The organism is Aequorivita sp. IT1282 (assembly GCF_058068205.1).
The window spans coordinates 461,371-576,713 of sequence record NZ_JBYRHR010000002.1 but is presented as its reverse complement, the minus strand read 5'-3'; the positions used below and the strand labels follow the sequence as shown (position 1 = coordinate 576,713).

The window sequence follows — 115,343 nt, the reverse complement described above, 5'->3', positions numbered from 1 at the left end:
TGCCGTTTTTATCGCAAGCAACAGCACCAACGGTACCAAACTTACCTTCCTTTTTCATACTGTGATCAAGTTGAAATGTATCGCTATCCTTAATATTTTGCCATTGCTGATATCTGTGCTCGTCATAGAAATACTCGGGAGTTTCCAGCGTATAATCTAAACTTTTGGCAAATCGCATCGCTCCTTCCCCAGCAAGAAAAACGTGATCAGATTTTTCCATAACATCGCGTGCTAAAGAAACAGGGTTTTTAATTCCTGTTATTAAAGAAACCGCACCAGCATTTAATGTCTTGCCATCCATAATGGCAGCATCCATTTCGTGAGTGCCATCGTTTGTAAAAACACTGCCTTTTCCTGCATTAAAAAGTGGTGAATTCTCAAGATGATTTACAGCAGTTTCAACAGCATCCATTGCGCTGCCGTTTTTTTCAAGAACTTCATATCCCTTCTCAAGTGCTTCATTTAAAGCCGTTTTATACTGCTCTTCCTTTTCAGGCGTCATCAAACCTTTTACGAGTGTTCCGGCACCGCCGTGGATTACTAGGGAATATTTTTTATTCATGTCACTGCCCGCAAAGGCGGGTATCTTTTAATTAATAGTTCTTTTGTTTCGGACAAAAGTAAAGCTTGTTATCCATAACTAATGCGAAAAATACAAATTGTCAGGAACAATAAATCATTTCAATTATAAATTTCTTTTTCACATAAAAGCATTCAATTGTGAAGGGTTCTTTTTATTTTTGAATCAAGATTTACGAATAAAATTAACTTGTCCGTTCGAGCGCAGTCGAGAACTACTTTTAAGGGCGTTAGTTCTATAAACCTCTCGACTGCGCTCGAGAAGACACTTCAAAAAATGTCAGAAAAAAAACGCTTATTTCTTGTTGATGCCTACGCCCTAATTTTTAGAGGGTATTTCGCTTTAATTAAAAACCCACAAATAAACAGTAAAGGTCAAAATACCTCCGCCATTATGGGGTTTATGAACTCTTTAATAGACGTTGTAAAAAGAGAACGCCCAGACCATTTGGCCGTTTGTTTTGATAAAGGCGGCAGCGAAGCCCGCAACGAAATGTTTCCAGACTACAAAGCGAATAGAGACGAAACGCCAGACGCCATAAGGCTTGCCATTCCTTATATCTATACCATTCTCGAAGCTATGAAAATACCAATTATGGTGAAAGAAGGTTTTGAAGCAGACGACGTAATTGGCACATTAGCAAAAAAAGCCGAAAAGGAAGGTTACACCACTTATATGGTAACCCCCGACAAAGATTTTGCGCAGTTGGTTTCAGAAAATATATTTATGTATCGCCCCGTTTTTGGAGGTGGGTACGAAACTTGGGGGATTCCAGAAGTTCAGAAAAAATTTGAGGTAAAAGACCCTCTCCAAGTAATTGACTTTTTAGGAATGATGGGCGATAGCAGCGATAATATTCCCGGTCTTCCTGGTGTTGGTGAAAAAACAGCGAAGAAATTTTTAGCAGAATTTGGCTCCATGGAAGGTTTGCTTGCAAACACCGCAAAGCTAAAAGGTAAAATGAAGGAAAAGGTTGAAGAAAACGGTGAGCTTGGTTTACTGAGTAAAAAGCTAGCAACTATTATGCTGGATGTGCCCGTTGAATTTAATGAAAAAGATTTTGAAATGTGTCCGCCCGATACTGAAAAAGTTTTAGGGATATTCGATGATTTGGAATTTAGAAGACTAAAAGATAATTTCCTAAACGCGTTTTCTATAGAAGGCATGGCCTCACTGGGTACAAGTCGTGGAAGCCAAGAAAACAACAACACTAGCACCACAAAACCCAAACCAGCTAAAGATACCGCTGCCGGTGAAGGTCAGTTTTCGCTTTTTGGAAACGCTGGCGATACTTCGGTAGAAATAAAAGACTACAACACGCGCGCAACTATTAAAAATACGGAGCATTTTTACCAAACCGTAAAGCCTGGAATGGGTACCAAGTTGTTTCTTCAAAATTTGATGAAGCAGAAAAGTGTGTGTTTTGACACCGAAACCACGGGTTTAAATCCGTTGGAAGCAGAATTGGTTGGCATTGCTTTTTCTTGGGAAAAAGGAAAAGGTTTTTACATTCCATTTCCTGATAATAAGGAAGAGACACAACAACTTTTAGAAGAAATTCGTCCATTTTTTGCAGATGAATCCATTCAGAAAATTGGTCAAAATTTAAAATACGATATTAAAGTATTGGCGAAATACAACATTTCAGTAAAAGGAAAATTGTTCGATACTATGCTTGCGCACTACCTCATAAACCCAGATATGCGCCATAATATGGACGTTTTAAGTGAAACGTATTTGAATTATACGCCTGTTTCAATCACAGAATTAATTGGTAAAAAAGGTAAAAACCAACTCAACATGCGCGATGTAAATGTTGAAAAACAAACAGAATATGCCGTTGAGGATGCAGATGTTACTTTTCAGCTAAAAGAACATTTCGAAAAAGAATTGGGAGAAGCAAACACACAAAAACTTTTTGATGAAATTGAGGTGCCCTTGCTTCGGGTGTTGGCAGCTATGGAATTGGAAGGAATAAATCTAAACGAAGATTTCTTGAAAAAACTTTCTGTAGAATTAGACAAAGACATTCTTCAGCTTGAAAAACATATTTATGAAGAAGCAGACGAAACTTTCAACATTGCTTCGCCAAAGCAGTTGGGTGAAATTCTCTTCGGAAAAATGAAACTGATTGAAAAGCCGAAAAAAACAAAAACCGGTCAATATTCCACGGCCGAAGATGTGCTTTCCTATTTAGCAAAAGATCATAAAATTATTCGCGATGTATTAGAATATCGCGGGCTCGCAAAACTAAAAAGCACTTATGTTGACGCATTGCCCGAACAGGTTGAAAAATCCACTAGCCGTGTGCATACTGATTATATGCAAACCGTTGCTGCAACAGGCAGATTGAGTAGTAATAACCCAAACCTTCAGAATATACCAATTAGAACTGAGCGCGGACGCGAGGTTCGGAAAGCATTTATTCCCAGAAATAACGATTTCGTTTTAATGGCTGCAGATTATAGTCAGATAGAACTTCGAATTATCGCAGCTTTAAGCGAAGAAGACAATATGATTGAAGCCTTTAAAAACGGCGAAGATATTCATGCTTCCACCGCTGCGAAGGTTTTCAATGTTCCTTTAAGTGAAGTAACCCGCGAACAAAGAAGCAATGCAAAAACAGTAAACTTCGGGATTATCTACGGTGTTTCTGCTTTCGGCCTCAGCAACCAAACAGATCTTTCTCGTGGCGAAGCAAAAGATTTGATTGAAACCTATTATAAAACCTATCCAAAACTGCGCAACTATATCAGCGAGCAAATAGATTTTGCACGTGAAAATGGTTATGTAGAAACAGTGATGGGCAGAAGACGCTACCTAAAAGACATAAACGGAAGTAATCAAGTAGTGCGTGGCGCCGCTGAACGAAATGCGGTAAACGCCCCGATACAGGGGAGTGCGGCAGATATCATTAAAATTGCGATGATAAATATCTATAAAAAGCTGGAAGAGGAAAATTACCAGAGCAAAATGCTACTCCAAGTACATGATGAATTGGTTTTTGACGCTTACAAACCTGAGTTAGAAAAACTAAAAACCATGGTAAAGTACGAGATGGAAAACGCTTACAAACTCGCCGTGCCATTGGATGTAGATATGGGCGTGGGAGAAAATTGGTTAGAAGCTCACTAAAATTATTGGCATAAAAAAAGCCGGAAGATAAACTTCCGGCTTTTTACTATTTATAAAAGTAAGTTTACTGTTTTGTGTAAACAAAAGTAATGTCTTCAGTAACCGTAGTAGTTGTTCCGTTATCGTCAACTTCTACAAAGAAACCTTCTTGAATTACATAGGTAAGAGTATTACCTGAAAGTGTTGCAGCTTGGTTTGATCCAGCAATAGTAAGAGTTACATCATTTCCATTTTGAATGTATGCAAAAGGAGTTGACTCATCTTCAGAAACACAAGTTATTGTGTATTCGTATTCGTCAGTTGTACCTGCAACTATTGTAAGTTCAATATCTGCATAGCTAGTGCTTAAAGCAGTACCTGTTGTTCCATCAGCATTGAACGTAAGGGTTTCGTTTTGGTAACAGCTAGTTTCATCCATAACACTTGTTGAAGTCGAACCATCATTATTTAGGTCGTAAGCGTTTTCGGTGTTAAAAGCTGTCAATTTCCAAGTTCCTTCGATAGATGTGTCACTGCTGCTGCTATCATCATCGCTTGAACAAGCAGTAAAAGCAATTGCTAAAAAAAGTAATCCAAATAATTTTTTCATAGTTATATTTTTTTTTGTGGGCGCAAAACTAGATGAAATTAAAGCGAATGAGTTCTATTAAATGTTAAATAAACAAGTGAATATTTGCGCCTAATCAGCAATCTAGTGATGGCGAAATTTGAAAGTGCAGTAAATTTAAATTTTCAAGGCAACGTTTTTATAATATGAAGCATTTCATTTATACTAGTTGTTGATTCTATTTCTTGCTTAAACAAATAGTCCAAATTTGCCAATAGAAAATAAGTGAAATAATAATCAATTTCCTTTTCAAATACATTAAAATGTTCGCGGAAACTGCCAATATTAACAAAAGATGCTGAATGCATAGATATAACGTCTATAGGAGCAAAACTTACAATAAAATTTGATTTGGCAATTTTTCCTCTTTCAGAATTATTATGCTTAAGTTCCGATTTTGCAGATGAGAAAGAGCTCGTGCGAGAATTTTGATTCAAATATTTTTGAAAACCACTATCCTCACCTTCTTGTAATCGTCCATCAATATGAACATTCTTTTTTATTCCTTCTTTGTAATTTAGTGAACGTAAATTATCATTTTCTATATCATCAAGTTTCTTTTGATAAAACTCCTTTAAAATTATAAAATATAGAGTAAATATTAAATCGAAAACACAAATAGAATCATTTTCTAAAATTCTAGGAAATGACTTTTTAAGATAATGTTCATGGGCTAAATTTTCTTCAATATTTTTTAAAATTAAAAATCTATTCAAAACCTTTTTAATTTTTCGTGGATTACTAAATCTTAATGATGAAAAGAATCTATCCAATATATTTGAAATTGACATTTGAGCACCTTGAAAAGAATAAATTGATTCCGTAGGAAAATAATGTAAAAATAATTTTATGCTATTTGAAAATTTCGGAATAGAAAAAGATATATCAAAAATCTTTTCTAAATATTCATCGGATTTAATTATATCCCCGTACTTATTATTTACTGCTTCCCTAACTGCTTTTTTATCAATTCCACAAAAGAAAATAGTCTTCTTTCCGTAAGTGAAGAATAATTTTAAAGCAGAAAGCAGGTTTAACACATTTTCAGGTTCGCAACGGTCTAAATCATCTATAAATACAATATTGTAATTAGGATTTTTCCCTTTTGTATTCAAGTTCTCCCACTTGATAAAATCTTCCTTAAACTTATTCTTAGATTCTAAAAAAGATTTCTCTTTCTTTTCAAATGGAGCTACAAGTTCTTTCCCATTTATATTAAAAACAGGTGATTTTAACGTAATTGATTTAGTAAAACCTTCTAATAAATTTCCCGCAACTTCTTCAATATCCTCAAATAACTTTTTAGATTTTGATTTAGAATTTTCAAGTAAATATTCCATTAAAGAAAGTGGCAAGTTTGAGTCACTTTCAAATTCCCAAGCTTCAAAAAAGAATGTATTAAAAGTTTCTTTAAGATCCTTTTCAAGGTATTTCATCAAAGTGCTTTTACCACTTCCCCATTCACCATAAAGAGTAAACATTTTAATTTCAGTAAATTCTTGAGTATTGCTTTGTAAAAATGTTTTTATTAAATCGCCTTTTTCAATGATCCCTAAGTAATCATTTTCAGGTGTTAAATCCTCGATCGGAAGGTTTGGTAATAACTTTGACATGAGATTAATTTTAAAAAAATGAATTTACGGATTAATAATATACTTTCCGCTAATTGAAATTTTCCTTAAATAAATGATATTATTATTTGAGAACATTACAAACTAGGCCAAGGCGTTTACTATATTCAACTGTATTCCGGGAAAAATGTGGCATTGAAAAAGTTTGTGAAGGAATGATTCTGAATTCATAATTCTGAATTATTTCAATCTTATGTCTTAAATCTTACAGCGAAGCGGTCTTACGTCTTTAATGAAATCCATATCTTTAAAAAAATATTTCCCACTGCTATGGAGGACGATAACTACAAACTTATTTCAAAAAAGAAACCGGCTTATCCCATTACAGATGAGCTTTTAAAATATTTAACTCGTCACGGAAGAACCATTAAAATTCCTATCTATTACGACGATTTATTGCGTTTTCAAGGCTCGGTTTCAGTATTCGATAAAAACGGAAAAGACACTTTGTGGGTGAGCGTTTACTATTCTGAATTTGAAACCGAAGAGATTAATCAAAGTCTGAAAAGAGTTTATTCCATTCTACACTCTGACGGAAGCGACACTATTTTTCCGTACTTAAATATAGATAATATTGATTTTTGCACCTTCGGAAATTCAAAGCCATTTAGAATAAAAGTGCGTAACATTTTGAATGACAACTATCTTTTCTTCTACATTAAAAAAGCCGATGCCTCACGCATCTACGGTTTGGAATTAGAAGATTTACTTTCGCCAAACCACATCAATTTCTTGGTGAGAAAAAACACTTTGATTGAGGAACACATTTCAGGCATTCCTGGTGACGATTTTATAGAAAACCATTTAGACAATTGCTCGCACCGCGATAAAATGGAAATCGCTAAAGAATTTGTAAAATTCAACGAACGCTGTTTTGTACGCTTATTGGGCGATATGCGCTCCTACAATTATGTTATGGTGCTAACCCACGATTTTGACCGAATTCAATATAGAATTCGCGCTATCGATTTTGACCAACAAAGTTATGAGGGGAATGCTAAGGTATATAAGCCTCAATTTTTAAAAGAGAATAACGCGTTGGTAGAAATGACAATGAAGCTGCTGCAGCAAACTTCCATAGATCAGTATATAGGTGAAGAAAGATCGTTATTAGCTAAACGAGCTACAAGCATGAAAAAGAGATTGAAAGGTTTAATGAGTTGCATGAAAAATGACAATATAGCACCACCCGAAAAAATTAAACAATTAAAGATGGATCTTTTTGAATTAACGGGTGATATAAGATTTAAAAAAGCCCGTAATATGGGCGAAGTATTACAAAGCGCGCTAGATTTCGTGATCCGGAATTACAAAAGTGAAAATCCATATATCCTTAGATAGTCTTTAAATAGTTAATTGAAAATGATTCAAAAAACTACATCTAAAATGCTCCTTAAAACTAGAAGCAAAATAAATATTGTAAGTATTATATTATGCACGCATAGTAATTACTATCTTTAAAGCATAATTTCAAATTTAAAAAAACGACTTCCATGAAAATCAAAAAAGTATTGGTTGCCAATCGCGGCGAAATAGCCATACGAGTATTACGTGCGTGTGCAGAAATAAATTTGAAAACGGTTGCCGTTTATACGTACGAAGATCGCTATTCGCAACATCGTTACAAAGCCGATGAATCCTACCAAATAGGTGAAAACGACCAACCTTTAAAACCGTATTTAGACGGTAGTGCCATCATTGCTTTGGCAAAATTGAAGAATGTGGATGCAATCCATCCAGGTTACGGATTTTTATCTGAAAACTCCGAATTTGCACGAAACTGTGCCAAAAATGGAATCATTTTTATTGGTCCAGATCCAAAAGTGATGGATGCCTTAGGAGACAAAATTACAGCGAAAAAGATTGCTGAAAAATGCAATGTTCCCGTTATACAAAGCAACATTAAAAAACTTTCTTCGCTTAAAATTGCACTTTCTGAAGCAGAAATTATTGGCTATCCTGTAATGTTAAAAGCGGCCTCTGGCGGCGGCGGACGCGGCATGCGAATAATCCGCAATGATGACGATTTAAATAATAATTTTGAATCTGCACGTAGTGAGTCGCTTAATGCTTTTGGCGACGACACCATGTTTCTCGAAAAATATGTGGAAGACCCGAAGCACCTGGAAGTACAGATTGTAGCAGATAACCACGGTAACATTCGTCATTTGTTTGAACGCGATTGTTCTGTACAACGCCGACACCAAAAAGTAGTAGAGATTGCTCCTTCTTTTAATGTTTCAGAAAAAGTAAAACAGGAGCTTTACAAATATGCTATAAAGATTGCCGAAGAAGTGAACTACAACAATGTGGGCACCGTGGAATTTTTAGTAGATAAAGAAGACTACGTTTATTTTATTGAAGTTAATCCACGGATTCAAGTAGAACACACGGTAACCGAAATGGTAACTGGAATAGACCTTATAAAAACACAGATTTTTGTTGCTGGCGGCTACAAACTTTCAGACACACAAATAAAAATATACGATCAGGATTCACTGGCAACTTACGGTTTCGCGATGCAGTGTCGTTTAACAACGGAAGATCCCGAAAATAATTTTACGCCAGATTACGGCACAATTACAACCTATAGAAGCGCAGGCGGAATGGGCATTCGGTTGGACGCAGGTAGTATTTATCAATCCTATAGCGTTAGTCCGTTTTTTGATTCTATGCTTGTAAAAGTATCCGCTCACGGACGCACTTTGGACGGCGCCGTTCGGAAAATGTCACGCGCTTTAAGAGAATTTCGAATTCGCGGGGTGAAAACGAATATTCACTTTCTTCAAAATGTAATTCAAAATGAAACATTTAGAGAAGGAAAAGCAACCGTAAATTTTATAGCCAATACACCTTCTTTATTCGATATTAAACTTCCGCAAGATCGTACTTCAAAAATCGTAAATTATTTAGGTGAAGTAATTGTAAACGGCAATCCAGACGTAAAAACGTTCGATAAAAATAAAATTTTCAGAACTCCAAAAGTTCCAAAGTTTGAAGCTGAGATAGAGTTTCCAAAAGGGACAAAAAATTTGCTCACCGAGCTAGGACCAGAGAAATTCTGCCTTTGGCTGAAGGAAGAAAAAAAGATACATTACACAGACACAACCATTCGCGATGCGCACCAATCACTACTTGCCACGCGAATGCGTAGTTACGATATGTTGCAGGCAGCTGAAAGTTTCGCTAAAAACCATCCCAATACTTTTAGTATAGAAATGTGGGGCGGCGCTACTTTTGATGTTTGCCTCCGGTTTTTAAATGAAAGTCCATGGACACGTTTGCGCGAACTTCGCAAATTAATGCCGAATATACTTTTTCAAATGTTGCTTCGCGGGTCCAATGGCGTGGGTTACAAAGCATACCCAGATAATTTAATTGAAAAATTTATTGAGACTTCTTGGGAAAACGGCATCGATATTTTCAGAATATTCGATTCGTTAAACTGGGTAAAAGCTATGGAGCCAAGCATCAATTTTGTTCGAAATAAAACAGGCGGAATTGCACAAGCTGCTATAAGTTACACGGGTGATATTCTCGATCCAAATGAAACAAAATACACCTTAAAATATTACACTCAGCTTGCAAAAGACTTAGAAAATGCCGGCGCGCATATGATCGCCATTAAAGATATGGCTGGTCTTTTAAAGCCTTATGCAGCAGCGGAACTTGTTGCGGCATTAAAAGACACGGTTAAAATTCCGTTGCATTTGCATACGCACGACACTTCTTCCATTCAATCTGCTACTTATTTAAAAGCCATAGAAGCGGGTGTGGACGTGGTAGATGTGGCTTTGGGCGGACTTTCCGGACTTACCTCCCAGCCCAATTTTAATTCTATTGTAGAAATGATGCGCAATCAGCCGCGCGAAAATAAATTCGATATTACTAAATTGAATGAATTTTCTAATTATTGGGAAGACGTGCGGGAAAAGTACTATCCGTTTGAATCTGGCTTAAAAGCCGGAACTGCGGAAGTTTATCAGCACGAAATACCCGGTGGGCAATATTCTAATTTGCGTCCGCAGTCTGAAGCGCTTGGCCTTGGCAACCGTTTTGATGAAGTAAAAAAAATGTACGCTCAGGTAAACAAAATGTTTGGAAACTTGGTAAAAGTTACACCGAGTTCTAAAGTAGTGGGCGATATGGCTATTTTTATGGTTACCAATAACCTTACTCCTGAAGATGTAATGGAACGCGGTGAGGATATTTCTTTCCCAGAATCTGTTATCAATTTCTTTAAGGGCGATTTAGGGCAACCTATGGGCGGTTTTCCGAAGAAATTACAAGCAATCATTTTAAAAAATAACGAAGCTTATACTGAAAGACCAAATGCTCATTTGGAACCGATAGACTTCGATTCAGAATTTAAAGTTTTCAGTAAAAAATTCCAACAAGGGTTTACAAGACCGATTGAGTTTGAAGATTTTCTCTCTTACAGTTTATACCCGCGAGTTTTTGAGCAAGCGCACGAAAAATACAAGCAGTACGGCAACCTTGCCATACTTGCTTCGGAAAACTTTTTCTACGGTATGAAACTTCAGGAAGAGGCTATAGTTGAATTAGAACCTGGAAAATCTATTATTGTAAAACTGCTTTCAGTAGGAATCCCGAATGAAGATGGGGTTCGTATTGTTTTCTTTTCGGTAAACGGTGAAAATCGTTTTGTAGAAATTAAAGACCTATCAATAAAGGTAGAAAAGGAAGTACACGTAAAAATTGATCCGCAAGACACCAATCAATACGGTGCTCCTTTGCAGGGAAGTTTATATAAAATATTGGTGAAAAAAGGACAGGAAGTTAAAAAGAACGACCACCTCTTTATTATTGAAGCCATGAAAATGGAAAGCACGATTACAGCAAATAAAGCCGGAAAAATAAAATCTATTTCTTTAAAACCAGGTACAATGGTAATGAAAGACGACTTGGTGGTGACGGTGGAATGATATTAATTGATCGCTTCAAAATTGAAATTATTCGATTCAGTTTTTATTTATGCGTGAGCTCAAAAAAAATTAAGCCGTAACTTTATGATTAACATTGTTTTGGAATTTTGTAAATTACAACACACTTAATTATTTGGCATGAAGAAGATAATTACGATTCTCGCAATTCTATTTTCTATATTCAGTATAAATGCCCAGGATCCAAACATACTTTGGCAACGAACTATTGGTGGTGGTGATACAGAGGAAATATGGGCTATGCAGGAAACTGACGATGGAGGCGTAGTTCTTGGCGGTCAATCATTTTCAAACATTTCAGGTGAAAAAAGTGAAAATAGCCAAGGAGCATCAGATTTTTGGGTCGTTAAATTAAATTCCTCTGGAGATATAGAATGGCAAAACACGATTGGAGGTAGTGATGAGGAATACCTATATACTTTAGAAAGCACGTTAGACGGAGGCTACATCTTGGGTGGTACATCCCGTTCAGACATTTCGGGAGATAAAACAGAAGATTCAATGGGGCAAGAAGATTATTGGGTCGTGAAAATTGATGCTTCTGGAGAAGTTCAATGGCAAAATACTATTGGAGGTCAAGGTAATGATATATTGACCTCTATTGTTGTAGTTTCGGACGGAACCTACTTGTTAAGCGGACATTCCGACTCTGATATATCTTCAGATAAATCTGAAAATGCTATTGGAGCCACTTTTGATTTCTGGGTAGTTAAAATTGATGCACTTGGAACTATTATTTGGGACAACACTATTGGAGGAACTGGTGACGATAACGCTGGTGCTGCCATACAAGCAACAGATGGGGGCTTTGTGATTGCCGGATTTTCACACTCGAATATATCTGGAGATAAGACTGAAAATTCACAGGGATTATCTGATTATTGGGTCGTAAAATTAGACGCAACTGGAAACATCGAATGGCAAAATACCATTGGAGGGAGTCAATCTGATTTTTGTTACAAAATAATTAAAGATACGGATGGCGGATACATCGTGGCTGGTGATTCCAATTCGGATATATCTGGTGATAAAACTGAAATCAATCAAGGTAATGGAGATTATTGGATATTAAAGCTGGACAGTGTAGGGAACATTGTATGGCAGAACACCATTGGAGGTAACGATGGAGATAGCTGTTTTACAGCAATCCAAATAGGCGATGGTAAATATATGGTCGGCGGGTATTCAGAATCAAATATTGGAGGTGATAAAACAGAAAATTCCAATGGCAATGCTGATTACTGGATTGTTGAACTTGACAATGCTGGAAATATTTCTGACCAGAATACCATAGGCGGAAATTTTTTCGACATATTAATAACATTAGCAATTAATACTAGCGGCGAACTGCTTCTTGGTGGTGGCTCATCTTCTTCTATTTCTGGCGATAAAACGGAGGCTTCACGAGGCGCTGGTGATTTCTGGGTACTAAAATACGCTATACCCTTAAGTCTTGACGAGAATTTATTAACAGATACTATTACTCTATACCCCAACCCAGTGAAAAACAGTTTGTATATTAATACTCAAAACCAACTAATAGATCGCGCAACTATTTATAACGCTACAGGCAGTCAAATTCTGAAACTGGAAATTGATGCCATTTCAACAACTGTAGATGTTTCAAGTCTCAATTCGGGAGTATATTTCCTGCAATTGCATTCAGAAGAAAAAGTAACTTTGAAGAAGTTTGTTAAAGAATAGCCTAACAGTTACTTAAACTTCAGATAAAATTATATTCTCACCCCTTGCTTTTCAAATAAATAAGATTACATTTGCACCCCTCTTAGACAAAATCCGTTTTGTTTTAGGATGAGAAAACAATGAATTATTAACAATTGACAAAAACTAAATGGATACATTAAGTTACAAAACAGTATCTGCCAATAAGGCAACCGTTGTAAAGGAATGGTTACTGGTAGATGCGGACGGGCAAACATTGGGTCGTCTTGCAAGCGAAGTTGCTAAATTACTTCGCGGTAAGCACAAACCAAGTTTCACCCCACACGTAGATTGCGGTGACAACGTAATTATTATTAATGCTAGTAATATAAACCTTACTGGTAACAAATGGGCAGACAAAACTTACATTCGCCACACAGGTTATCCTGGTGGACAACGTAGCCTTACCGCTACAGAAATGTACAAGAAAGACCCTGCAAGGCTTGTTGAAAAAGCTATAAAAGGAATGCTTCCTAAAAACAAATTGGGCGCGGAAATCTTCAGAAACCTTAAGGTTTATGCAGATGCTAACCACGGTCAAGAAGCACAAAAACCTAGAGCTATTAACTTTAACGACAACAAGTAATGGAGACAATTCACAAAATAGGTAGAAGAAAAACCGCTGTTGCACGTGTTTACCTTAAAGAAGGTAAAGGAAACATTACTATCAACAAGCGTGAGTTTGAGAATTACTTTCCTACTGGAACACTTCAGTATAAAGTAAAGCAACCTTTAGTACTTACAGAAAACGAAACTACTTTCGACATTACAGTAAATGTATTTGGTGGTGGTATTACAGGACAAGCAGAAGCTATTCGTCTTGCAATTTCACGCGCTATGTGTACGCTTAATGACGAAAATCGCGGTATCTTGAAACCAGAAGGTTTACTTACAAGAGATCCAAGAATGGTAGAGCGTAAGAAATTCGGACAGAAGAAAGCTCGTAAGAAATTCCAATTCTCTAAACGTTAATATTACTCAACTCTATTGGGTATCTCACTTGGGATACCCAATTACAGTTGAAAAGTTCATAATCATTATTAATTATTAAGCTGTTAACCCGAATACTTCGGGAGTTAGTTTAGCATCTAAACCAAAGTCTGCTTCGGCGGATGGGTTGCTATCCTTTCACAGAACGTAAACTAAAACAAAAATGGCAAAAAAAGTAGAAGTAAAAGACTTACTTGAGGCTGGTGTGCACTTTGGCCACCTAACTCGCAAATGGAACCCGAACATGGCACCGTATATCTATATGGAGCGCAACGGGATTCACATCATCAACCTTTACAAAACCGCTGCAAAAATTAGCGAGGCTAATGAAGCCCTTAAGAAAATTGCAGCCAGTGGACGCAAAATTCTTTTTGTAGCTACCAAAAAACAAGCAAAAGACATCGTTGCCGAAAAAGCAAAGAATGCAAACATGCCTTACATCACTGAAAGATGGCCTGGCGGAATGCTAACTAACTTTGTAACTATCCGTAAAGCCGTTAAGAAAATGGCTTCTATTGATAGAATGAAGCAAGACGGAACTTTCATGACGCTTTCTAAGAAAGAGCGTTTGGCAGTAGATCGTCTTCGTGCTAAATTAGAAAAAAACTTAGGTTCAATTTCTGATATGAGCCGTCTTCCTGCAGCACTTTTTATTGTTGATACAACTCGCGAGCACATTGCAGTTGCTGAAGCATTAAAATTGAAAATTCCAATCTTTGCAATGGTAGATACCAACAGTGACCCACGTGTTATTGATTACGTAATTCCATCTAACGATGATGCTTCAAAATCTATTGAAAGCATTATGGATTTTGTTTCTGAAGCTATCGTTGAAGGACTCTCTGAAAGAAAATCTGGAAAAGACGAAGAAGAAGAAGGTGATGATTCTGGAATGGCTAAAAAAGCTAGAGTTCCTAAAAAAGAAAAAGAAGAGAAAAAAGCTACGGCTGAAGTACCTTCAACAGACGAAGCTGACGTAGAAACAATGAAAGAGGCTAAAGAGCCTGTAAGTCAGAAATCGAAAAAAGAAGTTCTTAACGAAGAAGAATAATAACAGTATTTAAAAATTTAAAAGTCGTTTGGTTCTTTTCTTGTCTGAAAATAAATTGAACGACTTTTTTAATATTAAACCTAAAAACATTTATACCAATGGCAAACATAACAGCCGCAGAAGTAAATAAACTTAGACAAGCTACCGGAGCCGGAATGATGGACTGTAAAAAGGCATTAGTTGAGGCAGAAGGAAACATGGAAGAAGCAATTACTATCCTTCGTAAAAAAGGACAGAAAATTGCAGAAAAAAGAGCAGATCGCGACTCAAGTGAAGGTGTTGCAACTGCAAAAGTGAATAGCGATAACACAAAAGGTGTTGCTATTTCATTAAACTGTGAAACTGACTTTGTTGCTAAAAACGATTCATACGTTGAAATGGCAAACAAATTGGCTGAAGTTGCACTAACTACTTCTTCTAAAGAAGAATTTTTGGCTGCAGATTTCGGTGGAATGACCGTTGCTGAGAAATTAACTGAGCAAACTGGTGTAATCGGTGAGAAAATAGAAATTGGTGGTTTCGAAATTTTAGAAGCTCCATACGTAGGTTCTTATGTACACGTTAACAAAATTGCAGCTTTAACTGGTCTTTCAAAAGCTGTTGATAATGCTGAAGAGTTAACAAAAGATGTTTCGATGCAAGTTGCCTCGATGGGTGCAACTACACTTTCTTACAAAGATTTTGACGCAGAATTTGTAGCTTCAGAAACTGAAGCAAGAATTGCTGTTATTGAAAAAGACAATATTGAATTAGGCCGTTTGGGTAAAACGCTTAAGAATGTACCAAAATATATTTCAAGAGCACAATTAACTCCAGAAATTTTAGCACAAGCTGAAGCAGACGCAAAAGCAGAATTGAAAGCTGAAGGCAAACCAGAACAAATCTGGGATAAAATTCTTCCAGGTAAATTGGAGCGTTTCATTAGCGACAACACTACAATGGACCACGAAAAAGCATTGCTTGATCAAAACTTTATTAAAGACGACAAAAAGAATGTTGCAGATTACGTAAAAACGTATGGCGATGTTGAAGTTGTGAACTTCAAGAGAGTTTCTCTAGCTTAAGCTATTGGGTACTTATAATACAAAAAGAGGCTGATTAATTTCAGCCTCTTTTTTTTGTATCAAATCCTGAATTTATTTTCAACTTTTTTTCTTTCCACCGCATCAATAATTTTCTTTATTTTTGCGCAGTAAAAATCTTCTATGCACTACAAAAGAATTCTTTTAAAACTTTCCGGCGAAGCCTTAATGGGCGATCAACAATATGGTATTGATCCCATTCGAATTAAGGAATACGCCCAAGAAATAAAACAGATTACTGAAAAAGGTGTGGAAGTTGCCATCGTTATTGGCGGCGGAAACATTTTTAGAGGATTATCTGGAGCCAGCAGCGGAATGGATCGCGTGCAAGGAGACCATATGGGAATGCTTGCAACGGTAATCAATGGATTAGCCCTACAGAGTGCTTTAGAAAATGAAGATGTCCCAACACGTCTGCAAAGCGCGATTAACATTAACGAAGTTGCCGAACCTTTTATTCGCAGAAAAGCAATTCGCCATCTGGAAAAAGGTCGCGTAGTAATATTTGGAGGTGGAACTGGAAATCCTTATTTTACAACAGATTCCGCAGCCGTTTTAAGAGCTATTGAAATTGGTGCAGATGTAATTATGAAGGGAACTCGCGTAGATGGAATCTACACCAGCGATCCCGAAAAAGACAAAAAGGCAACAAAATTCGATTTTATTAGTTTTGAAGACGTATTGCAAAAAGGTTTGAAAGTTATGGACACCACTGCTTTCACTCTAAGCCAAGAAAACGAATTACCAATTATCGTTTTTGATATGAATACCAAAGGAAATCTTTTAAAAGTTGTTTCTGGCGAAAAGATTGGAACGAAAGTAAATTTATAAACCCTTAATCCGCTTCGGTGGGATTTTAGGCGTTTTGAGAATAATAGTGAACTTTGAATACTGAATTTTGAATTTTATGGAAGACGAAATAGATTTTATAATTGACGGCGCCAAAGAAGCCATGGACAATGCACTAAAGCATTTAGAAAAAGAATTAGTAAACATTCGTGCCGGAAAAGCTTCTCCATCAATGGTTGGTAGCGTTATGGTAGATTACTACGGAAGCCAAACTCCATTGAGCCAAGTAGCAAATGTAAGCACACCAGACGGGATGACTATTACCATTCAGCCTTGGGAAAAAGGAATGATTCCAGTAATAGAACGTGGAATTCATCTTGCAAACATAGGTTTCAACCCAATGAATAATGGTGAAAGTGTAATCATTAGCGTGCCACCATTAACCGAAGAACGCAGAAAAGATTTGGCCAAGCAAGCTAAAGCTGCTGCCGAAGAAGGCAAAATTGGTGTTCGCAACGACAGAAAAAATGCAAACAACGAAATAAAAGGTTTGGAGATTTCTGAAGATTTAAAGAAAAGACTTGAAGAAGATATTCAAGAAATGACCGACTCTCACATCAAGAAAATTGACGAAATATTGGCCAAGAAGGAGAAGGAAATAATGACTGTATAACACAATTTTCGTTAAACAAAATACAATAGAGCGGCCTAATAGCCGCTTTCTTTTTACTTTTATTCCACTTAAAACCAACTTTTCCGAATGCAAAAAATCCTTTTTCTTGTTTTTTTCAGTGTTGCCTATTACGCTGTTTCACAGGAGCCTGCGATTAAAACTGATAATGATACTATTGCAAATGTTGCAGATAAAAAGGATCACCCCCTTTCATCGGGATATTATCCAATAGGTTTTTTCGACATCGATTTAAAGACCATAATTAAACTCAATAATTATGAAGGCTTACGACTAGGCGTGGGCGGATTAACAAACGACAAACTTTTTGAAAACTATAAACTTGGAGGTTATTATGCCTATGGGTTTAAAGATAAAACTTCTAAATTTAGCTTAGGCGCTAGCGGCCGAGTTAACAGAGAAAAGAAAGCTTGGGTGAGCGTGTATTATGCAGACGATGTAAAGGAAATTGGTACTTACGATTATTTAACCGATGCCCGCGTATATTCTATTTTTGAACCGCGACTCGTAAATATTACCCAATTTTATAAATACCGAAAATGGTACGCCAATATTACCAGCGAACTAACGCCAAAAATGCTGGCGGAGTTTCGTGTGGAGCATAGCAATGTGGAGAATATTGAAAATTATTATTTTATTGACGACGGCGTTCCATACACCGACTATCAATTGGCGGAGGCTACGGTTTCTTTCAGAATAAGTCCGAAGACCAATTTTTTTACTAATGAAGATGGCACCAAAGAATATTTCGACGGTTTTCCGAAGATTAGTGCGCAAATAACGCAGGGCTTTAAAGATGTAGTTGGTAGTGATTTCAGCTATACTAAATTTGGGTTGAAATTGGATTATTTCATAAAACGAACTGATTTATCGTCAACCAATATTCTTTTGGAAGGTTCGCTTGCTACGGGCGATGTGCCGCTTACACACCTGTTTCACTCCTACCCTAACCAGCCAACAAAAGATGAAATTTTACAACGATTCTCGGTAGCTGGGGTTCAAAGTTTTGAAACAATGTATTTTGGTGAATTCTTTTCAGATAAATTGACTACGCTGCAAATAAAACACAGTTTGCGCAGGTTTGATCTCGGCGAAAAATGGAAGCCAGAATTGGTGCTAATTACGCGCCACGCTTTGGGAGATATGGATAATATAGAAAATCATTTCGGGATTCCTTTTAATACGCTGGATAAGCTATATAATGAAACGGGTTTTGAAGTAAACAAAATTCTTTTCGGGTTTGGACTAAGCGGGGCTTACCGTTACGGTTATTACAACCTTCCCAACTTTGCCGATAATATTTCGTTTAAGTTTACATTTTATTTGCAGATATAGACGCAGCTATTTATGTGTTGGATATTGAAATATATATTAATCCGAAACTGTACATAATGTAAAAATGAAAATCTATTCAAAATTATTGACATCGATTCCGAGCATAATGTTTCTTCTGTCCTTATTAGACATGTTAACTATTGAATTAATTTGGAAAACTTTTCCAAGTATGGACGCATATTACACTCAATTTATTTCGATTTATATATTGACAGTGTTATCAAGGATATATTTGATAAGACGACTTTGGAGTTTTAAATTCATTGAAAGAAGCAGACGAATTAATTGGACGTTTTTAATGATATTTATCTTTACCCCAATAACAACACTGTATTATATATGGAATAAAGACGCCCAATTAAATAAAGAGAATAAGCAACTCACCGAAACAACAGATACTGCAATATCATAAAAACACTATGTCCAAAAATAGGCCATATTTCAAAAAATGCCGAGAATTGAACTTCAAACTGAAATAAAAGCCGATAAGAAAGTGGTATTTGACCTTTCTAGAAGTATCGATTTGCATAAAATTTCGACCGAACATACGAATGAACAAGCAATTGCTGGAAAAACAAGCGGGCTAATCGGACTTAATGAAAGTGTGACTTGGAGAGCGAAACACTTCGGGATTTATCAAAATCTGACTTCCAAAATCACGGAATTTGACCGACCAAATTACTTTGCAGACGAAATGGTTAAAGGAGCGTTTAAAGAATTTAGACACGAGCATCATTTTGCAGAATTGAATGGCGGAACATTAATGACGGACTTTTTCGAATATAAATCACCTTTTGGAATTTTAGGAAAATTAGCCGACAAGTTATTTCTCAAAAAATATATGATTGAATTACTAACTAAACGGAATAGAATTGTAAAAGAATTTGCGGAATCTGAAAAGTGGAAAGATTTAATAACTGAATAAAGAATATGACAATGATTGTACAATCTTGGTTTTCCCCTGTTAATGGAAATCTACAAAATCTTTCAAAGCAGTTCGTCTTTTAATAAACCCCATTCCAAAATACCCTTCAAAATAAATCCCCCACTTATCGCAAATAACTACCTTTGCTAATTCTTTAAAAAATTGCTTTGAACAAACTTTTCAGCATTGGGTTTTGGAGCTGGGTGGCCCGTTTTATTTTACGGAACCGTACCTGGATTTTAGTAGTTATTGCAGTCATTACCGTACTGCTCGCACTGCAATGGAAGAATATGCGCTTCACCTATACCGAAGCCAATCTCCTGCCAGACGACCATCCCGTAAATCTTGAGTACGACCAATTTCTTTCGCATTTTGGCGAAGAGGGCAACCTCATTGTAATGGGGGTGAAGGATTCTACCATTTTTACACCTAAGAAATTCGCCGCTTGGAATCAACTTTCTCAAGACATTAACGAATACAACGAGGTAGAACTTACGCTTTCCGTTGGTAATCTGCAAAAGCTCGAAAAGAAAACTGACACCACAGGTTTTGAATTGGTTCCTTTTATAAAAGACTCCATTTTTACAGATGCGAATCTTGCGGCGTACAAAGACGAACTTTTCAACAAGCTACCTTTTTACGACGGACTTATTTACAGTCCGGATAAGCAGAGTATTCGTTCTGCCATTTACCTTAAGAAAGACATTGTAAACACGCCCGCACGAAGAGATTTTGTAGTGGAAGATCTTATTCCGTTAATCAAAAAATTTGAAGAAGATACCGGCGTACAAGTGCACACTTCGGGCATGCCGTACATTCGCACGCTAAATTCGCAAAACATTATTGACGAAATTGGGCTGTTTATTGGTGCGGCGCTTTTTATTACTTCACTTATATTTTTCTTCTTTTTCCGCTCTTGGCGCGCCACGTTTATCTCTATGTTAACCGTGATTATCGGCGTTATGTGGGCCTTCGGGTTTTTAGGATTAATGCATTATGAAATTACAGTGCTTACGGCTTTAATTCCGCCTTTGATAATTGTAATCGGGATCCCGAACTGTATATTTCTCATCAATAAATATCAGCAGGAAATAAAACTGCACGGTAACCAAGCAAAATCTTTACAACGCGTAATAGCCAAAGTTGGTAACGCAACTTTAATGACCAACCTAACAACGGCTTCGGGTTTCGCCACATTTATTTTGGTGAAGAGTGAGCTCTTGAGCGAATTTGGTATTGTAGCTTCCATAAATATTGTCGCTATCTTTTTATTGAGTTTGCTTATCATCCCTATTACGTATAGTTATATGGCGGTGCCGAAAAATAAGCACCTAAAGCATTTAAACAAAACGTGGATAAACGGTTTTGTTAACTGGATTGAACGTATGGTTAAAGAGCGCCGCATTACCATTTATATTGCTGCGGTTGTTTTGTTATGTGCCAGTATTATTGGCATTTTCAATATTAAGATTTCCGGTAGCCTAATTGAAGATATGCCGAAGAACTCTGGTTTCTTTGAAGATATCCGCTTTTTTGAAAAGGAATATGAAGGTATTATGCCTTTAGAAATAATGGTGGATACGAAGAAGAAAAAAGGCGTTATGGGTCTTTCTACCTTAAAACGTATTGACGAATTGCAGGATCACATTAAAGAAATTCCTGAATTTGCGAAACCACTTTCAGTAGTAGAATTGGTGAAATATTCTAAACAAGCTTATTATAACGGCAATCCGGAATATTATCAATTACCAAACAGCCAAGAAAAAACATTTATACTTAGTTACGCTAAAAGCAGCAATACCAACACAAATCTACTAAACAGTTATGTGGACAGCACAGGGCAGTTTGCGCGTATCACTACTTTTATGAAAGATACCGAGCCAGATAGGTTTAAGCGTATTGAAGAAGATTTAAATTCTGAAATTGCTAAAGTTTTCCCGGCAGATCGGTATAATGTTACGGTTACGGGGAAAGCGCTAGTTTTCCAAAAAGGAACCCATTATTTGGTGAACAACTTAATTCTTTCGCTGTCGCTTGCTATTTTCTTGATTGCAATTTTTATGGCGTGGATGTTCCGAAGTTTTAAGATGATTTTAATTTCACTAATTCCAAACTTGCTGCCACTAATTATAACCGCTGGAGTTATGGGCTTTGTGGGTGTTCCTATAAAACCTTCAACTATATTGGTGTTTAGCATCGCATTCGGAATTTCGGTGGACGACACTATTCACTTCCTCGCAAAATACAGGCAGGAATTAATAGCCAACAATTGGAAAATTAAAAAATCGGTTTTTGCGGCTTTACGCGAAACAGCGGTTAGTATGTTTTATACTTCTATCGTGCTTTTCTTTGGGTTTTCTGTGTTTACCATTTCTAGCTTTGGCGGGACTGTAGCTCTGGGTGCCTTGGTATCTATAACGCTACTTTTCGCAATGTTATCTAATTTATTGTTGCTACCCACGCTCCTACTTTCATTAGAAAGAAGTATCGCGAATAAGCAGACGATGAAAAAACCTGCAATCGAGATTTTAACCGATGACAAAGAAGAATTGAATAACCAGTAAGCAGCGGCAGTTTGCAGTCTTTAATAAGATATATTCTCCGTTTGGAATTTGGCGCTTTTCTTTTTTTGAAATTTTTTTAAAAGTATATTTGCTCCCCTTAAAATTAATACTATGCAAAACAAAACTATAGTTGAATTGTTGAAATGCGAACCAAGCCACCACGAAGTAATGGTGCGCGGTTGGGTACGTTCTTTTAGAAGTAACCGCTTTATTGCTTTAAACGATGGATCAACAATTAATACGCTGCAATGCGTAGTAGATTTTGAAAATTTTGATGAAGAGGTTCTTAAAAAAGTAACCGTGGGCGCTGCTATTGAAGTTAGTGGTTTGCTGGTTGAAAGCCAAGGCCAAGGTCAAAATGTAGAAATTCAAGTTTCAAAATTAACCGTTTTAGGCGAAGCGAATCCGGAAGACGTAAAACTTACCATCCTTTCTCCTAAAAGACATTCTTTGGAAACTTTGCGTGAGCAAGCACATTTGCGAATTCGCACCAATACTTTTGGCGCTGTAATGCGCACGCGTTCCAAACTGGCTTTTGCCGTTCATGAATATTTTCAGAAAAACGGGTTTAATTATATGCACTCACCAATTATAACTGGAAGCGATGCTGAAGGTGCTGGTGAAATGTTCCGAGTTTCAAATTTAGATTCAAAAAACCCTCCGCTCGATGAAAGTGGAGAGGTTAATTACAAAGAAGATTTCTTCGAAAAAGAAACCAATCTTACCGTAAGCGGGCAGTTAGAAGCCGAAACCTATGCAATGGCACTTGGGAAAGTTTACACTTTCGGCCCTACTTTTAGAGCCGAAAACTCAAACACTAGCCGCCACTTAGCTGAGTTTTGGATGATCGAGCCAGAGGTTGCTTTTAACGATTTAGCCGATAATATGGATTTGGCAGAAGATTTCATAAAGTACGTTATAAACTATGCTTTGGAAAATTGCGCCGACGATTTAGAATTCCTAGAAAACCGATTATTGGAAGAGGAAAAAAGCAAGCCGCAAGACGAACGCAGCGATATGAAGCTTCGCGAAAAGCTAAGTTTTATTTTGGAAAACAATTTCAAAAGAGTGAGCTATACCGAAGCCATTGATATTTTGAAACGTTCTAAACCAAATCAAAAGAAAAAATTTAAATATTTAATTGAAGAATGGGGTGCCGATCTACAAAGTGAGCACGAGCGATTTTTAGTTGAAAAACACTTTAAATGCCCAGTAATTCTCTTTGATTATCCCGCAAATATCAAGTCGTTTTACATGCGCCTAAACGACGACGGAAATACAGTACGTGCCATGGATGTACTTTTCCCTGGTATTGGTGAAATTGTAGGTGGTTCGCAGCGTGAAGAACGTTACGATGTGCTGTTGGAGAAAATGAAGGTGATGAATATTGACGAAAAAGAATTGTATTGGTATTTAGATCTTCGCAAATTCGGAACGGCTGTACACAGTGGTTTTGGATTAGGTTTTGAACGTTTGGTTCAGTTTACAACAGGAATGGGTAACATTCGCGATGTAATTCCTTATCCAAGAACTCCGGGCAACGCAGAATTTTAAATATGTTGGGTGCTTACTTCTATCACTAGTCTTAAAGCATCCGTCTTCTTCATAACTTTATATTAAAACTGGCTACTTCACTATTTTAGTAGCTGGTTTTTTTTAACTTTATCTGGTAGTAATTATACCTATGTTAAAGCAACAATTAAATTTTAAACTTTCCCAAAAATTATCGCCTCAGCAGATACAGTTGATGAAGATGATTCAACTCCCTACGCAAGCTTTTGAGCAGCGTATATCTCAGGAATTAGAGGAAAATCCAGCATTGGAAGGCGGAAAAGAGGAAAGTGATGACTTTGATGATGAATTTAAAAACGATGAGTACGACGACGATTATGATGAAGGCAACGAAGTAATTGAAACCGACATTAACGTCGACGATTATTTAAGCGATGACGAAGTGCCAAGCTATAAACTTTCGGCAAATAATTACAGCGCAGACGATGAGGAACGGCAAATGCCTTACGCGGCCGGAACTTCATTTACGCAGTATTTAATGCAGCAATTAAATACGTATCGCCTAACGGAAGAAGAAAAAGAAATTGCACAATTTTTGGTGGGTAGTGTAGATGAAAGCGGCTACATACGTCGCGAGCTTCAAGATATTGTAGATGATTTAGCCTTCACGCAGAATGTTTATACTTCCGAAGATAAGGTTGAAAAAGTACTGAAAATAGTTCAGGAATTAGACCCTGCTGGTGTGGCGGCGCGTGATTTACAAGAATGCTTATTAATTCAATTAGAGCGAAAAGAACACAAGCATTCCGTTGCTTTGGCGATTGATATTATTGATGAGTCTTTTGACCATTTCAGCAAAAAACATTACAAAAAACTTATTCAGAAGCTTGATATTACCGAAGACCAGCTTCGAGATGCTATTCACGAAATTGAAAGCTTAAACCCAAAACCTGGCGGAACTTATTCCGGTAATAATAGAATTGTGGAACACGTAGTACCCGATTTTGCAATTAAGATTGTGGACGGCGAATTGGATCTTACCTTAAATGGAAGAAACGCACCAGAGCTTCACGTGAGTCACGATTACACTAATATGCTAAAAGGCTACAAAGAGTCTAAAGAAAAGTCTAAGGCGCAAAAGGACGCTGTAATGTTCATTAAACAGAAGCTAGACGCAGCCAAATGGTTTATAGATGCCATTAAACAACGCCAGCAAACGCTTTTTGTAACTATGAACTCCATAATGCATCATCAAGAGGAATATTTTTTGAGTGGCGATGAGCGCAAGCTAAAGCCTATGATATTAAAAGATATTGCAGATAAAATACATATGGATGTCTCCACAGTTTCACGTGTTGCAAATAGTAAATATGTAGACACGCCATACGGAACAAAGTTGATAAAGGAGTTTTTCAGCGAATCGATGAAAAATGACCAAGGCGAAGATGTATCTACTAAAGAAATTAAGAAAATTCTAGAAATAACTATTTCCGAAGAGAATAAGAGAAAACCACTTACAGACGATAAACTAGCTAAAATGCTACTTGAAAAAGGGTATCCGATAGCACGGCGTACCATTGCTAAATACCGCGAACAATTGGATTTGCCAGTGGCGCGATTACGAAAGGAGATTTAATGAGAATTTTTCTAAAAGCAGCTTCGTATATTTTTCATCCATTGCTGATGCCGCTCATGGGCACCGTACTTTATTTTATTGTTACTCCACGATATTTGGAACCTCAGTTAATGCGTGCCAATCTTTTCGGCATCGCTATTATTACCCTTTTTATACCAATTGTTGTTTTCTTTCTTCTGAAAAATTTAGGCGTAGTAGACACCATTTATTTAAAAGATGTAAAAGAGCGAAAATTCCCATTAATGATTCAGTGCATCCTACTGCTACTTATCATTAAAATGATATTTGATCCTTATGATGATCCTGAACTTTATTACTTCTTTGTTGGCTTGCTTTTTTCTGCCTTTAGTGCGCTTGTAATGGTGCTTTTTAAGATGAAAGTAAGTTTACACCAAATGGGAGTAGCGGGTATTTTAATGTTTCTTGTTGGCTTGAGCGCTCACTTTAAAATAAATCTTTTGGTAACTATAAGTTTCTTTTTATTTGTGAATGGCTGGGTTGCTTCATCTCGCTTAAATAGTGATGCGCATACGTATCCCGAACTCGGAATAGGATTTTTGTTGGGAGTTATTCCGCAATTGATTTTATTCAATCTTTGGTTATAGAATATAGAAAAGTAAACCCACTTTTAAAGTTTTAAAATCTACACTTTCTCCATCTATGGTTTCAGCATTCTTGAAAAAGGGATTTATACTATAGGAAGCAAAAAAATTAAAAGTATTATACCCCAAGCTGACCGTAGCAGAAAGTCTCACGGGGTCGAATTCTGGAATCTTCGTTTGAGTAACCGAGTTTCCCGTCTGTTTGAAAGTTGATTTGTACCAATATGCATATCCCACTCTAAAACCAGTGTACACTCTCCAAAACTTATAGCTAGACGCAGTTGATGTTCGCCATCTAAACTCTATAGGAGCTTCTATAACCGCCATATTAAAGCGATTTCGTGTATATTCTACGTTATCATCTAAAATTCTAAAGATGGTTTCGTCGGTCTCCGTTTCACCTATAAAAAGATTTTGTCCAAATTGGTCCAATGCAATACCGGCACCGATGGCAATAGCCAAGTTTCGACGTTTATTGATTGGCATATCTCTTAAAAATCCAAACTGAACTCCTCCAGAAAGACCACGAATAGTTCCGCCAGATGGAAGCCCTAAAGGAACATTATAGGTTACACCAATATAAAATTGGTCTTCACGATATAATGAATCCACACTCGCGGGAGGAATAGTATCCTGAGCTATAGTTTGAAAAGAAACTAGAACCAGAAAGGAAGTAAAAATATATTGAAGTGCTCTCCGCATAATGACCAAAGATAAATGTATTTTCAAGAATATGGGATACAAAAAAACGCCTTGAATCGAAATACGACACAAGGCGTTTATAAAATTAAGTCGATTAACTTATTGGCCTACTTCATTTCCAGGAGTAGTAATATAAATAAGTTTTAACATATTTAAATCACGTAATTCCTGTTTAATATCCGTAACCATACCAGTATTTGTTTTCTCATCAACTTTAAGTGCTACCATTACTTTATCCTGAAGTTCAGGAAGTAGTTTTTGGCGTGCTTCGGTTAATGCGAATTTAATATTGGTTATATCTGTGTATTTATCGCCAATCTGGATTTTAGCCTCAGAACCATATTTATCTTGGTATCTAGAGCTTGGTTTTCCAGCATATATATAAACAGATCGATCTTTTTTCAATTTTTCAACCTGATCTGCTTTTGGCAATTTATTCTGAACAAGCAAATTGTCATCACGCAATACTGTTACCACCATAAAAAAGAATAATAACATAAAGACGATATCTGGCAGAGACGCTGTGTTTACTGCAGGTAATTCGTTACTTTTTTTCTTTCTAAACTTTGACATAGTTGTATTATTATTGTCCAGATTTCTTTGGTTCTGCTTCTGAAAGTTTCAATGGAAAGAGTTTTTGAATATTCTCTAATTTCTCTTGAGTTGCCTCTAAATTCCCTTTAAAACTTCCTTCATCTATGGATTTACTCATTTCGGTAAATTTCCATCCGTAAAGCCTTTCAGCCTCCCTATCTCTCAGAAAATTGTATGCAGCTACCAATTCATTTTGAACGGCAATGTACATTTTATAAGAAGTAAGTCTGTCATTTTGAACAGAGATTACTGCCTTATCTGGGTTATCTGATGAATCTGGATTACGTTGTCCTTTGCAATAATTGCAATATTCTGGGCTGCCTGAAGCTGCTCCACCATTATCAAGAAAAGTGATTGCTGCTTGACGAAGATCTTTAAGCTCCATCAATTTTTCTTCAACTAATAATTGATCGTTCCTGTTTACGTTTACAATAAAGAGGTTCTTTTCTTTAATTTTTGGCGGGTCAACAACATCTTCCTTAGGTGGTAGCTGTCTCGCGATTCCTTTATCCTTTTCAATGGTAGTTGTTACCAAGAAAAAGATAAGTAATAGGAAAGCGATGTCAGCCATCGACCCTGCATTTACTTCGGGTGTTGCTCTTCTTGCCATTATTTTGCTACTTTTTTGATTCCGCTGAAAACCATTGAGCCAACAGCGATTACAGCTAATATGTAAAAGGTGTATAATCCTGTACCAACCCATTTAGATCCGCTTTCAGAAAGCATTTCGCCTTCTTGCATTGCCATTGGATTTGAATCTGCTAAAACGTAAGAGATTACTACTATAAGTACAAAAGCTCCTACAGAGATAAGCGTATTTTTAAGGTTTCCTGCGAAAATTCCTTTTAAAACAAAGAAGAGAACAAACACAAGCGTAATTGCAAATGTAATGTAAGCAACATACAAGAAACCATCAACTCCTTCGCCAGTTGCTGTTACGGCCACATCACCTTTGGTGATGATCATTGCAAGAAAAATGGTTCCTGCAACGCCTAGAAGCAACGCTACTATTTTTAATATTTTATGTAATGCCATCTTGTGGTTTGTTTAGATTTTGTTTTTTGTTTTGTAGTCGAACAACATGTCGATCAAGGTAATGGAAGCATCTTCCATACTGTTAACGATACTATCGATCTTAGCGATAATATAATTATAAAAAATTTGAAGTATAATAGCCACGATCAAACCAAATACGGTTGTTAAAAGTGCAACTTTAATACCACCTGCCACAAGTGAAGGGTTCATATCACCCGCCGCCTGAATTTTATCGAAGGCAATAATCATCCCGATTACCGTACCCATGAAACCAAGCATTGGCGCAAGAGCGATAAATAGAGAGATCCAAGAAACATTCTTCTCAAGTTGACCCATTTGAACACCACCGTAGGCAACAACTGCTTTTTCAGCAATGTCAATACCTTCGTGGGCGCGGTCTAAACCTTGATAATAGATTGAGGCAACTGGGCCTTTAGTGTTTCTGCACACTTCTTTAGCAGCTTCAATTCCGCCACTGTTTAAAGCGTCTTCAACTTCTTGTGCTAGTTTTTGAGTGTTTGTAGTAGAAAGGTTAAGGAAGATAATTCTTTCAATAGCAATTGCCAATCCAAGAATTAAACACAATAATACGATCCCCATAAATCCAGGACCACCTTCTACAAAACGCTCTTTTAACTCTTGGTGGAATCCTTTATCAGGTTCCGCTGCTGGGGCCGTTTCATCTTGAATAAAGGAAACTGTGGCTGCTGTTACCAAAGCTTGTGAACTAGTTGGCATTGTCTGCGCTGTTGTAGCGTTCGCGTTTAATGTGCCTACAAATACCATTGAGGCAACCGCCATAATAGAAAATAATTTTTTCATTGCTATCGACTTAAAGTTTGTTTTTAGTTAAAGGTTTAAAGATATAAAATAATTTAGTTAATCTGCAAGAATATTAATTTGTATGAAAAGGATGACCTATTTCGTTTTAAAACCGCTACAGGAAGATCTTTTACTTTCAAATTAATTAAGAACTTATACATTTCCATCGGGACTAGCACTAAGACGCTTATCTTAAAATACTATGCTGAAAATACATTTTACTATATAATGACAAAGATTAATTTTTCTCTCCCAAAAAGTATTTGCAGAGAGGAAGGGATTCGAACCCTCGATACGCTTTTGGCGTATACACGCTTTCCAGGCGTGCGCCTTCGACCGCTCGGCCACCTCTCTAAATTTTATTACCTCCGTTCGTCGTCTACTGCGGAAGCACAAATATATTTCAAATATTCTGGGAAAATACCGCCCTTAAAAACTGGGAAAGGCATCTAGCTCGAAACGAGTGCCAAATATCAAAAAAAAAACAACGCAATAAAATAATTTAAGAGGTTAATTTATAGCATTTCTCCGCGCAAAGAGGTTTCAAATATGGTTTTGAAGCTGTTAGCCGAAATATTCTGCCCTAATAAATACATAAGTTTTGCCAATGCTGCTTCGGTAGTGCTATCTTTTCCGCTAATTACACCTATTTTTTTAAGTTCTGTACTAGTTTCATAAAGCCCCATATTAACACTTCCACCCGAACACTGGGTGACATTTATAACAGGAATCCCCTTTTTTATCACAGCTTTTAGCGGATTTAGAAACCAATCGGCATTAGTAATGTTACCTGCACCGTAGGTTTCCAGCACCAATCCTTTCATTTCTGGATAATCAAAAAGATATTTAATTGTAGCTTCATCAATTCCGGGAAACATTTTCACCAAAAGGATATTGCTTTCCAAGATTTTATGAACTTTCAGTTTCTTTCTTCTATTTGGCCTATAAAGCGCTTCATTATTAACTACTAAATGAACCCCACTCTGTACTAGTTCTGGGTAATTAAGTGATGCGAAAGCTTCAAAATGTTCCGCATTTATTTTTGTGGTTCTATTAGCGCGGTATAATTTGTATTCAAAATAAAGACAAACTTCAGCAATTTTTGAAACTCCTTTTTCCTGAAGCGAAGCAATTTGAATGGAGGTTATTAAATTTTCCTTTGCATCTGTGCGTAAGTCCCCAATTGGTAGTTGCGAGCCAGTAAAGACCACAGGCTTTCCCAAATTTTCTAACATAAAACTTAATGCTGAAGCGGTATAAGACATTGTATCACTACCGTGCAACACAACAAATCCATCCATTTCGTCATAATGCGCTTCTATAATAGTAGCAATGTCCACCCAATATTTCGGACTCATGTTGGAACTATCGATTGGTTTTTCGAATGTAGTGGTGGTAATATTACAATCCAATAGTTTGAGTTCGGGAATATGGTTCAGCAATTCATTAAAATTGAAATTGCGAAGCGCGCCAGTTTCAAAGTCCTTTATCATCCCGATGGTTCCGCCGGTATATATAAGGAGTATGTTGGGGTTAGTTTTCATTTTGGCACTTTTTTATAGTAATTTATTGCAAATTCTGGGGGTGTTCCTCAATAATACTTATCATTTAATTTTTTCAAAAATAACTTAAAAATTGCGGCTTAACGCATTGGTTAAACAAAAACCCAAAAGCACCAACCAAAAAGGCCAGCGCTTCAATTATATTAAATTTAAAAGTGAAAATTGTATTATAGAATAGTAATATTAATTATTATGAAGTCGTCTAAACCAGATTTAAATTTCAATTCATAATCGCCCGGAGTGGAAGCGCTAAAATTATAGGTCGCCGATATTCTGTCTATAGACTGTGTACAGGCGCGACACTCATATTCAGCATTTACAACAATGGTTTGCGAGTTTCCGTTGCTGGTTACTTCAAACTCATTAAAAATACCACAACCATTCATAACAAAAAAGGTAACTTCTATTGGAATGGTCTCTCCAACATTGCCAGTGTCTGGAGCGTTTACACTATCAACGTAAGCCGTCTCGAAGGTTGACCCACAGTCATCTTGGTCATCATCATTATTACAGCTAATTAATGATGAAAAAATTACTAATACGAATAAATAATATTTCATTGCTTTATGTTTTTAAAAGTTAGAGCCTAATATTAAATCTTAAAAATATCCTTAGAATTCTCAGTAGTAACCCGAGCTATTACTTCTTCCGAAACATTGTAAATCTCAGAAAGCTTCTTGCAAACAAACGCTAAAAAACTGCTTTCATTGCGCTTACCGCGAAAAGGTGCCGGAGCAAGATAGGGCGAATCGGTTTCCAGAACGATTTTCTTTAACGGAATCTGGTTCAGAAAAGTATCAATTTTTCCGTTCTTAAAAGTAACCACGCCGCCAATGCCTAGTTTCATATTATATGAAATTGCTTTATGCGCCTGTTCCAAAGTACCCGTAAAACAGTGAAATATTCCGAAGAGATCATCGCTTTTTTCTGTTTCTAAAACTTCAAAAATTTCATCAAAAGCATCACGACAATGTATCACGATAGGTAATTTGTACTTTTTCGCTAACTGAATTTGTCTTTTGAAAGCTGTTTTTTGAATGCCCAAAGTAGAAGTATCCCAGTAAAGATCTATGCCAATTTCACCAACAGCGTAAAAACTTCTGCTTTTGAATTGTGCCTCCACGTGAGCCAATTCTTCTTCAAAATTTTCTTTTACCGAGGTTGGATGTAAGCCCATCATTAAAAAAACGTTCTCGGGATATTCCTTTTCCAAAGCATACATAGCTTCGGTATATCCAGAATCGATGGCAGGAATAAAAAAGCGTTTTACGTCTGCTTCAAAGGCGCGACGCATCATTTTATGACGGTCGTCTGCAAAAGCATCGCTGTATAAATGGGTGTGCGTATCTGTTAACATAGCACAAAGCTACTTATTTTGTTTGCTATCTTTGCACAAAAAAATTAATGCAATTACGCAAATTTATTGAAACGGAGGGTTTTTACCGTGTTCCATTAAAAAGTCTTGCCACGGGACACTATCTGTTTTCCGCAAAAATCAATGGTGTTTCAGGTAATTTTATTTTAGATACGGGCGCTTCTACAAGCTGTGTTGGCTTGATTGATAGCGCACATTTTTTGTTGGTTAGCGAAGAAAGCCTCATAAAAGCCGCTGGAGCCGGCGCCACAAATATGGAAACCATGCTTTCTCGCAGAAATAAATTCAAAATAAAAAATTGGAGCATCAAAAATATGGACTTTGTGCTTTTTGATCTTTCGCACGTAAATGAGGCACTTCAACAAGCTAATGAAGGCCCAATTCACGGAATAATTGGCGCCGACTTTTTAAAAGAACACAGAGCGATAATAGATTATGGTAGAAATTGTTTTTATATTAAATAGAAGGATCCCTCGTGATGCGTTTATTTCCAATAATTTGAGTATTTTTAGCTTCCTCTGATATAACTCAATCGTGCTTAAAAAAATAATAGCATTCCTCCTCATTATTTCAATGTACTCTCTTACAGTACATGGGCAAGATATTAGGCAATTTGAAAAGATTGTAAATACAACAAAAAGCAAAACACAAAAACTTACTGCGCTAGACAGTCTATTAAAGCGCACTTTCTCTACAAATCAAGATGCTTTTATTAAGTATAGCCTAATATACATAGACCTAGCTTTAGAAATAGATAGCATTGAGTTGGCTGCTAAAAAAGCAATGAATCTGCAGTATCCGCTAACAAACTATGCAAACGATCCGTTGAATGCAATCACTATCATTAACAGTGTTTTAGCTCGTAAATACAAAATAAATAACAGCCTTATATTGGGCAGCTTGTATATTAAACGAGGCAGCGCTAATACCAAAGTAGATCTAAACAAGGCTATTGAAGATTACAATACGGCGCTTGAAATAATTCCGCAAGAAAACACTTTGCAAATAGCAGACATCTACTTATTTCGAGGCCAAGCATACTCACAGATGGGGAAGTTTGTTCTAGCGGGTGAAGATTTAACCCGCGCCTATACTATATACGAGCAGAAAAAAGCCTACGATTATATGGTTTATGCACAACAGGGTATTATTAGCATGTTTAGCATGAACGGTTTTTACGAAAAATCGAAAATAGAACGCGATGCGCTCATTAAAAAAATGAAGAGCTTAGAGCTTAATAAATTTATATCCTACGAATATTACAATCAGGCACTTGATTATAAAAAGATGGGCAATACAGATTTAGAGTATAAATCTTTATTATTAGCTGAAAAGAGCTTCGACCATTCCAATACAAATAAAGCAGTTTATGTAGGTATTCTTTCAAGGCTTATAGAATATTATTGCAACGAAAACCAAATTAGCGAGGCTGAGAAATCTTTGACTGCAATAGAAGCCTTAGATTTAAATATCTCAGGAAATCCTGCTGCCGAGCTAAATTATTTAAGCGGAAAAGCAAAATATCTACAAACAATAGGAAGGTATGAAGCAGCATTGGCACTAGCTCAGAAAACACTAAATCTTGCCAAAAAGCTCGGAATTGAAGATGAAATAATGCAAACCCATTCACTGTTGTCTGAGATTTATTTCGACATGGGCGAATACAAGAAAAGTATTCAGAACTCCCAAGCTGCTACTGAAATAAAAGATTCCATTTATAACCGAAGTACAGCAAACGCACTTGCATATTATCAAACACTCTACGAAACCGAAAAAAAAGAAAAAGAACTAGTAGCGAAAACCTCCAACATAAGTCTTTTAGAAAAGGATAATGAGAGTTTTAAAAAAGCCCTTCTTTTTGGTGGAATTGCAATTCTATTGGGCTTTGGCCTTATCTTGCTCTACAGAAACCAAAGACACTTAAAAAGCCATAAAGTGCTTCAAGAAAAATTTAGTCAGGAATTACTTATATCGCAGGAAAGCGAGCGCAGAAGAATCTCGAAAGATCTTCACGATGGCATTGGCCAGCAACTATTGGTGATAAAAAACAAATTGACAAAAAGCGGCGATGCAGATACCAAGAAAATGGTGAATGACACTATAGAAGAAGTGCGTACCATTTCTCGCGACTTACATCCCTTTCAACTTCAAGAGCTCGGCATTACCAAAGCCATTGAATACAACATCAACTTAATAGACGAAAACACAACCCTTTTTATTTCTGCTGAAATTGATAATATAGACAATATATTCACAAAAGAAGACGAAGTAAATATCTATAGAATTATTCAAGAAAGCCTGAGCAATATCTTAAAACATTCACACGCCGAAGCGGGAAAAGTTTCAGTGAAAAAATTTGCAAGCAACGTTTTAATTTCCGTGCGCGACAATGGCGTGGGTTTCGATTTTGCCGAAAAATATCAAGACGTAAAATCTTTAGGCTTAAAAACATTATTAGAACGTACCCGATTTTTAAAAGGACAAATGAAGGTAACGTCTAAAAAAGATACCGGCACGGTGCTGGAATTTCAATTTCCATTATGAACAAAACTACACCATCTATTATTATTGCAGACGACCATCCCCTCCTATTGAAAGGATTAAGCGACTTTTTAATTGAAAAAGGCTATAATCTTTTAGGAAGTGGCAACGACGGAAGAGAGGCTTACAATCTAATAACCCAGAAAAAACCAGACATTGCAATTCTAGATATTCAGATGCCCTATATGTCTGGATTAGAAATTGCGCAACAATGTAAAGGAGCCAATATTGACACCAAAATAGTTTTAATTACGCTTCACAAAGAAAAGGAACTGTACCAAAAAGCTAAAGAGTTAAATATATTTGGTTACATCTTGAAAGAATTCGCTTTAGAAGAAATTGAAAACTGCATAAAAACAGTTAAAGAAGGCGTTCCTTTTTTCAGCGAAAAGATAAAAGAACTTATAGGTGTCGTGCAATTGGAAGATGGCGAGCTCGATATGCTTACTCCTTCAGAGAAAAAGATTTTAAAACTAATTGCTCAGGACAAAACGAACAAGGAAATTGCTTCGCAACTTTTCATCTCGTACCGAACAGTAGAAAAACACCGAAGCAATATTATCACAAAACTCAAGATTGAACCCAAAACAAATAGTTTGCTTATTTGGGCAAAAGAACATCACGACAAGTTGCTATTGTAATAATTCGAAAAAATAAATTTACGTGTTACCACGTATTTCATATCTCTATTTTATGACGGATATTTACAATATGAAAGATTCGGTATCTATAGAAGATAAGAGAAAGAGTTACCGCAAAATGCTAAAAGGCAAGAAATCTGCTATTATAGTATTAATTGTTTCGATTGTTTTAATTCTTTTATTGAACCTAATCAACACGATTCTTTTTAACTAAAAAATTGTTTACTAGCTAACCAAAAAAATCCGGCTCTAAAGGCCGGATTTTTTATTGATAATTATTTTATTTTGAAATTATAATTCCAAAGCACGTTTAACATCGTCGTTCATCAAAAGTTCTTCAGGACTTTCCAATGCTTCTTTTATTGCTACTAAGAATCCAACAGATTCACGACCATCAATAATTCTGTGATCGTATGAAAGCGCAAGGTACATTACTGGTGCAACTACAATACCACCATCGCGCACTATAGCACGCTCCACAATATTGTGCATTCCTAAAATGGCAGATTGCGGTGGATTAATAATAGGAGTAGAAAGCATACTTCCGAAAACACCACCGTTAGAAATGGTAAACGTTCCGCCAGTCATTTCATCTACTGTAATTTTACCGTCACGAGCTCTAATTGCAAGTCTTTTTACCTCGTCTTCAACACCTCTAAAACTTAAGTTCTCTGCATTTCTAATTACAGGAACCATCAATCCTTTTGGTCCAGAAACAGCAATTGATATATCTTTAAAATCGTAGGTAATCATATAATCACCATCAATCATTGAGTTTACATCTGGGTATAGCTCTAATGCGCGCACCACTGCCATTGTGAAGAAAGACATAAAACCAAGTCCAACTCCGTGCTTTTCTTTAAACTGTTCTTTATATTGGTTACGCAGAGCAAAAATAGCAGTCATATCTACTTCGTTAAAAGTAGTTAGCATTGCGGTTTCGTTTTTTGCAGAAACTAAACGCTCGGCAACTTTTCTGCGAAGCATTGAAAGTTTTTTACGTTCGCTTCCACGGCCACTAGCTCCAGGAGTTCCCATAGATGGAGTAGCATTGTTAGCGTCGTCTTTAGTAATACGTCCATCACGACCTGAACCCTTTACATCTTTTGAAGACATAGATTTTTCGTCAAGAATTTTCTTGGCTGCAGGTGAAGGTGATCCAGTGGCATAGGTTTTTTTATCTTGCTCTTGATTTGGAGTAGATGATTTTGAAGGAGCTTCTTCTTTCTTCTCTTTAACAGGCTCTTCCTTGTCTCCGCCAGGTTTTTTAGCATCTGTATCAATTATGCAAACTACTTGCCCAACTGCTACAACATCTCCTTCTTCAGCTTTCAAAGTAATAATACCACTGGCTTCCGCTGGAAGTTCCAATGTTGCTTTATCACTATCTACTTCAGCGACTGCTTGATCTTTTTCAACATAATCGCCATCTTTTACTAGCCAAGATGCTATTTCAACTTCGGTGATGGATTCTCCCGGAGACGGGACTTTCATTTCTAATGCCATACTATTGCTTTTTAATATAAACCTGAGTTTACAAGTCTTTAAAGTTAATTTCTTTTTGTCTTTCTATAAAATTTTTAGAAAGTCGATTACATATTTTTATCAAAAACATTCTCAATCACTTTAGCGTGTCGTGCTTTTGATCTAACCGTACTACCGGCGGCAGGGGCTGCATACATTTTTCTGCTACAAACTCTAAAATTTCTAGCTTCTTCATAATGCATAATTAAATGTGAATAGGCTCCCATATTCTTAGGTTCTTCCTGCGCCCAAACCACATCGTCTGCGTTTTTGTACTTTTTAATTATTTTATTCATCGCGTCTATTGGCAATGGGAATAACTGTTCCACACGTACCAAAGCCACATCATCTCTTTCAAGTTCTTCTCTTTTTTCAAGCAAATCGTAATAAAATTTACCTGAGACAAAAACAAGTGTTTTCACTTTTGCCACCTTAACTTCAGCATCATCAATCAACATTTGGAAACTTCCGTTTGCAAATTCTTCTTTTGTTGAAACCACTTTTGGGTGACGAAGTAAACTTTTGGGTGTAAAAACGATTAACGGTTTACGATAATCTGTTTTCAATTGTCTTCTAAAAAGGTGAAATAAGTTTGCTGGGGTAGTAACATCTGCTATAAACATGTTGTCCGTTGCACACAATTGAAGGTAGCGTTCCATTCTTGCAGAAGAGTGTTCTGCGCCTTGACCCTCATAACCGTGCGGCAATAGCATTACCAAACCATTTTGCAGTTTCCATTTATCTTCTGCTGCAGAAATATATTGGTCTATCATTATCTGCGCTCCATTGCTGAAATCACCAAACTGCGCTTCCCAAATTGTTAATGAATTTGGACTAGCCATAGCGTAACCGTAGTCAAAACCTACAACGCCGTATTCGGAAAGTAGCGAGTTGTAAATATAAAATTCACCTTGATCGCCCTTTAAATTATTTAGAAGTACTACTTCTTCCTCACTGTCTTCAACCGTTATAACAGCGTGACGGTGCGAAAACGTTCCACGCTCCACATCTTGCCCGCTCATACGTATATCGTGACCTTCATTTAGAAGCGATCCGTAGGCAAGTAACTCGCCCATGGCCCAATCTAATTTATTTTCGTCGAAATACATTTTGTGCCTCGCTTCAACAAGTTTGGCTATTTTTTTAAGGAATTTTTTATCCTCTGGCAATTTTGTAATCGCCTTAGCTATTTCGTCTAACTTTTTCAGGTCGAAAGTAGTATCGACCGTCTGCATCATTTTTTCTTCTTCGGCGTAGTTGTATCCCTCCCACTCGTCCTGCATAAATGGAGTGATGGTAGTTTTGTCTTCTTTTCTAGAATCCTCTAAATTTTCTTCTAGCTTATCTTTATATTCTTGCTCAAGTTTTGCTGTGTAATCTTTATCAATCACACCTTCAGCAATAAGCTTTTCAGCATAAATATCTCTTGGGTTATCGTGTTTCGAAATTGCTTTGTAAAGTTTTGGTTGCGTAAAACGTGGCTCATCGCCTTCGTTATGACCATATTTTCTATAGCCCAACAAATCGATAAAAACATCGCGACCAAATTCCATTCGGAAGTCTAAGGCAAAAAGCATAGCATGCACAACTGCTTCAACATCATCAGCATTTACGTGAAGAATTGGCGAAAGTGTTACTTTTCCAACATCAGTACAATAGATTGATGAACGCGCATCTAAGTAGTTTGTGGTAAAACCTATCTGGTTATTTACTACAATATGAATTGTTCCTTCAGTTTTATAGCCGTCTAACTGTGCCATTTGCACAATTTCGTACACAATTCCCTGTCCAGCAATTGCAGCATCACCGTGAACAATAATTGGCAATACTTTATTTGGATCACTTTTATGGTGGTCATCCTGCTTGGCACGGGCAATACCCTGTACCACTGCCCCAACAGTTTCCAAGTGGGAAGGGTTTGGCGCTATATTTAAATTTATTTCTTTACCAGATTCAGTTGTACGTTTTGAAGTCCAACCTAAGTGATATTTTACATCGCCGTCAAAAATGTCTTGTGCGTAATCTTTTCCGTCAAACTCGCTAAAAATGTCTTTTGCGCTTTTTCCGAAGATATTAGTAAGGGTACTTAAACGGCCACGATGCGCCATTCCCATTACAAATTCCTTCACGCCTCTTTCTGCTGCACTTTCAATTAAAGTATCTAAAGCAGGGATTAAGCTTTCGCCTCCTTCCAAAGAAAAACGCTTCTGCCCTACGTATTTTGTATGAAGAAAAGTTTCAAAAGAAACCGCTTCATTAAGTTTTTTAAGAATGTGTTTTTTGTGCTCGTTCGTTAAACTAGGTTGATTATCATTTACATTCAACTTTTGCTGAATCCATTGAATTTCATCCGGTTTACGAATGTACATATATTCAATCCCGATAGAATCGCAATAAATACTTTCGAGGTGTTTTATAATTTCTTCGAGTGTAGCGTCGCCAATTCCCAAAATTTCACCGGCTCTATAAGTTGCTTTTAGATCGTGCTGTGAAAGGCCGAAGTTTTCTATTGCTAAGGTTGGGGTGTATTTTCTGCGATCACGTACAGGGTTTGTTTTTGTAAAAAGATGCCCGCGGGTACGGTAACCATCAATTAATTTTACAACTTGAAACTCCTTAACAACATCAGAGCAGATAGCTCCCACATCGTATTGTGGTGTTTCTCCAGGCTCATCTGTGCCAAAAAATTCTTGTGCACTATTCTCCTGTCCAAAGTCGAAACCTTGAAAAAACGCTCGCCAACTTGGCTCAACGCTATCCGGGTAGTGTAAATATTTTTCGTAAAGCTCAGCGATTTGAGCTGGGTGAATCGCATTTAAGAAAGAAAATTTATCCATGCTAAATATACAAGTAAGTCATTTTGATAAAACGGTACAAAAATACAACAATTACACAAAATAGCCGACCTGATTTTATATATTTATAGTTGAAAAACCTTAAAGTATTCACAATGAAAAAGACTGGATTTAGCTATGTTGGCAATTCATTTATTGTAATGTTTTTTCTTTTAAGCAAAACCTCATGCTTCGGTCAAAACAATACAAATGAATTTTGGCAACATGTGCGTTTTGGTGGAGGAATCGGTCTAAGTTTTGGCGATGGTTTTTTCAGTGGAACACTTGCGCCAAGCGCCATTTATCAATTCAACGATCAGTTTGCAGCCGGAGTGGCGCTAAATGGAACCTACGCCAGCCTAAAAAATAATTACAACGCCACTATTCTGGGCGGCAGCGTTCTCGCACTTTATAATGTAATTCCAGAAATTCAACTTTCTGCAGAATTTGAAGAATTGAATGTAAACCGAAATTATAAATTTGATATTGAAGAATTCACCGAGAATTATTGGTATCCAGCGCTATTTGTTGGTGTAGGTTTTCACAGCAATAATTTTACTATCGGTATTCGTTACGACGTGCTTTACGATAACGAAAAGAGTATTTATGCGAATGCTTTTGCCCCCTTTGTACGCGTTTATTTTTAAACGTTTCGCTCCATCAAATTTTTTCCAAATTCACGTAGTTGTTCTTTTTTCTCTTCTGAAATATTTATTTCGTCTAAAAGAGAATACGCCAAATTACTGTATTTTTCTATTTCAGTTTGTGTTGCTTCCGCAGCACCAGAAGCTATAAACACCTCTTTTACAGTAATGATTTTATCTCTCGGGTCTTTCGGATTTATACTGAAAAGATGCTCCAATTCATCCGACTGAACAGCCGTGCCTTTTTGCAACGCCGTTAAATATAAAAATGTTTTTTTATTCGAAATAATATCTCCACCCACCTGTTTCCCGAAGGTATCCGGATTTCCGAACACATCTAAATAATCGTCCTGTAACTGAAAAGCAATACCTAAATTTCTTCCAAATTGGTAAATTTTGTCTTTATCGCTTTCTGAAGCTTCGGCTACAATTGCACCCATTTGCATTGCTGCACCTAATAGTACTGCAGTTTTGCAGTCTATCATTTTTATATATTCCTCTAACGAAACATCGTCACGGGTTTCAAAATCCATATCGTCTTGTTGCCCTTCACAAACCTGAAGCGCGGTTTCGCTAAATAGTTTTGCAAGCTCCTGAAACATTTGTGGCTCGTAGTTTTCGAAAAAACGATATGCTAAAATTAGCATCGCATCGCCCGAAAGTATGGCTGTGTTTACATCCCATTTTTCGTGGACCGTCCGTTTTCCTCTGCGCAAAGGCGCATTATCCATAATGTCGTCGTGGATAAGTGAAAAATTATGAAATAGCTCAACAGCCAATGCGGCACTCATTGCTTTCTTGAAATCTGAACCGAAAAAATCGCATACCATTAAGGTTAGTGCTGGCCGAATACGCTTTCCACCCAATGAAAGTATATACTTTATAGGGTCGTAAAGTTGGCGCGGCTCTTTTTGAGCAATAGCTTTTTCAAGGTTATTGTGCAGCTCTGTATTGTATTTCCTTAAAATATCCATTCGTCAAAAAAAATTTCGGCTAAAGTAAAACAAGCTAATCAAATGCCCTCAATTAATGTTGAAAAATACTGTGAATGTTAAGGTTCTGTTAATAATATAAAACCAAGGAAACTATTTTTGTTTTTATAGTTTCCGTGACATATATTTGCACCCGATTATGAAAGAAAAAATTGTTCAAAAAGCAACAGGGCTTTTTTTAAAACTTGGTTTTAAGAGTGTTACAATGGATGATATTGCCAATGAGATGGCAATATCAAAGAAAACCATTTATACACATTTTAAAAATAAAACCGACTTGGTGAAGGAATGCACCTGTAATACGTTAAATGAAATTACTCAGGGTATAGACGAAATTTGTTCCCTCAATCAAAACCCAATTGAAGAGATTTACGAAATAAAGAAATTTATAATGGGTAAAATTGAAGACGAATATTCTTCTTCACAATATCAGCTTCAAAAGTACTATCCCGAAATAAGTGAAAATCTTAAAGAAAGTCATTTCGAAAAAATGATGGAATGTACCCGCACAAATCTTCAAAGAGGAATTGAACAGGGGCTTTACCGAAGCAATCTGGACACAGATTTTATTGCACGGCTTTACTTTTTGGGTATTCACGGCACAAAAGACCAAAACCTTTTTCCTGTAGAAAAATTTACACGGAAATTTATTACCGAAGAATATATTGAATATCATTTAAGAGGAATTGTAACATCTGAAGGTTTTATTACACTAAAGAAATTCATAAAAGAGCATCAAACTAATGATTAAAAAAATTCTAATTTTCAGTTTCGTAATGTCTGTTACTTTAGGTTTTTCGCAAGAGCAGAAAGACTATAGTTTCAATTTACAGGAAGCAATCATTTTTGCTTTAGACAGCAATTATGCATCTATAAATGCAAGACGCGATATTGCAAAAGCAATAAAGCAAAAGTGGGAAACTACGGCTTCGGGACTTCCGCAAATTGACGGTACTATAAGCTATCAAAATAATCTAAAACAGCCCGTAACTTTGATTCCGGCTGAATTTGGAGGCGGCGAGCCCGGCACCTTTACACCTATCACTTTTGGAACCAAACAAAGTGCAAGTGCCATTGCCACACTTAACCAACTTATTTTTGACGGTAGCTATCTTGTAGGTTTAAAGGCAGCCAAATCGTTTTTAAGTTATTCTGAAAATACCAACGAAAAAACCCGTTTGGAAGTGCGGAAAGGTGTTATTAATGCCTACGGAAGTGTTTTACTAGCTCAAGAATTAGTAGATATTTTTGGAAAAAACAAGACAAATCTCGAGAACAACCTCAATGAAACCCGTAAAATTTTCGAAAACGGTCTAGCTGAAGAAGAAAGCGTAGAACAGCTGGAAGTAACTCTTTTAGATATTGAAACCCAACTCAATAACGCACGCAGAAGTCAGGCTATAGCCAAACAAATGTTTAATCTTTCCTTGGGAATAGATGTGGAAACACCTGTTATATTAACTGATGATTTGGATGAATTAGCGAAGCAAAATATTAGCCTTGCCCTACTCAATTCGTCATTGAATGTGGAGGATAATGTGGATTATAAAATTGCAAACAATCTTGTAGAGCAACGCTATTTTGAAAATCGTCTAGAAAAGAGCAAATACCTTCCAAGTCTTACCGCATTTGTTAATTACGGAACTTCCGCCAATAGTGAAGATTTCAGTTTTTTCAATGGAGACCAAATATGGTATCAGTCGTCGGTTTTAGGACTGAGTTTAAATATACCAATATTCAGTAGCGGACTTCGAAACGCAAAAGATCAACGCACTAAAATAGCTTTAGATCAAGCAAAAACAGATTTTGAACAAACACAACAACAGATAAAGTTAGATTTAACAACGGCTCAAAGTAATTATCAATTCGCAATTGAAAATTATGAAAACTCGAAGAAAAACCTATCGCTTTCAGAACGTATCGAAAACAAGAATCAAATAAAATTTACGGAAGGTTTGTCAACGAGTTTCGATTTACGCCAAGCACAGATACAACTTTATACCGCGCAACAACAATATTTTCAATCTATGCTACAAGTAATAAATGAAAAGGCAAATCTTGAAACCGTTTTAAATATTCCGCAGTTGCGAATTAATTACAAAGAAATTAAAGGACAGTTTTAACCATACCAAACTCATAAACTTTTTAATAAATCAACAATGAAAAAAGCAATTCTACTATTAATAACAATCATCACGCTTGCTTCTTGCGGTGGAGATAACAAATCTGTCGATGCCGTTATTAACGATGGCGATATGGCAGCTGTTAAGGCCAAAAGAACCGAGCTTAATACAATACAACGCGAATTGAAAAGCGATATCGATAAACTTAATGCCTACATCGATGCAAACGAAAACAAGGATCGTCCAGCACTTATTACCGCAGAAGTTATAAAAGACACCATTTTTAAACATTATGTTGAAGTTCAAGGAAATGTAGAAACAGATCAAAACGTGGTGCTAAATGCAGAATATTCTGGAGTACTGACTAATGTTTATGTTAAGGAAGGACAAAGTGTATCTAAAGGGCAACGTCTTGCTAAAATAGACGATGGCGGCCTGTCTAGTCAAGTGGCGCAACAGGAAGGACAAATGGCTTTGGCAAAGACCACTTTTGAACGCCAACAAAGACTTTGGGAGCAGAAAATAGGTTCAGAAATTCAGTTTCTGCAGGCTAAGACTACTTATGAAGCATCGAAAAACATTACAAACCAATTGCGCTCTCAGTTGAGTAAAACAATAATAACTGCGCCTTTTAGCGGGGTTGTTGACGAAATTATTTCAGATCCCGGACAAGTTGTTATTCCTGGTCAAAGTCCTATAATTCGTTTGGTAAACTTGAGCAATATGTATGTGAAAGCTAGCATTCCAGAAACCTACCTTAAAAACATAAAAAAGGGAACACAGGTAAAAGTAAGACTCAATTCAATAAACGAAGAGTTTGAGGGAACGGTGCGTCAAGTAAGCAATTATATAAATCCGAATAATAGAAGTTTTGATATTCAGATTGAAATTCCAAATAAAGACGGCCTTGTAAAACCAAACCTCATCGCTGTTGTTAAAGTGAACGATTACAGCGCTGAAAATGCTATTACAGTTCCCGAAAATATATTACAAGAAAATGCAGCTGGCGAAACAATTGCATATCTATACCAACCTGTTACAGATTCTGAAGGAATTGCAAAACGTGTGCTTCTTAAAACTGGTCTTTCTTATGAAAATCATACAGAGGTAAAATCTGGTCTTAAAAAAGGCGACACCATTATTAAAGAAGGCGCAAAAACACTTCGTGATGGACAAAAAGTAACCATCAAAAACTAAGAAACCAATCGCATTATGAGTAAGAATCCGTATAAAGAATTTAGCATTTCCTCTTGGGCAATAGACAACAAAATGACGGTCTATGTGGTTATGGCTATCATCCTATTTTTGGGTGCTTTCGCATATTACAGCATGCCGCGCGAGGCTTTCCCAGAAATTATTGAAACTAAAATTTACATTAGCTCTGTAAACCCAGGAAACTCTGCCGAAGACGTAGAAAAATTTATAACCGAACCTTTAGAAGAAGAATTTAAAGATATTGGTGGTGTAAAAGAAATTACCTCAACAACGCTTCAGGATTACTCTATTATTATTGTTGAATTTGAAGAATCTGTAGAAATTCCTGTAGCTAAGCAGTTGGTAAAAGACAAAGTAGATCAGGTGAAAGCTGAAACTACCTGGCCCACGTTAACAAATGGTGGAAAAGTAGAGCCTAATGTTTTCAACTTAAACTTTTCAGAAGAAGTACCTATTCTAAACATTAACCTTACGGGAGACTATCCTGTTCAACAGTTAAAGGTATATGCCGAATATCTTCAGGATAAAATTGAATTACTTCCGCAAATAAAAGAAGCAACCGTTCGTGGTGCCGAAGAAAAGGAAGTTGAAATAGCCGTAGATATTTACAAAATGACGGCTTCCCAAGTAAGTTTCGACAATATTATAAATGCGGTAAAAGGAGAAAACAGCACTATTTCTGGAGGAAACATTATAACAAATGGAGTTCAGAAAAACATTCGTATTACAGGTGAAATTGAAGATCCAAAAGAGCTTGAAAATGTAGTCGTGAAAAAGGATGATGGTATTATTTTTCTAAAGGATATCGCCGATATTAAATTTAAAGAAAAAGATGCCACAACCTTCGCTCGTGAATACGGGGAGCCAGTTGTGATGCTCGATATTAAGAAACGTGCCGGAAAAAACATGATCGAGGCCGTAGAGCAGATTAAAGTGATTGTTGCAGAAGAAGAGGCAAATTATTTGCCGCCAGGCTTGCAAGTTACCTTAACCAACGATCAATCTATCAAAACAGAAAATCAGGTAAATGATTTGGTGAACAACATCATCTTCGGGGTACTCTTAGTTGTTTTGGTTTTAATGTTTTTCTTAGGTTTTAGAAACGCACTTTTTGTAGGTTTCGCTATTCCGCTATCCATGCTTATGTCGCTGTTTATTCTTTCGGCATTTGGGTTTACGCTAAATACCATGGTGCTTTTCGGTCTCGTAATGGGGCTGGGAATGTTGGTAGATAACGGTATTGTTGTGGTAGAAAATGTGTACACTTTAATGAGTGAAGGCATGACCCCGCGAAAAGCTGCCAAACAAGGTATGGGTGAAATTGCTTGGCCTATTATTGCTTCCACAGCAACCACGCTAGCTGCGTTTTTCCCACTTGGATTGTGGCCAGGAACCATCGGTAAGTTTATGATTTATTTCCCCATCACACTTTCCGTAGTACTTTCATCATCGCTATTTGTAGCCTTGGTAATTAACTCTATGCTTACTTCAGAATTTATGAAAACTGAAGAAGAACCAATGACAAAAAAGAAGCTAATTCGTTGGAGCTTAATTTTACTGGGCATTGGTATTTTACTCTTAGTGGTTGGTTTTGCAATGGATATAGCCGCTTTTCGTGGCTTTGGAAACTTGGCTATTCTAACTGCAATTTTGCTTTGGGTTTATAAATATATTCTTGCAGGCGCGGTAGATTACTTTCAATATAAATCGCTTAAAAAGCTAGAGAATTTTTATGAAGGAATTCTGAAATACGCTTTGCGCGGAAGGAAAGCCTACGTGTTCTTCTTTGGAACATTTATACTTTTAATTCTATCTTTTGTTTTAGTAGGAATCGTTCAGCCAAAGGTGCTATTTTTCCCCGAAAATGAACCGAATCAGATTATTACTTACATAGAATATCCGCAGGGAACCGACATCCAAAAAACGAACGAGCTTACCCAACAAGTAGAGCAACGTGTTTTTAAAGCTATTGAGAAATACGATGACAATGGTTACAATTATATGGTAGAATCTGCCATTTCGCAGGTTGGTCAAGGTGCAGGAAATCCACAGACAGATGGCGGACAAAGCAACGAAATGCCGCAAAAAGGAAAAATAACCCTTTCTATGCGCGACTATCAACTGCGCCGTGGTGTAAAAAGTAGTGATGTTTTAGAAGAAGTGCGCGAGTCTGTAAAAGGATTTCCCGGAGCTTCCATTATTGTTGAAAAAGATGCTGCTGGTCCGCCGGTAGGCTATCCTATTAACATTGAATTGAGTGGTGAAAACTATGAAGAAATGCTTCGCCAAGCTGAAAACCTGCGTTCTTACATTGAAGGATTAGGCATAAGTGGTATTGAAGAATTGAAGATAGACGTTAATAAAAGCAAGCCCGAAATGGATGTAACCGTGGACCGTGAAAAAGCAGGACAATTAGGTATTTCTACAAGTCAAATTGGGCTCACGTTACGTCGTGCTATTTTTGGTGAAGAAGCTTCAACCTACAAAGATGGTGACGACGATTATGAAATAAACGTTCGCCTTTCAGACAAATCGCGTTATGATGAAAGCGCGCTTTTCAACCAACCAATAACCTTTCGAAATAATCAAGGGAATATAGTACAGGTGCCTATTTCGGCAATGGTTACTAAAAATAATACTGCTTCTTTTAGTTCCATAAAAAGGAAAGATTTGAAGCGTACAATTACAGTTTATTCCAACGTAATTGGTGGTTATAACGCCACCGAAATTGTAACCGACCTTAAAACTGAATTGCAGGGTTACGATCTTCCAAAAGGTATAAACCTTGCCTTTACAGGTGAGCAGGAAGAACAAGCAGACAATATGGGCTTTTTGTTAATGGCGCTGTTTTTTGCAATGGGAGGAATTTTGTTAATCCTCGTGGCACAGTTTAACTCGCTTTCCAAACCGGTTATTATTTTAACTTCGGTGGTCCTCAGTTTGGCGGGAGTGTTCCTCGGACTTGTAATTTTCCAAATGGATTTCGTGGTAATTATGACGATGATGGGTATTATATCGCTCGCAGGTATTGTAGTTAACAACGCTATCGTGCTAATAGATTACACCCAAATATTAATAGATAGAAAAATGTACGAGCTGGAAATGGAAGATGACGATATGCTTACGAAACGTCAGTATTTCGATTTGATAGTGGCTGGTGGAAAGTCTCGTCTGCGCCCGGTATTGCTAACTGCAATAACAACCGTACTTGGGCTTGTGCCTTTGGCTATTGGTTTTAATATAGATTTCTTTGGGTTATTTACAGATTACAGCCCTAACATATATATTGGTGGTGACAACGTAATTTTCTGGGGGCCACTAGCGTGGACAGTAATTTTCGGATTGATATTCGCAACTTTCTTAACGCTTATTGTGGTGCCGGTAATGTTCTATTTGGTGAACCGCGCTAAGATTAGATTCAGAAAAAAGCGCAAAATGAAGGAGATTAAGAAGATGAAAGCGAAAGGGCTACCGCAGCGAGAACAGCTGAGTTAGATAGTCACTTTTCTAAAAAACAAATGCCCTTTCTACAATTTTGCGGAAAGGGCATTTATATTCTAAAGAATTCTTTATTGATTTTCGGTTAATGGAATTGGGAATAAAGACCAAACATCATCTTCTGGTCTATCTATTGGCAAGGTGTTCAACCTGCCATAGCGACGCATATCTATCCATCGGTGACCTTCTGCGTATAACGAATATCTTCGTTGTTTCAACATTTCATTAATTAATGCTTCTGTGGTAACAGGGCCTGTATAAGGTGTTAAACTGGCACTGGCCCGTATTAAATTAAGGGCATTTACCGCTTCTGGCATATTTAAATAGATATTGGCCTCAGCGTATAATAAAATGAGTTCTTCATTTCTAATTATTGGTATTGGAGCAGTTCTGGAGGTATATCTGTTTAATGCATAGTTGCCAGACAGACCGTCTTGACTTAAGGGTTCATCCAGTTCAACCACTTTTCCCAATCGGGTATCTCCGGCTTCAGCTTCTGATACAAATAGCGGTTGTACAACTCTCGCATCTGCTGCAGTAAGCCCTTCTATGGAATTAAATAATGAATTTGAAATATCTGTTTGATCTAACGAAAAGGTGTAGAATATACCTGTATTCATATTTGCATTGTCTAAAGTGAAAAACGAATTGTTCAAAAACGTCAATACTGCAGGAAAATCTTCTTGATATGCTGCTACTCGCGCTGCAATAGCATTATTCGCCTTCAAAAAGGTAGATGGTGTATTGAAATCATCAAACCCTGAAGACAAAATAAATGGGAAGTTACTACCCCCACCAGCAAGATCTGCTGCTCCTTCTACTAATAAGCTTCTAATTCCTGCTAAAGCTTGTGCTTTGTTTACAAAGTCGCCTAGGTTATTTTCATCTGCCACATCTAGTCGTATTCCATTTGCATCAGTCAAGTTAAGATTCAACAGAAGCTCATAAGCTTTAAAGGTTTTCAAAAAACCCTTTGTAGCATTTATTTCCTGTGGCGTAAAAAGTGCAGATAAATCTTGGCCTTCAATAAAACCCAGAATTAAATTTGCGTTTTTAACTGTTCTGTAGCGTGCGGCCCAAGGCCCCGTAAGGTAGAACGTATTGTTATCTAGCACTAATCCTTCCCTTCCTAACAAATCTCCCGTAAAACGAGGGTCTGCGCTTGAAAAGCGATAATACTCACGTCCAATTACTCCGTTGTCATCGAAATAATTATCTAATCTTATCCTCGAACTATAGAGAATACCACCTACAAGATCCTGTAAGTCTCCACGAGTAAGATTTTCTTCAAAATTCCCCACTTCTGCATTATTTAGATCCGAAAACTCTTGCACCTCGCAAGAAACTGCCGCTCCTATAATGAGTGTGATTAATATAATTTTATAACTAAATTTTCTCATGATTTTTTCTTTTAAAAATTAACGGATACATTAAATAAATACCTTTTTGAAGAGGGAAATGGTAAAACATCAACCCCTGTAAAAATGGACCCTCCACCAAAATTGGATACTTCTGGGTCATAACTATTATAATCAAAAAAGTTGAGTAAGTTAGATCCAGAAAAGCCGAGTTTAATATTGTCTATGCGTCCGCCCAATAAGTTAGATAAGGTTTTCTTTTGTATTGTATAATACAACCCTATTTCTCGTAAACGCACATATGATGCATCTTCTGTGTGCACATCTGCGTTACCTCCTGGCCTGTATTCTCCATTTACAACAAGTCCTTCAGGATCTACTGTTAGGTCATCAAAATCGTGAGATGTTTGATTTAAATCTGTAAGTAATGTAGTTAGGTTAACGTTATCGCCTCCCTTTTTCCATTGCCATAACATAGATAATTCTACATTTTTATACTTTAGGCCGTTATTAAATCCTACTTGAAAATCTGGTTCGGCATCGCCAACAACTCGTAATTCACCATCAAAACTACCTACAATTTGTGTGGCACTCTGGCCTTCTTCAATTCTGAAAGTACCCAACCCTGCTCCAAATGCGCCTACATTAAAAGGAGGCACTCTCAGTTCGGTTATTTCTGAAGTATTCTTAAAAAAGTTCACTCCAAAATCCCACTGAAAATTAGTTGTTGAAATGGGTGTTGTATTTATTCCAATTTCAATCCCTTTGTTCTGAAGTGTTCCAGCATTAACAAACTGAGAGGTATATCCTGTTGAAGGTTCTAAATTGGCTTGTAGAATTAAATCTTCAATCGTCTTAATATAATAGGTTGCTGAAAGACTTATCTTCCCGTTAAGAAAGGCAAGATCAGTACCAAATTCTAATTCTTTTTGACGTTCAGATTTCAAATTAGCATTTCCTCTAACACCAATCAAACTAATACCTAAAACGCCATCAGTTGAATTTGCGTTATACGAGGTGAACAAAGCACCAAACGGCGGAAAGTTTCCAGCTTCACCATATGCTACACGTAGTTTAAATTGGTTCCAACTTGATGAATCTTTCCAAAAATCGAATTCATTTAAACTAACTGCTAAGGATGCTTTAGGGTAATAGAATAGCTCATTTGCATCTCCGTTGTTAGAAGATTTATCTCCACGCACACCCAAAGTAGCAATCAACATATCTTTATAGTTAACCTCTTCTTGTACAAAGAAACCTGAATCTTCTTGTTTAAGTCTAGTTTGGTCAACACCCGTATTTGCAGCCTGGTCTACATTGGTTCCCGAAGCAACCAAACCAGTAGCAGTAATTATCTGTGTGTTTTGATCAAAATACTCTCGCGTTAAACCTGCTTGCGTTCTAAAGCTAACATTACTATCAGTAAAATAATTATGAACTAGGAAAGCCGATAGGTTGTAGTTTTTATTTTGAGTATTTCCTTGGGCAGAAACTCCGTTTAAGCCTCCATTAGATAGCTTTTGAAATTGTAATTCCTTGGGAAATATCGCTCTAGTTTTCTGTCCGTAAAAATCGAGACCTCCACGTAAAATTAATTCAAGGTTAGAATTTTCTGCTTTATAAATGTCCAGATTTGCAGATCCTCCCATAATTATACGGTCCACCGTTTCATTGTTTGTAACCAAATCTCGGGTTTGTAATGGGTTTGAACTATTGTTAGGATGATCTGGATAAATACCATCTGCATTGGGAAACAATTGATCCCAAGGTCTAGTAGTTGTTAGAGCAATCCCAATAGTAGTACCACTATTATCATTGTTAAAAAATCCTCTATCTGAAGAAGAATTAATATAATTTGTACTCAAAGAAAACTTTAAAAAATCTTCAGGCTTATGGTCTAAGTTAAGGCGTAAGGATGTTTTTTCATAACCTGTCCCTCTTACAATACCATCTTCATTATTATGGGTAACGCCAGCAAAAAATTTAGATTTTTCATCGCCACCACTCATACTAAAGTTGGTAATGCTAATTACTCCGTGTTCGCCATAAACTTCTTTTTCATAATCTATAAGTCTTCCAGCATCTCTAGCAGCAATAAAGGCAGCCAAATCAGCCTCTCCAAAACTTTTTAACACTCGTGCTTCGGTATAATCCCGAACACCTAATAGGTTAATAGCTTCAGTCCAACCTGTAGATTGTGAAAATCTAAATTGCGTTTTACCTGCTTTTCCACGTTTTGTGGTAATAAGTACAACTCCAGCCGCCGCTCTTGAACCATAAATAGCAGCTGCGGAAGCGCCTTTAAGTATTTCAATATTTGCGATATCATCTGGGTTTATATCTGCAATTCGGTTAGTGGGATTGTCTTGGTTAGAAGAACTTCCTCCTTGCGATGCGGCAGAAACAGTATTTAAACCAGCGGCAATGGAAGAGTTATCTACATACACCCCATCTATAATATAGAGCGGTTGTGTATTTCCTTGAATGGAAGTAGCACCACGTAACTTTACAGAAAGTCCCCCACCGGGAGCTCCAGAATTTGCATTTACGATTGCTCCTGCAAATTTACCGTATAAAGCACCGTCTAATGTGGAAGGCGGTGTCCTTCCAGTGAGTTCTTCGGCTGAGATAGTCGCAACGGCATTTGCCGAGTTCGATCGTTTAACCGATGTAGCTAATCCAGTTACAACCACTTCGTCTAAAGCTTGCGCAGATTCTGCAATTGTAATAGAAATTGCACCCGCGGTAGAAGCAGTATATTCCTGCGTTTCAAAACCGATAGATGAAAAGACCAGTGTTGCTGGTAATGATGCCACTTTGATGCTGAAATTACCTTCAGCGTCGGTTGTGGTTCCGTTTGAGGTTCCTTTTTCAATTACATTTAAAAAAGGAACAGTTACATTATTTTTATCTACCACTTTTCCCGATAACTGCGTCTGTCCAAACGCAATACAAGGAAAAATTAAAAATAAAAAAAAGAACCTTCTAATAGTAGTGTATTTTTGTTTCATAAGTAAAGGTTTTTTATTGAATCCCTAAAATAGTGTTAATTTCTTAATGATAACAACAGTATTGAATATTTTTATTCACTATTTATTAGCATTTTCTTTTGTTTATGATGATATGTTTAAAATATAAGCTTCAGCATAAAATGAAAACATAAAGATTCACTCTGTGCAATTTTCTCAAAAGCTAAGTTGCCCCATTAAGTGTATTTAATCATTTATAGTTTCGAATAATAATCCCTTCAAAACCACGCCAATTCATTTAATACTTATTAAATTTGCACCCTTAATTTTTTTCAGAATATAATGTACAGAACGCACAACAACGGCCAGCTTCGCTCGGCAGATATCAATAAAGAAGTAACCCTTTCCGGATGGGTGCAAAAAACTCGCGACAAAGGCTTTATGGTGTGGGTAGACCTTCGCGACCGCTATGGCATCACCCAACTTATTTTTGATGAAGAAAGAACTTCAAAAGAAGTGATTGAAAAAGCTTCAAAATTGGGCCGCGAATTTGTAATACAAGTAACAGGAACCGTTATTGAACGCGAATCTAAAAATCCAAACATGCCAACTGGCGATGTGGAAATCTTAGTTTCTGAATTAATTATTCTGAATGAATCTTTAACTCCACCTTTTACGATAGAAGATGAAACCGACGGTGGCGAAGATTTGCGAATGAAATATCGCTATTTAGATATCCGCAGAAAACCAGTGCGCGAAAACCTAATATTTCGTTCAAAGGTTGCAATGGCAGTTCGCAATTTTCTTTCAAAAGAAGGATTTATTGAAGTAGAAACCCCGTATTTAATAAAATCTACACCTGAAGGCGCGCGCGATTTCGTAGTTCCTTCCCGTATGAATGAAGGACAGTTTTACGCGCTTCCGCAGTCACCTCAAACCTTTAAGCAATTGCTAATGGTGGGAGGTTTAGATAAATATTTTCAAATAGTAAAATGTTTCCGCGATGAAGATTTGCGTGCAGACCGACAGCCAGAATTTACACAAATAGACTGCGAAATGGCCTTCGTGGAACAAGAAGATATCTTGAACGCTTTTGAAGGTTTGACCAAACATTTGCTGAAAGAAATTAACGACATAGAAATTTCCGAATTTCCACGAATGACTTACGACGATGCAATGTCGAAGTACGGAAACGACAAACCAGACATCCGTTTCGGAATGGAGTTTGGCGAATTGAACGAAGTTGCCCAACATAAAGATTTTGGCGTTTTCAATCAAGCCGAATTGGTTGTGGGTATTGCTGTTCCCTGTGGAAATGCTTTCACAAGGAAAGAAATAGATAAATTAATAGACTGGATAAAACGCCCTCAAGTGGGTGCTTTAGGAATGGTTTACTCACGTTGTAATGAAGACGGAACCTATAAATCTTCGGTAGATAAATTTTACGATCAAGAAGATTTGGCGAAGTGGGCAGAAGTAACTGGCGCAAAAGCTGGCGATTTAATCTGCGTGCTTTCTGGAGCAAAAAATAAAGTAAGAGCCCAATTGAGTGCGTTGCGCATGCATTTGGCAGAACAACTCGGTTTACGTAAAAATGACGAATTTGCACCATTGTGGGTTGTAGATTTTCCACTTTTGGAATGGGACGAGGATACAAATCGTTACCACGCTATGCACCACCCCTTCACTTCTCCAAAACCTGGACAGCTTGAATTATTGGCTACAAAACCTGGTGAAGTAAAAGCAAACGCTTACGATTTGGTTTTAAATGGAAATGAAATTGGCGGCGGATCAATACGTATTCACGATAAAAAAACACAAGCTTTAATGTTCGATTATTTGGGCTTCACACCCGAAGAAGCAAAAGCGCAGTTTGGCTTTTTGATGGATGCTTTTCAATACGGCGCCCCACCCCACGGCGGAATTGCTTTCGGATTGGATAGATTAGTTGCCATTTTAGGTGGCCAAGAAACAATTCGTGACTTTATCGCCTTCCCAAAAAACAACTCGGGCCGCGATGTAATGATAGATGCTCCGGCACCAATAGACAAAAAACAATTGGATGAACTTCATCTAAAAGTTGAAATAAAATCTTAAAAAAAAATCCTGCAATTGCAGGATTTTTCGATAGCTTTAAAGATGAACTGGAGAAAGATAATAAAAATTACTGCTATTATCATAATCACATTGATTTTAGTCTTCGTTGGTTTCAGCGGTTATATTTATTATAAATATTATGGAAAATTCAATGTGGATGAAGAAAAATATCCGCATTACATAGGTTATATAGATCAAAATACTGCTTTGCTTAATAATACATATTCATTATGTGGCGATGGTAAAATTTATAAAATCCATCACGGCGCACCGTTTGACGCCTATAAAAACAACAAAAGAACTTTCAAGAACAACGTTTTAAAAACGTATAAGAACAATGGATATAAAGATTCTGGTTATGTGAATTTTAGATTTTTGGTAAACTGTGAAGGCAATCCAGGTTGGTTTGAGGTTATTCAAATCAATGAAAATTATGAAGAAGTTTTTCATAATAAAGAAATGGTAAATCAGTTATTAAAAATTACATCAGATCCTTCACACTGGGCCGTCTATATCAATGTTGAAGTTCCAAGAAATTATTATCATTACGTGTCATATAAAATTGAAAATGGAGAAATTACCGAAATACTTCCTTAGTGTCTTTGTTTTCATTTTGACATTTTCATGTTCAGAAAGCAGCAAGGATTATGCTACACTAACTAAAGAAGACCGAAAAAAATTATCCGTAGAAATTTTTGATGGAAGTAGCCATTTACACCAAGGATCTCCGCAAAGCATGACTCGTATTGAAGAAGCGATTGCTATTGATCCTAATAATTGCGATGCTGTTCGAGAGCTTTCCGTAGCATATTTAAAACGTGGAATGCCGAATAAATGGAAGGTTGAAATGGACAAAGCAGTAGCCTGCAATGCCGCCATTTGGCAACCTTATAGAGGTTATAATTACTTATGGTTTTATCGAGATTATAAAAAAGCAATTGCAGATTTTGATGCTTCAGATACTTTAACGCCAAATTTTACAGATGCACCACAAGGCCATAGTGTAGATTTTTGGCGTGGTATTGCTTATTTGGGACTAAAAGATTATGAAAAATCCATTAGCTATTTCGATAAATATATAAACCAGGTTACGGAGGAAAGCGGTGAAGATTGGGCAGAACCCACAGCTTTTCTCTACCGTGGAATTGCTTATTATGAAAAGCGTAATTTTGATAAAGCTATTCAAAATTTTGACAAATTGCTTTATTACAATAGAGGGCGTTCAGCAGATGGAAAATATTATAAAGCATTAATTCTGAAAGACAGAGAAGACTGTGTAACAGCAAAAAAACTGCTTGCAAATGCAGAAGAGGACTTTGCAGCAGGTTATTTTAATAACCGAGATTATGTGGAAACCTTATATCAAATTTATCCACAAGATTTTGAAAAACTAGATACTGAACTAAAAACTAGATGCCAACACAAAAAAGAAATTTATTTACCCGCTTCCTAATCTGGAGAATAAAGCACATTCCGCAAAAGCAGTTTGTTTTTATTCTAAGTATTGCCGTAGGCCTATTGGCAGGGATTGGAGCTGTGGTTTTAAAAAACCTTACCCACCTTATTCAACAACTACTACAGGGTAAACTTATTGCTCAGTACCAAACCGCATTCTATTTTATATTTCCGCTTATTGGATTAACCTTGGCATTGTTAGCGATGCGTTATATAATTCGCAATAAAGTAAGCCACGGTATTCCATCTACACTTTATGCAATTTCTAAAAGAAAAGGCTTTATGCGGCCCTTTCAGATGTTTGGAAGTCTTATTACAGCACCAATAACTGTAGGTTTTGGTGGCTCCGTAGGACTTGAAGGACCAACCGTAGCTACGGGAGCAGCAATTAGCTCCAATCTTGCGCGTTTTTTTCATATGAATCAGCAAACCAGAACGCTATTGATTGGTTGTGCTGGCGCTGGCGCTATGTCGGCCATTTTTAAGGCACCCATTGCGGCAATTATTTTTGCAGTAGAAGTTTTTAGTTTAGACCTCACCTTGGTTTCAATGGTGCCACTTCTTTTGGCTTCGGTTTCGGCCATTACTACTTCCTACTTTTTTCTTGGAACAGATATTTTACTTCCTTTTGAAATCACTGAAAAATTTACAATTAAAGATATTCCTTTCTATATTTTGTTAGGACTAGTTGCATCGATGGTGTCTATTTATTACACTAAAATGTATTCCAATATTCAGGATTTTTTCGAAAAAATAGCTTCGCCAATTAAGCGTTTATTAATCGGCGGGATTGGTCTCGGTATTTTAGTTTACTTCATCCCTCCGCTTTATGGGGAAGGTTTTGATGTAATAAACAATCTTGTACAAGGAAATCCACAAGCTGCTTTAGAAAACAACTTTTTTAATTTAGATCTTACCAATATTTGGGTTGTTATACTGTTGTTGGCGGGGTTAGTAATTTTTAAAATTATAGCCAGTGCGCTCACATTTGGTGCAGGTGGCGTTGGTGGTATTTTTGCTCCAACCCTATTTATGGGAAGCATTATGGGGAACTGTTTTGCGAAAATTCTCAATAATATTGGCATACTAAACAATCCTGTTTCTGAGAGTAATTTCACCCTCGTGGGAATGACTGGCTTAATGGCTGGAGTGCTGCACGCGCCCTTAACAGCAATATTCTTAATTGCCGAAGTAACAGGTGGCTATGAACTTTTTATACCTTTAATGGTTACGGCAGCTATTTCATTTTCAATAACTAAGTATTTTATTCCGCATTCCGTTTATACTATGGAGCTTGGCCGAAAAGGAGATCTTATTACCCACGATAAAGATCACGCGGTGTTGACTTTAATGGATATTGAAACCGTTATAGAGCGCGATTTTATAGCTATTTATCCTGAAATGACTCTTGGCGATATGGTACACAATGCTGTGGTAAAATCTAAAAGAAACCTTTTTCCGGTACTCGATAAAGAATCGAATATCTTAGAAGGTGTTATTTTATTGGACGACTTGCGCCCCGTTATGTTCGACCAAAGTTTATATGATGAAGTGCGCGCTAAAGAACTGATGCATAATCCACCAGAATTAATTGATTTGAAAAAGGATAAAATGACAGAGGTTATGAAAAAATTTCAAGACTCAGGCGCTTGGAATCTACCAGTTATTTGTGAAGGAAAATATTACGGTTTCGTTTCGAAATCGAAACTGCTTACCGCTTATCGCCGAAAACTAATTGATTTTTCGAGTAAATAATTTTGAAAACAATACAAAAATGAAACTCTTCATCAACATACTTTTTATCGCAGTAGTTATTAGTCTTAGCCTTGGCTTTTATATAAAAACAGACGACGAAGCGACGGGGAAATTAATTATCGGCCTTAGTTTAATGGTTGGTTTTTTTATATTGATGCCTTTGTTTATCTATCATAGATGGAAAAATAGAGACGTGAAAGAATATATGCTTACCAAAGAAAATATTAAAAAAATGCAGGATTATCAGAAAGAAAAAAAGATTTAGACAAGCCGCTTCCATCTATTATTGAGATCTTTTCTCGGCAAAAAATCGCTTTAAAAGTTGCGATGCTTCTTCCGCCATTACTCCGCCTGTCATCACCGTTTTAGGATGTAATTTTGTTTCTAAATTAATACATCCTCGTTGCTCATCTCTTGCGCCATAAACTATTTTTGAAATCTGACTCCAGAATAATGCTCCCGCGCACATTTGGCAGGGCTCAATAGTTACATAGAGTGTGCAATCGATTAAATACTTTCCACCCAAATAATTTGCTGCAGCGGTAATTGCTTGCATTTCTGCGTGGGCTGTAACATCGTTCAATGTTTCAGTTAGATTGTGCGCACGTGCAATTATTTGATTGTTTATAACGATTACCGCACCAATGGGTATTTCGTCTTTTTCATTGGCCGCTTCAGCTTCTTGCAAGGCGCGTTTCATAAAATAAGTGTCGTCGTAGGGGGCAATTATGTTCAATGTTTCAGGTTTCAGGTTTTGCCCGATTGTATTCGGGGTTCATTTCAAAATATATCGTATTAAAACGAAATTACAAATAAACGAATTCTCTTAATAACAATTTCGCAATAACCGTATCTTTACACCGTGCCAGAAAACATCTTAAATACCATCAATTTCCCCAAAGATCTGCGGAAAATTTCAAAGAAAAAATTGCCGCAATTGGCGAAAGAACTGCGTGAATTTATAATTAATATTATCGCCGCGAAAGAAGGTCATTTGGGCGCTAGCCTTGGCGTGGTAGAACTTACCATCGCACTTCATTACGTATTTAATACGCCAGATGATATTTTGGTTTGGGACGTTGGTCACCAAGCATACGGACATAAAATATTAACGGGTAGAAAAGAGATTTTTCACACCAACCGACAATTGGGCGGGATTAGTGGATTCCCAAAACGCGAAGAAAGTGAATTTGACACTTTTGGCGTTGGGCACAGTAGCACTGCTATTTCTGCAGCACTCGGAATGGCAATCGCTTCAAAATTAAAAGGTGAAACTGAAAAACAGCACATTGCAATTGTTGGCGATGCCTCTATCGCCAGCGGAATGGCTTTTGAAGCTTTAAACCACGCAGGCGTTACAGATACCAATATTTTGATTATTCTAAACGATAACGCTATCGGCATCGATCCAAGCGTGGGAGCGTTAAAGGAATATTTCACTAAGGTGAAACAAAATGGCGCAAAGGATGCAGATAATATTTTTGAGGCATTAAACTTCAATTATTCTGGACCCATTGATGGCCATAATTTGGATTTAGTAATTTCTGAACTAGAGCGATTGAAAAACATTTCAGGTCCAAAAGTTCTTCATATAATTACAACAAAAGGAAAGGGTTTACGGCAGGCAGAAGAAAACCAAGTGGTTTATCATGCACCCGGTAAATTTGATGCACTTACAGGCGATCTCGCGCCAAAGAGCAATAATGTTCAGCCACCAAAATTTCAAGACGTCTTCGGAAAAACGTTGGTGGAACTTGCTTCAAAAAACGAAAAAATTATAGGCATTACCCCTGCAATGCCTACGGGAAGCTCCTTAAAATTTATGATGGATGCATACCCCAATCGCGCTTTTGATGTGGGCATCGCAGAGCAGCACGCAGTAACCTTTGCTGCGGGTTTAGCTACTCAAGGATTTAATGTTTTTTGTAATATTTACTCCACATTTCTACAACGTGCGTACGATCAAGTTATACACGATGTTTGCTTGCAAAAATTACCCGTTATTTTTTGTTTAGACAGAGCCGGAATTGTTGGTGAAGATGGCCCTACCCACCACGGTATTTTTGATTTAGCATATTTAAATTGTATCCCCAACCTCATCATTTTTGCTCCTCGCAACGAAACTGAATTACGAAACATACTATTTACAGCACAAGAGGGATTGCAGTTGCCAATATTTATAAGGTATCCACGCGGAAGAGGAACGATTTTAGATTGGCAAAATCCTTTTAATAAAATTGAAATAGGCAAAGCCGAAATACTTCGGGACGGTACCGAAATTGCAATATTAACTATTGGAACCATGGCAAATAATGCGCTGGCTGCAATAGAAATGCTACCCACGCTCCAACAAGATAAAGTTGGCCTTGTTGACGTGCGCTTTTTAAAACCGTTGGATAAAAGCTTGCTGCACGAAATTTTCAAGAAATATAAAACTGTTATTACAGTTGAAGACGGTACTATAATAGGTGGCCTGGGTACTTCGGTTGTAACTTTTGCTTCAACTTATAAATATAATAACCCAATACAAATTTTGGGTATTCCAGACGTATTCCCAGAACACGGAACTGTTGAAGAATTACAACAACTTTCGGGCATTTCTTCAGAAAAAATAAATCAGACACTTCAAAATTTATTATAAAAAAAAGAGGCTCTTTCGAGCCTCTTTTCATATTCAAAATATAATAATTCTTAGTTGATAATCAACTTGGTTGTTTGTGAACGATCAGCGCTTTCGATCTGCATCAAGTAAATACCTGAAGTAAGACCGGATGCATTGATAGTTGCAGACTGGTGAAGTTCTATATTTTGGTTGAATACCTTTCTTCCGTTAATATCAAAAATAGAGATGGTAGCTTCTCCTACATCTACGCGAGACATAATGCTAAGCTGACCATTTGAAGGATTTGGATAAACAATAAAATTATTTTGAATACTTCCATTGTCATTCACACCTAATTGGCATTCCAGTGGCACATCAAAAGCTTCCGTACCATCAGATCTACTATTGGAACTTCCTTGAATTGCCGAAAATCCTAACCCTCTTCTTGCAAAAGCACGCCAGATTATACATCTGTTTGCGCCTGCATTGGCTAATAAGTCTGCTTCAATTATAGCATTCCTTCCATCTACAAAACCTGGACTACAAGGCTGAATTTTCAATCCATCTGTCACCAATTGCAAAGCAATATTATTACCGCCACTACCATTGTATATGTCGGCATCAAAACCGTGCTCGTCTATTAAATCCCAGGTCATTTCCCACAACATGGCCGCCCATACTGAGCCAACACCGTGTGGGACAGCTTCAGATTTTATATCGTCATAGGTATGAGGGTTTACACCAAAATTAGTGCTGTAAGGATACGTTCTGATACCGTTCGGCGCGCCAGAAGCATAAGCTCCAACTGGTCTAACGGTTGAGCCTTGGTCTCCGGGGTAAATGGTCATTACCATACCAAAATAATCACTCCAACCTTCTCCCATTTGCTCCTCATTTTGCAAACAACCTACATTAAAGCGTCCACCCGTAAGTCTGTTTGAGATTCCGTGGCCATACTCGTGTAGCACAATTTCCGTATCCAGGTCACCGTCCTTATTGGACGGAACATTTGTTCCATTGATGGTTCCATTTACAGAGCCTCCTAGAAGTTCAGCAATAATTGGGTTACCATCCACATCAGATATTGCAAATGCAGGAATAGTAACTTGGCAACCAACAACGCCGGCTCCCATAAGAGGTGGTGCACCGGCCACATTGTTCACTATAATTGCAGCAATGGCTCCGTTGTTTTGGGCGGCCAAAACTTTAAATCCGAATTCACATTCGCCCCTACGTATCACAACAATTTTACCGTTTAAGGCACCGCCATTGGTTATATTATCGCAACCGTCATTTGGATCCGTGGATGGGCCTGAATTGTCATCTTGTATCAAGGCCAAATCTCCTGTTAAATTTAAAGGGATACCACCGCCAAAACCTGCCGGAACACCGCTATAAACGCCTGCCAATGGGCCACCGTTTATTGAGAAAATATCAGAGATAGGGCCTCCTGCGCCTCCCGTCCAAATGTACATTTGCATTCTCGGATTGCTTCCGTCTGGTGGGGTTCCAAAATTTGCATTGTTGGTTCCGCCGCCATCTTGTCCTTCTGCATTTACAGAATCGCCTTCGGAGCCGCCATTGCCGTAATTATTTTCCTGAAAATTTCCGCTGGCCTCATCAAAACCATATTGATACATCACGTCGTGCACAATATTATTCAAATAGAACAAATTTGTGGTGGCAGCATCCCTAAAATCGGCTGGGGATTGTGGTAAATTGAAAGGAAAATCAAAATGTAAAGAAGCACCTCCATCTGGCGAAGGACCCGAATCTGTATTACACAGGTCTAAATAGGCATAGGTGTTATTCCCTCTTGTTATTGTAAATTCTGCACCTGCCGCACCATTGGTATCGTGCCATCCATAAGGGGATGCTGTTGCGTCTTGGGGATCTATTTCCAATGTATCTGGACCATCATCAGGGCTTCTGAGCGGCAATGCAAAAACTCTATATTGAGCATTGGCAAGATTGGTTTCTACAACCTTGACGCTATTTTCAAATAAAACACTTTCGCCCTTATTTGAAAAATGGTTGTGCTTTGCGTTAAAGTCTGGCAATTCGCACTGCGAAACCCAATCCATGGTTTCTAATAGTTCGCCAGTAAGGGCGTCTATACGGACGTTGTAATAATGGTCTGCGCTCAACAAATAGATGCTCAGGTCCCAAGCCAATTTTAAGCTGTTGGTAGCTTCCATTTTCTGAAATACCAATTGTACAGGAATGTTTTCCAAAGAAATATTTCCTTTTGAAAATACATAGGAATGATCTATTCCCGTTTCAAGCAAAGTTAGGTTGGTAGGAGCTCCTAGCCCAAGAATTCCTGCTGCTTTTACTATTGCCATATTAGGAGTTAATACCGAGGAAGTGGCATTCACTTTAGAAGCAATATTTTGAACAAAAGAAACTTTCGCCATTGAAACGGCACCATCCTTTATAACAAAAGGCGAAGTGGAATTGAATACCTTAATGCCTTGATAACGTTGTTCCACATAAACAGTATTTGCTTTTAGGCTTTTGGAAAAACTCTGTGATGCAATGTTAACGTCGGCAATATCCTGAGGTTGCAACGCAAATTGTGATCGGTTGTTCTGCAGGTACGTATTTACCGCAGATGAATAATCTTGCGCAAAGGAAAAATTGAACGCAAGAAAAATAAGAAAGTAGAAAAGTTTTTTCATATGAATTAGTTTAAATTAAAAATTAAGGAATAGGTTGTTGAAATTTTCACTTCTAAAATTATCATAATAACATGGCTTTACAATCTGAAAATCACTATTTAACATTCCTGAGAGTAAGATTTTATTGATTCTTCTTTAATTTCTAAAAATCTTGAGCACATTTCCTAAAGTCAATCGGGAATTGTCATTACAAAGAAATAGACCATACGCGTAAATTTATTTGTTTTTGGCAAACTCAACATCAAATAATATATGTGAAAATTTGTAAAACTGCGAGTGCATCTACTTATGCCAATCTATTCTGAGAAGTTGTTAAGCAATATGGGGCAATAATAACCCGATAAATATTTTTGGAATCCCAGCTATTTTCTCCGAGCAAAGCAATGTTGTAGAATTACAACAACTTTTGGGCATTTACTAAGAAAAATAAAGCAGACGCTTCAAGATTTATTATAAAAAAAAGAGGCTCTTTCGAGCCTCTTTTCATATTCAAAATATAATAATTCTTAGTTGATAATCAACTTGGTTGTTTGCGAACGATTGGCACTTTCAATTTGCATTAAGTAAATACCCGTGTTAAGTCCACTTGCATTTACATTAGCAGTTGTGTGTATTTCAAGTTGCTGAGTAAATACTTTTCTACCATTCATATCGAAGATAGAAACAGTTGCATCACCTACATCTAAGCGAGATTTTATAGTAATTTCTCCATTAGAAGGGTTTGGATAAACAAGGAAATTATTTTCTAAGTTTCCGTTATCAGCAGTACCTAATAAACATTCTACTGGAACATCAAAAGCTTCTGTACCATCAGATCTGCTATTTGAACTTCCTTGAATTGCGCTTAAGCCAAGTCCTCTTTTAGCGAATGCTCTCCAAATAAGACATTTGTTTGCACCACCATTTGCTATTAAATCTGCTTGAATAATGGCATCGCGACCATCAACAAAACCAGGACTACAAGGTTGTAATTTGATTCCGTCAAGAACTAGTTGCATAGAAATGTTATTTCCACCAGTTCCATTGTAAAGATCTGGGTCAAAACCGTACTCGTCAATTAAATCCCAAGTTAAATCCCATAACATTGTAGCCCATACTGAACCAACTCCGTGAGGTACTGATTGTGATTTAATATCGTTATAAGTAAAATCATTTACCGCAAAATCTGAGCTATAAGCTTTAGTTCTTATTCCTAAACCTGATATTCCTTGACCTATAGCATAAGTTCCAGTTCCACGTGCGTCATCTCTTGTATCGCCAGTTTTTATGGTCAATACATATCCTAAGTAATCGCTCCATCCTTCGCCCATTTGCTCTTGATTTTGTAAACAGCCGGATTGTAATCTTCCACCAGCTAAACGGTTAGAAACACCGTGTCCATATTCATGTGCAATAATAACGTTATCTAAATCGCCATCGCGCTGAAAGTTATCAGTTCCAGATCCATCATCTACTAAAGTAGCGTTTATAGTATCTCCGTTAAGAAGTGAAGTTATAAGTGCTTCTCCGTCTGATTTATAAATCATAATTGCAGGAATTGTAATCTGCGCACCATTTCCACCCATAGCGGTTGGATCTGTAGGCGTATCGTTTACTACAATTACGGCTACTGCACCTTCGTTTTGCGCGTTAAGTACTTTTACAGTAAAATTACAAGTTCCTCTTCTTACTACTGCAATTTTTCCAGCAATACTCGCTCCGTTTGTAATAGCATCACAACCGTCATTAGTATCTGTAGAAGGACCTGCATTGTCATCTTCTACCACAACAAGATCTGCAGTGATTGGTGTATTTGTAAGTGGTGGCGCAAATGTAGAATCCATAGCGTAATACTGACCAGAAAGCGGGCCAGTGTTAACTGTTAAATATGTTCCTAAAACAGTCCCTGGAGCGCTCCATAGATACATTTGCATTCTTGGTTTTCCACCATCAGGAGGTGTGGAGAAGTTTGCATTATTCGAGCCACTACCATCTTGGGCATCTGCTAATACAAAATCGTTTTCTGAACCAAGGTTTGTGTAATTTTTTGATTGAAAGTTACCACTAACCTCATCAAAACCGTACTGATACATTACATCGTGCATCATATTGTTCATATAGAACAAATTGGTAATTGCTCCATCTCTAAATGCTGCTGGAGCTCGAGGCAAGTCGAAAGGAAAATCGAACGTAAGGGTTGGACCACCTTCTGCGGTATCACCAGCACCATTATTTCCATTTGCATCTTCCATAGCTAATACATTATTACCGCGTGTATGCGTATATTCTTCGCCTACAACGCCATCAGTATCGTGCCATCCAAAAGGAGATGCAACAGCATTTGATGGGTCTGGCACTAATTGATCTGGGCCATTATTTGGTCCTATTAATGGTAATGGGAATACTCGGTAAGCGGCAACAGCAGTCGTAATTGACATGCTAGGCTCACTAGTAGTACCGAACAAAACGCTATTAGAAGTAGCATGTGAATGTGCCTCTTCGCCAAAATTACAGCTAACTACCCAATCCATTGTATCTAATAATTCACCAGTCAGAGCATCTATACGAACACTGTAGTAATGTGATGCATCTAAAGGATAAATACTAAGGTCCCAAGCTAGTTTTAAAGCTTCTGTTCCTTCCATTTTTTGATAAACCAATGCTACAGGAATATTTTCTAATGAAATATTTCCGTTAGAGAAAACATAACTATAATCTGAAGTAGTTTCTACTAAATTTAAGTTTGAAGGACCCTGCAAACCAAGTGAAGTTGCAGCTTTTCCTATTGCACTTAATGCAGAGATTGAAGGTGTGGTACTATTTATTTTAGCAGAAACATTTTCTGTAAATGAAAGTTTTGCACTATAAACTGCTCCATCTTTAATAACAAAAGGAGAAGTAGAATTAAAAACCTTAATACCTTGGTAACGTTGTTCTACATATACATTGTGAACCTGCATATTTTTTGAAAAACTCTGCGAGCTTATGGATACATCTGAAATGTCTTGTGGTTGCAGCGAATACTGCGATCGATTTTGTTGAAGGTACGTTTTTACCACATTACTGTAATCCTGCGCATAGGATGCATTAACAGCAAAAATGATAAGTAAGTAGAGAACTTTTTTCATAAGCTTTAAGTTAAGTTTTTAGGTGAATTTAATTTTAGATACGAGATATCTAAAGGATTTTGTTAAAATTTCCTCAAAAAAGGAATGATAAAAATATCATAAATTGACAATATAACAGTCTAAACCTCAATTTTTAACATTTAACTTCAACATAATTTGCGGATTATTACATTCCTCCTTTAATCTTTTGAAAAATCTGTAGGGCATTTCCGTCTGTTAATCGTGAAATGTAATTACAACATTCCATTAAATAATTATAAACTGACGGCGACTTTTCAAGTTCAAAATCGATAGTTCGTAATAAAAGTTTATCGTAGTGACGTGCCTTACCATTATGCTGATTTTCAAATGCAGTAGTGAATGTATCCAGCAATGTGGTTAAAATTTTATATCCAGCAATTTCTTTCTCAGAAACTTCTGTGCTTTGATACACCTTTTCAATACTAATTTTTATGATGTCGGCAATTTGCACTTTGTACTCACTTTTATCCAACAATGCTTCTGAAAATGTTCCCTTTAGAATTTCCTCTTCGTTCGCAATAAAAATTGTTGCTGCTTCGGCAATTAACGTATTTATTGCTAATGACCGTAAATAAGCCAATCTATCCTGCGATGTTTTTAATGCTGAATACACATCTGTTTTTAAGGTGTTTCGCACTAAATTGATTAAATATTCCAGCGCCATTTCTTCTTCAATCAAACCTAGATTGATGCCATCTTCAAAATCAATAATAGTATAACATATATCATCTGCCGCCTCCACAAGATATGTTAGTGGGTGGCGAGAATAGCCATCATTACCTCTACTTATAAGACCTAATTCTGAAACTACTTCATTAAAAAATTCAGTATCACTTTGAAAAACGCCAAATTTTTTATCGGCAACATGTGTTGTAGGTTTTTGTGGAAGTGATTGTTTTGGATATTTCATAAACGCACCCAAAGTGGCGTAGGTTAGTCGAAGCCCGCCTTCAACGCCATTTTTAGATTCCGTCAAAATTTTAAAACCGTTGGCATTTCCTTCAAAAGCTACCAAATCCTGATATTCCTTTTCGGTTAGCAGCTCTTTGAATCGCTTCCCATTTCCGTTTAAAAAATAATCGCCGATTGCTTTTTCGCCGCTGTGTCCGAATGGCGGATTACCAATGTCGTGTGCCAAAGCAGCCGCAGCCACAATTGCACCAAAATCGTTAAACTGATACCCGTGCACATTCTGTAATTGTGGATGTTTTTTCAGAATTGCTTTTCCTACCGTTCTTCCCAAAGAGCGCCCAACAACGGAAACTTCCAAACTATGTGTTAATCGCGTGTGTACAAAAGAGGTTTTAGACAAGGGAATAACTTGTGTTTTGTCTTGCAAGCTGCGGAAAGCCGAAGAGAAAATAACGCGGTCATAATCTACTTCAAAACCCAAGCGGGTTTCGTTTTCTTCAATCCGTAGTCTTTTGTTTTTATCTCCGTGCTTTCGTAGCGAGAGCAACTGTTCCCATTGCATCATAATTATAAAGTTTTGAAGGCAAGATACTATTTTCAAAAAGCAATGCAAGCATATTTTTTTGGTTTCCGCTTAACCTTTAGCTAACCCTAAAATGACCAATTGGTAACAGCCAATTAACACCTTCTTTACACAAGCACGGTTTCTTTGCACCAATAAATCAATCGACAAAAATGAAAACAATAATTAAACTTTTAATCTTCCTTTTTACCGCTACGAGCTTTGCTCAAGAAAATGGTTCTATAGCAGGTAAACTGACAGATACTGATTACAATAACGAACCGCTGCCTTTTGCAAACGTATTTATTAAAGGTACTACTATAGGTGTAACCTCAGATTTTGACGGCCTATATGCAATTGAAAATATAAAGCCAGGAAACTACACAGTGGTTTTTAGCTTCGTGGGTTATGAAACTGTTGAAATTCCAAACATAACAGTAACCGCTAACAAAATTACAAATATAAACGTGCCAATGAGCGCGAGTGCGGCAGCTCTGGACGAGGTGGTAATTAAAACCACAATTAGAAGAGAAAGCGAAGTAGCTTTATTATTAGAACAGAAAAAAGCAATCGCTATAAAAGAAAGTATTGGCGCCGAACAATTATCGCAACTTGGTGTTTCTGATGCTGCGGGGGCAACAACTAAAATTTCCGGAGTTTCGAAAACAGACGGCAGTGGGGCTATTTTTGTACGTGGACTGGGTGATAGATATCTATTCACTACTTTAAACGGACTCCCTATTCCGTCAGACAATATTGAAAGGAAAAATATTAATCTGAATCTTTTCCCAACGCGACTCATTCAAAGCATTGACGTAAGTAAAACCACATCGCCAAATATTTCTGCAGATCAGGCTTCGGGAAATATTGACATCAACACAAAAGAACTTTCGGGCAGCAATCTACTTTCAGCAAGTGCAAGCACTTCTATTAACACTAATGTAATGAGCAACGGTGTTTTTAACAACTTTAAAGTTTCACCAAATTATAACGATGTATCCTTCGGGTTTTACCAAAAAAGTATTCCAACTAATCGCGCCATTACAGCACAAAGTTGGAGTCCAGAAGTTGTAGATTTTCCTATAAATAGATCTTTTTCTTTAAGTGCTGGAACACGAATTGGCAACAAGTTGAGTGTTCTTTTTACCGCTGGTCAGTCTGAAGAATTTGAATACAAAGAAGGTGCTTTTAAACAATACCGCTCCAACTTTCTCGACGATGTAATTCCTGATGCAATTACTTGGAATAAAGAAGTAGCAACTTCTGGCTTGTTTCATATTAGATTTAGAGCAGATGACAACAACGATTTTAAATTCAACACTTTACTAATAAACAAAATTGAAGATGAAGTGTTTGAAGGCGGACGTTCTGGGGAAGCCATTATTTTTGAAGAAACTGATCCCGCAGAAGGTTTATCGCAATTTATACGCGACCAAAACTTAAAGAAAACTTTGCTTTCTGTAACCCAACTTAGCGGGGAGCATAAAATTGGTGAAAGAAACGAATTAGATTGGGCGGCTGGTTACAACTATTTAAGTGCAGATGAGCCAAACCGTATTCGCAACGAAGTTAACTTTAATGACGAAACCGTTCAACTTGGTCGTACGGGTGGATTTCAGCAACGAAAAAGTATTCAGAAAATTAAAGACACAGAATACAATGGCCGTTTAAACGATTTAATAAAAATTATTAACGAAGAAGAAAATCTTTTTCACATAAACATTGGCGGAACGTTCCGTAACAAAACCCGTGATTTCGGTTCGCAATTTTTTGGAGCTGAAGAAACCGTAACCAATGCCATTAATCCTAATTCCATTGATGAAATTTCAGATATTTTCACCGAGGAAAATTTCAATAACGGCTTATTAAAAAGAAATACACTATCTCCAGATTTTTACACCGGCGAGTTACAATCTACAGCTGGTTATACAAATGTTACTGGAGTTAGCGGAAAAATAACCGTACAAGCTGGATTAAGATTTCAGAGAGATGAAATTGATGTAAACTGGGATGTAAACAATTTCGCTGGAAGAATAGGAAGCGTCAACAAAGATTACCGCAGGGTATTTCCTTCTTTCAATGTAAAATATGCGCTTAACGAAAAGAACAGCATTCGTTTTGCAAATAGCTACACTACTACCCTTCCCGAATTTAAAGAAATTGCACCTTTTGAATATGTTTCTACAGTGGGTCAGGTTACTCGTGGTAATCCAGATATTGAAGCCTCTCTAAATAGAAACTTCGATTTAAAGTGGGAATTCTTCCCTACAAATGATCAATTGCTATCGCTTACAGGTTTCTACAAAGTAATTGAAGACCCAATCAACAAAGTTCAGGATAGAGGTTCAGCAGGTGTATTTTCTTACTTCAATGCTGGTAACGAAGCCGAAGTTTACGGATTAGAAGTTGAAGGTCGCTTAAATCTAATTTCGGGCGATGATAGACCTAATTTAAAACTAAATGTAAATGCTTCTAGAATGTGGCATAAACAGGATTTAAAAGAGGTTTTTGACAACGATGGAAACTTTGTAAGAACTTTTAGATACAAAGGCTTAACTGAAACAGATCTACAAGGAGCATCGAACTGGATTGTAAATGGTTCCTTAAATTTTAATACAAATACCGAAAATCCTTTTGAAGCTACCATCTCCGGAAATTATGCTTCAGATAGAATTTATGCATTGGGAGCTCCAGAATTTCAATCCTCGGGAGATATTAACTACAACGACGCTATTATTGAAAAAGGCTTTGTTTCGTTGGATTTAATTCTAAGTAAAAAGATAACCGAAAATTTTAAAATAGGTATTTCAGGAAAAAACATTTTAAATCCTGAAATAAAAAGAACTCAATTAATTAAACCCAGTACCACAAATGTTGAAACGGAAGAAACTGTTCTTTCATACACGCGGGGTGCGCAATTAGGCTTAAACCTTAATTATACTTTTTAAACACAAAATGTCTAACTTCAATTAACAATTAAAATGAAAAACTTTAAAAAATTTGCATTATCAATTGCAGTAGTAAGCACGCTATTCCTTACGGGTTGTAGTAGCAATGATGATTTTACATCAGGTGAAGAGGAACCTGTAGAAAACACACAACTTACAGGTTCATTGGAATCTGATCGAATTTTAGATTCGTCTGTTCAATACTCCGTTACCGGACCTTACCTTGTAAAATCTGGCGCTAAACTTACTATCCCTGCTGGGACAGTAATTGTTTCACAAGACGGAACAGATAAATACATTGCCATTGAGCAAGGTGGAAAAATCGATATTCAAGGTACTTCTTCAAGTCCTGTTGTAATGCGTTCGGCAAGTAATAACCCTGGCGATTGGGGTGGATTATTACTTTGCGGGAAAGCAAAAACTACTGAAGGCACAAATGTAATTGCTGAAGTAGGTGGTCTAATTTATGGAGGTAACGACGACTTGGACAACTCTGGTAGTATTCAATATTTAATAATTAAAAATGCCGGGGCTCAAATTAATACAGAGTCTCAATACAATGGACTTACGCTTTATTCAGTAGGCTCAGGAACTCAGATTTCAAACGTTGCGGTTATTGATGGCGCAGATGATGGTGTTGAGTTTTTTGGTGGAACAGTTTCTGCTTCAAACCTATATTTTGAAAACAACGAAGACGATTCTGTAGATTGGACTGAAGGTTGGAATGGTACAATTACAAACACTTATGTAAGTCATTCAAAGGCTTTTTCAACTGCAATAGAAGCAGATGGCGATAACAACAATCCGAAAATTGTAAACTTCACGGCAGTATCTACTGTGGGTGGAACGGCGCTTCAATTCAAAAAACAATCTGGAGCAACTATTACTGGGCTTTCTCTTTTAGGGTACACAACTAGAATTGATATGAAAGACAACGGTCCGTTGGCAAATGTGATTATTGAAGGTGAGGCTGCAAATCCAGCAAATGGTTATGATCGTCCTGCAACGGTAGCTTTATCTTTATTTGCTTGGGCAACTGAAAACATTTCAGACACTGCGGTACTTCCTAGCGCCATTACTGGCACGACAGAATTAAACCCATCACTTGTTTATCTACTTCAAGGTACAACGCTTGTAAAATCTGGTGGAAAATTAATTATCCCTGCAGGAACTATAATTATTTCTGAAACTGGTACAGACAAATACATTGCGGTAGAGCAAGGTGGAAAAATAGAAATTAATGGAACCAACGAAAACCCAGTTGTAATGAAATCTGCAGGTGGAAATCCGGGAGATTGGGGTGGACTTTTACTTTGTGGTGAAGGTATAACTACGGAAGGTGTTGATGCTATTGCAGAAGTTGGCGGCCTAATTTACGGCGGAACAAACAATAACGACAATTCTGGAAGCATAGATTATCTTGTAATTCGCGGCGCAGGCGCACAGATTAATTCTGAATCGCAATACAACGGGCTTACACTTTATTCAGTTGGTGCTGGAACTTCAATTAAAAACGTAGCAGTAATTGATGGTGCTGACGATGGAATTGAATTTTTCGGCGGAGCTGTTTCTGCATCAAATTTATATTTCGAAAATAATGAAGACGATTCAGTAGATTGGACAGAAGGCTGGAATGGAACAATTACTAACACTTATATTCTTAATAATGGTTCAAGTTTCTCTACAGCTTTAGAAGGTGATGGCGATAACAACAATCCTTCTTTCGTAAACTTAACGGCTATTAACACTAGCAGCCCAGGGAGCGGAATTGCCCTTCAATTTAAAAAACAATCTGGAGGTACGTTTACCAATATATTACTTTCTGATTACGGTTCCCGTGTAGATATGAAAGACAATGGGCCAGTACAGAATATTATTGTTAATGGTACTCCTTTAACATCTGCACAAGACGATGTTTTTAACGGTACCCCAGTAGATATTTCAGAGTGGAATTGGATTAGCAAGTAAATAAAATTTTTAATTCTACGACTAAAAAAAGAGCCTCTTTAATTTAAGAGGCTCTTTAATTTTGAAATAGTTTTAGAATTACGGATTGTTTGAAACAATGTTTGTATCAGTCATTTTCCAAGTTTCTACTTTGGCAATTCTCGAATCGCGGTAAGAAACTTCACGTTTAGTATCTCCTTGGTAAAAAACCCAAGTACCTACCTTTTCACCGTTCTTATATTGCGCAATAGCAGTTTTGTTGCCATATAGATCATAACTTATCCATTCTCCAGTAAGTTTGTTGTCTTCGGTGTAATAACCTGTTTGGGCTACGGCTCCATTATCGTGATATAAAGTGGCTTCAATAATATCTCCGTTTAAGATATAGGTATTCTTCTTAATTTCTTGTGCTACAACTATTGTAGTCAATAAAAGGAGTGCTAGGGTAGATAGTATATTTTTCATTTGTGTAGTTTTTAATAATGCAGGATATTCAAATTTACAAAATTAACGCTTACGAAACCTTTTGGTAACCTTATGATAACATTAAACTTACAACAAGTTAATTTTGTGGTTGTTACGTTTGTAATAATTAACACTAATTAATAACTTAATGATTTAGTAAATCTAAATTCACACAAAATGAACATTTGATTATTTTCTTTGCATCTGTCTTATGTAAGGCAAATTTTAAAATCGTTTAGTTTTTGTCGACTAGATTTTAATCGGGCTGTTCCAATTTGGGCAGCCCTTTTTTTTGCCTATTGAAATGCCTAATCAAGCTATTAATGATAATATTTAGGAAACATTCAGTTAACATTAAATTAAGTTATTTGCAGTGACAAAAACTAAAATTGATTTAAATGAAACTTAAAATATTTACAGCTTTATTGCTGATTCTATCCATTAATGCCTTTTCACAAGAAATAGAAGGCCCGAAATTTGGAAAGGGAATTCTAAACATAGTAGGAAAAGACAGCACTTGGGCAATGAACTTTGCGGCTAGAATGCAATTTCTCTCCACAACCTCTTGGGATTACGATGGAGACCAATACGGAAAAGCCGAATCAAATTTCTTAGTGCGAAGAGCGCGTTTAAAATTTTCCGGTTTCGCATACAGCCCAAAACTTAAATACAAACTTGAATTAGGACTTTCAAACCGAGATCTTGCTGGAGCTTCAGAGTTTACCAGTAATTCCCCTAACTATATACTAGATGCAGTTGTAATGTGGAATTTCTACGAAAACTTTGAACTTTGGGTGGGTCAGACTAAATTACCAGGAAACAGAGAACGGGTAGTTTCATCTGCCAATATGCAATTTGTAGATCGTTCGTTGTTAAATAGCAGATTCAATATAGACCGAGATTTAGGACTTCAGCTAAGGCACCAAACCGATTTTTCGGATAGCTTTGTAATGCGCGAAATGATAGCAGTATCGCAAGGTGAGGGCAGAAACGTTACCACAGGCAACCTTGGTGGTCATCAATACACTGGCCGACTTGAAATTTTACCCTTTGGAAATTTTAGCAATAAAGGCGATTACGTTGGAGGCGATCTACAGAGAGAGCCTAGTCCAAAACTTGCCTTGGGCGCTACCTACGATTTTAATCAGAATGCGGTTAAAAACCGAAGCAATCAAGGATCTTATATGGTAAACGATGCCGGTTTTTACGAAACCAATATCTCTACCCTATTTGTAGATGCCATGTTTAAATACAGTGGTTTTTCACTAATGGCAGAATATAGCAACCGTGATGCAGAAGATGCCTTAGCCAAAAATGCCGATGGAAGTTTAACTGGAGATGTAGTTCAGGTGGGCAATGGTTTAAACCTTCAAGCAGGTTATTTATTTAAAACAAATTGGGAAGTTGCTGGTCGATACACTACAATAGATTTAAATCAAAATATAACTGGTAAAGATGTAGAAAACCAGTATACGCTGGGTGTTTCAAAATACATTGTTGGCCATAAACTAAAGGTACAATCTGATATTAGCTACACCACCATTGGCGGCGAAAATGACAACTTGATGTACCGTCTTCAACTGGATGTTCATTTCTAAAATTTCATAATTAAAACTCAAAACTAGTACGGTAATAATTGCAATTTGTTCATCTGCAATTAATATTCAGATAACATAGATAACGGTTCTTTGTAGTGCAAAAACTAAACATAATAGAAATGAAAAAAGCAATTACAATCCTCGCACTGGTTTTTATAATAGCAGCTTGCGGTGATAAAAAAGATCAAAACGCAACTTCACAAAATGATTCTGAAAACTTAGAAGGAACCATTAAAGTAGACGGTTCTAGTACTGTTTTCCCAATTACTGAAGCAGTTGCAGAAGAATTTAGAAGTATTCAACCAAATGTAAAAGTTACTATTGGAGTTTCTGGAACAGGCGGTGGATTTCAGAAATTCTCAAGAGGAGAAACCAATATCTCCAATGCCTCCCGCCCAATTAAGGATAAAGAAATTGAAGCCAGTGTAGCAAACAATATTAAGTATATACAGCTTGAAGTAGCTTACGACGGACTTGCAGTTTTGGTAAACCCAGAAAATGATTGGGTAGATAGTTTTACCGTTGAGGAGCTAAAGAAAATTTGGGAGCCAGCGGCTCAAGGCACAATAATGAAATGGAACCAGATTCGTCCGGAATGGCCCAATGAAGAAATTCATTTATACGGACCCGGAATTGCTTCTGGAACTTATGACTACTTTACTGAAGCCGTTGTAGGCAAAAGCGGTTCGAGCCGCGGAGATTACACTGCCAGCGAAGACGACCACGTTTTAGTTCAAGGTATTATAGGAGATAAATTCTCTTTAGGATTTTTCGGATTAGCTTATTATGCCGAAAATCAAGACAAGTTGAAATTGATTGGTGTAAACAATGGAACCGAAGTTGTAAAACCAACTTTAGAAACTGTTAGCAACGGAACTTACGCGCCACTATCCAGACCATTATTTATTTATGTGAATAGCACTTCGGTAAAATCTCCAGAAGTAATAGCATTTGTACACTACTATCTTGAAAACGCTGGAGAATTAGCTACAGATGTGGGTTACATTCCGCTTCCATCAGAACTGTATGCAAAACAGAAGAAAGATTTCCAAGCCTTTGTTGAAAGTAACAAATAAACAAAGTTGGATTGGGAAAATTCGGGTGTCCATCCGGACACCCGATTTCCTTAAAAAATTTTACTGATGCAAAAAATAAAAGAACTAGTCATTGAAAGAGCGCTTTTGGCGAGTTCGTTGATTACCATCGCGGTTACCATCGGAATTGTACTGGTATTATCCATCGAAGCATTTCAGTTTTTTAGTGAAGTTTCCATTTTCGATTTTTTCACAGATACGCAATGGACTCCGCTATTTACCGAAAAACACTTTGGAATTCTCCCGCTTTTAACGGGAACCATGCTAACTTCGTTTATCGCAATTGCGGTAGCGCTTCCAATTGGACTCACCATAAGCATCTACTTAAGTGAATACGCTCCGCGTTCTTTCAGAAAAATAATAAAACCCATATTAGAACTTCTGGCATCAATCCCGACAGTGGTTTACGGATTTTTCGCATTGATTGTTGTAACTCCTTTTTTACAGCAATTCATTCCAAGTCTTTCAGGTTTTAACTCGCTTTCCGCAGGTATTGTAATGGGTATTATGATTATTCCATACATTTCTTCAATAAGCGAAGATGCGCTGCACGCTGTGCCGCGTTCATTGCGAGAAGCTTCGTTCGGAATGGGTGCCACAAAACTTCAAACCGCTTTTAAAGTAATTGTACCCGCCGCCTCTTCGGGGATTATTGTCTCTATTATATTGGCAATTTCTCGGGCTATAGGCGAAACAATGATTGTAGCAATAGCCGCAGGACAACAACCTCGGTTCACTTTAGATCCTACCGTTCCCGTAGAAACCATTACAGCATATATTGTGCAAGTAAGTTTGGGCGATGTGCAGCACGGGTCCTTGGAATATCGCACAATTTTCGCTGCGGGTATCACCCTTTTCGTTTTCACCTTTTTACTTAATACTATCAGCTACAGAATCCGTAAAAAATACCAAGAAAAATATGAATAACATCCGCAAAAACAGGTTGAAAGACCAGATGTTTAAATTCTGGGGAATCTTTTGTACGCTCATAGGTTTGGTGTTGCTTGTAATTTTTATTGGCGATATATTAATTGATGGACTTTCCAGAATTAACTGGGATTTCATCACGAATCTACCTTCTCGAAAACCTGAAAATTCAGGAATTTACACCGCTTTAATGGGAAGTATTTGGATATTACTTCTCACTACAATCATTGCATTTCCTATTGGTGTAGCCGCTGGTATTTATTTGGAAGAATATTCAAAAAAGAACAGGCTTTCGGGATTATTAGAAATAAACATATCAAACCTAGCCGGTGTTCCCTCAATTATTTACGGGCTTTTGGGACTTGAAGTGTTTGTTAGATTAATGGGTCTTGGCGCCAGCGTTTTAGCAGGAAGTTTAACATTGTCTCTGCTAATACTTCCTATTGTAATTGTTGCAACTAGGGAAGCGATTAAAGCAGTTCCTTCTTCAATAAAAGATGCTTCAAATGCTATGGGAGCATCCAAATGGCAAACCATTTGGCATCAAATTTTACCAGCATCGGGTGGCGGAATTTTAACAGGGGTAATTCTTGCCCTTTCACGAGCAGTGGGCGAAACAGCGCCTTTAATTGTAGTTGGCGCTTTGGCATACGTGCCCTTTGCTCCTCAAAATCCAATGGACGAATTTTCAGTAATGCCTATTCAAATATTTAATTGGATATCTCGACCACAAGCAGGTTTTATTGAAAATGCAGCGGCTGCAATTATTATCCTGCTCGCTATAACTTTTGTAATGAATGGAATCGCTGTGTATTTCAGAAATAAATGGCAGAAAAAATGGAAATAACTATGGAACCTTCTATAATGAAAATTAATACATTAGATAGAATAATTGACCCATCCCTAAAAAAAGTACCTAAAATAGACATTCAAAATGTGAAGGTATGGTACGACGATTTTATGGCTATTAAAGGAATTGACATGACCATAAAACAAAATACCGTTACAGCATTTATTGGACCTTCAGGCTGCGGAAAATCAACTTTTTTACGGATGATAAACCGAATGAACGACTATGTGGATGGATATAAAATGGAAGGAAAAATAAAGATAGACGGCGATAATATTTACAAGAAAAGAGTAAATGTTGAAGAGCTTCGAAAAAAAGTAGGGATGGTATTTCAAAAACCAAATCCATTTCCCAAATCCATTTTTGATAATGTTGCTTATGGACTAAAAATCCAAGGTATAAAAGACAAAGATTTTATTGCTGAAAAAGTGGAATCCTCTCTAAAACAAGTTGCTTTATGGGAAGAAGTTAAGGATGATTTAAAAAAATCTGGAATGGCATTATCTGGAGGGCAGCAACAACGTCTCTGTATTGCCCGCACTTTGGCAGTAGAACCATCCATTATTTTGATGGACGAGCCAACTTCGGCACTCGATCCAATTTCAACTGCAAAAATTGAAGATTTAATTTTTGAACTGAAAGAAAAATATACCATTGTAATTGTTACTCACAATATGCAACAGGCAAGTAGAATAAGCGATTATACTGCCTTTTTCTATATTGGAGAACTTATTGAATTCGACAAAACAAAAAAAATCTTCACAAACCCAGAAAAAACACAAACCGAAAATTACATAACCGGTCGTTTTGGTTAAAAAATAAAATTATGGTTGTAAACGCAGAACAACAAAGAGAAGTATTGAATCAGTATGGTTTAGAAATGCTTACACTTTGCCAATCTCAGTTGGAAAAAGCAAAAAATGCTTTTGTGAATCACGACGGCGATTTGGCAGAAGAAGTAATAAATACTGAAAAATGTGTAAATGCGCTGGATTTAAAAATAGAGAAAGATTGCGAAAAATTCTTGGCGCTCTACACCCCCGTTGCCATCGATTTGCGCTTTGTTATGGCAATACGCAAAATCAATTTCGATCTGGAAAGAATAGCAGACCATGCAGAGGGCATTTCTCAATATGTGGTAGAAGAGAACAAACCCATTGAAGCAGCACTATTAGATGCTTTAAAGTTTGAAACAATGTACGAAACGGTAAACTCCATGTTCGAACTTATTACTACAGCTTACGAGGACAAAGACGTGAAAACCGCTCGAAAAGTATTTAAAATGGACAAAGTGCTTGATAAAATAAACCGTAAGTCCTTTAAGCTCATTGAAGCCGAAATAAGAAACAATATCGAAATAACTGGTCAGGCGTTAATACTTTTCTCCGTGATAAAAAAGATGGAACGGGTGGGCGATTTATTAAAAAACGTAGCCGAAGAAATCATCTTTTTCATAGAAGCAGAAGTAGTAAAACATAAAAAGAAAAAATAAATGCTCGGCCTTATATTTAAAGGGTTTAGCGGTATTTTCATAATTTGGTAACCTTTTCGTAACATTGATAAGCGTATTTTAAAGTAATTTTGCGCCGTTACTTTCAATAAAAAATCAATGGATAATATCTACTTATTAATGATTGTCGCGCTTGCAGCGCTCGCCATAGCAGATCTTGTGGTAGGGGTAAGCAATGACGCCGTAAATTTCCTTAACTCTGCCATAGGTTCTAAAGCCATCTCTTTTAGAACCATTTTAATTATTGCCAGTTTAGGTATTTTCATAGGAGCCGTCTTCTCTAGCGGGATGATGGAAGTGGCTCGAAAAGGAATCTTCGTTCCCGGAGAATTCTATTTTGATGAAATCATGATTATTTTCATGGCGGTAATGATTACCGATATTTTACTGCTAGATTTCTTCAACACTATTGGGCTACCCACGTCTACGACCGTTTCAATTGTTTTTGAACTCTTGGGAGCAGCAGTAATTATGGCACTTATAAAAATTGGCCATAACGATGCAGAAACTATTTCTTCTCTTTCTAAATATATTAACACTGAAAAAGCAGTAGAAATTATAATAGGAATACTCTTGTCCGTGGTAATTGCATTCACCATTGGTGCCGTAGTTCAGTATCTGTCAAGGCTACTGTTCACTTTTCATGTGGAACGTAAAATGAAATATTTCGGCGCTATTTTTGGCGGTGTGGCTTTAACTTGTATTAGTTATTTCATCCTAGTTAAAGGTTTAAAAGGAACTCCTTTTTATAGCAGTTTCCACGAAATTATTGATGATAAGCCTTTATGGATAATTGGTGGAGGACTGGTTTTTTGGACTATTTTCTCCGAGCTTTTTATGAAGATTTTCAAAAAGAGCATACTCATAATTGTAATAGCAGTTGGTACATTCAGTCTCGCTTTAGCTTTTGCGGGGAATGATTTGGTAAACTTTATTGGAGTTCCAATGGCGGCATATCATGCCTATATAGATTGGGCTGCATCTGGTGTAGCTGCTACAGATTACAATATGTCTAGCCTAGCAGAAAAAGTGCCAGCAGAGCCTTTACTACTATTTATTGCCGGTGGAATTATGGTGCTAACATTATGGTTTTCAAAAAAAGCACGTACCGTTTCGGATACTGAAATAGACCTGGCGCGTCAAGGAGAAGGCCACGAAAAGTTTAACCCAAATATGCTTTCAAGATTTTTGGTTAAATCTAGCACCCAGATTTCCCTTTATTTGGATTTTATTCTTCCAAAGTCACTTCAGCAGAAAATAGACAAGCGTTTTGAAAAACCTGTTGTTAATCTTCCGAAGCATAAAACGTACGAATTACCTGCTTTTGATATGATACGCGCTTCCATAAACCTTATGGTTGCAGGTATTTTGATCGCTACAGCAACTTCTATGAAATTACCACTTTCCACAACCTATGTAACATTTATGGTTGCTATGGGGACCTCACTAGCAGATAGAGCGTGGGGTCGCGAAAGTGCCGTTTACCGCGTTGCTGGTGTACTAAATGTTATTGGCGGGTGGTTTTTTACTGCCTTTGTAGCCTTTACTGCGGCAGGAGTTTTAACCTATTTAATTTTTATAGGAAGAGGCGCAATGATAGCTGTTTTATTATTATTAGCCATTCTGCTTTTAGTGCGTAATTATATTTCGCACAAAAATAAAGTGAAGATTAAACAAGATAAAAGTGGTTTAAAGAAAACCGAAAGTAAAACTGTACAAGGAATTATTTCTGAAAGTGCCGAACACATTAGTAATGTTGTTTCGCGCTCGAATAAAATTTATACCGATATGCTTCGTGGGCTTGCGAAACAAGACACTAAAAAGCTGAAAAAGAGTAAAAAAGGAGTTAAAAAATTGAACGATGAAGTTGAAGAATTACGTGATAACATCTTCTATTTTATTAAAAACCTGGATGACACTAGCGTTCGCGGAAGCAATTTCTACATAGTTATTTTAGGATATTTAACAGATGTGGTGCAGTCTTTAGAGTTTATATCTAAAGCCAGTTACAAACACGTAAATAACAATCACAAAGCGCTTCGTTTTAACCAAATAAAGGACTTGCAGGAGATAGACCAACATTTGGAAGAACTGCTAAATGAAATTGAAGATATTTTCATCAAAAAGGAATTCAAGCGAATTGGTAATGTACTTGAGAAAAAAGATGAAATCTTTGAGAGCCTTTCTAACAAAATTGAAAAGCAAATAGCACGTACCCGAACCGAAGAATCGAGCCCGAAAAACACAACGTTGTATTTCAGCTTATTGCTTGAAACCAAAGATTTGGTAACTGCTTTGATGAATTTGATGGAAGCATACCATTCAAGTTTCAAGAAAGCGTAGTGCCAATAAAATTCATTTAAATAAAAAACCCCAACGGTCATTTAGACTTTTGGGGTTTTACATTTTCAAGAAACGTTTAGATTTAGATTACGATCCGCACATCAAACAATCGTCTTCCGGAGCGTCTTTAGATTGCGCTAACATTTCACGAAGTTGCTGTGGCGTCATAGGCTCTGTTGATGCTTCTTCGGTGATAACAGCTTTAACTTCGGTTCCAACAGTTTCCTTTTTCTCTTCTTTTTTAAGCGTGAATTTAATCGCATCCACAGCACTTTTTGTGCGTAAATAATACATTCCAGTTTTCAATCCACTTTTCCACGCATAGAAATGCATCGATGTAAGTTTTGCCATGTTTGCGTTTTCCATAAACAAGTTTAACGACTGGCTTTGGTCTATAAAATAACCGCGATGACGGCTCATATCAATAATGTCTTTCATAGAAAGTTCCCAAACCGTTTTGTACAATTCCTTCAATTCCTGTGGAATATTATCCACATCTTGAATAGAGCCGTTGGCATGCATAATTTCTTCTTTCAAATCCTCGTTCCAAAGTCCAAGTTCCACCAAATCATTTAAAAGGTGTTGATTTACAACAATGAATTCTCCAGAAAGAACACGACGTGTATAAATATTTGAAGTATAAGGTTCAAAAGCTTCGTTGTTTCCAAGTATTTGGGAAGTTGAGGCAGTTGGCATAGGTGCAACCAAAAGCGAGTTTCGAACGCCGTTCTTTTTTATTTCCTTTCTAAGTTTGTCCCAATCCCAACGGCCGCTGAGTTCTTCGTCTTTTATTCCCCATAAATTATGTTGAAATAATCCTTCGGAAATCGGGGAGCCTTTGTACGATTCATAAGGACCATCAGTTTTCGCCTCTTCCATTGAAGCAGTTAAAGCGGCAAAATAAAGCGTTTCAAAAATCTCTTGATTTAGTTTTTTAGCTTCATCACTTGTAAATGGCATGCGAAGCATAATAAACGCATCCGCCAAACCTTGAATTCCCAAACCAACTGGGCGATGGCGGAAATTTGAATTCTGCGCTTCAATTACTGGATAGTAATTTCGGTCAATTACCCGGTTTAAATTTTTGGTAACACGTTTGGTTACTCTAAAAAGTTCTTTGTGATCAAACTCGCCATTTTTTATAAACATTGGCAAAGCGATTGAAGCCAAGTTACAAACCGCCACCTCGTCTGGCGAAGTGTATTCCATAATTTCAGTACACAAATTTGAAGAACGGATGGTTCCTAAATTTTTCTGGTTGCTCTTCCGATTGGCTGCATCTTTATAAAGCATATAGGGTGTTCCTGTCTCTATTTGAGACTCAAGAATTTTCTCCCAAAGTTCGCGTGCTTTTATCGTTTTTCTACCTTTATTTTCTGACTCATATTTATGATAAAGCGCTTCAAATTCTTCGCTATGGCAGTTGTAAAGATCTGGGCATTCATTCGGGCACATCAGCGTCCATTCTGCATCGGCCTGAACGCGTTCCATAAAAAGGTCTGGAATCCACATGGCGTAAAAAAGGTCGCGTGCACGCATTTCTTCTTTTCCGTGATTTTTCTTTAAATCTAAAAAGTCGAAAATATCTGCATGCCAAGGCTCAACATAAATAGCAAATGAGCCTTTTCGCTTTCCGCCACCTTGATCTACGTAACGCGCCGTATCGTTAAAAACACGAAGCATCGGCACTACTCCATTCGATGTGCCATTTGTGCCAGAAATATAAGATCCCGTAGCACGTACATTGTGAATTGATAATCCAATTCCCCCTGCAGCCTGCGAAATTCTTGCTGTTTGTTTAAGCGTATCGTATATGCCGTCGATACTATCATCTTTCATTGTAAGTAAAAAGCATGAAGACATCTGTGGCTTCGGCGTTCCGCTATTAAAAAGTGTGGGTGTGGCGTGTGTAAAGTATTTTTTAGACATCAGCTCATAGGTTTCCTTTACCGACGCCAAATCATTCATATGAATTCCAACGGAAACCCGCATTAGCATATGTTGCGGACGTTCTGCTATTTTTCCGTTTAATTTCAACAAATACGAACGTTCCAAAGTTTTAAATCCGAAATAATCATAACCAAAATCACGGTTATAAATTATTGTTGAATCAAGATCTTCAGCATTTTCTTTAATTACTTCATAAACCTCATCACTCAATAATGGAGCTTTTTTTCCGGTACGTGGATTTACATATTCGTAAAGATCCGTCATTACTTCAGAAAAAGTCTTTTTTGTGTTTTTGTGAAGGTTAGAAACAGAGATTCGCGCAGCCAAACGTGCATAATCTGGGTGCGAAGTAGTTAATGTTGCGGCAATTTCTGCAGCCAAATTATCCAGTTCGCTGGTGGTTACACCGTCGTAAAGCCCTTCAATAACGCGCATTGCAACTTTTACTGGGTCTACCAATTCGTTTAGCCCGTAACACAATTTGCGTACACGTGCCGTAATCTTATCGAACATTATGGGTTCTTTACGACCATCTCTTTTTACTACGTTCATTTTTTTAATTTTTGTTGGTTAGATACTTTTGATGCTATGGATACTGTTGATACTATGGATGCTATAGATTTTATGGATATATTTTACAATAGAATCCACTTAGAATCGACAGTATCTACCTAGTATCAATAGTCTAAAATTCTGCGTCGAAACTAATTTTGTTCGATTCTTTATCTTTATTGGTAACACCAGCTTTTTGGTATTCTCCCACGCGCTTTTCAAAGAAATTTGTTTTCCCTTGAAGCGAAATCATATCCATAAAATCGAATGGGTTTGTAACATTGTATTCCTTTTCGCAATCCAATTCAACCAAAAGTCTATCTGTTACAAACTCTAAATACTGCGTCATTAATTTAGAATTCATTCCAATTAAACTTGCCGGAAGAGATTCAGTTATAAATTCACGTTCAATATTTAAAGCGTCCACAAGTATCTCGCGAATGCGTTGTTTTGGCACTTTGTTAACCAAATGGTGGTTATGAAGATGTACCGCAAAATCGCAATGCACGCCTTCATCTCTAGAAATTAATTCGTTCGAAAAAGTAAGCCCAGGCATTAATCCGCGTTTTTTCAACCAGAAAATAGAGCAGAACGCGCCAGAAAAGAATATGCCCTCCACTGCCGCGAAAGCTATTAAACGCTCGGCAAACGAATCGCTTTCAATCCATTTTAAAGCCCAATCGGCTTTCTTTTTAATTGCTGGAAAAGTATCGATAGCATTAAAAAGTTGATCTTTTTCCTTTTCGTCTTTAACGTAAGTATCTATAAGCAAAGAGTACGTTTCACTGTGAATATTCTCCATCATTATTTGGAATCCGTAGAAGAATTTTGCTTCACTATATTGAACTTCATTTACGAAGTTTTCTGCAAGATTTTCATTCACAATTCCATCAGAAGCAGCAAAAAACGCTAAAATGTGTTTTATAAAATAACGCTCATCGTCATTCAATTTTCCTGACCAATCGGTAAGGTCTTGGTGCAAATCAATTTCTTCGGCAGTCCAAAAACTAGCTTCGCTTTTTTTGTACCACTCCCAAATATCGTGATGTTGGATTGGGAATATTACAAATCTGTTTTTGTTTTCTTGTAAAATTGGTTCAATTGCACTCATATGTCCTTTGAATTATAGATTAAAATTACTGTTACTCGGGACTAACAAATATGAATAAATTAAAGGGTTATTTGGGAAGAAATGAAGTGTGTTTTTCAACAAGTTTTCAACACGTGATTCTCAATTGTTTACAAATTTTAGAAATTGAAAATATTCAATTAATTGATTTAAAGAGACTTGAAGTTATTTTATAGGCGTTCCGGAAGAAAAATGTTTACAAAAAACGCAAACAAATCACTCGTTTTGAAGACTTTACTTTAACTGAAGTTTGAGAAAAAAAGCCACGAATGCACGAGTTTAAAAGGAATATTTCAATTGAAAAAAGGTCTCGACCTCAGATTATACTAAGCGAAGTGGAAGGATTGGACCAGACTTTTAATTCGTGAATTCGCGGCGAAAGAATTTAGTTTATAAAATTGAAACCACAATAAGGAACCAAAACTTCTGGAATTTTAATTCCATCTTCGGTTTGGTAGTTTTCAAGAATTCCTGCTAATACTCTTGGCAATGCTAATGCACTTCCGTTTAAAGTGTGCGCAAGTTTATTCTTTCCATCCGTATCCTTAAAACGAAGCTTTAATCTATTGGCTTGAAAAGTTTCAAAATTTGAAACCGAAGAAATCTCCAACCAACGATCTTGAGCGGTTGAAAATACTTCAAAATCATAAGTCAAAGCTGCAGTAAATCCAAGGTCACCACCACAAAGACGAAGTATTCTATAAGGTAATTTCAGCTCGCGAAGAATTCCTTTAACGTGCTCCACCATTCCGTCTAAAGCAGCGTATGAATTATCGGGATGTTCAATACGAACGATTTCAACTTTATCAAATTGGTGCAAGCGATTTAAACCACGAACGTGGGCGCCATAACTTCCAGCTTCTCTACGGAAACAAGGCGTGTAAGCTGTACAGGTAACTGGAAAATCTACATGATTCAGCAAATTACCTCGAAACATATTTGTAACGGGCACCTCAGCAGTTGGAATTAAATAAAGGTCGTCAACTCCCGCATGGTACATCTGCCCTTCCTTGTCTGGCAATTGACCCGTTCCATAACCAGAAGCTTCATTAACCAAATGTGGAACTTGGTATTCTGTATAGCCTGCAGAAGTATTTTTATCTAAAAAATAAGCAATTAAAGCACGCTGCAATCGCGCACCTTTTCCTTTATAAACAGGAAAACCCGCCCCGGTAATTTTTACGCCGAGTTCAAAATCGATGATGTCGTATTTCTTGGCAAGTTCCCAGTGCGGCAATGCACCTTCTATAAGCTTTGGAATTTCGCCTTCTTTATAAACTTCTTCGTTGTCGTTTTCATCAGTTCCCGCCGGCACTAAATCGTTTGGGATATTTGGAAGCGTATATAAAAGCTGTTGCAACTTTTCGGCAGCAGCTAACATTTGGTCATTCAGTAGTTTTGAAGATTCCTTCAATTCAACTGTTTTTTCTTTTAGCTCGTTTGCTTTTTGTGTTTCACCACTTTGAAAAAGCTTTCCAATTTCTTTTGAATAGGAATTACTTTGCGCCAACACCTCATCTAATTGCGCTTGCGAACCACGACGTTCTTCATCTACTTTTAAAATTTCTTCTAAAGTAGAAGTAGCATCAATGCCACGTTTGGCAAGGGCTTTTACGTAATTATCTTTGTTTTCGCGGATGTCGTTTACTTGTAGCATTTTCCTATATTATTTTGAAGCGCAAAGTTACACAAGACCCCAAAGGTTTTCAAAACCTTTGGGGTCTAAATTTGCAATAAATTCTATTCCCTTAAAAGCTTAATTAAAGTTTCAGGATTCATTCTATTATTAAAAAAAGTAATGATATAAATTTTTCTTGCAGAAAGGTCTTCCCTATAATAAAACGAAATATTTTTATGAACCACTGCTTTACGAATTTTGAGCTTTCTATTGATTATTAGACAGCTTATTTGTTGCGTTTTGATTTTGTTGAGAAGGTCTTGCGTCAAGTCTCGAAAATTTCTCATCTCCCTTACAGTCCACCGATATTGAAGATTTTCAAAAATCTCTTTATAAGTAACAACAGCAAGTTTTGACCAAACCACTTCCATAATTACAACCCATATTTTTCGTTTATTTCTCTAAGAACTTCTTCATTCGTAAAGGTATTTCCCTCTGCAATATCTTTCAACCCTGCTTCGATAAAGAGACTTTCTGTCTTCGACACATCATAATTCAAGTCGGGATTTTCAGAAATTGAATTTTTGAAATTCTTCAGTTTCGTAATTACCTCTTCATTATTTTGCTGAATTAACCATTCAACTAATTTATATTTTTCTAACTGAATATCCATATTTCTTTACTTTTCTACTAAGTCAAAGATAACGTTATTTAGAATTAGTTACTTTTCTAATTTTTCATCATATTCCTTGGGAGACGGCAATATCCATTCACTATGCTTAAATGGGTGCCATTCTTCTGCAGCCAAATCTACATTTGGATTCGTTAATGGATGGTAAACACCATTATTAACACGAACCGTAGCCTGCATATAAACAGCCACATCTCGCCCTTTTTCAGCTTCAACGGCTTTTATTTTTTGCGCCAACTGCCACATTATATCTGGCTTTGTTGCCACGGACCCCTGCTGTTTGGTTCCGAGCAGGATTCTGTAATTGTAAGGTTTTCTTTTCCCAGTTTCTTTATCGGCAACATAGACGGTTAATGATCCACTTTTGGAGCGAAGCATCATACGCCAACTAAGGCGATGGCCTTCTTCAGTCCAAAGCACATCATCCTTAAAAAACCAATGTCTAAGCGGAAGTCCAAGCTGAAACAGAAAGTAAATCGAGAATACGCCAACAATCAAATTTTTGTGCTTCGGTACGATTATTTCATCTTCCGTGTAGAGTATTTTCTTCGGAAGAAAACGCTTTTTAAGTATTTCGGGCGAAAAGAAAAACAATGCAAAAGCGATGGACATATATGGAAAGATGCCAATTTGAAATATAATTGAGTTGAAAAGATGAAAAAATATAGAAATTACAAAGCCCAATACACGTGTTCGTTTCCAAAGTAATAAAGGCACGATTAGCAAATCGAAAAAGATTCCAGAATATGCAATAGCCCAATGCACCCAGTTTTCTTGAAGCAAATCGCCAATTAGCCAATAATGCTTTCTACCTTCCAATAATAATGCGGCCATTGAAGCATCAAGCCAGTCTGGATAGAATTTTGCAACCGAAGCGTATGTGTAAACAATCCAAACTTGCAGAATCAAAATCAACAAAACCCAGCGAGGCATAGCGGGATTTTTAACTTCCGGATTTATTTTCGCATCGAGGGAAAACCAACGGTTTGCGGGTAGAAATGCCATAATCCAGCATAGCAACATCATTAAATAATAGTGATTATTGTAACTGCTTTTTTGCATTAAATAAACGGCGGTCCACATAATTGCGTAGGCAATCATGCTAAATTTATATTTGTAGCCCAGCATCACAAAAATGCCGAAGATGCCCATAATAACGAAGTAATAATACATTAAATCGCCTTGTAGATACTGTAGAAAATCGAAGCCAATAAAGTTGAAGGTGAAGGGCGGTTCTACCAAAGTACGCCGTACCCATCCTGTAAATATTGCGCCAAAAGCTTCAATAGTAATTAAAAGACCGAACACTGCCCGAAAAAGGACAAGCCCAATATTATCTACTTGTTTAAATAGAAATTTATTCACGCTCTTTTAAATATTGAATTGCGAAAAGTTCATCCTTTAAAATTTCTTGACGTAGTACTTCTAAAGAATCGAAGTTTTCTTCGTCTCGAATAAATTTTAAAAATTCTATCGTTATTTCTTTATCGTATAAATCTTGATTGAAATTGAGAAAATGAGTTTCTATAGTTTTCTCCTTTCCGCCAACGGTCGGATTGGTACCAATACTTGTAATTCCGAAGATTTTTTCTCCGCCGATTATAGATTGCACAATATAAACGCCGTTTTTTGGAACCAATTTGTAATTCTCTTTTAACTTCAAATTTGCCGTCGGGTAATTAATGGTACGACCAATAGCTTTTCCTCGAATAACCTCGCCGGAAAGTATATAATTATAACCCAAATAACTATTTGCTGTTTCAATATCGCCTTCAGTTAAAGCTTTTCGAATTTTTGTGGAACTAACGGCTACATCATCAATTTCTTTAGCCGAAATCTCTATTACTTCAAAATCATACGTCCGTCCAAATTCTTTTAAATCTTCAATACTGGCGTTTCTGTTTCTTCCAAAACGGTGATCGTATCCAATAATTATTTTTTTCGCTTTTAAGCTATTTACCAAAATATCGCGCACATATTCTAAAGCAGTCAATCGTGAAAAAGCGTGTGTAAAGGGATGAATTACTAGATTATCGAGGCCTGTGTTTTCAAGCAATTCTGTGCGTTCTGTAATTGTATTTAAAAGTTTGATGTCTAGATTTTGTTGAAGCACCATCCGTGGGTGCGGAAAAAAAGTAAGTACAGTAGAATCTAAGTTTTCCTTTTTGGCGGTTTCAACGAGACGCTTCAAAATAGCTTTATGACCAATGTGGACGCCATCAAAAGTGCCAATCGTAACCACGCTAGGGCGGTCATTTTTATAAGCGGAAGCTGCCGAATATTTCTTCAAAATTATTTTCCGTTAAATGTATTCATAGTAATGTTAATTCCTGCGAGTGCAAAAGATTCAATAATATTACAACTTAATTCCAAACGTTCTGGCAGTTGTTTATCTTCTTCGGCTTCCCAATCGCCCAGCACATAATCTACTTGTCTTCCTTTTGAAAAAGCATCACTAATTCCAAAACGGAAACGGTTGTAATTTGTGGTTTGCAGCGTGTTTTGAATATCTTTCAAACCATTGTGGCCGCCATCGCTACCTTTTGTTTTTATTCGAATAGTACCGAAAGCCAAATTTAAATCGTCTGTAATAACCAGCATATTTTCCAACGGAATTTTCTCTTTTTCTAGCCAGTAATTTACGGCCTTTCCGCTTAAATTCATAAATGTACTTGGTTTCAAGAAAATAAAAGTTCTTCCTTTTACTTTATGCGAAGTAACATCGCCCAATTTAGCAGTTTCCCAAGTAAGTGCATTTTTTTCGGCATAAAAATCAAGTACTTTAAAACCGATGTTATGACGGGTATTTGCATATTTTGGGCCAATATTCCCGAGTCCTACGATAAGAAATTTTTTCATTGGATCTTTTTCTTCTGTAATAATATCGGTCTTCTTTACCGAAAAAAGGGTTTTGAAAAATGAAAACATAATGTTTTTAATCTTGGGTAAAAATAAAAAAAGCACCCCGAATTAACAGGATGCTTTTTACTTATCTTAAAAAAAGAATTTATTCGCTTACTGCAGCAGCATCATCAGTTTCTGTAGCTGGAACTTCTTCTCCTTCTGCACCTTCAACTTCGTCTTCAACTTCATCCACAACTGCGGTACGTGAAGTTCTAACTTGACAGATAACAGTGTTATCTGGGTGCATAATTTTATAATTATCTGTTTTAAGAGATTTCGTGTACATTTTAGCACCAATACGCATTTCGGTAATGTCTGCTTCAATAAAATCTGGAAGATTTTCTGGCAAAGCTTTTACACGAAGTTTACGCGTAACAATACGCAAAGTACCACCGTTACGAACACCACGTGCGTTACCTTTTGTACGTACAGGAATTTCCATAGAAACTTCTTTCTCGTCAAAAATTTGGTAAAAATCAACGTGAAGAATACGGTCAGTCACTGGGTGAAATTGTATATCCTGAAGGATAGCATTCATTTTTGTGCCACCTAGGTTAATTACAACCGTGTGTACGTCTGGAGTGTAAACCAAGTCTTTAAATGCAATTTCATCTGCTGTAAAGCTGATTGGTTCTTCCCCTCCGTAAACTACGCAAGGAACCATTCCAGCATTACGTAGGGCTTTCGTTGCCTTTTTGCCCACGCTTTCTCTTTGTGATCCTTTAATTGTAATTGATTTCATTTTTTCTAAAAGTTATTTATTAATACTATTCCCTAAAAAGCTGTTTTTTAGGGAGTGCAAAGATAGATTTTATTTTGGAATTACGTTTTGCGTTTTAATTCTTTTTGATTCAAGAAGAAATAAATCAGTAAACGGGATTTAAGAGATTCAAGAAAATAAAAGTTAAAAACGAAAATCCTTCAATTTACTTTGAATTGCCTAGTTACTTAGCTCCCTTAAATCCTTGGTTCCAAATAGAAGTTACATCAAAAACTTACCGCTAATAGATTTGTTCGCGTTTACGCTAACCATAACATCAGCGAAAAGTTTAGCACAACTTATTACTCTAATTTTTTTGCTCGGTTTTGTTGGAATTGAATCTGAAACAATAAGTTCTAACATTTGCGATTTTTCTATTCGCTCGTAAGCATTTCCAGAAAGAAGTGGATGTGTACAAACGGCACGAACGCTTAAAGCACCGCGCTCCATCATTAAATCTGCAGCTGTGGTTAGCGTACCTGCAGTATCTACCATATCATCCACCAGCACAACGTTTTTTCCTTTTACGTCGCCAATAAGTTCCATGTGCGAGATAATATTCGCCTTTTCACGCTGCTTGTAACAGATTACTACATCGCTATTTAAAAATTTTGAATAAGCATACGCACGTTTTGAACCACCCATATCTGGTGATGCTATGGTAAGATTATCGAGATTTAAACTGCGTAAATAGGGAAGAAAAATAGTTGAGGCAAAAAGGTGATCCACAGGTTTTTCAAAAAACCCTTGAATTTGATCTGCGTGCAGATCCATTGTTATAATTCGTGTAGCGCCTGCAGTTTCCAGCATTTTTGCAACTAATTTTGCTGCAATCGGAACGCGAGGCTTGTCTTTTCTGTCTTGGCGCGCCCATCCAAAATAAGGCAACACAGCTGTAATATGACGTGCAGATGCGCGTTTTGCTGCATCAATCATCAATAGAAGTTCCATTAAATGGTCGCTATTTGGAAATGTTGAACCTATTAAAAATACGCGACTTCCGCGAACAGATTCTTCAAAAGAAGGTTGAAATTCCCCATCACTATAATGGGAGGTAATTACTTTTCCCAGTGGAATTCCGTAGGCATCTGCAATATCTTGTGCTAGGGCTTCACTTTGTTTACATGCAAAAATCTTGGGGTCTGGTGCGAGAGTGGACATTTTTTGTGGTTTTTGTTAAATAGGTTACAAAGGTAAAAATTAATAGTGAGCGATATTTAAAAAAATAGGGAGATAAAATTTAAAGTAATTTATAATTATTTGTTTATTTTTGCCTCCCGTTTGCTCGAGTGGCGGAATTGGTAGACGCGCTGGATTCAAAATCCAGTGTTTTAGGACGTGCGGGTTCGATTCCCGCCTCGAGTACAGAAAAAAGCCTTAACAGAAATGTGGAGGCTTTTTTAATGCTTTTATTTTAATGTTTAAATATTCCGGAATTCCCCGAATCTTCTGGGACGCCTCGAGTAAAACGTAAAGCTATTAAACGAATCCCCAGTCGATTTTGCCAACTTTAATTATTCCAAAAACTAAGCTATTTTTAATGAGAAATCTATCTTACATTAGCTATATTTGGGCAAATCCTCAAAACGCTATTCCCAATGACAGATTTCTGGTTGTATTTTAATCTTGGCCTTCAACATGTATTGGATTGGAAAGCCTACGATCACATTCTATTTTTGATAGTTTTGTGTGCTGCCTATAATTTTTCTTCCTGGAAAAAATTATTAATCTTAGTTACAATGTTTACCGTTGGGCACACGCTGTCGCTTCTTTTAGCTACTTATAATGTGGTTAGTGTCTCGGGAAAAGTTATTGAATTTTTAATCCCTGTAACCATTTTGGTCACCGCCCTTTTCAATTTGTTTACAGCGGGAAAGGAAAAGAAGATGGAGAAGATGGGCATACTTTATATTACTACCATCTTTTTTGGGGTAATTCACGGTCTTGGTTTCGCTTTCTTTTTTACGGCACTGGACAGTAGTAGAGAATTACTTCCGTTGCTAGAATTTGGCTTAGGTATTGAAGGTGCTCAAATAATAATAGTTATACTCTTTTTAATTATAGCTTTCATTTTTCAAACCATATTCCGTTTCAATAAAAAAGATTGGGTTTTAGTTGTTTCATCTCTGGTTATAGGAATGGTGATACCCATGCTAATAAACAACTGGATTTTTTGAGTATACGGTAATTCTTGAAAGATTCAAAGTTTACATTCGAAGACTTCAAAAAAACAGAATAGCTGGCGTTTTCAGAGGTAATTTTCAAAAAAACAAATTCCAACTTCCTCATTTCATGGATGCCTCTGTGCATTTGGCAATAACTTAACTACATTTTTTTTGGCAGTGGCGTAACTTCAAAGTAATTTCGTTGCCGATTTAAAAGAATAAATTGCCATTAACTATATAGTAACCAACCGAAATGAATAAAATAAACATGCTCCCTTTTCCTTTCTCAAATATTTTAGGAAGATGAAAGAAATGAAACAACGCAAATACGATATTGCGTATCTCAGAATGGCGCAGGAATGGAGCAAACTTTCCTATTGCAAAAGAAGACAGGTTGGCGCGCTTATTGTAAAAGACAAAATGATTATAAGCGATGGTTACAACGGAACCCCTACAGGTTTTGAGAACATTTGCGAAGACGATGAAGGCTATACAAAATGGTACGTTCTTCACGCAGAAGCAAATGCTATTTTAAAAGTAGCCTCGAGTACACAGGCGTGCCAAGGTGCAACACTTTACATTACTATGTCGCCCTGCAAGGAATGCAGCAAATTAATTCACCAAGCGGGAATTAAAAGAATGGTTTATCTAAACGAATATAAAGACAACTCCGGCATCACCTTTTTAGAGAAGGCAGGCGTTAACATACAGCACATTTCAGATTTGGAATTACAATAATGGAAAATCAAACTTCGACAACAATTAGCAAACAAAAAAAATACTTGCCACTGTGGATTGGATTGGCGCTAGCAGTAGGTATTTTTATTGGGTCGAAGCTTAATTTTAGTGACAGCACAGAAAAAATATTTGCTACAAATTCTAAGAAGGACAAACTCAACAGACTCATAGATTATATAGATTATGAATATGTTGATGATGTAAACACAGACAGTATTGTAGATGTTACCGTTTACGGAATTCTCGAAAACCTCGATCCGCATTCCGTTTATATTCCCAAAAAAGAATACCAGCACAACGCAGACGATATGCGCGGCGCTTTTATTGGCATTGGTGTAAGCTTTTATATTTATAAAGATTCCATTGCGGTAATTCGTTCTATTGAAGGAGGTCCCGCAGAAAAAGCCGGAATTAAAGGTGGCGATAGAATTATTTATGCCGACGGCAAAAAACTTTTTGGCGAATTGGTGCAGCGCGATAGCATCTCCAATTATTTAAAAGGTGAAATAAATAGTAAAGTTTCACTCGATGTTTATCGCCCTAGCGAGAAGAAAGTTTTGGAATTTAACGTTAGAAGAAAGCAAGTGCCGCTTGTAAGCGTAGATGCATCCTATAAAATAGATGCAGATTTAGGCTACATTAAAATAAATCGTTTTTCCGAAACTACGTTTAAAGAGTTCGAATCTGCTCTCGAAAAATTGAAAGATCAAGGTGTTACAAAATTAGTTTTGGACCTTCGTAATAATCCCGGAGGTTATATTTCGACGGCTGAGCGTATTGTTGATGAATTTTTGGAAAACGACAAACTTGTTTTAATCACAAAAAACAAAAGTGGCGATATAAACAAAACCTATGCTACACGCCGTGGCGATTTTGAGCACGGAAAATTGTATGTGCTTATTAACGAAAACTCCGCCTCTGCGAGTGAAATTGTAGCTGGCGCTTTGCAAGACAACGACAAAGGAACCATTATTGGTCGCCGTTCTTTCGGGAAAGGATTAGTGCAACGCGAAATGTCGCTTGGCGATGGCAGTGCCGTCCGTTTAACTATTGCGCGTTACTACACTCCTACTGGCCGTTCTATCCAGCGTCCGTATGGTAAAGGGAATGACACCTATTACAGCGATTACGAAAAACGTTACCGCAATGGCGAATTGATTCACGCAGACAGTATAAAAGTAGCAGATTCACTAAAGTACAAAACGCCTAAAGGAAGAGTAGTTTATGGAGGCGGGGGTATTATACCAGACGTCTTTGTTCCCAAAGATACTAGCGTAGAAAATGAAACACTTCAATATGTTTCCCGAAGTGGGTTTATGAGTTATTTCATTTTTGAATATCTCGAAAAAAACAGAAGTTTATTTAAAGGGATGAATTTTGAAACCTTCAGAAAAGACTTTAAGTTAGATGATAATGTTTCGAAAGAATTTATTGAATACGCCAAATTCAACGAGGCGCAGATAGATTTAACGAACTATGCCGAAGATCTAAAAAGAACACTGAAAGCAAACATTGCTCAACAACTCTTTGGACCAAATGAGTATGAAATTATTCTAAACGAAAACGACCTAATGCTCCTGAAAGTTTTGGAGCTGGAAGCAAACAATCGTTTGGATAAAAAGTAGCCTTTTTACTTTTTAGATTGCGCTTCTATTCTTCTAGAAATAAGCAAGATTGTTAACAGCAACATTCCACAAAGCCCTGCCAATATACATATAAAGGCAATCGCACTATCCCCTACTAAAAGGTTATCGAGATCTAATTTGGTCATGTTAAAAACTGTCATTCCAGCGGCCAACGCAATCAATATATAAATAAATATTTTCATTCTATTTTAGTTAAATAGTTCCTGAATATTTGAGGTGAAAAGCTTCACCGCAATTGCCAGCAAAATTACACCAAATATCTTTTGAATTACCGCAATTCCGTTCTTTCCTAAAAAACGTTGCAGCTTCCCCGACGTTTTTAAAACGGCGTAAATTATTATGATGTTTACAAAAATGGCGACAATTATATTTTCAATAGCATATTCGGCACGCAAAGACAGCAAGGTTGTTAAACTTCCTGGCCCCGCAAGCAACGGAAAAGCCAACGGAAAGATGGATGCCATGTCTGGACTGGTATCTCCTTCCTTAAAAAGAGTAACTCCAAGAATCATTTCAAGAGCAATAAAGAAAAGAATAAGCGCACCTGCAACAGCAAACTCATTTACGTTTACACCAATAAGCTTTAGTATGCTTTCACCCAAAAAAAGAAAAACCACCATTACAATAGCCGCAATTATAGAAGCTTTCGCAGAATTAATATGACCGGCCTTTTCACGGAGCCCAATGATAATAGGAATATTCCCTATAATATCAATTACCGCAAAAAGCACCATTGTAGCCGTTACTATTTCTTTGAAATTTAATACCATACCTTTTTTTTCGATTTGCAAAATTAGGTAATATAATTGTTAAGCCTAAAACAAAAGGAGGTTAATAAAAGCACAATTTCTTCTATGTAGATAGCGGAAACAATTTATCTTTGCCGGATGTTTCAACTGGGAAAGACAATAGTTTCTGAAGATATAATAGAAAAAGATTTTGTGTGCAATCTTCATGCATGTAAGGGTGCTTGTTGCATTGAGGGCGAGGCAGGCGCTCCTGTAACAGAGGAAGAGATTTCAATACTTAAAGAAATCTACCCAAAAGTAAAACCTTTTCTTCGTCCCGAAGGGATTGCCGCAATTGAAAAACAGGGTACGCATATTAAGACCGATATGGACGAACTGGAAACTCCATTGGTTGACGGAAAAGAATGTGCCTATGTAACTTTTACCGACAGCGGTATTGCAAGTTGTGGTATTGAAGATGCTTTCAACGCTGGTGCCACAGATTTTATGAAACCTATTTCGTGCCATCTATATCCTGTGCGAGTGCAAGAATACAGCGAGTTTTCTGCGGTAAATTATCACCGTTGGCCTATTTGCGACGACGCTTGCACTTTGGGTAAAGAATTACAAGTACCGGTATATAAATTCGTAAAAGGTGCACTTATCCGAAAATTTGGCGAAAACTGGTACACCCAACTAGAAAAAGTGGCTTCAGAAATGTAACGCTTCAAATTACCTTTCTTTTTATATTAAAAAAATCTTGCTAGTAAAGTCCAATTAGCACCCCTTTTATATAGGCATTGTTTTTGATAATTTTTATAAGAATCCTATACCTATCAGGTCATTTGCTTATATTTACGGCATGCGGAATATTCTTTTCATATTATTCTTTTTTACTTTAACAGCAAGCTTTTCACAGAGCGAAGCATTGGCAAAAAACTATTTTGAACAAGGGGAGTTTGAAAAGTCGTTGCGTATTTATGAAAAACTTATTGTAGAAAACCCATATAGGCTAGACTATTTTATGGGGTTGGTACAAAGCAATCAACAACTTGAAAATTTCACTGAAGCTGAACGACTCATAAAAGAAAAATTAGACAACGGCAGAAATTTTCCGCAACTTTATATAGAATTAGGCTACAACTTTTCGCTTCAAAATAAAACAGAACTCGCCACCTTAAATTACAATAAAGCAATTGAAGTAATAGACGTTAATCCCAACTTTTCGTATAGTATTGGTAAGGGTTTTGAAAAATTCAGCCTACTCGATGAAGCTATTGTAGCTTATGAAAAAGCAATGGCATTAAGTGAAAAGTTAGATTTCAACATGCAGCTTGCTCAGATTTATGGCGAACAGGGTAAGTTAGAAAAAATGTTCGATAGCTATTTGGGGCTTGTAGAAAAAAACACTGAATTTAAAAGTTCAGCGCAACGCTATTTTAGTCTTTACACAACAGAAGATGCCAACAATGAAGCCAACCTGTTGCTTAAAAAAATACTCTTGCAACGCTTGCAGCAAAACCCAGAGATACTTTACAATCAATTATTAAGTTGGTTATTTATTCAGCAAAAAGAATATAAAAAAGCTTTTATACAGGAAAAAGCTATTTACAAACGTCTTGGCGACAACCTAGGCGGAATCACCGATTTGGCATATATTTCTATTGCCGATGAAGATTATGAATCTGGAAGAGAGATTGTAAATTACATAATTGAAAATTCGTTTACGCCACAAAATAAACTTCAGGGTAACCAGATACTTATGAAAATGGAGGTGAAAACTGCTACCACAAAAGAATATCCCGAAGTAGAAAAAAAGTTTGAAAAGCTTTTAGATGAATTTGGCCGAAATCGTGACACATACTTGCTGCAAATAGATTACAACCACTTTTTAGCTTTCCAATATAACAAAAAAGAGTTGGCAATTGAAAATCTAAAAACTTTAGGAAAGCAAGATTTAACAGCCTACCAAGAAGCTCGCGTAAAAATGGAACTCGCAGATATTTTGGTTTTTGATGAAAAATTTAACGAAGCCCTTATTTACTATTCACAAATACAGAAAAAAGTACAGAGCGATGTTTTGGCACAGGACGCACGTTTTAAAGTAGCACGCACCAGTTACTTTAAAGGCGATTTTGAATGGTCGCAGGTGCAACTAGATGTATTGAAAAAATCTACTTCGCAGTTAATTGCCAACGATGCAATGGAGCTCAGCCTGTTAATTCGCGACAACTCTTTGGAAGACTCTACGCAAACCGCACTTAAAAAATACGCGCGCGCAGATCTTCTGTCTTTTCAAGATAGAAACACAGAGGCAATCGCTGTTTTGGAAGATATTTTAACCAACCATAAAGGCGAAAAAATAGAGGACGAAGCACTTTTTAAGCAAGGAACGGTTTATGAAAAGCTTCACGAATACACAAAAGCTGAAGCCAACTATTTAAAAATTATAGAATTTTACAGCGACGATATTTTAGCCGATAATGCCCACTTTCGACTAGCGCAGATTTACGAAGAAAAATTAAATCAGCCCGACAAAGCGAAAGCGCAATACGAAGCGATAATCTTTAACTTTGCAGACAGTATTTATTTTGTAGAAGCACGAAAGAGGTTCAGAGAGCTTCGAGGCGATGCAATTAATTAGAAATCAGATATTATAAAATGTACATTTATACCGTAACCACAAACATAGAAGAAACTATCCAAGACGCTTGGCTTCAGTGGATGAAAAGTGAACATATTCCCGCTATGTTGGCCACTGGAAAATTCAGTAAAGCATTGATGACCCGCGTAATTATTGAAGAAGAAATGGGCGGCATTACTTATTCCGTACAATTTTATACAGACAGTAAAGAAACACTTAATAAATATTACGCCGAAAATGCAAAAGAACTTCGCGCGCGAAGCAAACCTTTTGAAGGAAAGTTCGTAGCCTTTCGCACCGAACTTGAAATTATTGGCGAAGCTCACAACGAACATTTTAAAAAAAATTAAAACCCGCTGCGCCCTTTGCAAAAAACCTTTGCGTACTTTGCGGTTAAACTCTTTTCAAGGTTTTTAAATGAAAAAGAAAAACCCAAACCCACAGAAAGATTCTAAGGATTCTGGAGCCGTACGCGCCAAAAAACACTTAGGCCAACATTTTTTAAAAGATGAAACTATTGCCGAAAAAATTGGCGATACACTTTCGCTTGATGGCTATAAAAATGTGCTCGAAATTGGCCCCGGAATGGGCGTGCTTACCAAATATTTAATTCAAAAAGATATAGACGTAATTGCAATGGATCTCGACACCGAATCTATTGCCTTTTTGAAAGAAAATTACCCGAATAAAAACCTGAAAATAATTGAAGCAGATTTTCTAAGATACGATCTTACTCAGCTTTTTGGTGATGAACAATACGGCATAACTGGCAATTTTCCGTATAATATTTCAACACAAATAGTTTTTAAAATGTTGGAATGGAAAGAGCAAATTCCAGAATTTACAGGAATGTTTCAAAAGGAAGTAGCACAACGTATATGCGAAAAAGAAGGCAGCAAAGCCTACGGTATTCTGTCAGTTTTGGCACAAGCATTTTATGATGCCGAATATCTTTTCACTGTCCCGCCTTCGGTTTTTAATCCGCCACCAAAAGTAGATAGCGGTGTATTGAGACTTCGACGTAAAGAAAATTTTACGATTGCTTGTGATGAAAAGATGCTTTATAAAGTTGTAAAAACCGCTTTTCAGCAACGTAGAAAAACACTTCGCAATAGTTTAAAATCGTTTAATCTTTCAGATAAAATAAAAGAAGATACTATCTTTGGCCAACGTCCGGAACAACTTTCCGTATCGCAGTTTATAGCGCTTACCAAAAAACTAGAAAATGATGCAATTTCAACTGACAGATGAGTTTATCGAGCAGGTTGAACAGCTTATCGCCAATAATAATGGTGATGCGCTGGAAGCGCTATTGGTAGAGTTTCACTTTGCTGATATTGCAGAATTACTTCAGGAACTCAACACAGAAGAGGCTACTTACATCGTAAAATTACTGGACAGTGAGGTAACCAGCGAAGTGTTAATTGAGCTGGATGACGATTTCCGGGAGCGCATTTTAGACAAACTTACCCCTTCTGAAATTGCCGACGAGCTGGATGAAATGGACACCGATGATGCTGCAGATATTATTGCAGAGTTGGATGACGATGTTCAAAGACAAGTTATTGGCCACATTGAAGATGAAGAGCACGCGGCAGATATTGTAGACTTGTTGCGTTATGACGAAGACACTGCAGGTGGTTTAATGGCGAAGGAACTTGTGCGGGTTAAAGAAAGTTGGACCGTTGCAGGATGCGTTCGCGAAATGCGCCGACAAGCCGAAAATGTAACCCGAGTTCATTCTATATACGTTACCGACAAACACGGAAAATTAAAAGGCAGACTTTCATTAAAAGATTTACTTACCGCCCCTGGTCGTGCACATATAAGCGAGATTTACATACCAAAAGTAGATTATGTATACGTGCACACCGAAGCCGAAGATGTGGCGCGAATCATGCAGAAATACGATCTAGAAGCCATCCCCGTTGTTGACGAAGAGGGAATATTAGTGGGAAGAATTACCATTGATGATATTGTAGATTTCATTAAAGAAGAAGCAGAGAAAGATTACCAAATGGCGGCTGGTATTAGCCAAGATGTAGAGGCAGATGATGGTATTTTTAAACAAACACGGGCCCGCTTGCCGTGGCTTTTAATTGGAATGTTTGGAGGTCTAGGAGCAGCCAGTATTATTACGGGTTTTCAAGACATGATGAGCACTTTTCCAAAAATAATAATTTTTGTACCGCTCATTCAAGCAACGGCAGGGAATGTGGGAGTTCAAAGTAGTGCTATCGTAGTGCAGGGTCTCGCCAATAATTCATTAAAAGGCAATCTTTTTGCACGTTTGCTTAAAGAATCTACTTTGGCTTTGGTAAATGGAAGTGCAATCGCACTAGTAGTATTAGTAATTAGCCATTTTCTGTTTTTCACTACTTATTTGGAATCTATCAGCATTGGTATTGCAATTATATCTGTTATTATTTTAGCGGCATTAATTGGAACTTTTATACCCATCCTTTTGGATAAAAGAGGTATTGACCCAGCAGTTGCAACTGGGCCATTTATTACTACCAGCAACGATATCTTCGGAATACTTACTTATTTTCTAATTGCAAAAATGATTTTAGGATTTTGAAATCAGACATCTTTAAAAACCGCTTTATTGTTCCGCCCTCAGCTATTGATGGGCTCAACCACGTAAACAATATTACGTATTTGCAGTGGTGTCTTGAAACTGCAGAAGAACATTGGATTTCCAGAACTTCAGAAGATCAGCGTGCGCAAAATGTTTGGGTAGTTTTAAACCATTTTATTTCCTATAAACATCCTTCTTTTTTAGGCGAAGAATTGGAAACCCAAACGTGGATTGAAAAATATGAAGGTGTAAAAAGCGAAAGGCATTACAAAATCATACGTATTGCAGACGGTAAAACAATTGTAGAAGCGCAAACACTTTGGTGTTTCTTAGATGCAAAAACCTTTCGACCTACTAAGATTACTGAAAAAATCTCTAATCTTTTCCTGTAAATAAAGTGGAGAAACAATTCAACCTCAAAACCATTATTTTCAATACTTTTGTTCGGCTTGCTAGGTTTTCCTATCGGCAATAATTCTGTAAGATTTCGAACAACTTTTAAGTCTTAAAACTGACACAATTGAGCGTTTTCAAAAAACTTTTTAAACAAACTTTCATTTACGGTCTTGCCACAGTATTGCCTAGATTGCTCACAGTTATACTTGTGCCTCTTTATGTGAAAGTACTGCTACCAGAGGAATACGGAATATATTCTACCGTAATGGCTTTCCTTATTTTAGGAAATGTTTTGCTGAGTTATGGAATGGAAACTGCCTTTTTTAGGTTTATCACCAAACACACTTCGCAGCAAAAAATTGTGCAATCCACCACGCTCAGCTCGCTCACAATTTCCACCATAATTTTTTTAGGAATTACGCTGCTATTCAGAAATTTTATAGCAGAAGCTTCCGATTTTAAACCAGAGTACGTAACCTACGGCCTAATAATTCTCGCATTGGACGCTTTAGTGGTTTTACCATTTGCGTGGTTTCGCGTTAATGAAAAACCTACGCGCTATGCGGTAATTAAAATTTTTAATGTTGTTATAAATCTTGCTTTCAATGTTTTTTTCCTTCTAATATTACCCAAACTAGCGGAAACTAGTACGTATTGGAATGCATTGTGGTTCCCCGAAAACAAAGTGGCCTACGTTTTCATCGCAAATTTAATTGCCAGCTCAGTAACGCTTTTGGTACTGCTTCCACTCTATGTGAAAATAGGTTTCAGATTTAATAAAACCATTTGGAAACAGATGATGAAATATGCCATACCAGTACTTTTTGCCGGTATTGCTTTTAGTATAAATGAAGCCTTTGACAGAATTCTTCTGAAATATTTACTCCCCGAAAATATTGCCGAAGTACAAGTTGGACTTTACTCTGCTTGTTACAAATTGGGTATGTTTATGACGCTTTTCGTGATGGCATTCCGTTTGGGGATTGAACCGTTTTTCTTTAATCATTCTGAGCATAGCAATGCAAAAAACACCTACGCTACTATTACCAAATATTTCACTCTTTTTGGGTGTTTAATCCTTTTGTTTGTTGTAGTGTATATTGATATTTTTAAACGTATTTTAATCCCAAATAGCCAATATTGGGAAGCGCTTAAAATTGTGCCACTCATCCTTTTGGCTAATCTGTTTTTAGGAATTTACCACAACCTTTCCGTTTGGTATAAAGTTACTGACCGAACAAAATACGGCGCTTACATTTCGGTATTTGCCGCTGTAGTAACCTTGGTTTTGAACTACATTTTAATTCCATATATTGGTTATATGGGTTCAGCAATTGCAACACTTGCGGCCTATGGCAGTATGATGGTGCTTTCGTATCTTTACGGACGTAAATATTACGACGTACCCTACGAAGTGAAAAAAATAAGCGGCTATTTGCTGTTGGCCATAGGTTTTTCGGCAATTTCGTTTTATGTTTTCAACGGAAATATTTGGATAGGAACTGCGTTGTTAGTAGTATTTGCAGCAATTATGTTCTATTTTGAAAAGAACGAATTTTTGAAAATCATCAGAAAATAATCATTTCGGCTCCGCTCAATGACCAGGTTTGTTCCCTGAGCGGAGTCGAAGGGAACTATTAAAAAATAATATGAAAATTAAAATAATTAATAAATCCAATCATCCTTTACCGTCCTACGAAACTATTGCTTCGGCAGGAATGGACCTTCGCGCAAATGTTGATAGTCCTTCAACTTTAAAACCGTTGCAGCGAGCCATTGTAAAAACTGGACTTTTTATTGAATTGCCAATTGGTTACGAGGCGCAAGTTCGCCCACGAAGCGGTTTGGCAGCAAAAAAGGGAATCACCGTTTTAAATTCTCCTGGAACCATCGATGCAGATTATCGCGGTGAAATAGGTGTGATTCTGGTAAACCTTTCCAACGAAGATTTCACCATTGAGCATGGTGAACGTATTGCACAATTGGTAATTGCAAAACACGAACGTGCCGTTTGGGAAGAAGTTGAAGAATTGAGTGATACCTCACGCGGAGCTGGGGGTTTTGGTTCGACTGGAACAAAATAACAAATTCCTGCGAAGGCAGGAATCTCTGATCGGCATATAATGAAATTATGGTATGTTTATATAATGACAAACAAAACAAATTCCGTCTTATATGTTGGAATTTCAGATAATATAGAAGAACGCGTAAAAGAGCACAAACTCAAAAAATATCCTGATAGTTTTACAGCCAGATATAATTGCAACAAATTAGTTTATTTTGAAGAACATAAAACTGCGGAATCTGCTATTATAAGAGAGAAACAACTCAAAAAGTGGAAAAGAGATTGGAAAATCAATCTTATAAAAGATATGAATCCACAATGGAATGATTTGACAACAAATTGGAATTTAAAGAAAATAAGTTTAATAACTAATTCCTGTTTTCTCAGGAATGTAAATAGAGACCCCTGCCTTCGCAGGGGATAGATATGAAAATAATAGTCCCAATGGCAGGCCGTGGAAGCCGTCTTCGCCCACATACACTTACAGTTCCAAAACCTTTAATCCCCGTTGCTGGGAAACCAATCGTTCATCGTTTGGTTGAAGATATTGTTGGAGTTTTAAATGAAGAAATAGACGAAATTGCTTTTATTTTAGGCGATCCTGCTTTTTTTGGAGATGATGTAATTAAAGAGCTTAAAGAACTTGCTCAAAGTTTGGGCGCCAAACCTTCTATTTACCGTCAACTCGACCCTAAAGGTACTGGACACGCTATTATGTGCGCCAAAGATTCGCTTACCGGACCAGCGGTAATTGCGTACGCAGATACTTTAATTCGTGCCGATTTCGATTTAAACAAAGATGCAGATGCGGTAATTTGGACTAAGAAAGTAGCAAATCCAGAAGCTTACGGTGTGGTAAACCTCAACGAAAAGGACGAAATAATCGAGCTTGTTGAAAAGCCAAAAGAATATGTGAGCGACCAAGCCGTTATAGGTATCTATTATTTTAAGGATGTGGCGCAGCTTAAAAATGAATTGCAGTACGTTTTGGACAACAACATCATTAATGGAGGTGAATACCAAATTAACGACGGTATTAAAAGAATGATGGCAGCCGGAAAAATTTTCAAAACTGGAACGGTTGACGAATGGATGGACTGCGGAAATAAAGAAGTAACGGTAGAAACAAACCGAAAAATGTTGGGCTTCCTTTCTGAAGCAAACCGACCTTTGATTTCTGAAAATATCAGTAATGAAAATTCAAAAATAGTTGAACCTTGCTTTATAGGCAAAAATGTAAGTCTTAAAAATAGTACTGTTGGCCCATACGCCTCTATTGGCGAAGGCACGGTAATTGAAGATAGCACGGTAAAAAACAGCATTATTCAAACCAATGCAACAATCAAGAACGCAAATTTAGACAATGCAATGATTGGCAATTACGCTACTTTTGATGGCGAGTTCACCAATGTGAGCATTGGCGATTATTCTGAATTAAAATAAAATTCCTGCGAAGGCAGGAATCTCATGATTTGAAACTAAAAGTTATATATATCGCTCTATTTCTCTTCGGAATAATTCTTCCGCAGCAATTTGTTGCGCAGGAAATTAAAAGCGATTCCATTCAAAACCCAATGGATGAATTGGGCGATGTTACCGATGCTTTTCAAGAAAACTTTTTCGAAGCGTTGAAGCAAAAAGCAATAGAAAATTACGAACTGGCGCTTACAGCTTTGCACAAAGCCGAAAAAGCGGCTAAAAGTGAAGAAAACAAAGCTGTTGTTTATTTTGAGATGGGGAAAAATAACACCTACTTAAAACAGTACGCTGAAGCAGAGGCAAACTTCAACAAAGTTGTAAAAACACAAGGCGATAGATTAGATGTTTTGGAGCAACTTTACGAGTTGTATCATCAACAAAAAGAGTACGAAAAGTCCATTCCATTGGTGCAACGGCTAATTCCTTTTGACGAAGATTACAAAGAAGATTTAGCAAACCTTTTCGCTCTTACAAAGCAATATGACAAAGCTTTGGAGCAGTTAGACGAACTTGACCAAGTTTGGGGCGAAAGCGATATTAGGAATGCGCTGCGAGCCCAAATTTATCGCGCCACCGGCAATGCCGAAGGTGCTATAGAAAATTTAGAAGAAAAGATTGAAAGCAATCCTAAGAACGAAAAGGAATATTTAAACCTCATCTATCTTTATAGCGAACAAGGGAATAAAGAAAAAGCCTTCGACGCAGCAAAGAACCTTTTAAAAAGCAACCCGAAATCGCAACTCGTTCATCTGGCGCTCTATAAATTTTATTTAGATGGCGGAAATGCTGAAGAAGCAATAAAATCCATGAAAATTGTTTTTGCTTCAAATGAAGTTGACAAAGAAACTAAATATAAAGTATTGGGTGATTTTATTCAGTTTGTAAACGACAATCCAACTTTTGAAACTGAATTAACAGCAATTGTAGATAAATTTTCAGTTGAAAACGGACGTGTTTACGAAAAACTCGGAGATTATTATTCTGCGAAAAACAGAAAAGAAGACGCGCTAAATGCCTATGAAAAAGGCATTTCTCAAGATCCAGACAATTACAACCTTTTGCGAAATACGTTGCTCTTTCAAATTGACTTTAAAAAATATGAAGCTGCCGCAAAATTGAGTTCCGAAGGTCTCGAGATTTTTCCGGCGCAAGCGCTTTTATACTTGTTAAATGGTGTTGCAAATAATGGACTTGAAAAAAGTGACACAGCTATCGAAAGTTTAGAAATTGGCTTAGATTTTATTTTAGGAGACCCAAAAATGGAACGGGACTTTTACGAACAACTTGCTTACGCGTATGCTAAAAAAGGTGATTCAAAAAAGGCCAAAATGTATACTGATAAAGCCGCAACAACCCAAATGCCGAAATAAAATTTATGAAACTGAAACCGTTTTACCTCTTGTTTTTATTGGTTCTGGCTTCCTGCGGTGGAGCCAAGAAAATTACAAATATTGAAAGCACTTCTGCTAAAGAAGTAATTTCTGCCCATAAAGCTGCAGCCCCAGATTTTAAAACTTTAGCAGGCCGTGTACAATTGGTTTATGAAACCGACGAAAAACTGCAAAGCATTACGGTAAGTCTTCGGATGGAAAAGGACAAAAATATTTGGATAAAAGCTTCTCTTTTGGGAATTACCATTGCTAAAGTTTTGATTACGCCTACAAGTGTGAGTTATTACGAAACCATCGGAAATACTTATTTTGAAGGCGATTTCGCTTTATTGGGCGAATGGATTGGGACTTCAATTAATTTTCAACAAGCCCAGAATTTACTTTTGGGACAATCAATTTTCACTTTAAATCCTTCGGAATATAAATCTGAAATTGTTCAGAAAAAATTCAAAATTCAACCTAAGCAGCAGCCTCAAAATTTTATACATTCGTTGTTTTTAAATCCAGAAAATTTCAAAATAGCTTCCGAATCACTATCGCAGCCAAACGCTGAACGACTTTTAAGTATTCGTTATGGCGATTATCAAAAAATTGAGGAACAATATTTTCCCACATCAATTTTAATAGACACTTCAGAAAAAGGTTCGAAAACGAAAATTGAAGTTAATTATAAAAAAATAGATTTAAATGCAAACGTGAGTTTTCCATTTGAAATTCCACAGGGTTACGAAGAAATACAACTTAATTAAATGAAGCATTTGCGCACCTATCTTTTTTTATTCGTCTGTTTAATTACGGTTTCAACGCTTTCTGCGCAAGTAGATAAACAAAAGGAACTCGAGGAAAAACGACAGGCCATTCTTGCTGAAATAAAGCAGATAAATTCTCTTCTTTTTAAAACCAAAAAGGAGGAAAAATCTGTGCTTTCTCAGGTTGAAGATCTTAATCAGCGTATTTCGGCTTCAGAAAATTTAATACGAGTTACCAATCAACAGGCCAATTTACTTACCCGAAATATTAATAGTAATATTGAAAAAATTAGCGCGCTGCGCAAAGAATTGAAAATTATGAAGGCCGATTATGCGGCAATGATTCAAAAGTCGTACAAAAGCAAAAACCAGCAGAGCCGAATTATGTTTTTATTGTCTTCGCAGAATTTTTTGCAGGCATATAAACGTGTTCAATATATGAAGCAATATGCTAAATTCAGAAAAAAACAGGGCGAAGGCATTAAGGCGAAAACAGAAGAGCTTCAGCAATTAAATGGAGATTTAATTGCACAGAAAAAAACCAAACAAAAGCTAATAGCCGAAAACGAAGTAGCGAAATCGCAATTAACTAACGAACGAAAAGACCAGCAGGCATTAGTGGCAACGTTGAAAAAAGACGAAAGCAAATTTGCTTCACAAATTAGAACAAAACAAAAACAGGCAGACGCGATAGACCGACAAATAGATGACCTTATTAGAGCGGCAATTGAAGAAGCAAACAGAATTGCACGGGAAAAAGCACTTGCCGCAGAAAAAGCAAAGGGGAATACAACACCGACAACAACGACCACAAAGAATGTAATTACCAAACCAGCAAAATCTGATGAGTTCGCATTAACAGCGGAAGACAAAGCGCTTGCGGCTAGTTTTACAAACAACAAAGGCAAACTGCCTTGGCCAGTTGAAAAAGGGATGGTTGTAAAAAGTTTTGGAACCCATCAACACCCACAATTTCCGAATGTTACAACAAACAGTAGCGGTGTGGAAATAGCAACGGCAGATAACGAGCAAGTACGTTCTATTTTTGAAGGACAGGTTATGTCTATTCAAATAATAAAAGGAGCTAACAAAGTAGTCTTTATTCAGCACGGTGATTATATTACGGTTTATAGTAATCTGGCTACAGTGTCCGTTAAAAAGGGCGACAAGGTTTCCACCAAACAGACAATAGGTACTGTGGCGAAGAGTTCTACAGAAGGAAGAACCGTTTTGAAGTTCTATATTTATCAAAATAAAACAAAAATAAATCCCGCAGATTGGATTTATAGAATGTAAAAAGGGAGCCAAAATGGCTCCCTTTTTTTTATATAGAAATTAGTAATTCTTACTGAACTATTAATTTTTTGGTTGCAATCTTCTCACCTGCTTTTATTGTAATAAAGTAGATTCCACTAGCATAGGTTGAAACGTTTAAGACGCCTACCGTTTTACCAGCCATTTCGTTTTCAGAAATAGTCTGTAACCTTTGACCCAAGCTATTGAACAATGTAATTGAAACATTGTCTTGCACTTGGTTATTCAAATTAATAAACACTTCACTTGAAGATGGGTTTGGATAAATTGACACATTCGTGAAATCTTGTTCAGTAACACTCAAAACACCACTTACATTTACGTTGTCTATAAAAGTACCGTTTCCATAACCGTTGATGTTCACAAAACGAAATTGAACATTTTCACCTAAATAAGGAGCTAAATCTATGGTTTCGTTACGCCAATCACCTGCCGAACCTGGCGTCCAGTTTCCTGTAACATATCCAGAAACTGTAGATAAATCAAGTCCTTCTTTATAATAAATTTGAGTAAAACTAGCGCCACAATCAATCGACACATCTACTCTAAGAGCATCAGACAAACCACTAGAATATTGGGCTTTTGCCAAATCAAAATCCAATGCTGCCGAACTTGCCATAGTTAAATCGATAAATAGCGTTTCCAAAGCATCTTCTTCTCCAGCCGCATTGTAGTTAAAATTGTCCATAAATGCCGTAACCGTTGGCGAACCACCGCTTCCAGGAATATTTGTGCGCTCTTGCCATGTATCGTTGTTGTCTGGGTTAAGTAAATTCCAGCCAGAAGGAGGCACACCGTTTACATCAAATGGTTCAGAATAATCTAACTGTTCAGCTTCCGTAGCCGCGTAAAACGCAAGGGCATCGGTGTCGTTATTTGAGTTTTCATCCCCGCTCAAGTTTACAGTAACTGTAAGTGTGTAATTGCCCGAGTTCGTAATATTTAAAGGCGTGGCAAAATTGAATACAGTTTGCTGGCCAGAAGCTACAGTTCCTGTAAAAGTTTCAGTAACTACAGGATTACTGTCTAACTGATAAGTAACATCAAAGTTACCTTGTGAAGCCACACCCGTATTCAAAATTAAAATTGAAACAACCGTAGGACCAGGATTACAAACTAAGTTGAAATCGCTGGGTTGATTGTTACTTTCTACTCCCACATCGTTTCCTAGAGAACAATTTAATAATCCACCTGCGTAGTAGGTGGCAATTGTTCTTCGGCTTTCCCAACCAGCTGTAGCATTTTTGGCAACGGCCGCAAACCACATAGCATTGGTAGGATCTGTAATTGGAACTGTAATACTGTTAGTTGTAGAAGTACCTACAACTTCCATGTATTTTGTGCCTAACATATAAAAATCGTAAGATTCTGCACCTGCAACTACATTCCAAGCAAAGGTTGCTTCATCTGGACAAACTTGATTTGCTTGCACATTTGTTACTAAGGGTGCAATAGAGAAATTCTCATCACTAACGTCTTGCGAACCACCATTACTAACTCTAATTAATGCATTTCCGGTAACCGAGTTAGGTACACTCCATCCATAATTAGTTGTAGTATTAGGAACAGTTGCAATAGCATTCCAGCTACCACCATTATTTGTAGAATATTCAAGTACAAAATCTGAAGTAGTATTTACTGGAACAGCATCCCAATGAATAGATTCTGTTTCACCTGGAACGAAGCTTTCGCCTGCGTTCGGATAAGTAACAGTTACATTATCTGAAATGATTTCGTAAACCACAAAATATTCCTGCGGACCAACGGGAACGTTGAAACCTGCAATATTTACAGTATAATTACCCGAAGCTGGATTATTAATAAGTACTTGCTCCACGTTATTTAAATGGTCTGGGCCATTAGTTGCAGGCAAATCTAATGTAACCACATTGGGAGTTGGATCCAAAATATAAGGTTCCAAAACGTTGTTTGAAGGGTCTGTAACTAATAAATCTAAATCGTTTACCAATGCCGGACTAGCACCTGGTGCAGCTGGAGTATCACTCCAATACACCATAAACCTTACTTGCTTGGTACCAGCAGGTACAGAAATACTGTGGTTCTTTGAAGCACCTTGCGAAACTTGATCAGACAAGAAGCGATTTTCTTCAACAAGCTTTGCGGCGCGAAGTCCGTTTACAATTCCCCAACCAAATTTGAAATCTGGTCCAACATTTCCAGCATCATTCGCAGTATTAAGTAAAGTTGCCTTTATTAATGCAGATGGAGGTAATACATTCCCGTTTGCTTCAGAATATGCTTGATAAAGTTGTGCTGTAATACCAGCTATTCCTGGTGCCGCTCCTGAAGTTCCACCAAAACTTTGATACGTATTGTTTTCAGAAGTAGAAATTTGGTTTTGACCATTTGCTGCAATATCTGGCTTAATTCTTCCATCATGCGCTGGACCACGACTACTGGAGTTAACTAGCGAGCCATCAAAAAATACGTTTGCAGTTGCAATTACGTTTTTTCCCTGTTTATGTCCGCCAGTTATGTTTCCCCATTGGTTTCCTGCTCCGTATCCACAATTATTATTGTTAGAGTTACCCGCAGAAAATACATGCTGTAAGTTTGGCAATGTTTTTACCTGTGTGTCTACCGTTTGAGTAATTGTAGTATAACCTGCGTTGCAACCATTACTATAAGAAGAATTGGTAATAACCGCATCCCCGCTATTAATAAGCGAAACTGTTTGAGAATCTAAAAAGCTAGGCTGGTAATTCACTACATATAACAACGATCCTGCCGCCATTCCTCTATTGGAAGGGTTAAGGTTTCCAGCGCCAGACATAATGCCTGAAACACCATCGCCGTGAGTTTGGCCAGTGCCACTTGCGTTTGAATTATCTATTCTACCCTGAAAATCGATATGTGGACCAACAATACCATCATCGCGGCAAATAACACCTATATCTAAGCCTGTATAGTTTCTTCCAGCAGATGTTTGAGTATCAAGATTGCTTGAACGGTGTAAACTTCTTCCACGGGTATCATCTGGAATCGATGGGGCTACAATTAGCTCAACCCATTTAACGAACGCTAGGTTTGTTAAATCTTCCAAGCAATTATCCGGAATGGAAAGGTCTATATTATTAGAACCTTTATATTGTTGTTTAACCGCTATTTGGCGTTCGGCTAATTGCTGAATAACAAATTCGGCGGTAACGTGTTTATGAAATTGAAGTGTAACCAAAATGTTATTGCCATCCATCGCCCAGTTATCGAATGGCGGATTTTTTAAATCCGTAGAAAGTTTTACGATAGATTGTACAGGAGTTATAGAGCGCACACCGCTATTTCTAAGAAAACTCACAGAAGTGTTCTTAGGAAAATAGAATAGGTAAGTTTTATGTGGAATGTATTCTAATAATTCTAGATTGTTGTTTTTAAAAGAATCTTGGATTTGCTGTGTCGGCGTTTCATAAAATTGAACCCACCCCACATATCCATTTGCCATTCTTGCAGATTCCGGCATTTGGCTCCATTGAAAATTGGCAATATTTTCAGGCATTTCGATTGTTTCGCCTTGAAAATTAATGTTAGAAGAATTTTGACCGAAAGACATTGAAAATACCAATGTTAAGGCTAAAAAAAAGGAACTCCGAAAAGAAAGAATTGTAGTTTTTCCCATAGTTGAAATAGATTTTATATTAGATTCGAAAAAATCCTTTTTTGAGAGATTCGTGAGAATTTTTCAAGAAAGGATTTCAAATATATTTAATACCTCTATTAAAGCAGTCAAGAATATGCAAAAATATTCCGCTTTTAACATAAATATGTTCGTTAAAAACCAACTGTATCAACTAATTGAGAAAACAATGTTGTTTTATTGAAATAAGGCTCTAAGCTCCGTAGCATCTTTCGGCTTCATTTTACCAGCAAGAACGAGGCTCAATTGCTTTCTTCGAAGTGCGGCTTCAAAACGCAATTTTTCAAGTTCTGTTTCAGGAACTATTTCGGGTACGCGTACCGGACTGCCCATTTCGTCTACAGCTACAAAAGTATAAATGGCTTCGTTGGAAAGGCTTCTTTCGCCACTTTCGCGATCTTCAATAAAAACGTCCATATACACTTCCATAGAACTAGTAAAAGCTCTCGATACCTTGGCTTCAACAGTTACAACACTTCCCAACGGAATCATTTTGTTGAAAGCAACGTGGTTTACTGAAGCGGTAACTACAATTCTGCGGCTATGGCGACGGGCTGCAATACTAGCCGCGCGATCCATTCTTGCTAATAGTTCGCCTCCAAACATATTGCCAATCGGGTTTGTTTCGCTAGGCAATACCATATCGGTATAGATAGTTAAAGAATGTTGAGGTGTTTTGGGTTGCATCTTTATTTTTTTTTGCAAAGATACCGAAGAATAGAATAATGAAAAGAGAAAACAGAATAAAGAAATAACCCGCGCTGTTTACTAAATACTGAATATTGATTACTTAATTTCCTGCACTAAAAGCCAGGCATCAGCATTTTCGGAACGCTGAATTTCTAGAAGTTTCCGCTCTGCTTCCGTTTTGTCGTCAAAGCTAGCATACAAAACTTGGTGAAGTCCGTAGCGATTGGCTTCCATTTTTAGCGGGGTATATCCCTTTTCTCGCAATTGCGCTACTTTTTTGGAAGCATTTTCTTCCATTCGGTACGCGCCAGCGACAAGATGATAAATTCCAGTGTGTTTTGGAACTTGTAAACTCAATACAGGCAACGGATTTTCAATTATAAAAGTGGCTTCCTGTATTTGGTTTTCAATTAGTGAATTGGCCTTTTCTCTTTCGGCGTAATTAAATTTTTGCACCTGATTTTCATAAACTTTCATGCCTCCAAAACTGATAGCGGAAAGCGCAATTACTGCAATTGCAGCATATTTTAAATATGGTTTTGCGGCTCTTCTTTCTGGTGTAAAATGTATTGGCGCTTTTTCTTCCAAAGCTGCAACCTTTTGTTTGTATGCTTCGCGCGTTATTTTTGGTGAAACGAATGAAGAAAGACCAAAAGCCGTAGTACTATAATTGTGTTGTTGCAATGGTTCAAACTGAAGCGATTTTTCTTCGTTCAGTATAAATTCGCCTATATTTTTAAATGCTACCGTTTTACCTTCGTAAAGCTCTTTGGAAATTTGAGCCGTAAAATTTCGGATTCGTTGCAAAGCCGTTTCATAACTACATTTTTCAACTGATGCAACATAGTTTGCAAACAAACCATCGTTCGCCTGTAATTGTTTATTAAAAGAAACAATTTTTGAAGGCGGATGAAATGTATTTGAGGCATCGTCTATGTGTGCAGATTTATAGCGCGTTAAAAATGCGCCAAACCCAGGAATAATAACACATTCGTATCGATAAAGTAAATCGGCTAAGTAGGTCGTGAGTTGCATAAAAACAAAATTAGCCTTTTTTGAAAGCAATCCAATTTTTGTTTTGGTAATTTATTAACAACTTAAAAAATTGTATTTTTAAATAATCTCCCCTCCTAAAAATTTTAAATCATGATTTCGAAAGACGAACTGCGTTATACGCTTGCCTTACAGCGAATTCCTAATCTGGGTGATATTTCGGCTAAAAAACTTTTGCGAAAAATGGGTTCTGCGGAAGCGATTTTTAAAGAGAAAAAAAGTAATCTCGCCAAGATTGATGGCATCGGACTTTTGCGATTAAAAGACCTAAATCTGAACCGGCAATTGGAAGAAGCCGAAGAAGAAATGCAGTTTATTGAAGCTAACAATATTGAATACAGTTATTTCAAAGACAAAACCTATCCTGATAAATTGAAGCATTGTTTAGATGGTCCCATTCTTTTTTTTCACCGAGGCAATATAGATTTAGTTGGAAAAAAAATAATTAGTATCGTTGGCACCCGAAAAATTACTAGTTATGGCAATGCTTTTTGTAAAAGTATAATTGAAGAAATCGCGCCACTAAATCCTGTAATTGTTTCGGGCTTAGCGTATGGAGTTGATATTTGTGCACACAAAGCAGCTATTGAAAATAAGTTGCAAAATATAGCATGTTTAGCGCACGGCTTAAATCAAATATATCCAAAAGATCATAAAAGATACGTTCAGAAAATTGAGGAAAATGGCGGGTTCATTTCAGAGTTTTGGAGCAGCGATGCTTTTGATAGAAACAACTTTTTAAAACGCAACCGAATCATCGCAGGTCTTTCTGAAGCTACAATAGTTATAGAATCTGCAGAAAAAGGTGGAAGTTTGGTAACGGCTGATATTGCAAATTCATACGACCGCGAAGTTTTTGCCGTTCCGGGAAGAGCAACGGATAGCCAAAGTCGAGGCTGCAATAATTTAATAAAACAGCAAAAAGCGCAATTGCTTACTAGTGCGGCAGATATTATTTATATGCTGGGCTGGGAATTGAAAGAAAATCAAAAACCCAAACAGACCCAATTATTTGTTGAACTCGATGAGGAAGAAAAAGTAATATTCCGCTTTTTAAAGGAAAAGGAAAAGGTGTTGTTAGACACTATTGCACTGGAATGCAACATTCCAGCCTATAAAGCCGCTAGCATTTTAATGAATATGGAATTGAAGGGAGTTGTGCGTCCGTTGCCGGGGAAATTGTTTCAGTTGGTTTAATACCCCACCTTTTCTCGAACTCTTTTTAAAACACCATCAGCAACTATTCTAGCCTTTTCTGCACCCGAAGCTAAAGCTGCATCAATTTCGGGAAGGTTTTCCATATAATAATTATAGCGTGTTCGCTCTTCC

The 115,343-nt window shown here is 37.0% G+C and carries 93 protein-coding genes and 2 tRNA genes (2 of these 95 only partly in view); 57 read left to right on the top strand and 38 right to left on the bottom strand.

The window, feature by feature from the left end; translation table 11 throughout:
- Positions 1-562 carry the 5' portion of an isoaspartyl peptidase/L-asparaginase family protein gene (locus AC3RVG_RS06465; protein ID WP_489690619.1) on the bottom strand. Its footprint begins 374 nt before the window's first position, so 562 of the gene's 936 nt are visible here — the first part of the coding sequence; the start codon lies at positions 560-562; its stop codon lies off the left edge, out of view.
- A gap of 294 nt (positions 563-856) precedes the next feature.
- On the opposite strand from AC3RVG_RS06465, the gene polA reads away from it, so the two are divergent.
- On the top strand, positions 857-3,715 hold the full coding sequence (polA, locus tag AC3RVG_RS06460; protein ID WP_489690618.1) for a DNA polymerase I: 2,859 nt from the start codon (positions 857-859) through the stop codon (positions 3,713-3,715).
- A gap of 64 nt (positions 3,716-3,779) precedes the next feature.
- Here polA and AC3RVG_RS06455 read toward each other — a convergent pair whose 3' ends face one another.
- Both AC3RVG_RS06455 and AC3RVG_RS06450 read right to left on the bottom strand, forming a co-directional pair.
- Complete coding sequence (locus tag AC3RVG_RS06455) at positions 3,780-4,304, bottom strand: lipocalin family protein (protein WP_489690617.1); 525 nt, start codon at positions 4,302-4,304, stop codon at positions 3,780-3,782.
- Between the two features lie 143 nt (positions 4,305-4,447).
- Positions 4,448-5,935: a KAP family P-loop NTPase fold protein gene (locus tag AC3RVG_RS06450; protein WP_489690616.1), complete on the bottom strand. Its 1,488-nt coding sequence runs from the start codon at positions 5,933-5,935 to the stop codon at positions 4,448-4,450.
- 288 nt (positions 5,936-6,223) lie between these two features.
- Between AC3RVG_RS06450 and AC3RVG_RS06445 the strand changes: the two genes are divergently transcribed.
- The 15 genes from AC3RVG_RS06445 (at position 6,224) to AC3RVG_RS06375 (ending at position 25,819) form a co-directional block, all read left to right on the top strand.
- Positions 6,224-7,294 (top strand): hypothetical protein, encoded by a 1,071-nt coding sequence (locus AC3RVG_RS06445; protein ID WP_489690615.1) that lies wholly within the window; start codon positions 6,224-6,226, stop codon positions 7,292-7,294.
- A gap of 152 nt (positions 7,295-7,446) precedes the next feature.
- Positions 7,447-10,899, top strand: coding sequence for a pyruvate carboxylase (locus tag AC3RVG_RS06440; RefSeq protein WP_489690614.1), 3,453 nt, complete (start codon positions 7,447-7,449; stop codon positions 10,897-10,899).
- Between the two features lie 138 nt (positions 10,900-11,037).
- Positions 11,038-12,621, top strand: a complete 1,584-nt coding sequence (locus AC3RVG_RS06435) for a T9SS type A sorting domain-containing protein (protein ID WP_489690613.1) — start codon at positions 11,038-11,040, stop codon at positions 12,619-12,621.
- Positions 12,622-12,769: 148 nt separating this feature from the next.
- Positions 12,770-13,225 carry a 50S ribosomal protein L13 gene (rplM, locus tag AC3RVG_RS06430; protein WP_489690612.1) on the top strand — a complete coding sequence of 152 codons (456 nt, stop codon included), beginning with the start codon at positions 12,770-12,772 and terminating at the stop codon, positions 13,223-13,225.
- Complete coding sequence (rpsI, locus tag AC3RVG_RS06425; protein WP_014781730.1) at positions 13,225-13,611, top strand: 30S ribosomal protein S9; 387 nt, start codon at positions 13,225-13,227, stop codon at positions 13,609-13,611. The genes rplM and rpsI overlap by 1 nt, the downstream gene beginning before the upstream one ends.
- Positions 13,612-13,792: 181 nt before the next feature.
- Positions 13,793-14,680, top strand: coding sequence for a 30S ribosomal protein S2 (gene rpsB, locus AC3RVG_RS06420; protein WP_489690611.1), 888 nt, complete (start codon positions 13,793-13,795; stop codon positions 14,678-14,680).
- A gap of 98 nt (positions 14,681-14,778) precedes the next feature.
- The gene (tsf, locus tag AC3RVG_RS06415; protein WP_489690610.1) at positions 14,779-15,744 is read left to right on the top strand and encodes a translation elongation factor Ts; all 966 of its coding nucleotides are present in this window, start codon (positions 14,779-14,781) and stop codon (positions 15,742-15,744) included.
- A gap of 141 nt (positions 15,745-15,885) precedes the next feature.
- A complete protein-coding gene (gene pyrH, locus AC3RVG_RS06410; RefSeq protein WP_489690609.1) occupies positions 15,886-16,593 on the top strand; it encodes a UMP kinase in 708 nt (235 codons plus the stop codon).
- Between the two features lie 76 nt (positions 16,594-16,669).
- A complete protein-coding gene (gene frr / locus AC3RVG_RS06405) occupies positions 16,670-17,224 on the top strand; it encodes a ribosome recycling factor (protein ID WP_489690608.1) in 555 nt (184 codons plus the stop codon).
- Positions 17,225-17,311: 87 nt separating this feature from the next.
- Positions 17,312-18,577 (top strand): hypothetical protein, encoded by a 1,266-nt coding sequence (locus AC3RVG_RS06400; protein WP_489690607.1) that lies wholly within the window; start codon positions 17,312-17,314, stop codon positions 18,575-18,577.
- A gap of 448 nt (positions 18,578-19,025) precedes the next feature.
- On the top strand, positions 19,026-19,502 hold the full coding sequence (locus tag AC3RVG_RS06395) for an SRPBCC family protein (RefSeq protein WP_489690606.1): 477 nt from the start codon (positions 19,026-19,028) through the stop codon (positions 19,500-19,502).
- Between the two features lie 167 nt (positions 19,503-19,669).
- The gene (locus tag AC3RVG_RS06390; protein WP_489690605.1) at positions 19,670-22,066 is read left to right on the top strand and encodes an efflux RND transporter permease subunit; all 2,397 of its coding nucleotides are present in this window, start codon (positions 19,670-19,672) and stop codon (positions 22,064-22,066) included.
- A 111-nt stretch (positions 22,067-22,177) separates the two neighbouring features.
- Positions 22,178-23,620 (top strand): asparagine--tRNA ligase, encoded by a 1,443-nt coding sequence (asnS, locus tag AC3RVG_RS06385; RefSeq protein WP_489690604.1) that lies wholly within the window; start codon positions 22,178-22,180, stop codon positions 23,618-23,620.
- 130 nt (positions 23,621-23,750) lie between these two features.
- Positions 23,751-25,214 (top strand): RNA polymerase factor sigma-54, encoded by a 1,464-nt coding sequence (gene rpoN / locus AC3RVG_RS06380; protein WP_489690603.1) that lies wholly within the window; start codon positions 23,751-23,753, stop codon positions 25,212-25,214.
- Positions 25,214-25,819, top strand: a complete 606-nt coding sequence (locus tag AC3RVG_RS06375) for a hypothetical protein (RefSeq protein ID WP_489690602.1) — start codon at positions 25,214-25,216, stop codon at positions 25,817-25,819. Before rpoN ends, AC3RVG_RS06375 begins: the two co-directional genes overlap by 1 nt.
- On the opposite strand, the gene AC3RVG_RS06370 is transcribed toward AC3RVG_RS06375, so the two are convergent.
- From AC3RVG_RS06370 to AC3RVG_RS06330, 9 genes are all read right to left on the bottom strand, one after another.
- The gene (locus tag AC3RVG_RS06370; RefSeq protein WP_489690601.1) at positions 25,814-26,518 is read right to left on the bottom strand and encodes an outer membrane beta-barrel protein; all 705 of its coding nucleotides are present in this window, start codon (positions 26,516-26,518) and stop codon (positions 25,814-25,816) included. The genes AC3RVG_RS06375 and AC3RVG_RS06370 overlap by 6 nt on opposite strands.
- Positions 26,519-26,617: 99 nt before the next feature.
- Positions 26,618-27,091, bottom strand: coding sequence for an ExbD/TolR family protein (locus AC3RVG_RS06365; protein WP_489690600.1), 474 nt, complete (start codon positions 27,089-27,091; stop codon positions 26,618-26,620).
- Positions 27,092-27,101: 10 nt separating this feature from the next.
- Entirely contained in the window at positions 27,102-27,722 is a 621-nt protein-coding gene (locus AC3RVG_RS06360; RefSeq protein WP_489690599.1) for an ExbD/TolR family protein, read from the bottom strand.
- Complete coding sequence (locus AC3RVG_RS06355; protein WP_489690598.1) at positions 27,722-28,147, bottom strand: hypothetical protein; 426 nt, start codon at positions 28,145-28,147, stop codon at positions 27,722-27,724. The genes AC3RVG_RS06360 and AC3RVG_RS06355 overlap by 1 nt, the downstream gene beginning before the upstream one ends.
- A gap of 12 nt (positions 28,148-28,159) precedes the next feature.
- Complete coding sequence (locus AC3RVG_RS06350) at positions 28,160-28,969, bottom strand: MotA/TolQ/ExbB proton channel family protein (RefSeq protein WP_489690597.1); 810 nt, start codon at positions 28,967-28,969, stop codon at positions 28,160-28,162.
- A gap of 266 nt (positions 28,970-29,235) precedes the next feature.
- Positions 29,236-29,323 (bottom strand) — tRNA-Ser (locus AC3RVG_RS06345).
- A gap of 161 nt (positions 29,324-29,484) precedes the next feature.
- The gene (locus AC3RVG_RS06340) at positions 29,485-30,513 is read right to left on the bottom strand and encodes an asparaginase (protein WP_489690596.1); all 1,029 of its coding nucleotides are present in this window, start codon (positions 30,511-30,513) and stop codon (positions 29,485-29,487) included.
- A gap of 185 nt (positions 30,514-30,698) precedes the next feature.
- Complete coding sequence (locus tag AC3RVG_RS06335; protein WP_489690595.1) at positions 30,699-31,091, bottom strand: hypothetical protein; 393 nt, start codon at positions 31,089-31,091, stop codon at positions 30,699-30,701.
- A gap of 32 nt (positions 31,092-31,123) precedes the next feature.
- Positions 31,124-31,888 (bottom strand): TatD family hydrolase, encoded by a 765-nt coding sequence (locus AC3RVG_RS06330; protein WP_489690594.1) that lies wholly within the window; start codon positions 31,886-31,888, stop codon positions 31,124-31,126.
- 47 nt (positions 31,889-31,935) lie between these two features.
- Here AC3RVG_RS06330 and AC3RVG_RS06325 point away from each other — a divergent pair, with 47 nt between their 5' ends.
- The 3 genes from AC3RVG_RS06325 to AC3RVG_RS06315 all read left to right on the top strand — a co-directional run bounded on the left by AC3RVG_RS06325 (position 31,936) and on the right by AC3RVG_RS06315 (position 35,088).
- Positions 31,936-32,370: a retropepsin-like aspartic protease family protein gene (locus tag AC3RVG_RS06325; RefSeq protein ID WP_489690593.1), complete on the top strand. Its 435-nt coding sequence runs from the start codon at positions 31,936-31,938 to the stop codon at positions 32,368-32,370.
- Positions 32,371-32,479: 109 nt separating this feature from the next.
- A complete protein-coding gene (locus AC3RVG_RS06320) occupies positions 32,480-34,450 on the top strand; it encodes an ATP-binding protein (RefSeq protein WP_489690592.1) in 1,971 nt (656 codons plus the stop codon).
- Entirely contained in the window at positions 34,447-35,088 is a 642-nt protein-coding gene (locus tag AC3RVG_RS06315) for a response regulator (RefSeq protein WP_489690591.1), read from the top strand. The genes AC3RVG_RS06320 and AC3RVG_RS06315 overlap by 4 nt, the downstream gene beginning before the upstream one ends.
- A gap of 291 nt (positions 35,089-35,379) precedes the next feature.
- On the opposite strand, the gene odhB is transcribed toward AC3RVG_RS06315, so the two are convergent.
- Both odhB and AC3RVG_RS06305 read right to left on the bottom strand, forming a co-directional pair.
- On the bottom strand, positions 35,380-36,594 hold the full coding sequence (gene odhB / locus AC3RVG_RS06310) for a 2-oxoglutarate dehydrogenase complex dihydrolipoyllysine-residue succinyltransferase (protein ID WP_489690590.1): 1,215 nt from the start codon (positions 36,592-36,594) through the stop codon (positions 35,380-35,382).
- Between the two features lie 86 nt (positions 36,595-36,680).
- Complete coding sequence (locus tag AC3RVG_RS06305) at positions 36,681-39,449, bottom strand: 2-oxoglutarate dehydrogenase E1 component (RefSeq protein WP_489690589.1); 2,769 nt, start codon at positions 39,447-39,449, stop codon at positions 36,681-36,683.
- Between the two features lie 113 nt (positions 39,450-39,562).
- Between AC3RVG_RS06305 and AC3RVG_RS06300 the strand changes: the two genes are divergently transcribed.
- Entirely contained in the window at positions 39,563-40,093 is a 531-nt protein-coding gene (locus tag AC3RVG_RS06300) for an alpha-ketoglutarate decarboxylase (protein WP_489690588.1), read from the top strand.
- Here AC3RVG_RS06300 and AC3RVG_RS06295 read toward each other — a convergent pair.
- The gene (locus AC3RVG_RS06295) at positions 40,090-41,064 is read right to left on the bottom strand and encodes a polyprenyl synthetase family protein (protein ID WP_489690587.1); all 975 of its coding nucleotides are present in this window, start codon (positions 41,062-41,064) and stop codon (positions 40,090-40,092) included. The genes AC3RVG_RS06300 and AC3RVG_RS06295 overlap by 4 nt on opposite strands.
- Before the next feature lie 157 nt (positions 41,065-41,221).
- Here AC3RVG_RS06295 and AC3RVG_RS06290 point away from each other — a divergent pair, with 157 nt between their 5' ends.
- The 4 genes from AC3RVG_RS06290 to AC3RVG_RS06275 are packed head-to-tail and all read left to right on the top strand — an operon-like array spanning position 41,222 to position 47,915.
- Entirely contained in the window at positions 41,222-41,833 is a 612-nt protein-coding gene (locus AC3RVG_RS06290; protein ID WP_489690586.1) for a TetR/AcrR family transcriptional regulator, read from the top strand.
- On the top strand, positions 41,826-43,205 hold the full coding sequence (locus AC3RVG_RS06285; protein ID WP_489690585.1) for a TolC family protein: 1,380 nt from the start codon (positions 41,826-41,828) through the stop codon (positions 43,203-43,205). The genes AC3RVG_RS06290 and AC3RVG_RS06285 overlap by 8 nt, the downstream gene beginning before the upstream one ends.
- A gap of 36 nt (positions 43,206-43,241) precedes the next feature.
- A complete protein-coding gene (locus tag AC3RVG_RS06280) occupies positions 43,242-44,402 on the top strand; it encodes an efflux RND transporter periplasmic adaptor subunit (RefSeq protein ID WP_489690584.1) in 1,161 nt (386 codons plus the stop codon).
- Positions 44,403-44,417: 15 nt separating this feature from the next.
- On the top strand, positions 44,418-47,915 hold the full coding sequence (locus AC3RVG_RS06275) for an efflux RND transporter permease subunit (protein WP_489690583.1): 3,498 nt from the start codon (positions 44,418-44,420) through the stop codon (positions 47,913-47,915).
- A gap of 74 nt (positions 47,916-47,989) precedes the next feature.
- Here the strand turns inward: AC3RVG_RS06275 and AC3RVG_RS06270 are convergent, their stop codons facing one another.
- Together AC3RVG_RS06270 and AC3RVG_RS06265 are read right to left on the bottom strand one after the other, a co-directional pair.
- The gene (locus tag AC3RVG_RS06270; protein WP_489690582.1) at positions 47,990-49,318 is read right to left on the bottom strand and encodes a RagB/SusD family nutrient uptake outer membrane protein; all 1,329 of its coding nucleotides are present in this window, start codon (positions 49,316-49,318) and stop codon (positions 47,990-47,992) included.
- An 11-nt stretch (positions 49,319-49,329) separates the two neighbouring features.
- Positions 49,330-52,287, bottom strand: a complete 2,958-nt coding sequence (locus tag AC3RVG_RS06265) for a SusC/RagA family TonB-linked outer membrane protein (protein WP_489690581.1) — start codon at positions 52,285-52,287, stop codon at positions 49,330-49,332.
- Between the two features lie 300 nt (positions 52,288-52,587).
- Between AC3RVG_RS06265 and aspS the strand changes: the two genes are divergently transcribed.
- The 5 genes from aspS to AC3RVG_RS06240 are packed head-to-tail and all read left to right on the top strand — an operon-like array spanning position 52,588 to position 57,817.
- Entirely contained in the window at positions 52,588-54,342 is a 1,755-nt protein-coding gene (gene aspS / locus AC3RVG_RS06260) for an aspartate--tRNA ligase (RefSeq protein WP_489690580.1), read from the top strand.
- 42 nt (positions 54,343-54,384) lie between these two features.
- Positions 54,385-54,939: a hypothetical protein gene (locus AC3RVG_RS06255; protein ID WP_489690579.1), complete on the top strand. Its 555-nt coding sequence runs from the start codon at positions 54,385-54,387 to the stop codon at positions 54,937-54,939.
- Complete coding sequence (locus AC3RVG_RS06250) at positions 54,911-55,795, top strand: tetratricopeptide repeat protein (RefSeq protein WP_489690578.1); 885 nt, start codon at positions 54,911-54,913, stop codon at positions 55,793-55,795. The genes AC3RVG_RS06255 and AC3RVG_RS06250 overlap by 29 nt, the downstream gene beginning before the upstream one ends.
- Complete coding sequence (locus AC3RVG_RS06245; protein WP_489690577.1) at positions 55,756-57,552, top strand: chloride channel protein; 1,797 nt, start codon at positions 55,756-55,758, stop codon at positions 57,550-57,552. Before AC3RVG_RS06250 ends, AC3RVG_RS06245 begins: the two co-directional genes overlap by 40 nt.
- A 19-nt stretch (positions 57,553-57,571) precedes the next feature.
- Positions 57,572-57,817: a hypothetical protein gene (locus AC3RVG_RS06240; RefSeq protein WP_489690576.1), complete on the top strand. Its 246-nt coding sequence runs from the start codon at positions 57,572-57,574 to the stop codon at positions 57,815-57,817.
- A gap of 18 nt (positions 57,818-57,835) precedes the next feature.
- Here AC3RVG_RS06240 and AC3RVG_RS06235 read toward each other — a convergent pair whose 3' ends face one another.
- Positions 57,836-58,282, bottom strand: a complete 447-nt coding sequence (locus AC3RVG_RS06235) for a nucleoside deaminase (RefSeq protein WP_489690712.1) — start codon at positions 58,280-58,282, stop codon at positions 57,836-57,838.
- A 132-nt stretch (positions 58,283-58,414) separates the two neighbouring features.
- Between AC3RVG_RS06235 and AC3RVG_RS06230 the strand changes: the two genes are divergently transcribed.
- The gene (locus AC3RVG_RS06230; protein ID WP_489690575.1) at positions 58,415-60,193 is read left to right on the top strand and encodes a 1-deoxy-D-xylulose-5-phosphate synthase; all 1,779 of its coding nucleotides are present in this window, start codon (positions 58,415-58,417) and stop codon (positions 60,191-60,193) included.
- A gap of 50 nt (positions 60,194-60,243) precedes the next feature.
- Here AC3RVG_RS06230 and AC3RVG_RS06225 read toward each other — a convergent pair whose 3' ends face one another.
- From AC3RVG_RS06225 to AC3RVG_RS06215, 3 genes are all read right to left on the bottom strand, one after another.
- Entirely contained in the window at positions 60,244-62,835 is a 2,592-nt protein-coding gene (locus AC3RVG_RS06225) for a T9SS-dependent M36 family metallopeptidase (RefSeq protein ID WP_489690574.1), read from the bottom strand.
- A 506-nt stretch (positions 62,836-63,341) separates the two neighbouring features.
- Positions 63,342-65,942 carry a T9SS-dependent M36 family metallopeptidase gene (locus tag AC3RVG_RS06220; RefSeq protein ID WP_489690573.1) on the bottom strand — a complete coding sequence of 867 codons (2,601 nt, stop codon included), beginning with the start codon at positions 65,940-65,942 and terminating at the stop codon, positions 63,342-63,344.
- Between the two features lie 166 nt (positions 65,943-66,108).
- Complete coding sequence (locus AC3RVG_RS06215; RefSeq protein WP_489690711.1) at positions 66,109-67,437, bottom strand: deoxyguanosinetriphosphate triphosphohydrolase; 1,329 nt, start codon at positions 67,435-67,437, stop codon at positions 66,109-66,111.
- Between the two features lie 173 nt (positions 67,438-67,610).
- On the opposite strand from AC3RVG_RS06215, the gene AC3RVG_RS06210 reads away from it, so the two are divergent.
- Positions 67,611-70,385 (top strand): TonB-dependent receptor, encoded by a 2,775-nt coding sequence (locus tag AC3RVG_RS06210; protein ID WP_489690572.1) that lies wholly within the window; start codon positions 67,611-67,613, stop codon positions 70,383-70,385.
- A 33-nt stretch (positions 70,386-70,418) separates the two neighbouring features.
- The gene (locus tag AC3RVG_RS06205) at positions 70,419-72,353 is read left to right on the top strand and encodes a hypothetical protein (protein WP_489690571.1); all 1,935 of its coding nucleotides are present in this window, start codon (positions 70,419-70,421) and stop codon (positions 72,351-72,353) included.
- Positions 72,354-72,431: 78 nt separating this feature from the next.
- Here AC3RVG_RS06205 and AC3RVG_RS06200 read toward each other — a convergent pair whose 3' ends face one another.
- Complete coding sequence (locus AC3RVG_RS06200) at positions 72,432-72,797, bottom strand: toxin-antitoxin system YwqK family antitoxin (protein WP_489690570.1); 366 nt, start codon at positions 72,795-72,797, stop codon at positions 72,432-72,434.
- 398 nt (positions 72,798-73,195) lie between these two features.
- Between AC3RVG_RS06200 and AC3RVG_RS06195 the strand changes: the two genes are divergently transcribed.
- The 7 genes from AC3RVG_RS06195 to AC3RVG_RS06165 all read left to right on the top strand — a co-directional run bounded on the left by AC3RVG_RS06195 (position 73,196) and on the right by AC3RVG_RS06165 (position 81,119).
- Positions 73,196-74,395, top strand: a complete 1,200-nt coding sequence (locus AC3RVG_RS06195; RefSeq protein WP_489690569.1) for a porin — start codon at positions 73,196-73,198, stop codon at positions 74,393-74,395.
- A gap of 119 nt (positions 74,396-74,514) precedes the next feature.
- On the top strand, positions 74,515-75,471 hold the full coding sequence (locus AC3RVG_RS06190; protein WP_489690568.1) for a PstS family phosphate ABC transporter substrate-binding protein: 957 nt from the start codon (positions 74,515-74,517) through the stop codon (positions 75,469-75,471).
- A gap of 66 nt (positions 75,472-75,537) precedes the next feature.
- Positions 75,538-76,416, top strand: a complete 879-nt coding sequence (gene pstC, locus AC3RVG_RS06185; protein WP_489690567.1) for a phosphate ABC transporter permease subunit PstC — start codon at positions 75,538-75,540, stop codon at positions 76,414-76,416.
- Entirely contained in the window at positions 76,409-77,263 is an 855-nt protein-coding gene (gene pstA, locus AC3RVG_RS06180; RefSeq protein WP_489690566.1) for a phosphate ABC transporter permease PstA, read from the top strand. Before pstC ends, pstA begins: the two co-directional genes overlap by 8 nt.
- Positions 77,264-77,280: 17 nt before the next feature.
- A complete protein-coding gene (pstB, locus tag AC3RVG_RS06175) occupies positions 77,281-78,081 on the top strand; it encodes a phosphate ABC transporter ATP-binding protein PstB (RefSeq protein WP_489690710.1) in 801 nt (266 codons plus the stop codon).
- Positions 78,082-78,092: 11 nt separating this feature from the next.
- Complete coding sequence (gene phoU / locus AC3RVG_RS06170; protein WP_489690565.1) at positions 78,093-78,758, top strand: phosphate signaling complex protein PhoU; 666 nt, start codon at positions 78,093-78,095, stop codon at positions 78,756-78,758.
- Between the two features lie 117 nt (positions 78,759-78,875).
- Positions 78,876-81,119, top strand: a complete 2,244-nt coding sequence (locus AC3RVG_RS06165) for an inorganic phosphate transporter (RefSeq protein ID WP_489690564.1) — start codon at positions 78,876-78,878, stop codon at positions 81,117-81,119.
- 87 nt (positions 81,120-81,206) lie between these two features.
- On the opposite strand, the gene AC3RVG_RS06160 is transcribed toward AC3RVG_RS06165, so the two are convergent.
- The 10 genes from AC3RVG_RS06160 to AC3RVG_RS06115 form a co-directional block, all read right to left on the bottom strand.
- Complete coding sequence (locus AC3RVG_RS06160; RefSeq protein WP_489690563.1) at positions 81,207-83,621, bottom strand: ribonucleoside-diphosphate reductase subunit alpha; 2,415 nt, start codon at positions 83,619-83,621, stop codon at positions 81,207-81,209.
- Between the two features lie 133 nt (positions 83,622-83,754).
- Complete coding sequence (locus tag AC3RVG_RS06155; protein ID WP_489690562.1) at positions 83,755-84,732, bottom strand: ribonucleotide-diphosphate reductase subunit beta; 978 nt, start codon at positions 84,730-84,732, stop codon at positions 83,755-83,757.
- Between the two features lie 403 nt (positions 84,733-85,135).
- Positions 85,136-86,407, bottom strand: coding sequence for a serine--tRNA ligase (serS, locus tag AC3RVG_RS06150; protein WP_489690561.1), 1,272 nt, complete (start codon positions 86,405-86,407; stop codon positions 85,136-85,138).
- Between the two features lie 83 nt (positions 86,408-86,490).
- Positions 86,491-86,799, bottom strand: a complete 309-nt coding sequence (locus tag AC3RVG_RS06145) for a hypothetical protein (RefSeq protein ID WP_489690560.1) — start codon at positions 86,797-86,799, stop codon at positions 86,491-86,493.
- A 2-nt stretch (positions 86,800-86,801) separates the two neighbouring features.
- A complete protein-coding gene (locus tag AC3RVG_RS06140; RefSeq protein ID WP_489690559.1) occupies positions 86,802-87,041 on the bottom strand; it encodes a hypothetical protein in 240 nt (79 codons plus the stop codon).
- 48 nt (positions 87,042-87,089) lie between these two features.
- The gene (locus tag AC3RVG_RS06135) at positions 87,090-88,424 is read right to left on the bottom strand and encodes an HTTM domain-containing protein (RefSeq protein WP_489690558.1); all 1,335 of its coding nucleotides are present in this window, start codon (positions 88,422-88,424) and stop codon (positions 87,090-87,092) included.
- A complete protein-coding gene (locus tag AC3RVG_RS06130; RefSeq protein ID WP_489690557.1) occupies positions 88,417-89,349 on the bottom strand; it encodes a bifunctional riboflavin kinase/FAD synthetase in 933 nt (310 codons plus the stop codon). Before AC3RVG_RS06130 ends, AC3RVG_RS06135 begins: the two co-directional genes overlap by 8 nt.
- Positions 89,350-89,351: 2 nt before the next feature.
- Positions 89,352-89,987 (bottom strand): aminoacyl-tRNA hydrolase, encoded by a 636-nt coding sequence (gene pth / locus AC3RVG_RS06125; RefSeq protein WP_489690556.1) that lies wholly within the window; start codon positions 89,985-89,987, stop codon positions 89,352-89,354.
- 79 nt (positions 89,988-90,066) lie between these two features.
- Positions 90,067-90,705: a 50S ribosomal protein L25/general stress protein Ctc gene (locus AC3RVG_RS06120; RefSeq protein ID WP_489690555.1), complete on the bottom strand. Its 639-nt coding sequence runs from the start codon at positions 90,703-90,705 to the stop codon at positions 90,067-90,069.
- A 240-nt stretch (positions 90,706-90,945) separates the two neighbouring features.
- Positions 90,946-91,884 carry a ribose-phosphate pyrophosphokinase gene (locus AC3RVG_RS06115; protein WP_489690554.1) on the bottom strand — a complete coding sequence of 313 codons (939 nt, stop codon included), beginning with the start codon at positions 91,882-91,884 and terminating at the stop codon, positions 90,946-90,948.
- Between the two features lie 122 nt (positions 91,885-92,006).
- Here AC3RVG_RS06115 and AC3RVG_RS06110 point away from each other — a divergent pair.
- From AC3RVG_RS06110 to AC3RVG_RS06095, 4 genes are all read left to right on the top strand, one after another.
- Positions 92,007-92,088 (top strand) — tRNA-Leu (locus AC3RVG_RS06110).
- 233 nt (positions 92,089-92,321) lie between these two features.
- On the top strand, positions 92,322-92,900 hold the full coding sequence (locus AC3RVG_RS06105) for a HupE/UreJ family protein (RefSeq protein ID WP_489690553.1): 579 nt from the start codon (positions 92,322-92,324) through the stop codon (positions 92,898-92,900).
- 291 nt (positions 92,901-93,191) lie between these two features.
- Positions 93,192-93,626 (top strand): deoxycytidylate deaminase, encoded by a 435-nt coding sequence (locus tag AC3RVG_RS06100; protein ID WP_489690552.1) that lies wholly within the window; start codon positions 93,192-93,194, stop codon positions 93,624-93,626.
- Complete coding sequence (locus AC3RVG_RS06095; RefSeq protein ID WP_489690551.1) at positions 93,626-95,251, top strand: S41 family peptidase; 1,626 nt, start codon at positions 93,626-93,628, stop codon at positions 95,249-95,251. Before AC3RVG_RS06100 ends, AC3RVG_RS06095 begins: the two co-directional genes overlap by 1 nt.
- Before the next feature lie 5 nt (positions 95,252-95,256).
- On the opposite strand, the gene AC3RVG_RS06090 is transcribed toward AC3RVG_RS06095, so the two are convergent.
- Together AC3RVG_RS06090 and AC3RVG_RS06085 are read right to left on the bottom strand one after the other, a co-directional pair.
- Positions 95,257-95,454, bottom strand: coding sequence for a hypothetical protein (locus AC3RVG_RS06090; RefSeq protein WP_489690550.1), 198 nt, complete (start codon positions 95,452-95,454; stop codon positions 95,257-95,259).
- A gap of 6 nt (positions 95,455-95,460) precedes the next feature.
- Positions 95,461-96,042, bottom strand: a complete 582-nt coding sequence (locus tag AC3RVG_RS06085) for a MarC family protein (protein ID WP_489690549.1) — start codon at positions 96,040-96,042, stop codon at positions 95,461-95,463.
- Positions 96,043-96,159: 117 nt separating this feature from the next.
- Between AC3RVG_RS06085 and AC3RVG_RS06080 the strand changes: the two genes are divergently transcribed.
- From AC3RVG_RS06080 to AC3RVG_RS06020, 13 genes are all read left to right on the top strand, one after another.
- A complete protein-coding gene (locus tag AC3RVG_RS06080; RefSeq protein ID WP_489690548.1) occupies positions 96,160-96,723 on the top strand; it encodes a DUF3109 family protein in 564 nt (187 codons plus the stop codon).
- A gap of 139 nt (positions 96,724-96,862) precedes the next feature.
- Entirely contained in the window at positions 96,863-98,644 is a 1,782-nt protein-coding gene (locus AC3RVG_RS06075; RefSeq protein WP_489690547.1) for a tetratricopeptide repeat protein, read from the top strand.
- Positions 98,645-98,661: 17 nt separating this feature from the next.
- On the top strand, positions 98,662-98,994 hold the full coding sequence (locus tag AC3RVG_RS06070; protein ID WP_489690546.1) for a DUF4286 family protein: 333 nt from the start codon (positions 98,662-98,664) through the stop codon (positions 98,992-98,994).
- 67 nt (positions 98,995-99,061) lie between these two features.
- The gene (gene rsmA / locus AC3RVG_RS06065; RefSeq protein ID WP_489690545.1) at positions 99,062-99,895 is read left to right on the top strand and encodes a 16S rRNA (adenine(1518)-N(6)/adenine(1519)-N(6))-dimethyltransferase RsmA; all 834 of its coding nucleotides are present in this window, start codon (positions 99,062-99,064) and stop codon (positions 99,893-99,895) included.
- Positions 99,870-101,225: a magnesium transporter gene (gene mgtE, locus AC3RVG_RS06060; RefSeq protein WP_489690544.1), complete on the top strand. Its 1,356-nt coding sequence runs from the start codon at positions 99,870-99,872 to the stop codon at positions 101,223-101,225. The genes rsmA and mgtE overlap by 26 nt, the downstream gene beginning before the upstream one ends.
- Complete coding sequence (locus AC3RVG_RS06055; protein WP_489690543.1) at positions 101,222-101,617, top strand: acyl-CoA thioesterase; 396 nt, start codon at positions 101,222-101,224, stop codon at positions 101,615-101,617. Before mgtE ends, AC3RVG_RS06055 begins: the two co-directional genes overlap by 4 nt.
- A 128-nt stretch (positions 101,618-101,745) precedes the next feature.
- On the top strand, positions 101,746-103,200 hold the full coding sequence (locus AC3RVG_RS06050; protein WP_489690542.1) for an oligosaccharide flippase family protein: 1,455 nt from the start codon (positions 101,746-101,748) through the stop codon (positions 103,198-103,200).
- 70 nt (positions 103,201-103,270) lie between these two features.
- A complete protein-coding gene (dut, locus tag AC3RVG_RS06045) occupies positions 103,271-103,705 on the top strand; it encodes a dUTP diphosphatase (RefSeq protein WP_489690541.1) in 435 nt (144 codons plus the stop codon).
- A gap of 39 nt (positions 103,706-103,744) precedes the next feature.
- Positions 103,745-104,110: a GIY-YIG nuclease family protein gene (locus AC3RVG_RS06040; RefSeq protein ID WP_489690540.1), complete on the top strand. Its 366-nt coding sequence runs from the start codon at positions 103,745-103,747 to the stop codon at positions 104,108-104,110.
- Between the two features lie 2 nt (positions 104,111-104,112).
- Positions 104,113-105,129: a sugar phosphate nucleotidyltransferase gene (locus AC3RVG_RS06035; RefSeq protein ID WP_489690539.1), complete on the top strand. Its 1,017-nt coding sequence runs from the start codon at positions 104,113-104,115 to the stop codon at positions 105,127-105,129.
- Between the two features lie 29 nt (positions 105,130-105,158).
- Positions 105,159-106,535 (top strand): tetratricopeptide repeat protein, encoded by a 1,377-nt coding sequence (locus AC3RVG_RS06030; protein WP_489690538.1) that lies wholly within the window; start codon positions 105,159-105,161, stop codon positions 106,533-106,535.
- Positions 106,536-106,540: 5 nt separating this feature from the next.
- Positions 106,541-107,305 (top strand): lipoprotein insertase outer membrane protein LolB1, encoded by a 765-nt coding sequence (gene lolB1, locus AC3RVG_RS06025; protein WP_489690537.1) that lies wholly within the window; start codon positions 106,541-106,543, stop codon positions 107,303-107,305.
- On the top strand, positions 107,306-108,601 hold the full coding sequence (locus tag AC3RVG_RS06020) for a murein hydrolase activator EnvC family protein (RefSeq protein ID WP_489690536.1): 1,296 nt from the start codon (positions 107,306-107,308) through the stop codon (positions 108,599-108,601).
- A gap of 49 nt (positions 108,602-108,650) precedes the next feature.
- Here AC3RVG_RS06020 and AC3RVG_RS06015 read toward each other — a convergent pair whose 3' ends face one another.
- From AC3RVG_RS06015 to AC3RVG_RS06005, 3 genes are all read right to left on the bottom strand, one after another.
- Positions 108,651-112,253 (bottom strand): S8 family serine peptidase, encoded by a 3,603-nt coding sequence (locus AC3RVG_RS06015; protein ID WP_489690535.1) that lies wholly within the window; start codon positions 112,251-112,253, stop codon positions 108,651-108,653.
- Between the two features lie 195 nt (positions 112,254-112,448).
- Complete coding sequence (locus AC3RVG_RS06010; RefSeq protein ID WP_489690534.1) at positions 112,449-112,958, bottom strand: acyl-CoA thioesterase; 510 nt, start codon at positions 112,956-112,958, stop codon at positions 112,449-112,451.
- A 99-nt stretch (positions 112,959-113,057) separates the two neighbouring features.
- Positions 113,058-113,996 (bottom strand): HU domain-containing protein, encoded by a 939-nt coding sequence (locus tag AC3RVG_RS06005; protein WP_489690533.1) that lies wholly within the window; start codon positions 113,994-113,996, stop codon positions 113,058-113,060.
- 111 nt (positions 113,997-114,107) lie between these two features.
- Here AC3RVG_RS06005 and dprA point away from each other — a divergent pair, with 111 nt between their 5' ends.
- On the top strand, positions 114,108-115,211 hold the full coding sequence (dprA, locus tag AC3RVG_RS06000) for a DNA-processing protein DprA (protein ID WP_489690532.1): 1,104 nt from the start codon (positions 114,108-114,110) through the stop codon (positions 115,209-115,211).
- Here dprA and trpS read toward each other — a convergent pair.
- Positions 115,208-115,343, bottom strand: partial view of a tryptophan--tRNA ligase gene (gene trpS / locus AC3RVG_RS05995; protein WP_489690531.1) — the final stretch only. 833 nt of this gene lie beyond the right edge of the window; only the last 136 of its 969 coding nucleotides appear in the window; its start codon lies beyond the right edge, outside the window; it ends in the stop codon at positions 115,208-115,210. The two genes, dprA and trpS, sit on opposite strands and share 4 nt — an antisense overlap.

Coding starts and splice junctions, on each gene's coding strand:
- polA (WP_489690618.1), top strand. CDS start 857: ATGTCAGAAAAAAAACGCTTATTTCTTGTTGATGCCTACGCCCTAATT.
- AC3RVG_RS06455 (WP_489690617.1), bottom strand. CDS start 4,304: ATGAAAAAATTATTTGGATTACTTTTTTTAGCAATTGCTTTTACTGCT.
- AC3RVG_RS06450 (WP_489690616.1), bottom strand. CDS start 5,935: ATGTCAAAGTTATTACCAAACCTTCCGATCGAGGATTTAACACCTGAA.
- AC3RVG_RS06445 (WP_489690615.1), top strand. CDS start 6,224: ATGGAGGACGATAACTACAAACTTATTTCAAAAAAGAAACCGGCTTAT.
- AC3RVG_RS06440 (WP_489690614.1), top strand. CDS start 7,447: ATGAAAATCAAAAAAGTATTGGTTGCCAATCGCGGCGAAATAGCCATA.
- AC3RVG_RS06435 (WP_489690613.1), top strand. CDS start 11,038: ATGAAGAAGATAATTACGATTCTCGCAATTCTATTTTCTATATTCAGT.
- rplM (WP_489690612.1), top strand. CDS start 12,770: ATGGATACATTAAGTTACAAAACAGTATCTGCCAATAAGGCAACCGTT.
- rpsI (WP_014781730.1), top strand. CDS start 13,225: ATGGAGACAATTCACAAAATAGGTAGAAGAAAAACCGCTGTTGCACGT.
- rpsB (WP_489690611.1), top strand. CDS start 13,793: ATGGCAAAAAAAGTAGAAGTAAAAGACTTACTTGAGGCTGGTGTGCAC.
- tsf (WP_489690610.1), top strand. CDS start 14,779: ATGGCAAACATAACAGCCGCAGAAGTAAATAAACTTAGACAAGCTACC.
- pyrH (WP_489690609.1), top strand. CDS start 15,886: ATGCACTACAAAAGAATTCTTTTAAAACTTTCCGGCGAAGCCTTAATG.
- frr (WP_489690608.1), top strand. CDS start 16,670: ATGGAAGACGAAATAGATTTTATAATTGACGGCGCCAAAGAAGCCATG.
- AC3RVG_RS06400 (WP_489690607.1), top strand. CDS start 17,312: ATGCAAAAAATCCTTTTTCTTGTTTTTTTCAGTGTTGCCTATTACGCT.
- AC3RVG_RS06395 (WP_489690606.1), top strand. CDS start 19,026: ATGCCGAGAATTGAACTTCAAACTGAAATAAAAGCCGATAAGAAAGTG.
- asnS (WP_489690604.1), top strand. CDS start 22,178: ATGCAAAACAAAACTATAGTTGAATTGTTGAAATGCGAACCAAGCCAC.
- rpoN (WP_489690603.1), top strand. CDS start 23,751: ATGTTAAAGCAACAATTAAATTTTAAACTTTCCCAAAAATTATCGCCT.
- AC3RVG_RS06375 (WP_489690602.1), top strand. CDS start 25,214: ATGAGAATTTTTCTAAAAGCAGCTTCGTATATTTTTCATCCATTGCTG.
- AC3RVG_RS06370 (WP_489690601.1), bottom strand. CDS start 26,518: ATGCGGAGAGCACTTCAATATATTTTTACTTCCTTTCTGGTTCTAGTT.
- AC3RVG_RS06365 (WP_489690600.1), bottom strand. CDS start 27,091: ATGTCAAAGTTTAGAAAGAAAAAAAGTAACGAATTACCTGCAGTAAAC.
- AC3RVG_RS06360 (WP_489690599.1), bottom strand. CDS start 27,722: ATGGCAAGAAGAGCAACACCCGAAGTAAATGCAGGGTCGATGGCTGAC.
- AC3RVG_RS06355 (WP_489690598.1), bottom strand. CDS start 28,147: ATGGCATTACATAAAATATTAAAAATAGTAGCGTTGCTTCTAGGCGTT.
- AC3RVG_RS06350 (WP_489690597.1), bottom strand. CDS start 28,969: ATGAAAAAATTATTTTCTATTATGGCGGTTGCCTCAATGGTATTTGTA.
- AC3RVG_RS06340 (WP_489690596.1), bottom strand. CDS start 30,513: ATGAAAACTAACCCCAACATACTCCTTATATATACCGGCGGAACCATC.
- AC3RVG_RS06335 (WP_489690595.1), bottom strand. CDS start 31,091: ATGAAATATTATTTATTCGTATTAGTAATTTTTTCATCATTAATTAGC.
- AC3RVG_RS06330 (WP_489690594.1), bottom strand. CDS start 31,888: ATGTTAACAGATACGCACACCCATTTATACAGCGATGCTTTTGCAGAC.
- AC3RVG_RS06325 (WP_489690593.1), top strand. CDS start 31,936: ATGCAATTACGCAAATTTATTGAAACGGAGGGTTTTTACCGTGTTCCA.
- AC3RVG_RS06320 (WP_489690592.1), top strand. CDS start 32,480: ATGTACTCTCTTACAGTACATGGGCAAGATATTAGGCAATTTGAAAAG.
- AC3RVG_RS06315 (WP_489690591.1), top strand. CDS start 34,447: ATGAACAAAACTACACCATCTATTATTATTGCAGACGACCATCCCCTC.
- odhB (WP_489690590.1), bottom strand. CDS start 36,594: ATGGCATTAGAAATGAAAGTCCCGTCTCCGGGAGAATCCATCACCGAA.
- AC3RVG_RS06305 (WP_489690589.1), bottom strand. CDS start 39,449: ATGGATAAATTTTCTTTCTTAAATGCGATTCACCCAGCTCAAATCGCT.
- AC3RVG_RS06300 (WP_489690588.1), top strand. CDS start 39,563: ATGAAAAAGACTGGATTTAGCTATGTTGGCAATTCATTTATTGTAATG.
- AC3RVG_RS06295 (WP_489690587.1), bottom strand. CDS start 41,064: ATGGATATTTTAAGGAAATACAATACAGAGCTGCACAATAACCTTGAA.
- AC3RVG_RS06290 (WP_489690586.1), top strand. CDS start 41,222: ATGAAAGAAAAAATTGTTCAAAAAGCAACAGGGCTTTTTTTAAAACTT.
- AC3RVG_RS06285 (WP_489690585.1), top strand. CDS start 41,826: ATGATTAAAAAAATTCTAATTTTCAGTTTCGTAATGTCTGTTACTTTA.
- AC3RVG_RS06280 (WP_489690584.1), top strand. CDS start 43,242: ATGAAAAAAGCAATTCTACTATTAATAACAATCATCACGCTTGCTTCT.
- AC3RVG_RS06275 (WP_489690583.1), top strand. CDS start 44,418: ATGAGTAAGAATCCGTATAAAGAATTTAGCATTTCCTCTTGGGCAATA.
- AC3RVG_RS06270 (WP_489690582.1), bottom strand. CDS start 49,318: ATGAGAAAATTTAGTTATAAAATTATATTAATCACACTCATTATAGGA.
- AC3RVG_RS06265 (WP_489690581.1), bottom strand. CDS start 52,287: ATGAAACAAAAATACACTACTATTAGAAGGTTCTTTTTTTTATTTTTA.
- aspS (WP_489690580.1), top strand. CDS start 52,588: ATGTACAGAACGCACAACAACGGCCAGCTTCGCTCGGCAGATATCAAT.
- AC3RVG_RS06255 (WP_489690579.1), top strand. CDS start 54,385: ATGAACTGGAGAAAGATAATAAAAATTACTGCTATTATCATAATCACA.
- AC3RVG_RS06250 (WP_489690578.1), top strand. CDS start 54,911: ATGGAGAAATTACCGAAATACTTCCTTAGTGTCTTTGTTTTCATTTTG.
- AC3RVG_RS06245 (WP_489690577.1), top strand. CDS start 55,756: ATGCCAACACAAAAAAGAAATTTATTTACCCGCTTCCTAATCTGGAGA.
- AC3RVG_RS06240 (WP_489690576.1), top strand. CDS start 57,572: ATGAAACTCTTCATCAACATACTTTTTATCGCAGTAGTTATTAGTCTT.
- AC3RVG_RS06225 (WP_489690574.1), bottom strand. CDS start 62,835: ATGAAAAAACTTTTCTACTTTCTTATTTTTCTTGCGTTCAATTTTTCC.
- AC3RVG_RS06220 (WP_489690573.1), bottom strand. CDS start 65,942: ATGAAAAAAGTTCTCTACTTACTTATCATTTTTGCTGTTAATGCATCC.
- AC3RVG_RS06215 (WP_489690711.1), bottom strand. CDS start 67,437: ATGCAATGGGAACAGTTGCTCTCGCTACGAAAGCACGGAGATAAAAAC.
- AC3RVG_RS06210 (WP_489690572.1), top strand. CDS start 67,611: ATGAAAACAATAATTAAACTTTTAATCTTCCTTTTTACCGCTACGAGC.
- AC3RVG_RS06205 (WP_489690571.1), top strand. CDS start 70,419: ATGAAAAACTTTAAAAAATTTGCATTATCAATTGCAGTAGTAAGCACG.
- AC3RVG_RS06200 (WP_489690570.1), bottom strand. CDS start 72,797: ATGAAAAATATACTATCTACCCTAGCACTCCTTTTATTGACTACAATA.
- AC3RVG_RS06195 (WP_489690569.1), top strand. CDS start 73,196: ATGAAACTTAAAATATTTACAGCTTTATTGCTGATTCTATCCATTAAT.
- AC3RVG_RS06190 (WP_489690568.1), top strand. CDS start 74,515: ATGAAAAAAGCAATTACAATCCTCGCACTGGTTTTTATAATAGCAGCT.
- pstC (WP_489690567.1), top strand. CDS start 75,538: ATGCAAAAAATAAAAGAACTAGTCATTGAAAGAGCGCTTTTGGCGAGT.
- pstA (WP_489690566.1), top strand. CDS start 76,409: ATGAATAACATCCGCAAAAACAGGTTGAAAGACCAGATGTTTAAATTC.
- pstB (WP_489690710.1), top strand. CDS start 77,281: ATGAAAATTAATACATTAGATAGAATAATTGACCCATCCCTAAAAAAA.
- phoU (WP_489690565.1), top strand. CDS start 78,093: ATGGTTGTAAACGCAGAACAACAAAGAGAAGTATTGAATCAGTATGGT.
- AC3RVG_RS06165 (WP_489690564.1), top strand. CDS start 78,876: ATGGATAATATCTACTTATTAATGATTGTCGCGCTTGCAGCGCTCGCC.
- AC3RVG_RS06160 (WP_489690563.1), bottom strand. CDS start 83,621: ATGAACGTAGTAAAAAGAGATGGTCGTAAAGAACCCATAATGTTCGAT.
- AC3RVG_RS06155 (WP_489690562.1), bottom strand. CDS start 84,732: ATGAGTGCAATTGAACCAATTTTACAAGAAAACAAAAACAGATTTGTA.
- serS (WP_489690561.1), bottom strand. CDS start 86,407: ATGCTACAAGTAAACGACATCCGCGAAAACAAAGATAATTACGTAAAA.
- AC3RVG_RS06145 (WP_489690560.1), bottom strand. CDS start 86,799: ATGGAAGTGGTTTGGTCAAAACTTGCTGTTGTTACTTATAAAGAGATT.
- AC3RVG_RS06140 (WP_489690559.1), bottom strand. CDS start 87,041: ATGGATATTCAGTTAGAAAAATATAAATTAGTTGAATGGTTAATTCAG.
- pth (WP_489690556.1), bottom strand. CDS start 89,987: ATGTTTTCATTTTTCAAAACCCTTTTTTCGGTAAAGAAGACCGATATT.
- AC3RVG_RS06120 (WP_489690555.1), bottom strand. CDS start 90,705: ATGAAATCAATTACAATTAAAGGATCACAAAGAGAAAGCGTGGGCAAA.
- AC3RVG_RS06115 (WP_489690554.1), bottom strand. CDS start 91,884: ATGTCCACTCTCGCACCAGACCCCAAGATTTTTGCATGTAAACAAAGT.
- AC3RVG_RS06105 (WP_489690553.1), top strand. CDS start 92,322: ATGACAGATTTCTGGTTGTATTTTAATCTTGGCCTTCAACATGTATTG.
- AC3RVG_RS06100 (WP_489690552.1), top strand. CDS start 93,192: ATGAAAGAAATGAAACAACGCAAATACGATATTGCGTATCTCAGAATG.
- AC3RVG_RS06095 (WP_489690551.1), top strand. CDS start 93,626: ATGGAAAATCAAACTTCGACAACAATTAGCAAACAAAAAAAATACTTG.
- AC3RVG_RS06090 (WP_489690550.1), bottom strand. CDS start 95,454: ATGAAAATATTTATTTATATATTGATTGCGTTGGCCGCTGGAATGACA.
- AC3RVG_RS06085 (WP_489690549.1), bottom strand. CDS start 96,042: ATGGTATTAAATTTCAAAGAAATAGTAACGGCTACAATGGTGCTTTTT.
- AC3RVG_RS06080 (WP_489690548.1), top strand. CDS start 96,160: ATGTTTCAACTGGGAAAGACAATAGTTTCTGAAGATATAATAGAAAAA.
- AC3RVG_RS06075 (WP_489690547.1), top strand. CDS start 96,863: ATGCGGAATATTCTTTTCATATTATTCTTTTTTACTTTAACAGCAAGC.
- AC3RVG_RS06070 (WP_489690546.1), top strand. CDS start 98,662: ATGTACATTTATACCGTAACCACAAACATAGAAGAAACTATCCAAGAC.
- rsmA (WP_489690545.1), top strand. CDS start 99,062: ATGAAAAAGAAAAACCCAAACCCACAGAAAGATTCTAAGGATTCTGGA.
- mgtE (WP_489690544.1), top strand. CDS start 99,870: ATGATGCAATTTCAACTGACAGATGAGTTTATCGAGCAGGTTGAACAG.
- dut (WP_489690541.1), top strand. CDS start 103,271: ATGAAAATTAAAATAATTAATAAATCCAATCATCCTTTACCGTCCTAC.
- AC3RVG_RS06040 (WP_489690540.1), top strand. CDS start 103,745: ATGAAATTATGGTATGTTTATATAATGACAAACAAAACAAATTCCGTC.
- AC3RVG_RS06035 (WP_489690539.1), top strand. CDS start 104,113: ATGAAAATAATAGTCCCAATGGCAGGCCGTGGAAGCCGTCTTCGCCCA.
- lolB1 (WP_489690537.1), top strand. CDS start 106,541: ATGAAACTGAAACCGTTTTACCTCTTGTTTTTATTGGTTCTGGCTTCC.
- AC3RVG_RS06020 (WP_489690536.1), top strand. CDS start 107,306: ATGAAGCATTTGCGCACCTATCTTTTTTTATTCGTCTGTTTAATTACG.
- AC3RVG_RS06015 (WP_489690535.1), bottom strand. CDS start 112,253: ATGGGAAAAACTACAATTCTTTCTTTTCGGAGTTCCTTTTTTTTAGCC.
- AC3RVG_RS06010 (WP_489690534.1), bottom strand. CDS start 112,958: ATGCAACCCAAAACACCTCAACATTCTTTAACTATCTATACCGATATG.
- AC3RVG_RS06005 (WP_489690533.1), bottom strand. CDS start 113,996: ATGCAACTCACGACCTACTTAGCCGATTTACTTTATCGATACGAATGT.
- dprA (WP_489690532.1), top strand. CDS start 114,108: ATGATTTCGAAAGACGAACTGCGTTATACGCTTGCCTTACAGCGAATT.